This is a genomic window from Chloracidobacterium sp. N, assembly GCF_018304765.1.
Taxonomy (GTDB): Bacteria; Acidobacteriota; Blastocatellia; order Chloracidobacteriales; family Chloracidobacteriaceae; genus Chloracidobacterium; species Chloracidobacterium aggregatum.
On the sequence record NZ_CP072642.1, the window covers coordinates 337,035 to 452,377 of the forward strand.

The window sequence follows — 115,343 nt, forward strand, 5'->3', positions numbered from 1 at the left end:
TCCCCGGTGTGTGTCGCCAGGTCTTTTCCGTGCCGGGTTGACATGGAAGAAACCCCAACCAGACACCCTGACGCCACGGCCCCAGCGTCAGCACCGGAGAGAGAAATCCCCCATGAGCGAAGAAGTACCCTCATCATTCAAAGTCAGTGACCGTCGGTTGTTCAATCCCGATGGAACACTCCGCACGGATGTGGAACAGGACACATCGCGGGTTGAATCCGGGTCCACACGGTCAACCGGTGAACCATCGGTTTCCCCCCAGAGCGCCAGCACGCCTGCGGATCAGCCGACACCGCCCAGGGAAGACCCCCTGTTCAGTGATTTTGTGCTGGAGTTGGCCACCAACGCCATGATGATGCTCGGTCTCATCGAGCATCCACAGTACGGGCGATTGCCGCCGGACATCGAGGGGGGACGGCACTACATTGACGTTTTGGCGATGCTGCTGGAGAAGACCAAAGGCAACCTGGCGCCTGCCGAACAGCGCCAACTCCAGGAAACCGTCGCTTCCCTGCGGATGCAATTCGTGGCCATCACGAAGCGGATGGCGGCACAGGTACGCAAGGACGCCTGATGCCGAAGCCACCTGACAGACGGAGGGAACCGTCCCTGCGCTGCAAAGACGGTTCCCGACAATTAGGACAGCAAGACTGAGATGGGCGCTGGCGTTTCAGGCCAGCACCTGCCGGACCCGCGACACGAGGCTGGCAAAGCCGGTTTCGTCCGTGACGGCCAGATTAGCCAGGATTTTGCGGTCAAGTGTAATGCCAGCCTTCTTGAGACCGTGCATAAACTGGCTGTAGCTCAAACCACTGCGCCGTGCCGCCGCGTTGATGCGCACAATCCACAGTGACCGGTAGTCGCGTTTCTTGATGCGGCGGCCGATATAGGCAAACTTCAGCGCCCGCTCAACGGATTCCTTGGCGGAGCGATACAGCTTGCTCTTGGTCATCTTGTAGCCTTTGGCCAGTTTGAGAATCTTCTTCCGTCGCTGTAATCGTTTGTTCCCACGTTTTACACGAGGCATGGTATTTTTGACTCCTCAATACGCACAAACTTCAGAAAAGCCTGTTCCTTGCAGCTATCCTTCCGCCCGGCCGATACTTCCGGCTGGATTGCACGCTGCCGCCCAATGGGCCGCAGCGGCTGTCTCCTGACACCTCTTACCGATTGCCGTAGGGCAGCATCCGGCGCACGGTTGGCTCATCGGCTGGTGAAACGTAGGTGTCCAAGTCAAGATGACGCCGCCGTTTCGGAGATTTCTTGGTCAGAATGTGGCGGCAGTGTGAGTGTCCGCGCTTGAACCGTCCGTTGGCCGTTGAGCGGAAACGTTTGACCGCGCCCTTGTGTGTTTTCAGCTTGGGCATGTGCTTTCTCCTTCTGTCTCTTCCTGTTGGCGAAGTGCGCCCGCAGGCGCTGCCGGGGTCGCGCACCGGAAGGCGCTTCCAACCGGCACCTCACCCCGGCACGCGAGGTGTGGTCACTTCCTGGGCGTAAAGATGACGAACATCGTCATCCCTTCCATCTTGGGGCGGACTTCAACCGTGGCCACATGCGCCAAGTCTTTTTCGAGCCGCGCCAAAACCCGCTCGCCGAGTTCCCGGTGCGTAATCTCACGTCCAATGAAGCGCACCGACGCCTTCACTTTATCCCCGTCCTCCAGCGCCCGCAGGGCGTTGTTTTTCTTGAACTCGTAGTCGTGCTCCCCAATGCTGGGCCGAAGCTTGATTTCCTTGACCGAGATAACCGTTTGCTTCTTTTTGGCTTCGTGCTGCTTCTTCTTCTGCTCGTACTGCCACTTGCCGTAGTCAATGATGCGACACACCGGGGGGTTGGCCTGAGAGGCCACTTCGACCAGGTCCAACCCCCGCTCCCGGGCAATGGCCAGTGCCTGCTGGGGCGGCATGATACCGAGCTGGTTTCCGTCCTCATCAATGACCCGCACTTCACGATGGCGGATGCGCTCATTCGTGGGCACCTGCGGGCCACGGTCGCGGGTGCTTCGATTGGGTGAGATGGCGATACGACAACTCCTTTGCTGGGGCAACGTCCATGCCGGACCATGCCGATTGTCCTTTGACCGCGCACCGGACGCGGCCGTTGCCAGGGCGTGATGACACGCTAGGGCGTGATGACACGCTGCTGAACTTCCTGCGTGACACGGGCGATGAAATCGCCGACGGAAAATGTCCCGATGTCGCCGTCACTGCGTGTCCGCACCGCCAGGTTTCCGGTCTCTGCCTCACGGTCGCCCAAGATGACCATGTAGGGAACTTTGCGCAACTGCGCCTGCCGAATCTTGGCGCCAATCTTTTCACTGCGTGCGTCCAGCTCAACCCGCAGCCCCGCTTGCCGTAGTGTCTGGGCGATCCCGGCGGCGTGGTCATTCCATCGGTCGGCGATGGGCAGAACCGCCACCTGCACCGGCGCCAGCCAGACGGGAAACCTGCCTCCGAAGTGCTCGATGAGAAGCCCAAAAAACCGTTCGAGCGAACCCAAGATCGCCCGGTGAACCATAATGGGCGGATGCGGGCGGTTGTCCGCGCCGATATATTCCAGCCCAAAACGCTGGGGCAGATTGAAATCCACCTGAATTGTCGCCAGTTGCCAGGTGCGCCGAATGGCGTCAATCACCTTGATGTCAATCTTCGGGCCGTAAAACGCAGCTTCGCCTTCGACACGGGTGTAGGCCAGCCCCAACCGGTCGAGCGCCTGCGTCAGCGCCGCTTCCGCCAGTGCCCAGACTTCGGGTCCGCCCAAGTACTTCGCGTGATTTTCAGGGTCACGTACCGAGAGTTCAATCCGGTACTCGAACCCGAACGTGGCATAGACCTTTTGGGCAAACTCCAGGCAGCCGATGATTTCTGCTTCCAGGGTTTCCGGCGTGCAGAACAGGTGGGCGTCGTCCTGGGTAAAGCCGCGCACCCGCAGCAGGCCGTGCTGCACACCCGACCGCTCGTAGCGGTACACCGTGCCCATTTCGGCGTAGCGCAGCGGCAACTCCCGGTAACTGCGTGGCTGGGACTTGTAAATCTGGATGTGAAACGGGCAGTTCATCGGCTTGAGCTGGTATTCCAGCGGCTCATCCTCGAACTGCATCGGGGGGTACATGTCACCCCGGTACTTGGCCGTATGCCCCGACGTTTCCCACAACCGGCTCGATGCCACGTGTGGCGTGCGAACGAGTTGGTAATCGCGGGCAAACAGCTCTTCGTAGAGAAATTCCTGCAACAGGTGCAGGATGAGTGCGCCCTTGGGATGAAACAGAACCAGCCCGCTGCCGACTTCATCCGTAAAGCTGAACAGGTCAAGCTCTTTGCCCAGCCGGCGATGGTCACGGCGGGCGGCTTCTTCGCGCTGCTGAAGCCAGGCGTCGAGTTCTTCCTGGGTGAAAAAGGACGTGCCGTAGATGCGCTGCATCTGCGGATTCCGCTCATCGCCCAGCCAGTAAGCCCCGGCGATGGACAGCAGCTTGAACGCCTTGATCCGTCCGGCGCTCGGCACATGCGGCCCACGACAGAAATCAATGAACTGGTCGCCCAGCGTGTAGAAACTGGGATTTTCGCCGCCCTTCTCACCGATAAAGTAGCATTTGAGTTCGTCAGCACTGAACTTTTGCAGGGCTTCTTCGCGCGGCATCTCGACCCGGCGAAAGGGCGTGTTCTGTTTGACGATCTCGCGCATCCGCTTCTCGATGCGCACCAGGTCATCCGGTGTGAAAGGCTTTTCCTGGAGAAAGTCGTAGTAGAACCCACCCTTGGGATCGTCTTTGAGGGCGGGGCCGGCGCCGAGTTTTGTCCCCGGAAACAGGTCAAGGACGGCGGCCGCCAGCAGGTGTGCCGTCGAGTGACGGTAAATCTCCAGCGCTTCCGGGTCTTCGGGCAGAACCGGCTCGACGGTATCCGTCGCGGAAACTTCACAGCTTGTATCCCGCAGTTCGCCATTGACGCGCACGGCGAGCGCCCGTTTGGCCACGCCCGGATCGCGGGCCTGGAGCACCTGAAAGGCCGTGAGGCGGGAATGAGCGGATGCCGAAGCCGGTGACACTTCCATAACCAGACAACAACGAAGCGGGCGTGCCTGGTACGCGCGGCGTCGCCCGCCCTGAATCTGCCACACCCCAGCCGGCGTCTCCCGCGCCGCGCCCAAGTGTGGCGCAACCAGACCGATGCACCGTAAAGCTTGGTGGGCTGGGGTGAAGGAAGTGGTAGTCGCGCACGGATTTGAACCGTGGACCCCTACCGTGTCAAGGTAGTGCTCTACCCCTGAGCTACGCGACTGCAAGTACCCCGACACCGGCTGGCGGTGCAACAGCAAGTCCCAAAGAATACTGGCCTGGCCAAAGGCTGTCAAAAGAAATCTGCGTTACGTTACAGTTCCCGAACCGGCTGGGGGCGGGGTGCCGGTTTCGTGGGCGGTGTGGTGGTGGGGGAAGCCGGAGGGGAGTGGTCAGGGTCATGTCCGTCAGTATCGGTTCCGGAACCATTTTCTTTGCCGCCGAAAAAGAAACCGTACTCGAAGACAATTCCGCTTTTGCCGTTGCCTGGATGATTCGGAATTTTGTAGGCCACCACGATGATCTGGTTTTTCGTCGGGTGAAAGAGCACGCCGGGGGTGAAAAAGCCAAAGTCATGCCGGCCGTAAAACCACTCGCCCAGCAGGTATAGCCGGTGCTTGATGAGGGGCTGCTCAACTGCGGCGATAGGGTGAACGGTCGTCTTCTTGAAGAGGTTTTCCGTGCCAAAGCTGACGCCAGCCGTCAGACGGGTGTGCGTTTAGGGTAACACCAGGCTGCCGTGGGAGTAGGTAAATCCGCCCAGCCCACGCCCCCGCAGGTTGTACGTCACCATCTGCCCCACCTCCATTTCATTTCCCAGGCGGGATGCCGTTTCTGAAACATGGGCAGCGCCGTTTTGAACCCGACACCGATGTTTTCATTCAGCGCCTGTGGCGTCCCGCTGTTGTAGGTCGTCACCGCCAGTTCGGTGTTTTTGCCAATGCCGTAGCAATAGAAGTTGGTTGCATACCAGTAGCGCCCCGGATTCCACGGGCGCCACTGGGTTTCGTGCATGATGAAGTGTCGTCCCTTGGGGGTGATGTCGGCTGAAGGCAGGTTCGGCTGAAGGCAGGTTGACGATGGCCTGTTGGGCTGGAACGGTCAAAATGAAAAACAGTCCCAGCCACTGGGCAAGAAACAGCCAGCGGGAAGTGATACGCATGGAGGTGTACCAGGTTTTGGTCAGCGCCGGGAAGGCTTGGCTGCCCAAAAGGTGTGGTGGGGGGGCGCTGAAAGGCGTTGTGGGGAACGTGTGACCACAAGTTTACTCCAGACATTGTATGCTGGCACAAGTAAGTGAAACCAACGCACCAGGGAGCGGCCGACCATGGCGATTCAGAAACGAACGGTAGGCGTGATCGGCACCGGCAATGTTGGCGTTGCCGCTGCTTATGCCCTGTTTATGCAGCAGACGGCGAGCGACCTCATTCTGCTCGACAAGGACCAGTGCCGCGCGGAAGGCGAAGCCCTCGACCTGATGCACGGACAGACCTTTGCCGGCCCCACGCGGGTGCGGGTCGGCACCTATGCCGACCTGTCCGAAGCGCAGGTCATCGTCATGACTGCCGGCGTCGGCCAGCGCCCTGGCGAAACCCGGCTCGACCTGATGGAACGCAATGTTGCCGTCTTTCGCGCCATCCTGACCGAACTTGACCGCCACGCGCCGACAGCCCTGCTGGTCATCGCCACCAATCCGGTGGACGTGCTCACGTATGTTGCCCAGGAGCTTTCCACGCGCCCACCGCAGCGCATCCTCGGAACCGGAACGATGCTGGACACGGCACGTTTCCGAAGCCTGCTTGGTGAACACTACGGCGTGGACCCACGCTCGGTGCACGCTTACATCCTGGGCGAGCACGGCGACACGGAATTTCCGGTCTGGAGCGATGCCCGCATCGGCGGCCTGCGCCTCGTGGGCAACACCATTAACGGCCGGCCCTACGACCGTCCGGCGCTGGATGCCATCTTTGAGCGGACGCGCCGCAGCGCCTACGACATCATCGAGCGGAAAGGTTACACCAACCTCGCCATCGGATTGGTCATCGCGCGGCTGGTGCAGACGATTCTCGATGGACAGCACAGCGTGTTGCCCGTCAGTGTGCGGCTTCAGGGTGAGTACGGTATCTCCGGCGTCTGCCTGAGTCTGCCGGCTATCGTCAGCGAGAATGGACTCGAAACGAGTATTCTACCGGAACTGGATGACGCCGAACTGGCGGCGATGCACCATTCGGCCAACGTCCTGCGCGAACGCATCGGCGAAGCCCTGCCCGGTCACGCCGGACAGGAACCGAAAACCCAGGGAGCCGGGTGACACCCCGGCCTGATCAGCCAACGATGTCGAATCCCTACCTCAACCGGGTTGCGATTCGTGACCCAGCCCAGTTTTACGGACGGCGGCGGGAAGTGGCCCGCATTTTTTCCCGCCTTGGCGCCGACCGTCCGCAGTCCATCGCCGTCGTGGGTGATCGGCGCATCGGCAAGTCGTCGCTGTTGAACTATTTGTGCGTCCCCGAGGTGCGGCGCCAGCACCTTGCCCGCCCTGACGAATACGTGTTCGTCTTCATGGACCTTCAGCAGCGCCGGCGGGTGGTGCTCGACGATTTCCTGCAGACCTGGCTGGTGGAAATTCAGCGCAGCGCCGCCATGCCCGTGACGGAAAAACCGGGTTTCGACGGTATCCATGCCGTCCTCAACCAGTTGCGGGCCGAGCGGCGCAAACTCATCGCCATTTTCGATGAGTTTGACGTACTGACCTCGAACCGGTCGTTTTCGGCGGACTTCTTTGCCTTTCTGCGCTCCCTGGCCAACAACTACGAAGTTGCCTACGTGACTTCTTCCGGGCGTGAACTCCAGGAGTTGTGCCACGCCGACCAGATTGCCGACTCGCCCTTTTTCAACATCTTCACGAACATCTACCTGCGGGCCTTTCCCGACGCAGACGCCTATGAACTCATCACCCGTCCGTCCGAACAGGGCGGTCTCCCACTGGCCCCCTATGCCGAGGACATCCGGTGCCTGAGCGGAAACTTCCCGTTTTACCTGCAAATCGCCTGCTCGATTTATTTCGAGCAGCTCCAGGATGCGGGTCGCCTCGACATCCCGGCCATCGAGGAGGCCTTCGACGACGAAGTGCGGGGTCACTTTCGCTACCTCTGGGAGCACTTTTCCGCCGATGAACGTGCTGTCTGTCAGGCAATGGCCAACGGTCAGCCGGTGCTGCGCGAGCACACCTACGTGTTTGAGGATTTCAAGCGCGCCGGGTACATCCTCACCGGGTCCGACGGCAAGCCCCGCTGGTTCTCCCGGCGCTTTCTGCCCGTGGTGCTGCATCCCGGACGCGGCGGCAGCGGTGAGTATGTGGCCGTCCCGCCGACCCTTGAAATGCCGGCCGCGCGGCGCGCCACGTCACGGGACACAGCGCGTCGCCTCGGGGTGGAGGGGCCGCCGCCTGTGCCTTCCCACCTGGGACGTTTCGAGGTCATCGAGCGGCTCGGCGGCGGCGGCATGGGGGAGGTGTTTCTGGCCCGCGATGCGGAGCTTGGGCGCAAGGTCGCCATCAAGGTGCTCAAAGCCTGCTATGCCCATCAGGCGGAAACCCGTCAGCGTTTTCTGCGGGAAGCGCGGATGGTGTCGAGCCTCAACCATCCCCACATCGCCACCCTGTACGAAATCGGGGAAGCCGACGGGCTGCCCTATCTCGTGATGGAATACGTCCGGGGCAAAACCATTGCCCAGCACCTCCGTGAACAGGGGCCGTTTCCCTGCGCTGAAGTGTGTCGGATTGGCGCCCAGGCCGCCGAGGGCCTGGCTGCCGCCCATGCCATTGGTGTCATTCACCGCGACATCAAACCTTCCAACCTGCAACTCGATGCCCAGGGCAACGTGCGCATCATTGACTTCGGCCTGGCCAAGCTCGATGCCACGGCGGGCTGGACCCAGCTCTCCAGTTCGGATGATCACCTGCGCGCCGTGTCGGACATCACCGAAGCCGGGGTTCTGGTTGGAACCGTCACCTACATGTCGCCCGAACAGGCAACCAATGACACCCAGGTATCCCTGGCCGGAGATGTGTTTTCGTTGGGCATCGTGCTGTACGAAATGACGACCGGCCGGCTGCCGTTCGATGGGAAGTCCTACTACGACGTGATGGATGCCATTTTGCATGCCACCCCCGCGCCCATTCGGGACTGGCGGCCCGACGCGCCAGTGGCACTGGTGCGCGCGATTGACGCCGCCCTCGCCAAAAAACCGGAAGCGCGTCCCACGGCGGCCGCTCTGGCCGGGATGCTGCGGCAGGCGGCTCAGTCCCCAGCCGTTTCTTCCGTCACCTGAGTCAGCTGCAGCGTCCGCCCCTGGGTGATGTCGGCTTCGGTGGCCACGGCGGCAAAGACACCTTCCGGGGTCACGATGCGGTAGGGAGCCACGGCGGCCAGCGTGGTGAGCGGCGACTTCTGCTGGGCATACGGAACCCGCCGGGCAAAGCGCCCTTCAGCATCGGCCACGACTTCATCCAGGTAATCGAACTCGCGTTGGAAATACGTCCGAATGCGCGTGCTGATCTGCACCCGCGCGCCGGGGGTGGTCTGTCCGGTGATGAGCGCGCCCGGCACGCGCTCGAAGACCTTGGCGGCCGCATGCGGCTGCTTGAACAGAGGATAGTCCGTTTCAAAGTCGCTTTCACACACCAGACGGAGTTGGGTCAGTGCTGCGTCACCCCGGGGAATACCTTCATCGGCCACCAGCCGGGCATAGAGCGAAGCTTTCATCCGTTCGTTCCAGTCTTCCCATGGGGTTGATGTTCCGGTGGCCGGGTCCCAGGCGGCATTGTGCGCCGTCGCTTTGGGTGAGAGCGGCGTGATGAGGACGTAGCGCACCCGCCGCGCTTCCATAAGCTGAAAAGACGCTTCCGGCGGCAATACCAGCATGGCCGCGCCGTCGCGGATGCCCATGCGCAGTGGTTGCGTGTGACCGAGCGGGGACGCCACGGTTGGTCGGCCGGCAACCCCGATGACCCAGTGGCCGGGCGTCCAGTCACACAGAACGGCGTAATCATGGGGGGCATCACCCCGTGGACTCGTCGCCGGCGTATGCGTTGCCAGCCAGCGCAGGGTGGGTTCGGCATCCACGAACGCTCCGGTCGGTGAGACGAGATAGGTTGGCGCGCCAATGGTGAAGTTGACCGTCGGGGCCAGCATTCCGGCAAACAGCACGGCCGGGAGGATGGCCCAGCGGCGCGTCTGATGTTGTGACCAGCGGGCCAGCCAGTCCGGCAGCCGAACCAGCGCCAAGGCGATGACCACGGCAAAGGGGACGGCAAACAGGCCGCTGAACTTGAGCTGAAGCAGCGCCAATCCTGTCGTGAGCAGGGAAACACCCCAGATCATCCAGTGCGGAACGGCGTCCGGCCGGGACTTCGGCCACGCCTCCCGTGCCACGGCCACCCACGCCAACGGCAGCAGCCAGAGAAAGCCGGTGTAGTTGTTCGTGGTGTCGGCAAAGGACGACTGAAGCAACGGCTGGCTCTCGAAAATCGTCGCCAGCCACGGATCGGCCGCGCCGATGTGCTGCACGCCGTACTGCACGAAATGCCAGACCTCGCCTGGCCACAGGCGGGGCAGGACGCCGACACCCAGCCCGGCCCAGGCCAGAAACCACCCGCTCTGCCGGTGCCAGCTTTGGCTGTTGTCCTTACCTGCCGTCGTCCAGCCCAAAGCGATCAGTGTGGCCCCGGCTGCCAGCCAGCCAGCCAGCCAGGCCGTCATGAGCGCCGGGTTGACACCGTGGGGTTCGGCCATCCGGGTTGCGACAAAGGGCGCCAGCCAGATGAGAAGCGTCAGCCACGCCCAGAGACTGACGCGCAGGTGCGCCTGCCGGGCTGCCGGCTCGGAACGGTACAGAAGCGATCCCCCCAGGGTGACCAGGGCGTGCAGCCCGACGAGCAGGGGCAGGATGGTGGCACAGAGCAGCCCAATGGCGAGGGCGCTGCCAGCCACGACTCCGTGCCGGTTTGCCGGATGCTCCCGCACGACGGCCCACAGGTAGAGTCCCGTGCAGAGCGACTCAAAAACGTGGTGATCCACATAGCCCACGGCGCACACCACCCAGAGCGAGGGCAGCCAGGCGAGGATAAGTCCGGCCGTCACTCCGGCCCAGACGCCGCCCAGGCGGGTGGCAATGGCATAGCCCAGGCAAGGCGTGAACGCTCCGAGGAGCGGCGTCAGCCAGCAGGCGACAGCCGTTGTCCAGCCCTCATCCGGCCGGCCGCTCCCCTGGAAAAGGGTGTAGGTCGCCTGCGCCACAAAGGCATAGAGCCAGTCGAACCCAAAGGGCCAGTTGACGCGCGCGCCATCGGGAAAGTTGACGTAGTGATCCACGTCGGGCACCTGCAGGCCGTGCGCGACCGCGAAATGAATGCGGCGCAGGTGGTAGAACGAGTCCGTCGAAATCGGAAAGATGCCGAAATCCGTGAAGACGCCGTCGAGATTGGAAAGCCGGATGGCAAGCCCCAGCAGATAGATGAGCGCCAGCATCACGGCCGAACGGTACAGCAGACGGCGCACGCCGGTCGGCGGCGGAGCCAGCGTGGTTGCCATCTCAGCCCACCTCCGTTCCGGGGAGTGGAGCTGCACGCCATGGCGGCCCGGAGACCAGGCTCCGTTTCCCAGCGTCACGCTTTGAAATCATCGGTGATGCGCCGCCATTCCTCCACGACGGCGGCAATGTCGCTGCGCTCGCGGGAGAGTCGTTTCTGGTCGTGTGGGTTGGCTTCTTCAAGCAGGGTTTCCAGCGCCTGCAGGGTGAGGTTGGCGGCGGCCAGTGCCTCCATCCGATCACCCCGTCCCCAGCGGCAGCGCGCGATGACCCACTGGGCGCGCCATTCGACATCCCGATCCCCCAGTTCCCGGGCCGTTGCGGCGGCCGACACGCTGCGGTCGAGCGCCAGGGTCAGTTCCTTGCGGATGAGATGGACTTCACCGAGCGTCTGAAGCATTTCGGCACGTACCTGGGCGTCATCCGTGGTGCGGTTGAGCAACTGGGCTTCTTCGAGCAGTTGCAGGGCTTCCCGGAGGTTGCCGGTGCGGGTGTACATCTGCGCAGCATTGACGAGCGCCATTTCCAGCACCCGCTGGTTCTTGTTTTCACGCGCGCTCCGAATCGCCAGGCGGTAATAGGCCAGGGCATCGGCGTAGCGCCCTTCCTGCCGGAAGGTATCGCCAATGTTGTTGAGCATGGCCCCTTCACTGGCGCGGTCGTTGATTTCGCGCATGATCTGAACGGCCCGCTGGTAGCAGTCGCGGGCGCGGGACACCTGTCCCTGGCTGTGAAACGCCGATGCCATCAGCATCAGGCCCTTGCGCTCGATGTCGCGGTCACCGGTGGCCCGTGCCGTCTGAAGCATCTCGCGCCAGGTGGATTCCAGGGATACGACACTGTGCAGCACGCTCTGAAGGGAGTGCGGTTGGGTGGGGCGCGCGTCACGGCGCGGCGCGGCGGGTGCCCGGCTCTGGTCCTCGACGATGGTCTCCGCCAGGCGACCGCTGTTGAAAAGCTCACCCATGCCGAGGTTTTCGGCAAAGGCCGCCACGTCGTTGAGCAGTTCTTCGAGTGAAAACTCGCTCGCTTCGCTCCCACGTCCCGTACTGCGTGCCATCGTCAGGCTGTGCAGGGCATCCAGATCGCTTGGCATTTCAGCCCCACCCGGCTCTGCGACGGCCGGCGGCCTGGCGGCCGGTGGCGGTACGGGCGGGGGTGGTGGGGTGGAAGCCAGCCATTTGGTAGGTTCCGGCTCCGGTATCGGGGGGGCGGTTTTCACTTCCCCGGCCTTGGCGCTTTCGGCCTTGGCGCTTTCGGCCTTGGCGCTGACTGGCACTGCCGCAATGGACCCGGTTTCATCCAGCAGTGAGGTGGCTTTGCCGGCAGGCGCCTGGTCCGCTTTCAGGGCCACGGTGGCTTTGGGTTCCAGTGGGCGCGTGGCAAGGGCGCGGTCAAGCCGCACCTTGAGGTCAAAGACCGGCCGTTTGTCTTCCAGGAAGGCGGACGCTACGGTGTCTTCGGGAAGATCGGTCTGAAGCGTGGTAATCACCGAGAGCGCTTCTTCGATGGCCGCCTGCGCGTTGGCAAAGTCCTGCCGCTGCATGAAGCATTCTGCAAGACCGTAGGCGGCCATCCACCGGACATGGGGCGATTCCACTTCCCGCGCCAGTTCGCGCGCGCGGGCATAACAGGTTTCCGCTGCTGCGAAGTCGCCTTCCGCGCGCTGGGTATCGCCAATCTCAGTGAGAATTTCGGCTTCGATGGGGGTGACTTCCGCCGTTTCGGCCAGCAGCAGGGCCGCCTGGAGCGTACTCAGGGCGGACTTGGCATCGCTGCGCCGCCGCCGAATCCGCCCGACATTGAGCAGGTAGCGCGCTTCGGCCGCGCCGTTGCCGATGTCGCGGGCGATGTCCACCGCCTGCTGGACATACTCCATGGCTTCCGTGTCGTTGCCCCGCCGCATGAAGACTTCGCCCAGTCCATTGAGCGCCACGGACTCGCCGTAGCGGTGGCCGAGGGCGTAGGCAATGCGCAGGGAGCCGGCATAGCATTCCTGCGCTTCGTCCAGGTGAACGAGTTGCAGGTGGATGAAACCCAGGAGTGCCAGCGCCCGGCGTTCCTCGAAGATATTGCCGAGATGGCGCGCCATCGTCAGCGCCTGCCGGGCGTCGGAGAGGGCTTCGGCAAACTTGCCCCGCTGGGCATTGACAGCCGCATTGACCAGACGGGCGGCCGCCTGGCCACTGCGATCCCCGGCCCGTTCGGCAACATAAAGGGCTTCGTCAACGGCTTGGAGTGCCGCCGTCAGGCGGCCGCGTTCGACGTGGGCCGTGGCGGTGACAAGCAGGGCCAGGCACAAACCGGAAGCATCCTCACGGGCGCGGAGCGTGGGCAGGGCCGCTGCGGTCAGTTGCAGGGCCCCTTCGGCATCACCCGTCAGATTGCACAGGCGCGCCAGACTGACCTGCGTGCGCCCCAGCCAGGTCAGCTCATGCGCCTGGCACAGTTCAAGCGCGCGCTCCAGCGCCTGCCGCGCATCGTCAGGTTGGGCGCACTCGATGAGCAGGTTGCCATAGGTCAGATGGTAGCGCGCTTCCTCGTCGGGGCTGAGGGGCGGCTTGGCCGCATCACCCTGAAGGCGGTTGAGCGCCTGGGCAACCCACCCGAAGAACTTTCCCGCATCGGCGAAAGCGTAGAGATTCCAGCGGGCATAACCGGCTTCAAGGGCGTATTCAATGGCCTTGCGCCATTCCTCCGCCCGGAAGTAGTGGTAGGCCAGATCGCTGGCCGTGAAATCCTGGCGTCCGAGCGCCGCTGCCGAAGCCCGTGGTGACGTGGCCTGCTGCTCCAGGCGCTCGGCAATCCGGGCATGCAACCGCTTCCGCCGCCGCCGGGTGATGCGCCGGTAGAGCACGCGGTGCACCATGGTGTTGACAAAACTGTACCGGTCTTCCCGCCAGCCGGCCATTTCCCGAATCAGCCCCAGTTTGAGGGCATTTTCGATATGCCGCAGCAGGTCTTCTTCCGTGGACTCCGTCAGGAACTGCAGGAGGTCAAAGGTGAATTCCTCACCAATCACCGCCGCGTGGGCCAGCACGTCAGCCAGGTCGTCATCGAGCCGCACGAGCAGCGGTTTGACCAGCGCGACAATGGATTCCGGCAAATCGAACTCATCCACATCCTGGCAGACCCAGCCCGTTTCCTCGCCATGCGAAATCTGCCCGCTGGCAATCATGGCGTTGACGACTTCACAGACGTAGTACGGATTGCCCTTCGTTTCTTCGGCCAGCATCAGCGCGACACTGACCGGCAGGTGCACCTGGGCGCCGAGCAGCCCTTCGACCATCAGCCGGATTTCACTGTTGGAGAGCGGCGGCAGCTTGATCTGGTCATAGCCGCCCACATCGTCCAGTGACTGCAACCAGTTCCGTAAGGCGGGTGTGCCGTCGGGCAGACTCGTGAACGGACGACAGGCAACGATGGTCAGCAGCCGGTCCTGGCGCGTCTGACGCAGCAGGTGGCTGACAAAATCCAGCAGAAGCGGGTCGGCATGGTGCGCGTCATCGAGAAAGAGCACCGCGCCCCGCTCCCGGGCCAGCAGGCGGCACAGATAGGTCAGGTCGGCAAAAAAACTGTTCCGGTCGGCGGCCAGCCGGGCGGCCAGCTTGGTGGTGTAGGATTCATCGCACAGGTTGGCAAAGAACGTCCCATCCAAAAACTGCTCATCGGCCGGCGACAGTGACCGTACGGCGCGCAGTTCCGGGTTGAAGTAGGCCATCGCGGCCATGCGGATGTCGGACAGGGGAAACTGTCCGGCGGCGGCGCGGGTCGGGTCGCAGCGCAGGCGCAGCAGGATCGGCTGGCCTTCGCCCACATCCTCCAGCCGAATCATGAACTGTTCGATGAGGCGGGTTTTACCAATGCCGGCTTCGCCAAAGATGACCACCGGCCGTCCCCGGCGGGTGGTCACCGACTGCCAGGCTGCAATGAGGACACCAAGTTCCGGCGTGCGACCGACAAACTCCCCGCCGCTCATGCCGGTTGGGAGATGAACTGAACTGGGCGGAAGTGTGCTGGATTTCGGCAGGGCCGGGGCCTCGGCCGGCACCACCCGGGTGAAGGGGCCTGGGGCGGCCGGAGATGGCTCCGGCGGCAGCGCCGGGATGCCCTGTGGCGTCATGATCGAGACACTGCCTGGCGCAAGCTGGCGCTGTACGCTGCGAAAGGCCTCGGCCAGCTCTTCGGCCGTCTGGTAGCGGTTGGCCGGTGATTTCTCCAGCGCCCGCATCACAATGGCTTCGAGCGCCTGGGGAATTTCGGGTCGCAGTTCGCGGAGCGGTTTGGGTTTTTGTTTGACCTGGGCAATGACGGTGGCCAGCGGCGTCGGCTCGTCAAAGGGCAGCTTGCCGGTGAGCATTTCGTAGGCAATGATGCCGATGCTATAGACATCCGACCGCCCATCAATCCGGTGGGCCTGACACTGTTCCGGCGACATGTACTGCGGCGTCCCGATGATCCCTGTGCCGGTAAGGTTCATCAGATTGGGATTGTTCATCGCCAGCTTGGCAATCCCGAAGTCGAGCACCTTGACGGTTTCACCCGTACGCAGTTTTTCCAGCATGATGTTGGCTGGTTTGAGGTCGCGGTGGATGATGCCCTCGGCATGCGCGGCATGCACGGCGTCACACACCGGCGCGAGCACCGACACGACCCGGAGGGGCGAAAGTGTCTTGGCCTGCTGGAGTTCCTGCCCCAGGCTGTGCCCTTCGAGAAACTCCATGACGATGTACGCCTCACCAATGGCGCTCATCCCGTAGTCATAAATGGTGATGGCGTTGGGGTGCTTGAGGCGGCCCGACAGCAGGGCTTCCCGGCGGAAGCGTTCGAGGGCCGCCGGATTGGATACCAGGTCAGCATTGAGAATCTTGAGCGCGACCCGCCGCTGCATCGTGGCATGGATGGCTTCATAGACCGCGCCCATCCCACCGCGTCCGACCATGCGCACAATCTGATATTTCCCGTCCACCACACGCGCCACGGTGGAGGGTTTGTCCGAAGCCAGTGGCGCTCCGTCCTGGGGACAGATGTTGTATTCATCAGGGTAGGTCGCACCACACTTCGGACAGGACTTCATGACGGGAACTTATGGGCAGGAGAGTCCGGGGCGCATCCACCGCACACGGTGCCGGTAGCCAACCGAAAGGGGCGCTGGACAACATACGACCCCGCCGGGCAGCCAGTCTGCCGCCGGAGGCCGCCGGGCTGAAAAAAGCGAAGGAAACCGCAGAGTATAGGGAGAAGTTCCCGCTGGCAACCAACATCTGTCATAGCTGTGGAAACCTCGCCGGTGAACCCCTCATCCGAGTGCCGCGCCGTTTGTCGCAATGACCTGAGCATACCACGCAAAGGAATCCTTCGGAGTGCGAACCTGCGTGTCATAGTCCACATACACCAGCCCGAAACGCTGCTTGTAGCCCTCGGCCCATTCAAAGTTGTCCAGGATGGACCAGTGAAAGTACCCCTGCACCGGCACGCCTTCCCCGACGGCACGGCGTAGTTCGCGCAGGTAGCGCGTTGTGAAATCAATGCGCTGCGGGTCGTGAACTTTTCCATCAAGCGCCACCCAGTCGCGCAGCGCCAGTCCGTTTTCCGTGATGTATATCGGTCTTTTGTAACGTTCGTGGAAAAATTTCGGCCCCCACCGGAGCGCTTCCGGCGTCACGGGCCAGTCAAAGGCCGTCAGGGGGGTGGCCGGCGTCGGAATGACGACCCGCGGCCCGCCGCGTCCGTCGGACTGAATCTTAAACCCGAAGTAGATGTTGACGCCACAGAAGTCCACCGGCGTTGAAATGACGGCCATATCCCCGTCCGCCACCTGCGGCGCGTCGGCCTTGTACAGCGCCAGCCCTTCGGCCGGGTACTCACCGAGAAAGACCGGGTCCATCCACCAGGCGTTGTTGAACGGATTTTTGAGCGGCAGCCCGACCGAGGCGTTGAACAGAAAACCGTAGCCCTGAATCCCGAAGTTGAACGCGCGCGCAGCGGCGATGTCTTCGGGTTGCTCGGTGGCGGGGTAAGCAATGGGCGTTGCCGGCGCAAAGCCAATCCGGGACTGTTTGACGTGGGCGCGCAACGCCTGAACACCTTTCCCATGCGCCAGCAGTGCGTGATGGCCTGCCTGGAGCACGTCCTTGAGGGGCAGCAACAGCCCGGGGGCATGCCGCCCCGCCTGGTAGCCCAGCGTGATGAACACCTGCGGCTCGTTGAGGGTCATCCAGTAAGTGATGCGGTCGCCCAGCCGCCGGGCAGCGACGGTCGTGTATTCAGCAAACCAGTCGGCGCTGTCCCGGTTGGTCCAGCCTCCGCGCTGGTGCAGCGCCAGCGGCAGGTCCCAGTGATACAGCGTGCAGAAGGGCGTTATCCCGGCCGCCAGCAGTTCGTCCACGAGGCGGTCGTAGAAATCCAGCCCCCTGGCGTTGACCGTCCCGGTGCCTTCCGGGAGGATGCGCGCCCAGGCGAGGCTGAAGCGGTACGCCTTGAGACCCAGCTTCTTCATCAGGGCCACGTCTTCCTTGTACCGCCGGTAGTGGTCACAGGCGACATCGCCTGTATGGCCGCGCCAGATGGCATTCGGTTTGCGCACGAACATGTCCCAGATGGACTGCCCTTTGCCGTCGGCATCCAGGGCGCCTTCGATCTGGTAGGCCGCTGTGGCCGCACCCCACTGAAAGCCAGCGGGGAAGGTGTTTCCGGCTGGCTTCTGGCTGGTGCGTGGCTTGCGGGAGGGGGCCTGCGGTGTTGCAGCGGACGTCACACTGCCGGCTGCCAGGGCGGCCGTGGTCGTCAGGGTTGAGGCCAGAAAGCGCCGCCGGGAAGCCCGGCGGCGGGATGGGGCGTCCGTCTCTTGCGTGACCGGTGTTTCAACGGGGAGCTTGTCCATGGACATTGGGCACTTCGGTTTCCTGGTCGGATGAAGGGTGGATGGTGGTTCGATAATGATAGCTTCCATCCCGGAGTTCGAGAATGACCGCCGGTTTGACGGCATTCCGATTGGCATCGAGCGAAATTGTGCCGGTGACGCCAGGAAAATCACGGGTGGCGGCCAGGGCGTCGCGGATTTTTTCGCCGTCGGTGCTGTTGGCCCGTTCAATGGCGGCGTAGAGCACCTGCGCGCCGTCGTAAGCCAGCGCCGCCAGGGCATCGGGGGTGTCGCCGTACCGCTGGCGGTAGGCGGCAATGAACGCCTGCACCCGTGGGTCCGGGTTGTCCACGGAGTAGTGGTTCGTGATGAAACAGCCGTCGAGGGCTTCCTTCCCGCCGCGCCACAGGTCAGGGGAATCCCAGCCGTCGCCGCCGATGAAGGGCACCCGGATGCCGAGTTCCCGCGCCTGTTTGATGATCTGTCCCACGTCGCCGTAGTAGCCCGGCGCATAGACGAAGTCCGCGCCCGCTTCCCGGATGCCCGTCAGTTGCGCGTTGAAGCTGGCATCGCCGGCCTGGTAGTTCTTTTCGATGACAACCGTGCCGCCGAGCCGCGTGAAACTTTCCCGAAACGATTTGGTGAGACCTACGCTGTAATCGTTCTTGACATCCGTGATGATGGCCGCGCGCCGCAGCTTGAGGTCCTGGACGGCGAACTTCGCGGCGGCTTCACCCTGGAAGGGGTCAATGAAGCAGACCCGAAAGATGAAATCGCCCTTGCGTGTGACCTTCTCGTTGGTTGAGGAAGGCGTCAGCATAGGGACGCGCTTTTGCTGACACACGGCCGCCGCCACAATGCTGCGCGCCGAGCCGACTTCGCCCAGAACGGCGATGACGTTGTCGCGCGTCACGAGGCGTGTGACGACGGTTTTGGCTTCTTCCGGCTGACCGCGGTCGTCTTCGAGGATGAGTTCGATACGTGAACCACGAATCCCGCCGGCCGCATTGCGTTGTTCGGTGGCCAGGCGAATGCCCCCCATGGACGACGTGCCGAAGGTCGCCGTGTCGCCGGTCATCGGCATATAGACGCCAATTTTCAGCACCGGGGGCAGCCCGTCGCCGGCCGCCGCCCGGCCTTTGCGCTCACAGGCCGCCACGCCTGCCAGGGCCGCCAGCGCCAGCCAGACCCACACGACCTGCCACCGCCGAAGCCACACCGGGAACGTGGAAGGGCGCAAAGCGGAACCCGTCATGGATGGTCGCATCCCAGGTAAGGGCTTATTCCAGCAGCCCCAGGAGTTGGCGCTGGAGGGTGATGAGTTCACGGATGCCCTGCATGGCCAGATCGAGGAGCGCATTCATGTTCTCCCGCGAGAAGGGACGCTGCTCGGCCGTTCCCTGCACCTCGACAAGGCGGCCATCGCCTGTCCCGACGACATTCATATCCACTTCAGCCCTGGAGTCTTCACGGTAATCGAGGTCCAGCAGGGGCGTGCCGTTGACCGTTCCGACACTGACGGCGGCCAGATAGTCCGTCACCGGCATGTCTTTCAGGACGCCATCCGCCTGAAGCTTGCGGGCCGCCATGACGAGCGCCACAAACGCGCCGGTGATCGCCGCCGTGCGTGTGCCGCCATCGGCCTGAATGACATCACAATCGAGGTAAATCGTCCGCTCGCCCAGCTTGGCAAAGTCCACGACGGCGCGCAGGCTGCGCCCAATCAGGCGTTGAATCTCATGTGTCCGCCCGGAGGGATTCCCACGGGTGACTTCCCGTGGGGTGCGCTGGTCGGTTGCACGCGGCAGCATGGCGTATTCGGCCGTCACCCAGCCGGTGCCCTTGCCCTTGAGAAACGGCGGCACTTTTTCTTCGACACTGGCCAGGCAGATGACCCGCGTATCACCAAATTCGACCTGTACCGACCCTTCCGCGTATTTGTTGACATGTGGCGTCAACTGTACCGTTCGCAGGGCATTGGGGGCGCGCCCACCACTTCGCATGGCTGGTGTCTTCCGGTTGTTCTGGATGTTGTCCGCGTTGTTTCACAACTCCGGCAACGTGACAAGCCCCTTGTACAAGCGAGGGCAGGTTCGGGAGCGGGAAAGGCGCTTCAGCCGGCGACGGCGCGTTCCACGGCCGCAATGACGCGCTCCCATGTGGCGTCAGTCATTTCCGGCCAGATCGGCAGACTCAGGACTTCAGCCGCAGCCATCTCACTCACCGGCTGGGCCGGAAACCGGCCGGCATAGACCGGAAGCTGGTGAATGGGCGTCGGGTAGTACACCATGGTTCCGATGCCCTGCGCCTGGAGCGCCTGCCGGATGGCGTCCCGCCGCTCCCGTGGGAGGCGTACGGTGTACTGGTGAAAGACATGCCCCGGAGTAACGGCCGGCGGCGTCACCCCAGGCAGTGAGGCGAGCCGGGCCGTATATCGTTCGGCCAGGCGTCGCCGGGCGGCATTCCAGCCGGTCACATGGGGCAGTTTCACCCGCAGGATGGCCGCCTGAAGGCCATCGAGCCGCGAGTTGTAGCCGAGCATTTCGTTCTGGTAAGGCACGAGGGAGCCATGCGAGCGCAGCTTGCGGGCGCGTTCGGCAAGGCGGGCGTCGTTGGTGACGATGAGCCCGCCATCGCCATACGCGCCCAGATTTTTCGACGGGTAGAACGAAAACGCGCCCACCGTGCCCAGCGTCCCGACATAGCGCCCGTGCAGCCGTGTCCGGGTGGTCGGCTGACAGCCCTGGCCGTCACAGCCGGCACATGGCGGCAGGTACTGCGCCCCAAACGCCTGGGCGGCATCCTCAATCACGGCCAGTCCATAACGTTCGGCCAGTTCCAGCACCGCGCCCATAGCTGCCGGACGCCCAAAAAGATGCACGGGCAGCAGAGCCCGGGTGCGGCTGGTGATCCGGGATGCCACGGCGTGTGGATCAAGGTTGAAGCTTTCGGCTTCGATGTCGGCAAAAACCGGCGTGGCCCCGACCAGACTGATGGCCTCGGCCGTGGCAAAGAAGGAAAACGGCGTGGTGATGACCTCGTCGCCCGGACCGATGTCGAGCGCTCGCAGGGCGATGACAAGCGCATCTGTGCCGGAGTTGACGCCCACGGCATGCGCCACGCCCAGATGGTTGGTCACTTCATCCTCGAAGGCGGCCACTTCCTCGCCCAGAACAAACTGGCGCGACCGGCACACCCGCTCAAAGGCGGCCTGAAGTGCCGGACGCAGCGCCTGGTACTGGGGTTCGAGGTCGAGAATCGGCACGAAGCCGTCGGGCATGGGCGTCGTTTCAGAACACGTCTTCGGCAAGCGGTTTGGCCAGCTCGGCCCGGGCGGCGACTTCGTTGAACTCCAGTCCAAAAGCGGCGCAGGCCGACTGCACCTCGCGGAGGGTAATGTCCGGCCGACCATACCACTCCCGCGCCCGTCCGACGACATGCGCTGCCTTGCGCGCCACTTCCTGTTCCGGCGTGAGCGTGCCGCTGCGCTTGAGACGTGACTTGATGGGCGGTGATACGAGATGCAGTTCCGGCGCACTGTGCTCGTCCGTGGCTGGTTCGGGCGTACTGTGGCTGCTCTCGGCCGGATCGCTGGGGTGGTCGTTGCGGTCGGCGGATTTGAGGATTTCAGCCAGTCGCCGCGACAGCCGCGAGGTGTCCAGTTGCGTGCCGGGGGCGTGCACGGGCGTATGACCGGGCGTGTGGTCAGAGGCTTCCGAAGTGACTTTGCTGTTCCCGTTCGTGGGTGATTCAGGTCCAGACAGCGGCGCTTCGCCGTGGCGGGTACCCGGTGGGTTCGAGGCGAGTGTTTCCCGCGCCCGGGCGGCCGCTTCGACCTGCTCGAACAGTTTTGCCAGCCGGGACTTTTCGGAAACCTGGGAAGGCGTCTCACGGTAGGCCACCGGGACAGCAGCCTGACCGTTCAGTGGTGCATTCGGGGTAAAGCGGTTCAATGGCTCGGCTGCCGGTGGCGACAGCGCCGCTTCCGACGGGCCGGATGACCTGGCGTGGAGACCCTCATAGACCGGCAACAGGGCTGCTGCCAGCAGTTCATAGCGATCATCGAGGTTGCGCGTGTCGAGAATGTCACGAATGGCGTCCAGCGCCTGACGAAAAACCGTCTGGGTTTCGGACGACATCGTGGCCGCCAGTGCCATGCCTTCGAGCTGGAGGCGGCCGTACCAGGACAGAAGCGCCTCATGGTCAGACACCGGCGGCAGGCGGAGACAGCGCAGCAGCGCCACGGCCCGGGTGTCGAGGGGCGCTGTCGGTTCAGAGGCAGTGTCACTGATGATGGAGCGTGTAAATGACGTGGATTTGCCCGCAGGAAGCTCCGGGGGAAGCGCCCGGTGACGATCCGCGCCGGTGCGTGCGCCAAGACGGAAAGCCAGCAGCGCACCACCCACGGCCACGACCTGTCCTGCCAGCCCCAGCACTACGAAAAACAGCAGTTGCACTTCGTGGTTCATTGTGCTGCTCACCTGGAAAATAGGGTCGGACGCAACGTGGAGACCAGCTTGTATGTATGGCCGTGCTGTTGCACGCTTTCTCTTTCACCGTACATTGCCGGATGCGGCAAGCCAAGTTTCGTTTTGTTAGGTCTCATACGTTTCATCATGGCGGCGTCCCACGTGGCAGACGGGCTGGATGCCTGCCCGTGCATACCTTGTCGTTCCGGTCATCGTCATCTACCGTCGCGGGGACACGCCTTTCCCGGCGCATTCACTTCATGTTCCCAAGGAGACCTCCTGAACTGTGGCGGCTCAAATTCTGGATGGGGCTTTGGTGGCCTCAAAACTCAATGCTGAAACGGCGGCGCGGTGTGCTGACCTGACGGCGCGGGGCATCCGGCCGGGGCTGGCCGCCGTGCTGGTGGGCGACAACCCGGCGTCGCGTACCTATGTGAACAGCAAGGTCAAAACCTGTACGCGGCTTGGGCTGTATTCGGAAGTCGTGACGTTGCCGGCGGAGACGACGACGGCCGAACTGCTGGCGCTGGTTGCCACGCTCAACGCCCGGACGGACATTCACGGCATCCTCGTCCAGATGCCGTTGCCGGCGCAGATTGATGCGCCGGCCGTCATCCGGGCGATTGACCCGGAAAAAGACGTGGACGGTTTTCATCCGGTCAACGTCGGGCGTCTGGCACTCAAACAGGAAGGCTTCGTGCCCTGTACGCCGGCCGGCGTCGTGGCCCTGCTGGACCATTACGACCTGCCACTGCGCGGGCAGCGCGCCGTGGTGCTGGGGCGAAGCACGATTGTCGGACTGCCGCTTTCGCTGCTGCTGCTCCACCGGGACGCCACCGTGACGCTATGCCACTCACGGACAACCGACCTGGCGGCCATGGCCCGGTCGGCAGACATTCTCATCGCGGCCATCGGGCGGACAGCCTTCGTCACGGAAACCTTCATCCGTCCCGGCGCGGTGGTCATTGACGTGGGCATCAACCAGGTGACGACCCGGGCGGACATCCAATCCTGTTTTGGCGATGATCCGGCGCGCCTGGCCGACCTCGAAAAGAAAGGCTACACGCTGATTGGGGATGTACATCCACGCCAGGCGGCAGAGCTGGCTGGTTACGTGACGCCGGTGCCGGGCGGCGTCGGTCCGCTGACCATTGCCATGCTGATGCGCAACACCGTCCTGGCTGCCGAACGCGCTTGCCGCCGGTAGGGAATGGTTCATAATCGCCCGTGGTTCTTCCCCCACAAAGTATCAGAGCCATGTTTTCGCTTGCCTGTGGCGCATTGTCATGAAGGAGCCTTTGGACGCGCGTTTCTACATTGCGCCAATGCTGGAAAGCGACTTGCCGGCCGTGGTCGAACTGGAGCGCCTGGCGCGCCTGAGCCGGTGGGGATATGACGGCTACCGCACCGAACTGCGCCACAACCCGTTGGCCGTCATGCTCGTCGTGCGGGGACAGTCGCCGTTCCTGCGCCGTGCCATCTATGGGTTTCTGGCCGGACGGGTGCAGCTTTCGGCCCGGCATGACGGCCGCGAGCTGCACATTGCCAACATCGCCGTCTATCCCGAAGTCCAGCGGCAGGGGTTGGGGCGGCGGCTTCTGAAAGAGGCGCTCTACACGGGCCGCCTGTATGGCGCGACGACGGCCTTTCTCGAAGTGCGCCAGTCAAACCATGGCGCCCAGGCCCTGTATGCGTCGCTGGGGTTCGTCACCACGGCGCACAAGCGCAACTTCTATACGGACCCGCCCGAAGATGGCCTGCTGATGGAACTGACGCTGTGAGTTGCAGGGCCGGAACGGGCGCTGACTTGGCCGGACGGCGGGGAAGCTTTTACGATGGGCGCACAATTGCCGCGCCCTAAACGGCCTGACACCTCCCGGAAAGCGAGTCACCATGAACTATCGTGAAATACCGGAAGCCCTGACCTTCGATGACGTTCTGCTCGTGCCGGCCAAAAGTGACGTTCTTCCGGCCGAGACCGACACCACCACCCGTTTTTCCCGGCGCATTCAGGTCAATATCCCCATCGTCAGCGCGGCCATGGATACGGTCACGGAAGCGGCCATGGCAATTGCCCTGGCCCAGCAGGGCGGGCTGGGGGTGATTCACAAAAACATGTCCATCGAGGCGCAGCGCAGCGAGGTGGACAAGGTCAAACGCTCCGAAAGCGGCATGATCGTCGATCCGGTCACGATGACGCCCGACCGTCCCATTTCAGAAGCCCTGGCCATCATGGCGAAGTTTCACATTTCGGGCGTTCCGGTGGTACGGCCGGAGGATGGGCGGCTCGTCGGCATTCTCACCAACCGCGACCTGCGCTTTGAGACACGGCTGGAGCTGCCCATTGGCGAGGTGATGACCAAGGACAACCTCATTACCGTGCCGGTCGGGACAACCCTCCAGGAAGCGCGTGGCATTTTGCAGAAACACCGGGTCGAAAAGCTGCTCGTTGTGGATGAGGAGTTTCGTCTCAGGGGGCTGATTACGGTCAAGGACATCCAGAAGGCGATTCGCTACCCGAACGCGACGAAAGATGACCTGGGGCGGCTGCGGACGGCAGCGGCCATTGGCGCAACGGGCGACTATCTGGAGCGGGCGGCCGAACTCGTGGCGGTGCGGGTGGATGCCCTGGTCATTGACACGGCGCACGGCCATTCGACCCGTGTGCTGGAAGCCGTCCGCCAGATCAAGCGGCGGTTTCCCGAGGTTGACCTTGTGGCTGGAAACGTGGCCACCGGGGAAGCCACCCGCGAACTCGTCGCGGCCGGGGTGGATGGCGTCAAGGTGGGGATCGGCCCCGGCTCAATCTGCACCACGCGCATAGTTGCCGGGATTGGCGTTCCACAGGTGACGGCCATTCTCGACTGCGCCGCGGCCGCCCGCGAAGCCGACCTGCCGGTGATTGGCGACGGCGGCATCAAGTTTTCCGGCGACATCACCAAGGCGCTGGCCGCCGGCGCAGATGCCGTCATGATCGGCTCGCTCTTTGCCGGAACGGACGAAAGCCCCGGCGAGCTGATTCTTTACCAGGGGCGCAGTTTCAAGGCGTACCGGGGCATGGGGTCGCTGGCGGCCATGAAGGAAGGCAGCCGCGACCGCTATGCCCAGGACATGGAAACCGTCGAATCGAAACTCGTCCCGGAAGGCATCGAAGGGAAAGTGCCCTACAAGGGGGCACTGTCTGCCCTGGTGACACAGTTGGTCGGTGGCGTACGCGCCGGCATGGGGTATGTCGGCTGCCGGACCATTGCCGAACTCAAAACCAATGCCCGGTTCGTCAAGATTACGGCGGCGGGCCTGCGCGAAAGCCACGTTCACGATGTCATCATCACCAAGGAAGCGCCCAACTACCGGCTTGAAAGCCTGCCGTAGGACAGCCTTGGCCATAGCGCCCGGCTGTCCTGGCTGTCCTGTCCTACAGCAGCGTGCTGGTGGCAAAGAAAAAGGCCACTTCGGTCGTGGCGTTTTCGGGTGAGTCCGAACCATGGACGGCATTTTCGCCGACATCCGTTCCGAAGTCGCCCCGGATGGTGCCCTTGGGGGCGTCTTTCGAGTTGGTTGGCCCCATGAGGTCGCGCCAGGCGCGGACGGCGTCTTCTTTCTCCAGGGCCATGACGACCACGGGCCCCGAACACATGAAGTCAACCAGTTCCCCGAAAAACGGCCGCTCGCGGTGAACGGCGTAAAAGCCTTCGGCCTGGGGCCGGGTCAGGTGCATCAGCCGCATCCCGCGCAGACGAAAACCGGCATCGGTGATGCGCTGGATGATGTGACCGGTGTTGCTGGCGCGCACGGCGTCGGGTTTGATGATGGCAAGCGTCGTTTCAAGCGACATGGTTTTGGTGTACTCCATCCGACAACATGAAATGTGCCGCAGGTTAGCGATGTCGGGCGGCAGACGGCAACCGGAACGAGCTGAACCCGGGCCCCTAAGCCGTATGTCCGATGACGGCGGCGACTTTGGCCCCGATGTCGGCCGGGCTTTCGACCACGTGCATGCCGGCGGCGCGCATGGCTTCCATTTTTTCGGCCGCGGTCCCCTTGCCGCCGGCAATGATCGCGCCAGCATGGCCCATGCGGCGGCCGGGCGGGGCCGTGCGGCCGGCAACAAACCCGATGACCGGCTTGGTCATTTCCTGCCGGACGAAGGCGGCCGCCGTTTCTTCGTCCGTGCCGCCAATTTCGCCAATCATGACGACGGCATCGGTGTCCGGGTCGGCCTGGAACAGGCGCAGGACATCCACGAAGCGCAGGCCAATGATGGGGTCGCCACCGATGCCGACACAGGTGGACTGTCCCAGTCCAAGCTGGGTGAGCTGGTGAACGGCCTCGTAGGTCAGCGTCCCACTGCGCGAGACAACGCCAATCCGGCCGGGGCGGTGGATGTGCGCCGGCATGATGCCCACCTTGCACTCACCCGGCGTGATGACGCCCGGACAGTTGGGGCCAATCAGCCGTGTGCCGCGCTTTTTGACGAAGTCGAACGCCCGCATCATGTCCACCGTCGGGATGCCTTCGGTAATGCAGACGACGAGGGCAATGCCAGCTTCGGCGGCTTCCATGATGGCATCCGCGCCAAAGGCCGGCGGCACATAAATGACACTGACGTTGGCTCCGGTGGCGGCAACGGCCTGGGCCACGGTGTCAAACACCGGGGTGTCTTCGTGAATCGTGCCGCCCTTGTTGGGCGTCACCCCGGCAACGACGTTCGTGCCGTAATCCTTCATCTGGCGGGTGTGAAAGGTGCCTTCACGCCCGGTAATGCCCTGTACCACAAGACGGGTCTCTTTATTGACCAGAACACTCATAAGCAATATGGCGGGCCGCTGCCGCGTGAACCTGCCATTCACGCACAGGGCGGAAAAGGGACTCAGAACCTGAGTCGGATGTATTTGAACGGCGACTGGCGCACGTCATAAACGGTTTTGGTGAGTTCGGCGGTAAATTCAGCAAGTTCGCGCCGCAGGCGCCCATCGTGGAGAAACCGGCCGGCGCTGCCTTCCTGCTGTTCGAGTTGTTTCTGGATACGGGTGACGTGGGCGCGCGTCGTCTGGAGCCGCTGACGGAAGGCGTCTTCCCGGGCGAGGCGTCCCAGCGTGCCCTGTTCGGCCGTCTGTTGCAGGGTGGTCAGGCGGGTCGCCAGACGGTCGTACCGGCTCTGAAGGGCCGTGACCCGCTCGCGCCAGGTTGGATCGGCAAAGAACTGACCGGCTGTGCCACGGCCGCCCTCGATGTCGGCCCGCAGCCGGTTGGCCGCGGTCTGAAGCGCCGTCACCCGTGGTTGCAATCGCCGGCGCGCGACGGAACCAAACCCGCGGCCGGTCTGAAGCGCCTGCTGAAGTCCGGTCAACTCGGTCTGAAACTGGGCCATCTGGTCGGCGAGTTCACGCCGTTTGAGGACGGCCCCCAGAGTTCCCTCGCCGCGTTCGAGACGTTGCTGAACGGCGAGGAGCCGTTCACGCATGGCCTCGAAGTTGGCGTTGACCTGGGCGCTGCGCAGCGCAATGGTCCGGGAGTCACCTTCAATCTGTCCGGCAATGAAATCCCCTTCGACCACGAGCGGCGCGGCGGCACTACCGGGGATGATGTCCACGATCCGGTCGGCCAGGGTTCCGTCGCGTTTAAGGACGGCAATGGCGTCCCGGTGAATGAGTTGCGTCGCATTCAGCCCCGTCAGACGCCGGTCAATGCCAAGTGTGACCTGCACCTGTGGCGTATCCCACCGCACGACCTTCTGCACACTGGTGAACTCGATACGCTGCACGGCCCCCACCTTGACCCCGGCCAGCCGGACTTCAGCCCCCGGCCGCAGACCGTCCACGTCGTGGAACGTCACGTAGAGCAGAAAGCGATGGCGGTCCTGGTAGGACTGCCAGGCTGCGGCCGCCGCCACGATGGAGAGCGCCCCAACCACCAGCCAGAACGTGCGCCGTTTGGCTGGCTCATGGCGTTCGGCGCTGCGGGTCGGAGCGATTTCTTCGGTTGGTGGGGGAGAAGCCATGACGGCAGGCACCAGGTGAGGTCAACCAAGCGCCCAGAGCATAGTGCGCCGAACAGCGCAGAGGCAATCCCCGTCCAATGACAAAACTTTTCTGGAACATCTTTCACCGGAAACAGTATAGCTTGCGTGCCAATACCCTGAAGCTGTCCTGCCCGAGACGCCCCCCCTTGCGCTGGCTACGCCAACACCCTGCCAGTTCTCACCCGACACACAATCATGCAACGTCGCTTTTCCTGCTTTCGCCTGTGTTCGTTCCTGGCGTTGACCTTCACCTGGACTACTTTTGGTGCCGCCCAGGAAATGTCACCTCCTCTGCTGGCGCGCACGCCAACCGCCAACCGGACACACATTGTGTTTTCCTTTGCCGGTGATCTGTGGCGCGTACCACGCACCGGCGGCGAGGCTGTCCGCCTGACGAACCACCCCGGCATCGAGTCAGACCCGATTTTTTCGCCTGATGGCAGTCTCATTGCCTTCACGGGGCAGTATGACGGCAACACGGATGTCTATGTCATGCCGGCAACCGGTGGCATTCCGCAGCGCCTGACCTATCACCCGGACACCGACCGGGCCGTGGGGTGGACGCCCGACGGCCAGCGGGTGCTCTTTGCCAGCCCGCGCCTGAGTGAATCCGGGCGGACCCAACGCCTGTTTACCGTGGACAAAAACGGCGGCCCGGCTGAACCGCTCCCCCTGCCGATGGCCACCCACGGCAGCTTCTCACCGGACGGTTCCCGGCTGGTGTATGAACCCGTACCCCGCGCCTTTGCCGCCTGGAAACGCTATCGCGGCGGACGGGCGTCGTATCTCTGGGTAGCCAATCTGGCCGATTCGAGCGTTACGAAAATCCCGCGTACCGACACCAATGACTTCAACCCGATGTGGATTGGAAAGACAATTTACTTTCTTTCCGACCGCAACGGCCCGGTGACACTCTTTGCTTATGACCCGGCTTCCGGCAAGGTGACGCCGGTGCTCAAAAACGACGGACTCGACATCAAATCCGCCTCGGTGGCGGTGGGCGGTGAAGAAGCCATTGTCTATGAACAGTTTGGCGGCCTGCACCTCCTGGATGTGAAAAGCGGCCGGCACACGCCGGTCAACATCACGCTCGCAGGCGACATCAGCACGGTACGTCCGCGCTTCGAGAAAGTCGGCTCACAGATTACGAACGCGGCTGTCTCACCAAACGGCCTGCGGGTGGCCTTTGAAGCCCGGGGCGACATTCTGACCGTCCCGGCCGAAAAGGGTTCGATCCGCAACCTCACGGCGACGCCCGGCGTGGCCGAGCGCGACCCGGCCTGGTCGCCCGATGGCAAGTGGGTGGCGTACTTTTCCGACGCCTCCGGTGAGTATGAGCTGCACCTGCGCGAACAAACCGGCCTTGGCGAACTCAAGGTCATCAAGCTGGAGCCGTCGTTTTACTATGCGCCCACCTGGTCGCCGGATAGCAGGAAGATCGCCTTCACCGACAAGCGGCTGAACTTCTGGCTTGTGGACCTTGAAAACGGCGTCCCGGTGAAGTTCGACACCGCGCGCCGCACCGGCGGGGCCGGGTTCCGTCTGCGCGGCGGTCTGTCCTGGTCGCCCGACAGTCGCTGGATTGCCTACACCAAGCCGATGCCCTCGGCCTACAGCGCGGCTTTCGTCTATAGCCTCGAAAGCAAGCAGGTGACGCAACTCACGGATGCCGCCAGCGATGTCACCAATGCGGTCTTTGACCGCAACGGCAAGTATCTCTACCTGCTGTCGAGCACCAACATCGGCCCGGCGATCAACGGTTTCGACATGTCGAGCTACGCCCACCGGAACGACACCGTGCGGTCGGTGCACGCCGTCGTACTGCGCAAAACCGATCCTTCTCCCGTGGCCCCGGAAAGTGACGACGAAAAAACCGCCGAAGACCGCAAGCCCGGTGACGGCAACCCGTCCGAAGCCACATCCGCACCCGCTGGTGGCCCGCCCGGCGTGTGGGCATCGGGACGCCCAGGGGAAAAAGCGAAAGAGCCGCCCAGGGTCACGATTGATTTCGAGGGACTCAGCCAGCGCATCGTGGCGCTGCCCATCCCGGCCCGCGCCTTCGTCGGTTTTGATGCCGGCAAACCCAACATCCTGTACCTGTATGAGTCCGCCATGGGCATGCCGGAGATGACGGGCCTCATTGTCCACAGGTTCGATGTCGAAAAGCGCAAGCTGGAAAAGCTGCTGGAAGGCGTCACCAGTTTTCAGCCGACGGCCAACGGCGAGAAGTGCCTGTACCGGCAGAGTCAGCGGCCGGGTCCGGGGCAGGCGCCAAACCAGGCACAAAGCTGGTTCATTGCCTCGCTGACGGCGCCCATCAAACCCGGCGAGGGCCGGCTGCGCACTGACGATATGGAAGTACGGGTCGAGCCGCGCCAGGAGTGGGAGCAGATGTACCGCGAGGTGTGGCGGCTGGAACGCGATTTCTTCTACGACCCAAACCACCACGGACTGAACCTGCCGGCCACGGCGCGGAAATACGAGCCGTATCTCAAAGGCGTGATGCACCGCGCCGATCTGAACTACCTGTTTGACGAAATGCTCGGCGAGCTGAGCGTCGGACACCTCTACGTCCGGGGTGGCGACATCCCGGAAGTCAGGCGCGTGCCCGGCGGTCTGCTGGGTGCTGACTATGTGGTTGAAAACGGCCGCTACCGCATTGCCCGGATTTACGAAGGCGAAAACTGGAATCCGCAGCTTCGCGCACCGTTGACCCAACCCGGCGTCAACGTCAACGTCGGGGACTACCTGCTGGCGGTCAACGGCGTTGACGTTGTGGCCACGGAAGACATCTGCCGCTACTTCGAGGGCACCGCCGACAAACAGGTGGTGCTCAAGGTCGGCCCCAACCCGGACGGAAGCCAGTCCCGCACGGTGACGGTCGTCCCGGTGGCCAGCGAAGCGAGCCTGCGCAATCTCGCCTGGATTGAAGCCAACCGGCGGCGTGTTGCCGAACTGAGCAACGGCCGGCTGGCATACCTCTGGCTGCCAGACACCGCCGCTGGCGGCTACACGAACTTCAACCGCTACTTTTTTTCGCAACTCGACAAACAGGGCGCCGTCGTGGACGAACGCTTCAACGGCGGCGGACAGGCTGCCGACTACATCATTGACTACCTGCGCAAACCGCTGCTGAGCTACTGGGCCGTCCGGGATGGCGAAGACTTCCGTACGCCGTTCGGAACGCTGCCCGGCCCGAAGGTCATGATCATCAACGAGTATGCCGGCTCCGGGGGCGACCTGATGCCGTGGATGTTCCGGCAACTGGGCATTGGCCCGCTGGTTGGCAAGCGCACCTGGGGCGGCCTCGTCGGGATTGGCGGCTACCCGGCGCTGATGGACGGCGGCACCGTGACCGCACCGCACTTTGCCTTTTATTCGCCGGAAGGGAAGTGGGAAATCGAAAACCGGGGGGTTGCGCCTGACATCGAAGTGGAGCTTGACCCACAGGCGTGGCGTGCCGGACGCGATACGCAACTCGAACGGGCCGTAGCCGTCGCGCTGGAGGCGCTGACCAAAAATCCGCCGCCAGCCAGGCCAAAGCGGCCGGACTATCCGAACTATCACCGCAAAAAGTAACTCACCCAAGCCGTTGGTAACGGGTGCAAAGGCGGACAGCACCTTTGGCGGCGAAGCCACCTCCGCCGCCAAAGTGTTTTCCGGCTGGATGTGAGACCGGCTAGCTGGCCGGCGGCGTGGCCCCCGGCTGCCGGAGACGCACGAGCCGCCAGCCGCCATACACGAGTAGAAGGACACCAACGCCAGCGCGAAACGTCAGACCGGTCGGGGACGCCAGCCCCCATTCGAGCAGATACCACGTTCCGACAAGCACGAAAAAGACCGGCACCAGCCACTCCAGCGGGGAACGACGTGGTTTCTTTTCAGGCATCAACGGCGTAGTCTCTTTCCACAGACGGGTTTGGGGCTAAAACCATGCCATGGTCTGACCAGCCGGCCAAAAGCCGGCACCGTTAGACGCAGATTTTTTGAGGAAGTGCCGTGGAACTGGCCGGAAGGATTGCCCTGGTGACAGGTGGGGCGCGCCGTTTGGGGGCGGCCATGGTGCGCGCCCTTGTGGCGCAGGGCGTTCACGTGGCACTCCACTGCCACAGCTCACATCCGACGGCGGAGACGCTTGCGGCCGAACTCCGCGCTGGCGGAGGCACGGTCGAAGTCTTTCCTGCCGATCTGCGTCAGCGGAAGGACGTGGATGCCCTCTTTGAAGGCATCCTGCGCCGTTTCGGGACGCTGCACATTCTGGTCAACAATGCGGCGGTTTTTGAGCGCCGTCCCTGGCCCGAACTCACCGATGCTGACTGGGAACAGACACTGGCCGTCAACCTGACAGCGCCTTTCTGGTGTGCGCGCCGGGCGGCGCGGCTGATGCTGGCGCAGGGACGGGGGAAAATCATCAACCTCGCCTGTGTCGGGGGTGTCCGCCCGTGGGCGGCGTATCTTCATTACAACGTCTCCAAAGCCGGCCTCATCATGCTGACCGAAGGGCTGGCCAAGGTGCTGGCGCCGGTTGTGCAGGTCAATGCCATTGCACCCGGCATCGTCAACCTGACCGGAACGCCGGAAGGGGTGACGCCGGAGGACATCACACAGGCGCTGCTGTACCTGCTCAGCGCCGATGCCGTGACCGGTGAGACCCTGTTCGTGGATGCCGGCTACCGGTTGGGCCTCAAACCGCCCGCAAACCTTCGGCCGGCATAGCCCTGTGAAGGTGAACATGCTATGGTTGCGCAACTTCGCGTAAAAGTTTCGATATTTGCATGTAAGAGAGAGAAAACGATGAAGTTAGTCGCTTTGAGGGCGCTTCTCGCCGTGTTTTTCGCCGGTTGTTTTGCCACGGGCCAGGTTGTTTCTGCGGCGCTGGAAACGCCAGCGCCGGTGCTGACGCCAGCGCTGCTTGAGCAAACCGAGTGGAAAGTCACCGGCCCCTTTGGCGGTACGGTGCGCGCCCTGGCGCAGGACCCGACTGATCCCAAACGGATGTTCATCGGAACGGCCGATGGACAAATCTACACGACGGTGGACGGCGCGCAGACCTGGCGCTGGCTGCCGACCTTCAACCGCCCGCAGTACATCATCGAAAGTATCGTGATTGACCCGACGGCAACCGACACACTGTATGCGGCCGTGTGGGTGCTTGAAAATGACCGCGAGGGCGGGGTGTACAAGTCCACGGACGGCGGGCAGACCTGGCGGGCGGTGTTGAACGGAGAGTCCGTCCGCGCCTTTGCCATGGCTCCGGGCAATGCCAGTGTGCTGGTGGCCGGGACCCTGAATGGCGCGTTTCGTTCGACGGATGGTGGGGAGACCTGGGCGCGGTTGTCACCGGCCGGACACACCGGCATTCGGAACATCGAATCCGTTGCCATTGACCCGCGCAGCGCCGATACGGTTTATGTCGGCACCTGGTATCTGCCGTGGAAGACGACCGATGGCGGCCGGAACTGGACCTTTATCCACGGCGAGACCACAAAGCTCATCGAAGACTCTGACATTTTCAGCATCGCCATTGACACCTTTGACCCCGACCGCGTGTATTGCAGCGCCTGTAGCGGCATCTACCGCAGTCTTGACGGGGGGCGCAACTGGACGAAGTTCAAGGGCATTCCCTCCAGCGCCCGCCGGACGCACATCATTTTTCCGCATCCCACCCGCGAAAAAGAAATCTTCGCCGGTACGACCGAGGGCCTGTGGCACACCTTGGATGGCGGTGAGACGTGGCGGCAGATTCTGCCCACGACGACGACCATCAACGAAATCCGCATTCATCCGTCTGCGCCCCAGCGGGTCATCGTCGGCACGGAAAACCGGGGCGTCCTCATCAGTGAAGACGGGGGGAACACCTTTCAGGCGTACAATCACGGCTTTGTGACGCGCCGCGTGTCGGGGCTGCTGGCCGACAGCATGCAGCGCGGACGGTTGTTTGCGTCCGTGATGTTCAACGGCGCGGAAGGCGGCGTCTATGTCTCCAATGATTTCGGTCAGACCTGGTATCCCTCCTCGCAGGGGCTTGGCGCGCGGGATGTCTATGGCCTGCACGCGCCGGTGGGGGATTCGCGCCGTCTGTATGCCGCAACGAGCGATGGGGTGTTTGTGACGGAAAATGGCGGAAAGCTCTGGCAGCCGGCCAACCCGCCGGCCACCTGGCGCCCGACGCCGGTTGCACCGGGCGGACGGCAACCGGCGAACACGCCAACTGCCCGGCCGTCTGCCAAGGGCCGCCGCGCCGCCGCCCGCCCGTCCGCGTCCCGAACCATTCTGCGGCAACGGTTGAAGGGTCACGTCGTCGAACTGGTGTCAACCACTGACGGCTGGCTCTACGCCGCGGCCTGGGAAGGACTGTTCCGAACGGACAACCCGGCCAGGGGCTGGGAAAAAGTCAGCCTGGGCGCGTACCGTGGACGTGTCTTTTCGGTGGCCGTGTCGCCGCAGTCGTCAGAGGTCATTCTGGCCGGCATCTCGGATGGGATGCTCATGAGCCAGGATGGGGGCGCGACGTGGCAGCGGGCCGACCTGCCAATGAAAGCCTTCAAGGATGCCACCTGCGTGCAGGAAATAGCCTTTCACCCACGCCGCCCGGAAACCATGTTCGTCGGGACGCGGCGGACGGCCTATGTCAGCTTTGATGGCGGCAAGTCCTGGGAGCGGCTGGCACGCGGCATCGGCTTTGGTGACATTGCCGTGATCCGGTTCAACCCGCGCCAGGCGGATGAGGTCCTGATTGGCGATGCCCAGGGCGGGGGGCTGTATCTTTCGGTCAATGGCGGGCAGCTTTTCCACCGCCTCGACCAGCGGGCCGTGTTGCCGGGACATCGGATGTGGGCGGCGGCTTTCGATGTGTTCGCGCCGGGGCGCATCTATGCCGGCTCGGTCACTTCGGGGGTGATGGTTGTGACCCTTCCCGGACTCTCTCCGACCGCCTCAGTGCGTTAGCCCCGCTGGACCGGTATGCCGGAGCTTCCTGAAGTCGAAGGCGTCGCGCGTGAGTTGCAGCAGCGCCTTCAACAGCGGCGGGTCATTGGCGTCCGCATTCACCGTCCGCGCCTTGTTGCGCCACAGTCTGTCGCCACGGTTGTCGCAGGGATGCAGGGGGCGGTTTTTGCCGAAGTCGGGCGGCGCGGCAAGCACCTGCTGCTACACCTGGACAATGCCCATACCCTGCTCGTTCACCTGCGGATGGCCGGGCGGTTTCTGTATCTGGCGCCTGACGCCCCGCTGCCAAAGTTCACCCACGCCGTCTTTGACCTCGACAACGACCGTCGCCTGGTGTTTCAGGACCAGCGGCACTTCGCCATCATGCGGCTGGCGCCCACGGCCGCGTTGTTCCAGCTTGAGGAACTCCGTCATCTGGCGCCCGAACCGCTGGGGCCGGATTTCACGCCGGACTACCTGCAACGCACGCTGGCCGGCACGCGGCGTCCCATCAAGGAAGTCCTGCTCGACCAGACGCGCGTAGCCGGGTTGGGAAATATCTACGCAGCGGAAGTCCTCTTTGCCGTCGGCCTCCATCCGCTCACCCCGGCCAACCTGGTGTCCAAATCCAAGGTCAAAGACCTGTGGAAGACCATCCGCATCCTGCTGGAAGCCGCCATCGAAGCCGGCACGACCCTTGACGTGAACCCGGAAAACATCACCGGGCAGTATTTTGGCGCGGCTTTTGCCGAGGCTCTGCTCGTGTACGACCGGGAAGGTGAACCATGCCTCCGCTGTGAAACCCCCATTGCCCGAATTCGCCAGGGGCAACGCTCGACCTACTTCTGCCCCAGGTGTCAGCGCCCACGTGCCAGAACGGGACGACAACCGGCGCCGTGATGTGCTAGGGTGCGGCCCTAACAGTTTTTCAGCCCCCTCGGATGGTTTTTTTGGTGTGTCAGCCGAGGCACTTCTGCCCGGCAGGCAAGGTTTCGGGAACAAGGTGGCCTTGAGGCTGAACCGCTTTCGGGAAGGGATGACTTCTTATGGAGCAGCACGTCGGTAAGGCTTGGGGAACGCTGAAGTATCGGGACGCAGCAGGAAAAGAAGCGACGGCCATGCTGAACAAACCGGTTTTCCGCATTGGTCGTCTTGCAGACAACGACTTGCAGATTGATGACCCTTACGTATCCCGCCTGCATGTCGAGCTGCGCTTCGATGGTGTGCATGCGACGTTGGTGGACCGAAGCAGCACCGGCGCAACGTACGTCAACGACCAGCGCGTTTCGGAAGCGCAACTGCGCAGTGGCGACCGGCTCGCACTGGGGCGCAAGCTCGCCGGGACGGAAATCGTCTTCGAGTATGCCAACCAGGGGGCAAAGCCGTCTGAAGCCGTCGAGCCACACCAGGTGATGTCGGTCATTGACCACTCCCAGACGCGCTACCTCAATACGTCTCTCATCCGGGCAACCCAACTGACCAATGCCGCGACCGTCAATCGCCTGAAGGCGCTGTATGAGATTACGAGCGCGATTCTGGCGCTGACCAACCGCGAGGAACTGGCCGAGAAGCTCCTGACGCTGCTGTTTGACGTGTTGCCGGCCGAGCGGGGCGTCATCCTGCTGGCCGACCCGAAAGACAACACCCTGCGCCAGCAGGCGGCCCGGCTGCGCAGTGGGGATGCCGCCCAGGTTTCGCCGAGCCAGACGATTGTGCGCCGGGTCTATGAGGGCAACGTTGCGGAACTATGCCTCGATGCCCGCAACGACGCCCGCTTTGCCGGTCAGCAAAGCATCATTTTCCAGTCCATCCGCTCGGTGATGTGCGCCCCGATCAGCTCGGCGAGCCGTATCTGGGGCGTGTGCTATCTCGACAACCTGACGACCAGGAAAACCTTTGAAGATGAGGAACTTGAGTTTCTGATGGCGGTTTCCCGGCAGGCCGGGCTGGCGCTGGAAAACATCTACCTGCTGGAAGAACAGAAAATCACCTTCCAGAGCTTCGTGACGACGTTGGCGGCATCCATTGACGCCCGCGATGACCTGACGGCCGGACACTCGGCGCGGGTGGCGCGGTACTCACGCTCGATTGCGAAGTACATGAACCTGCCGGAAGCCGAGCGCCGCCGGATTTACTACGCCGGATTGCTCCACGACTACGGCAAGATCGGGACGCGCGAGGCCATCCTCTGCAAACCGGGCAAGCTGACGCCGGAAGAGTACGCCCACATGCGCGACCACGCCAAGAACACGTACGACATCCTGTCGAAGATTCACTTCACGCGGGATATGCAGGACCTGCCGCTGGTGGCCGCCGGACATCACGAAAACCTCGACGGCAGCGGTTATCCCTTCGGTCTGAAAGGCGATGAGATTCCGCTGGGCGCGCGTATCATTGCCGTGGCGGACTTCTTCGATGCCCTGACCCACAAGCGTCACTACCGGGAACCCATGCCGATTGAAGAAGTGCTGGAGCTGATTGACGAAAGCACCGGCACGAAGTTTGACCCGCAGGTGGTGGCGGCGCTTAAGCAGTTTGTCCAGCAGGAATTCATCCCCAATCAGCGCAAGCGCGCCGAAGCCGAAGCGCGCCGGGCGCAAGCCCAAGTGCCGCAGGCCGCGCTCATTGACGGCGATACGACGATGCCGGTCATGCCACCGGAAACGGTGATGTCACCGGAAACGGTTTCCATGGACCCGGTGCCGCTGTAAGCCGGGCGTTCTGTCCGCCGCACTACGGGCAGCGTTCTTCCAGGTCGCGGGCGACGCTCGAAGTGGCATCCAATCCGACGCAGCCCCGCACCGGATCGTAGCGGTAGGGGATGCCGGCCGGGTCAAGCGGTGCCCGGTCATAGCGCCCGAAGCGCCTTTCAAAATCCTGGTGAAACAGCGCCAGCGGCCGCCCCATCGTGTCGTAGGCTTCGTCCCGGTGCGCGGCCAGAAGCGGATACAGCTCGGCAAAGCTGGCCGGGTTGCGCTGGTAGGTTTCGCGGAAACGCCCGATCATCCGCTCCATGAAGTCGCGTTCATCGAGTGAGGTGAGTTGTTGCAGCCGCCATTCGGCGCTCAGTCGTGCGCCTTCATGTTCAGCTTCGTCGCGCAGCTTCTGAAACAGCAGATAGGAGGTCCGGCGATCGCCCCCACGGGTTTTGGCCGCGCCGACCATGACGGCTGTCCAGTCCCGGTCGTTGGGGCTGATGGCCAAGGCTGAAGCCCGCTCGTAGGCTTCGGCGCATTCGTCGTACCGTTTGGCCCGCCAGCAGATGGCCCCATAGTCCGACCACAGCCGGAACAGGGTTTTCTGATCGGTTTGCACGGCAATGCCCTTGCGCAGAAGCGCCAGCGCCGCATCGTAGTCAAACTCGGCAAGGAAAATCGCTCCCGTCCGGTAGGCGGCCGTGAAGTTCGGGTCAACCGTCGTGGTGATGTTGAGCAGCGGTTCCAGCAGGGGCATGTCGTCCCGGGAAAGCTTTGAAAAATCCACCGCCCCTTCGCCGGTCAAGCCCCCGCCGAGCTTGCGTCCGAAATACTGAACGGTACGAATCCAGTAGAGGTCAGAAACGACGCCGTCGAAGCCAAACGACAGACGGCGTACGGTCTCGCCCGACTGCACATAGAGCGTTTCCTCGATGGCGCGGTTCCGGCTGAAGGTGGCGTCGAGCCGCACCTGCAGGGGATAGAGGCTGGCGAGACCAATGAACACAACGCCCCAGTACAGATAGGCCCGCCACTGCCCGGGGGAGGTCGTGGATGCGGCTGCCGATGCGGCTGTCGTTGCCATGGCGTCCTTGCCGAAGGGCTTTTGCCCCGAAGGGATCACTTGAAGTTGCGGCGCTCAAAAATGTAGAGCGTCAGGGACAGCAGAATACTCAGGTACACGACGCCATACAGGCAACTGAGGGCCATCTGGGTGCCCGTAATGGGAATGCCGTGGGCCGTGCGCGTGATGAAGTTGAAGTTGTGCAGGTTGGGCAGCAGGTAGTACAGCCCCCAGAGCACAATCTGCGTAATGCGCAGTGAGGGGTAGGTCTCGACGTTCAGCACATCGGCAAAGAGCTTGATGTCCGGGGTGAAGTTGCAAATCAGGTAACTGACGATGCTGAACAGGGTGGCCAGCGCCGGTGTTGTGAACGACGAAAAGAGCAGCGCCAGGGCCGTTGCCAGCAGGAGTTCGATGTAAAGCAGAAAAGCCGCCGGAATGATGCCGAATGGAGAGGGATCGGTCGGTCGGCGGACGTAGAACAACGCCACGAGCAGGGCGATGAGCATGACGGTGCAGTTGACCAGCAGCGTCAGCGACAGGCCGAAAAACTTGCCCAGAATGAACTCATACCGGTGCAGTGGCTTGGAAAGCACCGTGTAAATCGTACGCCGCTCGATTTCCTTGTACACCAGCCCGGTGCCAATAAAGACGGCAATCAGGTATCCAAACAGCAGCAACGTGCTCAGTCCGAGGTCCACCATGGCCTTGCGTTCCTGATTGATGGACAACTCCCCAATGAGCAACGACGCCGCGATGAGAATCAGGACGGCCACAACCAGGTTGTAGAGCACCTTGTCGCGCACGGACTCCCGAAAGGTGTTGAGCGCCACCGTGGAAATCTGCTTCATTGCTTCAAACCCGTATGACAGAAACGGGCCGTTCTCCCCAAACGTTGTGGATGCCGGCAATTATCCCCCTACCGGCGGGAGCAAGGCAAGCGGATGACATCCCCTGATATGGCCAATGGTCTGGCGGTCGTGGCCCGCCGCCCTTACGCCTGGCGGCTTCGCCGGGGCGTCCTGACGCTGGGTGACAAAACCCGCCTGATGGGCATCATCAACGTCACACCGGATTCGTTTTCCGACGGCGGACGCTACACCACCGTCGAAGCCGCCGTGGCTGAGGCGCAACGGCTTGTCACCGAGGGGGCTGACATTCTGGACATTGGCGGGGAATCCACCCGCCCCGGCGCGCAAACGGTGGATGAGTCCGAGGAAATGGCGCGGGTCATTCCTGTGATCGAAGCCGTAGCCCAGGCTGTGGACGTGCCGCTTTCGATAGACACCTACAAGGCTTCCGTCGCCGAAGCCGCACTAGCGGCCGGGGCGGTAGTGGTTAATGACATTTCGGGTTTTCGTTTTGATGCCCGCATGCCGGAGGTCATCGCGCGGCATGGCGCCGGCGTTGTGGTGATGCACAGTCGCGGCACGCCCGGCGCCCTGCACGGCTTGTCTCCGGTGCTGGACATTCTGGCGGATGTCACGGCCAGCTTTGAGCGCAGCCTGGAGGTCGCCCGCACGGCCGGTATCGGCCTGGACAGCATCGTGTTCGATCCCGGACTGGGTTTCGGCAAGACTCTGGAAGACAACCTGTGGCTGCTGGCCAGCTTACCGCGCCTTGCCACGCTGGGGCGGCCGCTGCTCGTCGGTCCGTCGCGCAAGTCCTTCATCGGCAAGGTGACAGGGAAAGCCGACCCCTCCGACCGGCTTCTGGGAACCGCCGCCAGTGTGGCTTTGGCGATTGCCGGCGGCGCGCATATCGTCCGTGTCCACGACGTGGCCGCCATGCGCGAATGTGCGGCGCTGGTGGATGCCGTCCGCACCACTGTTTTTCCAACCGGCGAGCCGGGGTAACGACACCACAACCGGCCGGCGTCACATCACCGGCAGGGATTCACCTTCTGAAATGGCCAGTTTTCCGGCGTCGCTCCACAGGCGTTCAAGGCCGTAAAAGTCGCGCTGCTCCGGCGTGAAGACGTGGACGATGAAATCGCCGTAGTCCATCAGCACCCACTGCCCGTCGGCATAGCCTTCGATGTGGCGGGGATAGGTTTTGAGCAGCCCCAGTTGGCGTTCCACCTCATCGGCCAGCGCCTGCGCGTGGCGCGAAGACGTGCCCGTGGCAATGATGAAGTAATCGGCAATCGAGGTCAGCCGACCGATGTCCAGAACCACCGGCGCGACGGCCTTCTTTTCCTGCAGGGCATGAATCGCCTGCCACACCCGCCGGTCTTCGACCTTGGGCGGCGTGGTTTCGGCGGGGACGGCCGGTTTACGTACGGGGAGACGTGGAGCAATGTCGTTCGTCATCAAGCGTGGTATCCGTTCGAGTAAAGTCCATAGACATGAATATACCGCTCCACGAGCGGCGGTACGAAGCGGGCAATGGAACGACCTTCGCTGACGGCCTGCCGGATGTCCGTCGCTGAGACATCAAGGGCAAACAAATCGGTCAGGAAAACGTGCATGCCGGTTTCGCCCAGGTTGCTCGTGACGGCCCGCTGGCTGGCCCGTCCGCCCCGCAGGTCAATGACCCGTCCTGCGCCGTACTGCCCGGCCAGCGTGGCGAGGTCGCCGACTTCATACTTCGGGCGCGTCATGACGATGAGGTGGCAACTGTCGAGCAGGGTTTGGTAACGCTCCCACTTGGGCAGGCTGGCAAAGGAATCCGCGCCCATCATAAAGAACAGGTGCGTCTCGTCGCCATAGGTCCGGCGCAGGGTCGCAACCGTGTCAGCGGTGTAGGGGCGCTCCGGCGCAAAGATTTCCACCATGGAGACGCGGGCAATGTCCATCTGGAGCGTGGCCAGCACGGTCATCGCATAGCGGTGGTAGGCCGAGGTTACACGGTCGAAGTCCTTGTGAGGTGGGCTGTAGGTCGGGATGAACAGCAGTTCGTCGAAGTTGAAGATGGCCGCCAGACTTTCTGCCAGCCGCAGGTGGCCGTAGTGGATGGGGTCAAACGTGCCGCCCAGCAGCCCCACCCGCCGCCGGCGGGTGGCCGTGGGAGGTTGCGGCTGAGCCGCCGGTACGGTGCTTTCCGGTGCAGCGCCGGCCGGTGATGTGCTGGGACGACTAGGCTTTCGGGTGCGTCCGGTCATAGACCTCCATCAGGCGGTCGGTCGAAACGTGCAGGTACTGTTGCGTGGTCGTCAGCCGCGCGTGCCCCAGCAGTTCCTGAATGGCGCGCAGGTCGGCCCCGGCATCGAGCAGATGCGTGGCAAACGAATGCCGCAGGCTGTGGGGGCTGATGTGGTGCAGATCACTGCACTGCCGGATGTATTTGTCAATCAGACGCCCGACGGAACGGGTTGTCAGCCGCGTGCCCTGGTAGTTGAAAAACACGCCGTTGGGTTCGCGCTTGTCCTCCGGGGCATGGGCAAGCAGTTGTCCCCGTACGCCCAGGTACAGCTCCAGTGCCTTGCGGGCATGCTCGCCAAACGGGACGATGCGTTCCTTGCGTCCCTTGCCGCGCACCCGGACGCACTGGTTTCTGAAGTCAATGTCTTCGAGATTCATGCCGACCAGCTCCGACACGCGCACGCCGGTGGCATAGAGCATTTCCAGAATGGCCCGGTCGCGTTTGCCCAGTACGGTTTCGAGGTCAGGCATTTCCACGAACCGCATGGCTTCTTCGACGGTCAGGTGGTTGGGCAGCTTGCGCTCCAGACGCGGCGAGGCCACGAGTTGCGCCGGGTTGAGTTCCAGAACGCCCTCCCGGCAGAGATGGCGGAAAAAGGCGCGCAGCGTGGCCAGTTTGCGGGCAATGGAGGTTTTTTTCTTCTTCTTTTCGTACAGCGTGGCGAGGTATTCCCGGATGGTGATGTTGTCAATGTCGTGGATGCTGACCTGACGCCGGACGCCCTGGGCATTTGGCGGACAGAGAAAGTCGTAAAACTGCTCCAAATCCCCCATGTAGCACCGCAGGGTGTGCGCAGAAGCATTGCGTTCATACATCAGAAACTTTTTGAAATCCTCGATGTAATCGGCCAGCGTCGGCGCTTCCGTCATGCCCGTTGCAACGCCTCCCCATCCGGTTTGCAAGATAGCTCTGCTATTGTGCGTCACGCGCGATCCCCTCGCAACGGGCGCTGCCCTGCCACGATGAACAGCACAACGGTTTTGGGCACAACCACGATGACCCTGAGCCAGCTTCAGACCGAACTCACCGCCGAGCTGGATGCCATCCGGGCCGCCGGCCGGTGGCGTGAACTGCGCCCGGCGCAGGCTCCGCCAGCCGTGACCTTCGTCTGCGAAGGGCAACGGTGGATCAACTTTTCCAGCAACGATTATCTGGGGTTGTCCACGCATCCGCGCCTGATCGCGGCCGCCCAGGCGGCCACGGCCGAGTGGGGCACCGGGGCGACAGCAAGCCGCCTGATTTGCGGCACGCTCGACCTGCACCGCTCCCTGGAAGAAGCCCTTGTCGCCTTCAAGGTTGGCGGACATCCCGGCTACCGCGCCCTGCTGTTCAACAGCGGCTACCACGCCAACCTGTCCCTGCTGACGGCGCTGACCGACGCGCAGGACGTGATCTTTTCCGATGCCCTCAACCATGCCAGCCTGATTGACGGCTGCCGTCTGAGCCGGGCGACGACCGTCGTGTATCGGCACAACGACCTGGACGACCTGCGCGCCAAACTCACCCGGTACGGGCAGGCGCGGCGCAGGCTCATCGTCACGGAAGCGGTGTTTTCAATGGATGGGGATGTCGCACCACTGGCTGACATACTGACCTTGGCGGAAACCTTTGGGGCGTGGGTCGTACTCGATGAAGCCCATGCCACGGGCGTGTTGGGTCCACAGGGAAGAGGTCTGGCGGCGCAGCTTGACCACACCGGCCGCCCGATCATCGTGATGGGCACGCTTGGCAAAGCTCTGGGCAGCTTCGGGGCGTTTGTCGTCGCGCCGGCCGTGGTCATCGAACTGCTCATCAACCGGGCGCGGCCGTTCATCTTCACCACGGCCCTGCCGCCAGCGCCCGTTGCGGCGGCGCTGGAAGCCGTGCGCCTGCTTATGGAAAGCGATGCCCTGGTGGAAGGGCTGCATTGCAACATCAAGCACATGGCAACGGCGCTGGGGTTTTCACCGGACTGGACTACACCGGTTTTTCCGGTGGTGCTGGGCGCGGAAGCGGCGACCATGCGTGCCATGCAGGACTTGCAGGCGGCCGGGTTCCATGTGGTGGGGATTCGCCCGCCCACCGTCCCGCCTGGCGCGTGCCGTCTGCGCCTGACGGTGACGGCGGCCCACACGCCGGCGCAGATCGCAGACGTGGCGGCTGCTGTCCGGTCAGTGATGCCGGCTTCCAGTCTCGTTCGGGCGACTCATTCGTAGCGCAGGGCTTCGGCCGGGTCGAGATAGGCTGCCTTGATGGCTGGAATGAGGCCGGCAATGAGGCCAATGCCGACCGAAATCCCGAATCCGATGCTGACCCACAGCATGGAGACGCTGGAGGGCAAATCCGGGATGGTCAGGTTGATGATTTGACTGAGCCCCAGCCCGGCGAGAATCCCGATGCACCCGCCTAGGCCGGTCAGCGACATGGCTTCAATCAGGAACTGCATGATGATGTCCCGCCGCCGCGCCCCAAGCGCGCGCCGGGTGCCGATTTCCTTGGTGCGCTCGGTGACGGACACCAGCATGATGTTCAAAACGCCAATCCCGCCGATGAGCAGCGCCATGCCGGAAATCGGGACGACAATCGCCGCCAAAACCAGGGTGATTTTCCCAAAGCCTTCTTTCTCGGCCGTCGGGGTCGAAAGATGAAAGTCGTCCGGTTTGTAAAACGGTACGTTGCGCCGCTTGCGCAGCAGCCGCGTCACGTCGTCCACCATGCGGTCGAGCTGCCCGTCCTTGGCCTTGGCCACAATCATGTAGTTTTTGTCCCGTGGGTAGAGCCGGCGGTACGTGGCGTGGGGAATGATGGCGCAGTTGTCCTCCCAGTTGGCGCCGGGAAACATGCCGCGCGCCGCGCTCTTTTCCAGCACGCCGACAACCCGGAAGATTTGCCCGTTGATGGTGAATTCGTTGCCGACGGCTTCCGTCGTGCCGAAAAGCGTTTCGGCCGTGTCATAGCCGATGACGGCCACCGACACCCCATGCCGGCTTTCGACTTCGGTATAGTAACGCCCGGTCAACATCTGCATGTTGCGCGCTTCGAGAAAGGCCGGATCGCCGCCGCGCAAGACCGGATTGTTGGCCTGACGGTCACGGTATTTCAGGATGGGCGCATCGCGACTACCCGGCCAGCGGCCCAGACAGGCCGTGGCGGCCGCCACGCTCGGCAGCTCGGCGACGGCCAGCCCGTCTTCGTAGGTCAGGTCCTTGCGTTGCCGCTCTTCAAACGTCGGTTCGCGTGGGCCGCCGAAGTCCAGCTTGGAGATGAAGATGGTGTTCGTGCCGAAGCGTTCGACCATGGCGGCAAAGCTTTTTTCCAGGCCCGTAATGACCGAAGACACGAGGATGACGGAGGTCGTTCCGATGATGACCCCCAGAACCGTCAGCAATGACCGGAACTTGTGCGCGCCAATGGTGGCGATGGCCTGCCCGAAGCTTTCCCGAACACTGTACAGCAGCAAGAACGTTGACCTGCCCTTTCTGGATGGATTACTCGGCGCGGAGGGCCACGATGGGGTCGAGGTTGGCGGCGCGGTAGGCCGGGTAAATGCCGAAAATCAGCCCGACGCTTGTCGAAACCAGCAGGGCGAGGACGACCGCCCAGACTGGCATTGAAAATGGCAATCCGAACTGCGCCGCGATCAGGAGACCAAACCATGCGGCTGCCAGTCCCAAGACACCGCCGATGCTGGAGAGCAGGGAAGACTCCACCAGAAACTGCCACAGGATGTCGCGCCGCCGTGCGCCCAGGCTTTTGCGGATGCCGATTTCACGGGTACGCTCGGTGACGGCAACCATCATGATGTTCATGATGACGATACCGCCCACGACCAGCGAAATGGAGACCACACCCAGTGCCACGGCGGCAATGAGACCGGTCAGATTGCGCCACAGGTCTTTGACCGCGTCGGCGCCGAGGAAGGCAAAGTCGTCTTTCTGGTCGGGGCGCAGGTGGTGACGCGCCCGCATGATACCGCGAACCTGGTCTTCCATGGCTTCGAGGGTAACGCCGGGCTGGGGCTGGAGCACAATCGCCAGGGATTGCCGCGGCCCGAACATCCGCAGGTGCACGGAAGGCGGAATGACCACAAAGTTGTCGCGTTCATTGCCGAGAAACGAGCCAAGCTCTTTGGAAACGCCGATGATGCGGAAAGGCTCGCCCTGGATGCGCAGTTCGCGTCCCACGGGGTTGGCTCCGCCAAAGAGCTTCTCGCGCACCTTGTAGCCCACGAACACCACGTTGGCGCGGTTTTCGTCGTCGCTTTCGATGATGAACCGCCCTTCCTCGACGTTGATGTTCCCGGCACCCATCGCCGGAATGCTGGGTGAATAACCAATGACCGAAACATTCGTCAGTTCGTTGCCGCCCTGCCGCAGGTAGGGAATGGAGGTGTCCAGCCGGATGCCCATTTCCCGCGCCAGACTGGCGCGGGCGCGCAGGTCACGGTAATCCTCCATGGTGATGATTTTGTTTTTCTGAACCCGCAGCCACTCGTCGAGACTCATCACGATGCCATAGCGGTCGAGAATGATCGTGTTCGCCCCGAATTCCTCCTCCATCGTCTTTCCGACATAGACATTCAGTCCCTCGATGACCGCCGCCACGGCAACCACGGTCATCACGCCGAAGATGACCCCCAGCAGGGTCAGAAAGCTGCGCAGTTTGTGGGCGCGCAGGGCGTCAATGGCCAGCCGAATGGCCTCACGAAAGGGCATAGCGCCAGTGGACATGGAAAACCTCAGCCGAAAGTTGCCGTCCGGTGGAATCGTCCATGCGAAACGTCAGGAACCACCCACGGGTTTCAAGAATACCTGGCCGTCCCCAACGCCGGCAGTGACTCCGCCGCGGTACACATTGCGCCGCGGCACAATTCGGCGTACAACCATTTGCCTGTGAACCCAACATTGCTGTTTCCCTGCCTATGATCAAACGGGTGACTCTGGCCGGTCGGCGGCTGGCATGGTGGTTGTTGGCGGTGGGGCTGACCGGCATCCTGGCCGGGCTTCCCGCCGGCTGCCGTACGCTTCAATCCCCACCGACACCGGAGTTTTTTGACCTCATCGAGCGTTTCCTGCCGCAGTTTGACGGCTCGCGGGAGCGGGCCGGCCAGCCCCCCCTGACCCGGCAGGATGCCGAACGGCTGCTGGCCGGAGCGCACACCGAGCGACGCTGGCAGGGACAGGGTGGGCAGGAAGTCTTCACGGTCGTCCAGCCGGTACGCCTGGGCAAGGGCATCGCCCAGTGCCGGGTGACGATCATGGCACTGCCGGGGCAGGCGACCATTCACGGCGTCCTGTTTCAGTTGTCCGGGCTGACCGATCCGGCGCTGGCCGATGATGAAAACCGTATCATTGACGCCTTCGTGCAGCGGTATGGCGATCCGGCGGATGTGGATGCCCCGGACATTGATCTCGTCTGGCCCCTGCCCCAGGGCGGGCTGGTGCTGCTGGCCGCCGAGGCGGATGATCCGACAACCACCTTTGCCCTGCGTCCGCTCTCCGAAGTTCCCGCCGACGAGGCGCTGGGTCACGGCGGTGAACTCCGCGACCACGATTGAAGCGTTGCCACGACTGGTTAAAGCGCAAAGCGGGTGGGCTGGAAACCACCCGCCTGCTTGGGAGATGAGCCGTGCAGGACTCGAACCTGCGACCCACTGGTTAAAAGCCAGTTGCTCTACCGACTGAGCTAACGGCCCGTGTGTCAAAGCACAAGACTGCAAAAGTAGGGGAATCCCCGCCGGGCTGTCAACGTGTGTTTGCCTGCCCGGATTGCCCCTGACAGAGCCGTTCCGCATAATGGGCAACACGCAAACGCTACTGCCAACCGACGACATGGCTGGCCCAAAATGGCTGTCCCAAACCCACACCGATGAATTTTGACCTCAAGAAAACTGTCAACCTGCCTTCCAAAGACCTGCCCATGAAGGGCAACCTGGCGCAAGCCGAGCCGCAGCGCCTCCAACGCTGGCTGTCCGCCGATGTCTATGGCGCGCTGCGCAAAGCGCGTGCCTGCCGTCCGAAGTTTCGCCTGCACGACGGCCCGCCCTATGCCAACGGACGGATTCACATGGGAACGGCCTTCAACAAGATTCTCAAGGACTTCATCGTGAAGTCGCGCAGCATGCTGGGCTTCGATGTGGCGTACATTCCCGGCTACGACTGCCACGGGCTGCCGATTGAAACCAAGGTCGTCAAGGACCTCGAAAGCAAGCTGGCTGCCAGGCAGGTGCCCATGACGCCCCTCATCATCCGTCGGGAGGCGCGGGCCTTTGCCGAACGCCACATCGTGCAGATGAACCGCGACTTTCAACGCCTGGGCGTGCTTGGCGACTGGGAACACGCCTACCGCACGATGAGCTACGACTACGAAGCGGACATTTTGCGGACGCTGGCGGCCTTTGTGCGGCAGGGCAGTGTCTATCGTGGGTTGCGCCCGGTGCACTGGTCTATCGGCGCACAGTCGGCGCTGGCCGAAGCCGAGCTGGAATACCGGGAAGTGATTGATCCCTCGGTGTATGTTGCGTTTCCGCTGGTGACGGACCCGGCGACCCTGTCGCCGGCGCTGGCCGGCCGGCAGGTGGCCATCATCATCTGGACGACCACGCCCTGGACACTGCCGGCCAATCTGGGCATCAGCTTCGGGCCCGACTTCGACTACGTTGCCGTCGCGGCTTCGCCGGTCAATGGACAGGGGGCAGTCGGCCCGGTGTACATCGTCGCAGAAAAGCTCCTGCCTGAACTGGCGCAGAAGTTCGGATGGGCAACGTGGCAGACGCTGGCCACCTTCAAGGGAACGGCGCTGGATGGCAAAGTGGCCCGGCATCCGTGGCTCGACCGTGAATCCAGGCTCATGGTTGGCGAACACGTCACGCTCGATGCCGGCACGGGTGCTGTTCACACTGCGCCCGGACACGGGATGGAAGATTTTCTCATTGGCAAGCGGTATGGACTGGAGCCGTACTGTCCGGTGGACCAGCGTGGGGTGTACACCGACGACGTGGCCTACTTTGCCGGCCAGCAGGTCTTTGCCGCCAATCCGTCTATCATCGAGCTGCTGCGGGCACGCGGCATGCTCGTCTTTGCCGAGGATTATCCCCACAGCTATCCGCACTGCTGGCGCACGAAGACTCCGACCATTTTTCGCGCCACGCCGCAGTGGTTCATCTCCATGGACGCCGCCGACCTGCGCCAACGCGCCATTGCCGAAATCGGGCGCGTCGGGTGGCTGCCGGCCTGGGGCGAAGAGCGCATGCGCAATATGTTCATCAACCGGGGCGACTGGTGCATTTCCCGCCAACGCGCCTGGGGCGTGCCCATTGCGGCCCTGCGCTGTACGGCCTGTGGAACGGTTCACGCCAGCGCCGACTTCATGGAACAGGTCGCAGAAGTCTTTGACCGCGAAGGGGCAGATGCCTGGTACGTCCGTCCGGTGAGCGATTTCCTCCCGCCTGACTTTGCCTGTGAAAGCTGTGGTGCAAAGGATTTCGAGAAGGAAATGGACATTCTGGATGTGTGGCTCGATTCGGGCGTGAGCTGGCAGACGATGGAGCGCGCCGGACTGGCAACGCCGGATGAACCGGCCTCGGATGTCTATATCGAAGGCTCCGACCAGTATCGCGGGTGGTTCAACTCGTCCCTCGTCGTCAGCCTGGGAATGCGCGGCCATGCGCCCTACCGGACGGTCATCACCCACGGCTATGTCCTCGACAAAGACCGCGAGAAAATGTCGAAAAGCCTGGGGAATGTCATCGAGCCCCAGGCGTTGATTGAAACCGGCGGGGCTGACCTGCTGCGCCTCTGGACGGCGAGCGTGGACTACACCGACGACGTGCCAATTTCCGAAGAAATCCTGGCGCGCATCGGGGATGCCTACCGCAAGCTGCGCAATACGCTGTGCTATCTCGTCAACAACCTCCCGGACTTTGACCCGGCGCAGGATGCCGTGCCGTTCGACGAGCTGTTCGAGATTGACCGGTGGGCGCTGGTGGAAACCAATGAACTCGTCCGCCGCGTACGGACGGCCTACGAGCAGTATGCCTTTCAGGCGGCCTACACGGCGTTGCTCAACTTCAGTACGACGCAGCTTTCGAGCATCTATTTCGATGTCCTCAAGGACCGGCTCTACACCTATGCGCCAAAGTCGTACGAACGGCGGGCCGCCCAGACGGCGCTGTACGACATCGCCAGCGCCCTGATTCGCCTGCTGGCGCCCATTCTGGCATTTACGGCCGACGAAGCCTGGGAAAAGCTGACGCGCCAGCCGTCCGGTTCGGTGCATCTGGCCGAGTTTCCGGCCTACGAGCCGGCGCGGGCTGATGCGGCGTTACAGGCGCGCTGGGAGACGTTGCTGGAGGTGCGTTCGGCCGTGCTCAAGGAACTCGAAAAGCAGCGGGTGGCCGGGCACATCGGCTCGTCGCTCGAAGCCCAGGTGTCGCTCAGGGCCGGAGGGCCGCTTGCGGCAACGCTGGCCGACTACGGCGCGGAGGCGCTGTCCTTTCTGTTCATCGTTTCGCAGGTGACGCTCGAAACCGCCGGAAATGAGGACCTGGTGGTACAGGTGGAGCGGGCGCGGGGCCGCAAATGCGAACGGTGCTGGCACTACGAAACGACCGTCGGCGAGGACCCAACCTTTCCCACCATTTGTCACCGGTGCGTCCGCAACGTGCGGGCCGGCTGGTATCCGGCGGCATAAACGCCGGATGTTTTTGGCCGGCCCGGCAGCCGGGCCGGCCGGGTATTCCCGAACGGGTATTCCCGAAAAAGTGGTCACGATTGCCGGATCCCGCCTTCGGTCAGGGCGCGGGGATCAAGCAGGCGGTCGAGTTCTTCGGCCGAAAGACTGGTCATCTCCAGAGCGACTTCCTTGACCGTACGGTCTTCGGCGTAGGCGCGTTTGGCAATCTTGGCACCGAGTTCGTAGCCAATCACCGGGTTGAGGGCTGTGACCAGAATCGGGTTGCGGCCGACTTGGGCGCTGAGGCGCTCTTCGTTGACGGTGAAGTTGGCAATGGCCCTGTCCGCCAGCAGCCGCACCGCATTGGCCATCGTGGTCAGGCTTTGCAGCATGTTGTAGGCAATGACCGGCAGCATGACGTTGAGCTGGAAGTTGCCGGATTGCCCGGCAATGGTGATGGTCGTGTCGTTACCGATGACCTGGGCGCAGACCATAGCCATGGCTTCCGGGATGACCGGGTTGACCTTGCCGGGCATGATGCTGGAGCCGGGTTGAAGGTCCTGAAGCCGGATTTCGGCCAGTCCGGCCTGCGGGCCGCTGTTCATCCAGCGCAGATCGTTGGCGATTTTCATCAGGCTCACAGCCACGGTTTTGATCTGCCCGCTGAGTTCGACGATGGCATCCTGGGCGCTGAGTGATTCAAAGAAGCTGTCGTTGGGCCGGAAGGGCAGTCCGGTCTGCGCGGCCAGCCGGGCCGCAAAGCGGCCAGCAAATTCGGGATGGGCATTGATGCCGGTGCCGACGGCCGTGCCGCCCTGGGCGAGTTTGGCGAGGCGTGGCAGGGCGCTTTCAATCCGCTCGATGCCGTGGGCGATTTGCCAGGCCCAGCCGGTGAGTTCCTGGGCGAGGGTGATCGGCATGGCATCCATCAGGTGGGTACGCCCGGTTTTGACCACATGGGCAACACTGGCGGCCTTGGTCTGGATGGTGCTGTGCAGATGGCGCAGGGCGGGCAGCAGGTCGTGCGTCGTGGACAGACAGGCGCTGACGTGGATGGCCGTTGGGATGGCGTCGTTGCTGCTTTGCCCCATGTTGACGTGGTCGTTGGGGTGGACGCGCATGCCGAGACGTTCGCTGGCCAGCGAGGCAATGACCTCATTGGCGTTCATGTTCGTACTCGTTCCCGAACCGGTCTGGAAGATGTCGAGTGGAAAGTGCGCGTCGTGTTGTCCGGCGGCGACTTCCAGGGCGGACTGGGCAATGGCTTCCGCCAGGTCGGGTGCGAGCAACCCCAGTTCCTGATTGACTGTGGCGGCCGCCCATTTCACAAGGGCGAGGGCTTCAATGAAACGCCGTGGGAAACGCAGGCCGCTGATGGGAAAGTTTTCCACGGCGCGCTGGGTTTGGGCCCCATACCGGGCCGTGGCCGGGACGCGCACCTCCCCCATACTGTCGTGTTCGATACGAAACTGCTCGTCGGTCACAGAAAGACTCCTTGCCATGAAGGTTAGCTGACGCACAGGATGGAGTATGCGCGTTGGCCGTCGTCGCTTTCAATGCACACCGTGCGCCGAACGGTGTCTGACGGGCGTGTGGCGCAACCTGCAACGCCGTTGAACGGGAACAATTTGGCTGGGAAATGAGAAAGCCTACCGTGACGGTAGGCTGGCGGGTCGGCAGGGCTGGTGAAGTGGTAGCGGCGTCCGGGATCGAACCGGAGACCTACGGGTTATGAATCCGTCGCTCTAACCATCTGAGCTACGCCGCCGCAAGACTTTCATAACCTGGCTGGTTGACGATAACCAGGCGCAAGGTGAGCGCGGGGTAAATTGGCCGAAGCCGCGATGAATTGCAAGTCCGGGCGGGCCAGCCAAAGCTGCCGTGAGGTGACTTGACAGCGGGTGCAGTCGGTTCCTAGCCTGTTTCAAATGGCACAGGTCAAAAGCAGTCATCATTATTGACGCCCGCCAGCGTGGATCATTCAGGGATGACACTCGCAACCCTTCCATCGGGGGTGGAAGTCCTTGGGCGCCGGGTGAAGCGCCCCCCTCCAATGCTATGCCCGAACGAATTCTGATTGCATCAGACGACAATCTGCTCGGTGCGATGGCCGGTGCGCTGCTGACCAGTAATGGTTATGAAGTTGACCTGGTGGATACCGGAGAGGCCGTGCAACAGCGGCTGGAGACCCAGCCTTTCGATGCGCTCATCATGGATGTCGCTTTGCACCAACCGGGCTGTCTCGATCTGTCCCGGTGGGTGCGCGGGCAAGTCGCGCTCCGCAACCTGCCCATCATCCTGCTCAGCCCGGCAGCAACACGCGATGACGACGTGCCCTCGGCACTGCATGCTGGCGTGGACGAGGTTTTAGCCGTCCCGTTCCGCCACCAGGAACTCATCCTCAAGTTGCGCCGCATGCTGGAACGACAACGCTGGGCGGTCGAACGTCAGCGGCTGGTTGCCAATCTGGCCGCGGTAGCTGATGGCATTGAATACTGCATCCGTCCGACAGGTGAACAACCTCTGCCCAATTTTTCAGATGCGGCCGACCTTGCCGAACAGGCCAAGTGGCAGGAGTTGATGACCTCGCTCAATGCGGCCATCGAGTCCCTGCAAGACACATCGAACAGTGAAGAAACCGGGATTTTACGGCGTGCCCTGGAACAGCTCTCAGCCGCACTGAAACGGGCCGGGCGCTACGTTCAGGTGCGCACCCAGGCGCAGTCGCTACGGGACGCCAACGAGAAGCTGCGCGAACTGGAACGCCTGCGGGCGGAGTTTACCAATGCCATCGTCCACGACATCCGGTCGCCATTGGGGACAATTATCTCCACGATGGAACTCATCGAGCAGCAGTTGGACGAGCCGCGCCCCAAGAAGTCTGACATCCTGCCTCTCGTCACGGGTGCCCGCACCATTGCCACAAAGCTCATCTCCTTGGTGTCGGAACTCCTGGATTTCTCAAAACTCGAAGCCGGCAAGATGATGCTGGTGCTGGAACGGCTCGAAGTGGCGAAGATCATCGAGCAGGTGGGCGAGGAATTCGAGCCGGCCACCCGGCGTAAGTCCATCAAGTTCAGTTACGGTTGTGAGGATCACCTGCCGACGATTATTGGCGATGCCGGCAAACTGCACCGGGCACTGTCGAACCTGATGTCCAATGCTGTCAAGTTCACTCCCGATGGCGGTCAAATCTGGCTTGAAGCGCGACTGATGGAAGGCACCCAGGTGGATGCCGGTGTTCCTTACGTGGTCTTCAGTGTCGTGGATTCCGGCGAAGGTATCCCGGCTGAGGATTTGCCCTACGTCTTTGACCCTTACTACCAGGCCGCAAGTCGCAACAAGGACCTTGGAACGGGCCTGGGGCTAGCCATTGTCAAACGCATTGCGGCGGCACACGGAGGCAACGTGGCTGTCCGCAGTCAGGTTGGAGTCGGGACGGCTTTCTCCATCACACTTCCTCTCGTACCACCCAGCGCCACACAAGCCGCTCTGCCTCCATCGAACTCGACGGCGACCCCAGAGTCGGTCACCGACCTGTCCGACATACTCGCCACCCCGGCTGAAAACCCGGCACCTACGCCGTCCCCCTCAAACTGACCGACCTGCATTCAGGCGTGACTTGCTCCTGGGATGCCGTCACGTGGCTGATATAAAGAGCAAGACATGGCTTCATTGGAAACCGTCGGCTTGGTGGTCAAGCCGCATCTGAAGGACATCACAGCGTACCTGGCAAATCTGGCGGCGTGGCTTGGCGCGCGTGGGTGCCGGGTCATCGGCGAGCCGTCGGCGGCGCACCTGCTTCCACCGACTGTCACCGTCGTACCTTCAGAAATGTTGGCGGCGCAGTCCCACTTGGTCATTGTCATCGGCGGGGATGGGACGATGATTTACGCCGCACGCTTGCTGGGATCGCGGGATGTTCCGGTACTGGGCGTCAACTACGGCTACCTGGGCTACCTGACCGAATACACCCCGGAGACGGTCTATACGGCCCTGGAACGTGTTTTTGCGGGCACCTTCCGCACGGATGTCCGCATGAAGCTGGAAGCTACAGTTGAACGTCTGGGTGTGCCGCGCCTGACGGCGCAGGCCGTCAATGACTGTGTCATCACAAAGAGCATGCTGGCCCGGCTCGTGCCGATTGAGTGCCGGATCGGGGGGCAGTTCGTCTCCATTTTCCACGCTGATGGTCTCATCATCGCCACCCCAACCGGCTCGACGGCCTATTCCCTGTCGGCCGGGGGGCCGATTGTTCACCCGGCGATGCAGGCTATTGTCCTGACGCCGATCTGTCCGCACACACTGACCAACCGGCCGCTGGTGGTGCCGGATACGAGTGAAATCGAGTTGCGTCTGACGACCGAACGCGGCCCCTTCAACGTCGAAGATGTTTTCCTGACCTTTGATGGGCAGACCGGATGCGCCGTCGAACCGGAAGACCGCGTGGTGATTCGCAAGAGCGCCTCGGTGCTGACGCTCATCGAGCCGGAAGGCAAGGACTACTTCCAGCTCCTGCGCGATAAACTCAAGTGGGGCAACGGGTAACGGTTCATCATTGGAACCCGGCTTGATTTTTCCCGGCGCCCGTGAAAACTAACTGGAAGCAAACGAGCCTGGTTCATCCCTGATTTCGCGTCCCATTGACTCACTGACCCAGAGTTCAGTGGGGCGTCGCCTGCTGCGACGATGTCGCTTCCTGATTGGCTTCCCCGCTCATCGTCGGCAATTGACCCCGCGCCAGACCTCTGTCCGGTCTGCCAGGGGACCGGGTTTGAATATGACCCGGTAAAGCGCCGCTCGCGCCGGTGTGTCCGCTGTCGCGGCGGGTCCGAAAGCCTTGTGGAGCGGGCGCGGATTCCAGCGCGCTACCGCGAAAGCAGCTTTGACAACTTCCGGGTCAATCCCGATGACGAACGCCAGAAGTCACTCGTGACGGCCGTGCTCGCCTGCCGGCGCTATGTCAAGGACTATCCGGTCGAACGTGGGCTGGGGCTGCTCTTTCTCGGTCCCTGTGGGGTTGGCAAAACGCATCTGGCCGTGGCCACGGCCAATGCCCTGATGCGGCTCAAGCGCGTGCCGTGCCTGTTTTACGACTTCCGCGACCTGCTCAAAGCCATCCAGGAGACGTATAACCCGCAGACCCAGATGACGGAATTATCGGTGCTGCGTCCGGTCTATGACGTGGACGTGCTCATTCTGGATGAGCTGGGGGCGGGCAAGGCCACGGAGTGGGTGCGCGACACCATCACGCACATTCTCAATACGCGCTACAACGAGCAGAAAACGACGATTATCACCTCCAACTACCTGGACCAGCCAAGCGACCGCTACGACGAAACGCTTGAAGAGCGCATTGGTGTCCGGCTGCGCTCCCGTCTGTACGAGATGTGCAAAACCATCCAGATGTTTGGGGAAGACTACCGCCAGACCTACCTCAACAAACGTCTGTTGATGCAGTCGTAGCCTGCTGGACAAAAGCCGCCGCACTGCTGCTAGCCGTTGCAGAACCACTCCCGAAGCGCATCCCGATCCTCGGTTTGCGGAAGATGGGGAGGCAGGCTGCGCAACACCGCTGGTCCATAGCGTTTGGTGCGTATCCGTGGGTCGAGCAGGCAGAGAATGCCCCGGTCGGTACGGCTGCGGATCAGGCGTCCAAACCCCTGTTTCAGCGCCAGGATGGCCTGGGGGAGGCTGTAGGACTGAAAGGCGTTCCCGCTGTTTTCCCCGCTCTGGTTCTCGATGTGCTGACACCGGGCGGCCACCAGCGGGTCGGACGGAACGGGGAAAGGCAGGCGATCCACAATCACACATGAAAGCGCCGGCCCCACCACGTCCACGCCCTGCCAAAAACTGGCGGCGCCAAAGAGCACCGCACCGGGTTCGGTCTGAAACGTTTTGATGAGGCTTGATCGGGGTTGATCGCCCTGTATCAGGCAGGGAAATGGCACCTTTTCTCTGACCCGCCCGTAAAGCTGCCGCATGTGCCGCAGGCTCGTGCACAGGACAAACGCGCGTCCCTGGGTGATGTCAAGCAGGGCGATGATTTCGTTCACAGCGGCTTCGGTGAAGTCAGGGTGATTCGGGTCAGGCATGTCAGGTGGCAGATAGAGCCGGGCCTGCTGCTCGTAGTCAAACGGCGAGTCAATGAGCAGTTCGTCGCTTTTGTCGAGTCCAAGCCGTGAGCGGATGAATGCAAAAGAGCCGTCGGCCGTCAGTGTGGCCGACGTCAGCACGACGCTTTCCACCTGGTGAAACAGTTGCTCGCGCAGCAGCGCCGCAATGTCAATCGGTGTGGCTTGCAGGGAAAACCGGCGGGGTGAAGGGCGTTCCCACCAGTACACGTAGTTGGCGTCCTGGGCTTGAACGATACGGAGCAGCCGCTCGCACAACTGACGCGCGCGCGGCTCCAGGCGCAGCAGGGCCGGATCCGTATTGATCCCGAAGTTACCCACCTTCTGGTGAGCCGCCTGCCCGAGGGCTTCGGCGAGCTGATCGAGCGCCGCGGCCAGCGCCGTGTAGCCGGAAGCTTCTGTGGCCAAATCCGAAGCTTGCAGCATTCCGCGTGCATCACTTCCGCTGCCGGCCCTGTTTCTGTTGCCTGCCCGGGATGCCGGGCGGCAGACTTTCTGGGCGAACGTCCAGAAATGGGCGGCGCGCTCTGCAACTGCCTGCGAGGCCTGACGCACCGCATGGGCCCGCTCGGCATCGGGGATGAAGGTTTGCGCAATGTCGCGCAGCAGTTCGGCAAACTGCTCGTTGCTGATCTGAAGGCTGAAGTAGCTGGCGGCGGTATCCTCGATTTCGTGGGCTTCGTCAAAGATGACCCGGGTGTAGTCCGGCAGAAAGGCCCCGTAATTGCTGCGCCGCGCGGCCAGGTCGGCAAAAAACAGATGGTGGTTGACGATGACAATGTCGGCTTCGCGGGCCTGTTGGCGGGCACGGGTGATGAAGCATTCGTCGTAGTGGGGACACCCCTGCCCCAGGCAGCGTTCCGTCCGCGCATCGAGTTCAGCCCAGATGGGCAGGTGTTCCGGCAGGCTGGACAATTCGGCGCGGTCGCCGGTGGTCGTCGTGTGAGACCACTGGCGGATGACCTCCAGATGACGCACCTCATCGAGTCCGGGCAGGCGTCCTTGTTCCTCGAAACGCGCGAGCCGATACAGGCACAGGTAGTTGTTTCTTCCCTTGAGCAGTACGACCCGCAGTTGACGCCCCAGCGCCTGTTCCAGGCGCGGGATGTCGTGATGCAGGATTTGCTCCTGAAGGTTTTTCGTCGCCGTCGAGACGATGACGACCTCATCGCACAGGATGGCCGGGACGAGATAAGCCAGCGTCTTGCCAGTGCCCGTGCCGGCCTCGACACACAGGTGTCCGCCACGCTGCAGGGCATCCAGGACGGCACGCGCCATCTCCAACTGGCCGGGGCGAAAGTCAAAGCCGGGCTGCGTGGTGGCCAACAGTCCGCCGTCCCCCAGCACGGCTTCCAGCAGGGTCAGCGTGTCCGTTGGTTCGGCGCAAACCAGGGCGTCACAGGAACTTTTGTCGAGCAGCATGGCAGTCTATGCTCCGTAAAAATGTGTCGGGTGGAAAGAACGTGGGCAGCCGGCTTGAGCTACTACATCTTGTGACATACTATCAAACCAGTCAAAAAATCCACAACCGGTTGTGGAGGCTTGTATGTCGGCTCACCTGTCGTTGACCACGGCACTGCTGGAACTTCCAGCCTATCTGCGCGGTATTGGTGTCACGACGGCCGGAAAACTGGCGGCCGAGTTGGGAAGCGCCATTGGCAAGGTGTCACCGGCCGAAGTCACAGTGGAAGACCTGCTGCTGTACCTGCCGTTTCGCTACGAAGACCGCTCGCACCTGCCACAAATCTGCGACCTCGCTCCGGGAAAGTCCGCTTCGGTTCTCGTCGAAGTCAGCCTGGCGTCAAGTTACCCGATCCGGACCAGACAGGGTAAGCAACTCACCCTGTTTGAGGTCATTGGGTGGGACAGCACCGGGCGCATTCGCGCCTGCTGGTGGAATCAGCCCTATCTGCGGCAGGTTTTCCAGCCGGGCCGGCGGGTGGTGCTCTACGGCGAATGGGAATTCTCAAGCCGGGCGCGATGCTACCAGGTGGAAAACCCTGACTACGAAGTGCTCAACGACGAAACGGACGACGACGTACCGGAAACAATTCACGTCGGCCGGTGCGTGCCTGTTTACCGAAAGCTGGGAACCTTTCGCACCCGCGCGCTCCGGTCGCTCATCTTTCGCCTGCTTCAGGCTTTGCATGACGTACCGGATGACGGCCTGCCGGATGAATTGCGTCATGACTGTGGGGGATTGCCACCGTTACCAACCAAGCTGGCGGCGCTGCGGGAAGTGCATTTCCCGGAAGCCACAGACCATCTGGAGTCCATCCAGGCGCGTCGTTCGCCGGCGCATGCCCGCCTGGCCCTCGAAGAATTTTTCCTGCTGACCCTGGCGCTGGCCAATCGTCGCCGTCAACGCGAGCAGGCCGGAGAAAAGGCCGGGATGCGTGTGACCTATGCCATCCGGGAACGCGCACGCCAAACCCTGCCCTTTCGTCTGACCAACGCCCAGAAGCGCGTCATTCGGGAAATTGTCAGTGACCTGACCGGAACACGTCCGATGTCGCGGCTGTTGCAGGGGGATGTCGGGTCGGGCAAAACCGTCGTGGCCCTGCAGGCGATGATTGTGGCCGTGGAAAACGGCTGGCAGGTGGCGCTCATGGCGCCGACTGAAATTCTGGTTGAGCAACACTGGCGTTCCATGACGCGCTGGCTTTCAGGCACATCCTACCGCCTTGCCGCCCTGACCGGACGCCTCAAGCCAAGCGAAAAGAAAGCCATCCGACAGGCGTTGGCCAACCATGAAGTGGACATTGTCATTGGCACACAGGCGCTGATCCAGAATGACACTGCATTTGCACGCCTGGGACTGGTCATCATTGACGAACAGCACCGCTTTGGTGTGCTTCAGCGCGAACAGTTGCTGGCCCGGGGCATCTCCCCGGATGTACTGGTGATGACCGCCACGCCCATTCCGCGCAGCCTGGCCATGGCGCTCTATGGCGACCTCGATGTGTCTGTCATTGATGAACTTCCGCCCGGACGGAAACCGGTGGTCACGGCCGTGCGCACCAACGAGCGGCGCAACCGCGTGTATGACTTCATCCGCCAGGAATGCGCCGCCGGACGACAGGCGTACATTGTCTATCCGCTGGTTGAAGAATCGGAAAAACTCGATGTCGCGGCGGCCACTGCCGCCGCTGCCAAGCTCCAACAGGAGGTCTTTCCGACGTTGGTTGTCGGACTGCTTCACGGGCGGATGAAGTCCGAAGAAAAAGATGCCGTGATGCAGAAGTTTGTCGCAGGCGAAATCCACGTTCTCGTCACGACGACGGTCGTCGAAGTCGGCATTGATGTACCGAACGCCTCAGTCATGGTCATCGAACACCCGGAACGGTTTGGACTGGCGCAGCTTCATCAACTGCGGGGGCGGGTCGGGCGTGGTGCGGCCAAATCGTACTGCGTTCTGATGGCGCCGGATGGCATCTCGCCGGAAGCTCTGGAACGGCTGAACTTTTTTGCCCAGACGCCGGATGGTTTCGCCATTGCCGAAAAAGACCTCGCCTGGCGCGGGCCCGGCGAAATGCTGGGTTTGCGTCAATCGGGTTTGCCGGTGTTTCGGGTGGGTGATCTCATCCGCGATGCCGACTGGTTGACACTTGCCCGTGAGGCTGCCTGGCGGGTCTGGCGCGAGCAGCCCAACGCACCCCAGACCCAACACTGGCTGGCCCGGGCGCAACGCATGTTTCCCATGGCGATGGGCGGTGTCCACTGATGCTACCCATTTATTTCTGATGCGCCATAACGCACCCAAATCAAAGGAAGGAAAACCGACTTGCTCATCCTGCACAAACTCCACGGACTGGGAAACGACTTTCTCGTTTTCCCGCTTGGCCAGCCGGCCGCGGATACTTTTTTGAAGCATCTGGAAGTTTTTGTGCCAAAGCTGTGTCACCGACACCAGGGAATCGGCGCAGATGGTGTCATCGGTATTGAAGCCCTGACTTCGGATGATGCTGATTATCGCATGGTGCTCTGGAATGCCGACGGATCGCGGGCGGAAATGTCCGGTAACGGACTGCGTTGCGTTGCAGCTTGCATCCGGCGCGTCACAAACTGGGAGAAGCGCGAGTTGCGCGTCATGACCGATATTGGCGTACGCGTTGTCCGTTTTCTCGCTGCCGAAGGACTTGAAACCCGCTGTGCCATTCAGATGGGAATGCCGGTGTTTGACCCCGGGCGAATTCCTTTCCGGGCAGAGCCGGCACTTCATCCGCCGTTGGTGGATGTCGCTTTGGATGTGGGGGAAGAGACGGTGCGGGCCACGGTTCTGTCCATGGGCAATCCGCACTGCACGTTGTTTGTTTCCAGCCTCGATACCGCGCCGGTTGAGTTGCTGGGTCCACAGCTTGAACGGCATCCGGCCTTTCCAAACCGGACGAATGTCGAGTTCGTGCAGGTGCTTGACCGGCACACGTTGGAAGCCCGTTTCTGGGAACGGGGTGTCGGGCGCACGGCTGCCTCGGGAACCGGGGCCTGTGCAGCGGCGGTTGCGGCAATGCTGAAACACCTGGTCGAGCGGCAGGTGACGGTGGCGACAGAACAGGGCAGCCTCGAAGTCGCCTGGGATGCGTTCAGTGGAGAAGTCACGCTGACCGGAAGCGCACATTACATCGGACAGGTCGCCTGGGCGCTGCCTGATCTCGATGCGTCAGCCGCCGATGCGTAAACGAACCTGGCAGGTCCGGCAGGCTGTTCGGTACACTGGAAGAAAGGTGAGAAAGTGTACGTTTTGAAGCCATGACATGCAACGTTGCCATTGTTGGTGCAGGTCCGGCCGGCTCGATGTTGGCCCATCGGCTGGTGCAGGCGGGTGCGCGGGTGCGGCTGTACGATGCCCACGGCGGCCCGTGGGAAAAACCCTGCGGCGGCGGTCTGACAGCCAAGGCATTGCGCCAGTTTGGTTTCCTGGCCGGGCAGGCAGACCGTTTTCCACGTCAGGACATTCAGGAAATTGAGATCATTTCGGCCGGCGGACGGAGTGTGACCTTTCCCTTGGGCGACGCCCCGTTTCAGATTTTTTCGCGCCGGAATCTGAATGGTCTCCTGTTGGCGCGGGCAACGGAAGCCGGAGCGGATTTCATTCCGCTGCGGGTGACAAACCTGCGTCGGGAAGTGCGTACCTGGCAGGTCGCGGCTGGCCGCGACCGCTGGAAGGCGGATTTCGTCGTGGGAGCGGATGGTTGTACGAGCTTCGTACGGCGTGCACTCGGACGGCGTCTGCCCGACGCCGACCAGGCCATGTGCTGTGGGTATTACGTCCCGGCAACCGGCGTCCCGCGCGCGGTGGTGGCCTTTCCACGCCATTTCACCGGTTACGTCTGGGCTTTTCCGCGCCCTGACCACATTTCCTACGGCATCATCAATCAGTGTGGCGAGTATCCGCTGCCGAAGCTCTGGGAGGAACTCGATGCCTTTGTCCGCTGGCATCGGCAGGGCGAGTTGCCGCGCGAACGGGTCCGGTATGCGGCGCGGGTCCCGATGTTGCGGCGCGCGTCATGGAAGACGAATCGGGTGGTTGGCGATGGCTGGGCACTCGTGGGGGATGCGGCCGGCTTTGTGGACCCGATTACAGGTGAGGGTATTTTCTACGCCCTGCATTCGGCGGAGTTGCTTGGGCAATCCCTCATTGCCGGGGAGGCTATGAGTTATGAGCAGCGGTGGCGGAAGGCGTTTGAAGCTGACCTGACGGAGGCTTCACGTCGGCTGCCGAAGTTTTACCGTGGCTCGATGCTGGGCGCGTCCGTCATTGACCGGGTGCTTCAGCTTTCGACGCTGCACGGCGGTGTCGTCAGCATCATGCAGCAGGCGCTGGCCGGTGACGTGGACTATGTAACCTTGAAGGGGCGTGTATTGCGCAGTTTCGTGGCACCTTCTGCCTGGCGCGCCCCGAAGCTGACCCTGCACACGGTGGATTATCCACGGGCGGCCTGAAGCGCCTTTCCGGCACAACGTGACCAATGCCTGTACGGTATCGCGGCGCTGGGGCTTGTACCGTCCAATATCTTTCCAAAGGTTATCTTCAGATATTCAGGTTTATCGGCTGCCTTTTGTTAGCCACTCTCTGACAGGGATAAGTATGACGACTCGAATGGAAATTACACGTGAAGTGGTAAAAAGATGCAAAAAGGCACTCGAAAGTCACTATGGCCCTCAGCTCAGGGGTTTGATTCTGTATGGGTCCGCAGCCCGCAACCAGGCTGACTCAATGAGTGACATTGATTTGCTTGTCCTGCTGAGCCAACCCTTCGACTATTTTTCAGAACTTCGTCAAGTTATAGACATGCTGTATCCCATTCAGATGGAATCAGAGCAACTCATCTCTGCCCGGACTGTTCCTCTGGATGAATTCGAGTGTGGAAGCATTCAACTCTACCGAAACGCAAAACGGGATGGGGTATTGGTATGACGCCAGCTTTCGGGGCAGAGGTTGCTGCCAATCTTGAGAGGGCGGAACAATCCATCCGGGCAGCCAAAGAGGCTGGTTTCAGGTATGCGCGTCACCGGGAAGCGCCTCAAAAACACAGAAATGCGAGCTTGCAGACCTGCACGAGGCTATGCATGGGGAGTCAACCACGGAATGTTGGGAAGCAGGATAGACGGCTGGTAGGGGTGAGTGGGTGTGGACACACCCAAAACAGCAAGACCCCGTTGGGCGCTCCCAAGGGGGTCTTGTATGGCGTATGAACCGCCAGCGGTCTGAAAAGTGGCTCCTCAGGTAGGACTCGAACCTACAACCCTTCGGTTAACAGCCGAATGCTCTGCCATTGAGCTACTGAGGAATAGAAAGCAGTTTTTGTAGCGACCTCATCGCGGCTTGTCAATGCTTTTGTTCATCCCTCGCCAAAGAGCGGGGTCTGGGCGGTTTCGCCCCGAAAACGGTGCGCTACACCAAGGTGGGCGTAGGCCGCGCCCGTGACGACCCGACCGCGGGGCGTCCGGTTGAGAAAGCCAATCTGGAGCAGATACGGCTCGTAGATTTCCTCGATGGCGTCCTTTTCTTCGTTGATGGCGGCTGAAATCGTCCCCAGACCGACGGGGCCACCCTCGAACTTCTCGATGATGGTCAACAGCAGCTTGCGGTCAACTTCGTCCAGCCCAAACCGGTCCACTTCCAGACGGTCCAGCGCCTCGGCTGCCACGTCCGCCGTGATGTGCCCATCGTAAATGACTTCGGCAATGTCCCGGACCCGCCGCAGCAGGCGGTTGGCGATCCGTGGTGTGCCACGCGCCCGGCGGGCGATTTCCGCCGCGCCGGCTTCGTCAATCGGCGTCTCCAGAATCCGGGCCGAACGCAGCACAATCTGCTGCAACTGCTCCGGCGTGTAAAAATCGAGGTGGAAGTTGATGCCGAAACGTCCCCGCAGCGGGGCCGTAATGAGACCGGCGCGGGTGGTCGCCCCGACGAGCGTAAAGCGCGGCAAATCCAGTTTGATGGAGCGGGCGGATGGCCCCTGTCCAATGACGATGTCGAGCTGAAAGTCCTCCATGGCCGGGTAGAGGATTTCCTCGATGGCCGGCGACAGGCGATGGATTTCGTCAATGAACAGCACATCCCCTTCCTGAAGGTTGGTCAGCAGCGCCGCCAGGTCACCGGACTTTTCAATGACGGGGCCGGCCGTGGATTTGATCTCGACGCCCATCTCCTGGGCCACAATCATTGCCAGAGTCGTTTTGCCCAGCCCCGGCGGGCCGCACAGGAGCAGGTGATCGAGCGGCTCGCCCCGCTGGCGGGCTGCCTGCAGAAAGACCGCCAGGTTGTCCGTGGCGCGGTTCTGCCCGATGTAGTCGCGCAGCAGGCGCGGACGCAGTGAAGACTCGAGGTTCCGTTCTTCACCGTCCGTTTCACCCGCAACGAGGCGCCGCATGGAGGTTCGGTCAGCAGACGACATGACTTGGCGTGTCCATCACTGTCCTCTCATCATCCCTGGCGGCTGGCCTGGCGGCTAGTTCTTGAAGCTGTTTGTGGGGCGCAATGGCGATGGCGTCAACCGGCGCGCATTCTCCGCCAGGCTCCGTGACTGTGGGACTTCGGCAATGGCGCGTTTGACAACCGCTTCCTCACGGATAGTGACTTCCTGCGCCGTGTCGAAGCCGTAGGCCGCAGTCAGAATTTCGCGCCGGAGTTGCTGCCGCAAAAAGGCGTCATTGCCCGCAAGCGCCGTTGGCGCAATGCCGAATTCCTGGAGACGCGGTTGGGCAAAGGTCTTGAAGGCCGCCAGAAGCTGATCGGTGATGGGGTAGTCGCTGTCCTGGAGCGTGTGGTTGTAGTCCACGTCACGCGGCACACGGTACTGGGCAAAACCTTCAACCTGCCCGTTCGCCAGCAGGCGGCCGAACAAAAAGGTCAGGCTCGTGAGCTGTCCCTGGGCGAGCGTGTAGGTTTCGCCTTTGACCTCGACATCCGGCGTGATGCCCAAACCGCCGTAAACAGTACGCTTGCCGTCAGTGAGGTATTTCGTCAGCCCATCCTTGCCCGTGGCTTCCGTGCGTGAGCGGCGGCGCTGATAGTCGTAGAGCGAAACATTGTCGTAGCGCCGCTGGATGAGGCGGCCCGTCGGGGTGTAATACTTGGCCGAAGTCAGGGTAAGGCCGTACCCGTCCGGCAGACGGTAGGGCGTCTGGACCAGGCCCTTGCCGAAGGTGGTCTCGCCAACGAGCAGTGCGCGGTCATGATCCTGAAGCGCACCGGCCAGGATTTCTGCGGCGCTGGCGCTGCCGCCGTTGATGAGCACCACCAGCGGAACGTCCTCCGGGTTGGGGTTGTTGGCCGTCAGGGCATTTTCGTAGGTCATACCGCGTGGCGTCCGCCCCCGGATGCTGACGATTTTCTGTCCCCGCTGGAGAAACAGCTCGGCAATGGCGCGGGCCGCATCCACCAAACCGCCGGGGTTGTCGCGCTGGTCGAAGACGATGGCTTTGGCACCCTGCACCTTGAGCTGGCGGACGGCGGCAGCGACTTCCTCACCACTGGCCTGCGCGAAGCCACGGCGGAAGGCCAGGTAGCCGACCTCCGGGGTCAGCATGAAGACGTTCGATACCGAAGGTTGCCCTACGGAGTCGCGGACGATGCGCACTGTGATCGGTGACGATTCGCCGGGACGGTTGACCGTGACCGTAACGGCCGTGCTGCGCAGGCCCCGGAGCCGCGAGCGCACCTTGGAGACATCCCAGCCTTCGGTGGACTCGCCATCCACAGCAATGATCTCGTCGCCATAGCGCAGCCCGGCCCGGTAGGCCGGTGTGTCGGCAATCGGCGACCAGATATAGACCTTGTTGCCGTGCTGCGTGATGAGCGAGCCGATGCCGGAGTAGTTGGCCTGCTGCTGGCTGCGGAACTCATTGAATTCTTCGCGGGTGAAGAAGTTGGAGTGCGGGTCGAGCGTCCGCAGCATGCCGGTGGCGGCCGCATCGCAGAGCCGCTCGTGGTCAATCGGCCCGGCATAGTGTTCCTCGGCCAGCGTCAGGGCTTCGACGTAGGCCGTGGTCACGTCCTTACCCTTCCACGCATCGCCTGGTTCCGGGCCAAGTCCAAACTCGACTTCCTGGGCCTGGACGAGGCCGCGTCCGCTTCCCCCGACAAGCACCGGGAATCCGGTGAGACACGTGACACAAACCAAACTCATGACACCGGCAGCCAACCGCGATGGGGTGCGAGGAACAAACTTCATAGGCATATCTGGGATGGGTAAAGTTGAGGAGAAACGACCCGCAAGCCAGCGGCAGGTCGTCAGGCAAACCGCTGCCCATTGTTGGACGTTACTCGCCACGGGTCAAGCCCTGGCTGGAAGTTGCTGACCCGAACGGTCATTGAAAAGCCTGCCCTACGCGCTATAGTCAAACCTTATCCGTGCTGCCAAGGGTAGGTCGTTCGTCTTATGCAAGCTTGCGTCATCACGCTTGGGTGTCAGATGAATGAGTATGACACCCATGCCATTCAGTCCCAGTTGGCCGGGGTGGGCTACTCGTTTGTGGACAACATTCACGAGGCCGACCTGGTGCTGCTCAACACCTGCGCCGTACGTGGCAAGCCGGTCGAGAAAGCCCGCTCCCTGCTCGGTGCACTGCGCAAGGAGAAAAAGCGCCGGACGGTGACGGTGGCACTGATGGGATGCCTGGCTCAGTTGCCCGAAGGACAGGCAATGGGGGCCAAGTTCGGCGTGGACATCATGCTCGGACCCGGCGCCCTGACCGATCTCATCCCTGCACTCCGCCAGGGCAGGTTTCAAAGCTTTGCCTTCCGGGATGAACTGCGTGATTACGCGCCGCCGCCGCCAAAAGGCGCCCTTTCCGCCCACGTGGCCATCACGCGCGGCTGCAACCACAAGTGCACCTACTGTATCGTCCCGACCACCCGCGGCCCGGAAGTGTCGCGGCCGGCAGCGGATATTCTGCGGGAAGTCGAAGCCCTGCGGGAGGCCGGCGTGGTGGAAGTCAGCCTGCTGGGGCAGAACGTCAACAGCTACGGGCTGGAGCCGGGGCTGGGCCCGCACCGCAGGCTGCTGCCGGGCTTTCCTTCCTTTGCCGAGTTGCTGCGGATGGTCGGGCAGGTTGGCATTCCACGGGTGCGTTTCATCACCAGCCATCCCATCAACTTCACGGACGACATCATTGCCGCCATTGCGGAGACGCCTGCGGTGTGCCAGTACATTCACCTGCCGGTGCAGGCTGGCTCAAACCGGACCCTGCGCCGGATGGCGCGGGAGTACACGCGCGAGTATTACCTCGAACGCATTGCCGCGATTCGGTCACGGCTGCCGGAAGCCACGCTTTCAACCGACATCATCTGCGGTTTTCCAGGCGAAACGGAAGCCGATTTTGAAGAAACCCTGACCCTCTATGACGCGGTGCAGTTCGATATGGCGTTTATGTTCGTTTACTCCGAACGGGAGGGAACGCCGGCCGCCACGCACTTTGACGACATTCCGCATGGGGTCAAGGTGGCGCGGCTGATGCGGCTCATCGAGCGCCAGAAGCACTGGAGTTGGCTCAACTACCGGCGGTGGGTGGGACGCCAGGCCGAGGTGCTCGTCAAGGGGCCGGCCCACGATGGGGATTTGATGCAGGGCCACACCCGTGGGAACCATACCGTTCTCGTGCCCCGGACCGTTGCACCCAAACCCGGTCTCTACACCGTCAATATCGCACACGCCACGCCGCACCTGCTCTACGCCGAAGGCGCCGCTTTGCCGGAAGACCGCCCGGTCGCCACGGCGGCATAGCCCCACGGGGTGACGAAAAGGGAAGGCGTGTCTTGGCAGTCCCCGCTTGGCAGTCCCCGTAGGATACGACGATGACCGAGGACGCACGCCATCAGTGGCAAGCCGACATCATCCGGGCGCTTGGCGACGGCACGTTGCCAAAGCTCTATGAACAGATGGTGCTCAGCCAACGCACGCGGCGCTTCGATTTGTTTCGTACGCCGTGTCGCCAGCCACCGGTCGTGCAGATTCAGCACACCCTGCTCGGTATTGAGCTGAAGGTCGGGCGGCGGCGGTTGGGCTGCCCGGATTTGGCCACCGCCCGCTACCTGGCTGTGTTTGCCCGGCTGGGCGTGACTGCCGTTGCCGTGCCTTATGATATTTCACAGCTTCCGCGAGTAGCCGACGCTTTTGAAACGGCCTGGCACAGGATGTGTCTGGTCATCGAACAGCATCTGCAAGCCGTACCGGTACGGGCGCGGCGGCGCACCCGGCAGCAGTTTCTGGAAGAGGTCCGGCAAGCCATCGAGGCGTTGGGGGCGGGCGCGGTGCGTCCGACGTTCGTTCAGACCACACGCCAGCGCCCACTGGCCGACCGGTTGGAGTCATGACCGCCGTACCTTTCCAGACTTTCTCCTGGTGGAGTCGTTGGCACCGGTCAGTGGTCTCTCCATCACCACGGCGCACTGTGGTCCTGCTCATCAGTCTGGCGGTGGTGGTGTATCTCAATACCCTGGGCAATGCTTTTGCCTACGACGATGTTCCCATCATCGTCAACAATCCAAATGTGCACCAACCGGACTGGTCGGCGTTGTGGCGGCGCGGTTACTGGAGCCATGTCACTGGCGGCGGCGGCAACTATCGCCCTCTCACCGTCAGCACGTTTGCTGTGGAGTACCAGTTGTGGGGGGAACGTCCGGCCGGGTATCACCTGGTCAACATCCTGCTGCATGCCGCCAATGTCGCCTGGTTGTTTTACCTGTTGAGGCGCTACCGGGTGGCGGTTGGTTTGGCCAGCCTCGCAGCCGCGCTGTTTGCCGTGCACCCCGTCCACACCGAAGCGGTGGCGAATATCGTCGGGCGGGCCGAGTTGCTGGGCATGTTTTTCGGCGGGCTGATGTGGTGGGCCTGGTTGCAGGGGCGTGAGGGGGGCGTCAAAGGATGGGGCTGGCGGGTGGTGTCTGCCACGGCCTATCTGGCGGCCGTGCTTTCCAAGGAAAACATGATCGTGCTTCCGGCGGCACTGTTCGCCGGTGAGTGGCTTGCCGGAAGGTTCCGTCGCCGGGGTGCTCTGGAGGCTTCCGGGCCGTTTGTCGTCTTTTTGGCCGTGCTGGTGCCGTATTTCTGGCTGCGGATGCTGGCCGGTGAAGGGATGGAGCAGCAGGTTGAAACAGGACATGTGCCGCTGGCTGGGCGAAGCCTGTGGGAGCGGTGCATCATCATGGCCGGGGTCGGTGTGACCTGGTATCGCCTTGTGATGTTTGGCTATCCCCTGCAGATGCTGTACGGCATTCGGGAATTTGACCTGACGCCCACCCTTCAATGGCGCGTCCTGGTGGGTTTGGCCATCACCGCCGGGTTGCTTGTGTTGGCGCTGGTCTGCCGTCGCCAGTCCCCGCTCGTGACCTTTGCGGTGGCGTTCTGGTTCGTCACTTTGGCTGTCACGAGCAATGTCGTGCTGCCACTTGGAACATTGCTTGCCGAGCGGTGGCTGTACCTCCCGTCAGTAGCCGCCGTGCTGTTGGTGTCCGTGGCCGTGTTGCGAGGGGTTCATACCGGTGGCGCGCTGCGTTTGGCGGCACTGGTTGGGATGGCCGGGCTGCTTGTGTTCTACAGTGTTGTCACCGTGTGGCGAAACCGCGACTGGCGAAACAACGTCACGCTTTTTGAAAGCCTGGTGGCAACGGCGCCGAACAACCCTTCGGGCTACATGATACTTGGCCACGAACTTATGACGCGCGATCCGGTGCGCGCACGCCAGCTTCTGGAAGCGGCCCTTGAACTGGACCCGGTCTTTCTGTCGCCGCAGGGCAGTCTGGCTGAGCTTGACCTGCGGGAAGGCAAGGCTGCCGCGGCCCGTGACCGTCTGGCGGCGCTGCTGGCGCAGGAGCCGCCCAATCTGCCGACACCGTCCGGAGAATGGGCAGACTGGCACGCCCTGTATGCCAAAGCCCTCGCGCTGACCGGAGACCTTCCCCTGGCGCTTGAGCAGGCCCGGATCGCCCTGCACCAGTCACCGGACTCGTTGAAGGTGCTGTTTGAAACCAGCCAGGTCTTTTTGCAGGCCGGGCAGATTGAGGCGGCGCTGGCGGGTTTTCGTCAGCTCACCATTCATGACCGCGATCACGGGCGGGCTTACAGTAACCTCGCCACGGTGCTGATCGAGCTGGAACGCTACGCCGAAGCCGAAGCCGTCTTGCTGGAAGGCTTGCAGCGGGCACCCGACGCCGAGGCCTTGCAGGCAAGGTTGAATTTCATCCGCCAGCAACGCGCACGGGAAACCCCCGCTCCGGCAACGGGGCCGCCACGACGACTTTCACCCTCGGACACGTCACCGTGAAGACATCGCTGTCACCACGTCAGATGGGGATCGCTGTCGTTGCGCTGGCCCTGCTGGTGTACGCCAACACGCTGGCCAACGGCTTTGTTTATGACGACATCAGCATCGTCCAGACCAATCCCTACATTACCGACTGGCGGCAGATACCGTGGCTGTTCACCAAAGGTTACTGGAGCCATAAATCCGGTGGCGTCGGTAACTATCGCCCCCTCACCATCGTCACCTTCACGGTGGAGTATGCCCTCTGGGGGCTGGCACCCCTGGGGTATCACCTGATCAACGTGCTGCTCCATGCGGCCAATGTCGCGCTGCTGTTTGGCCTGCTCCGCTGTTACCGCGTCGCACCGGGCATTGCCGGCGTGGCGGCGCTTGTGTTTGCCGTACACCCGGTTCACACCGAAGCGGTAGCCAATGTCGTCGGGCGCAGCGAACTGCTGGGCATGTTGTCTGGCGGGCTGATGTGGTGGGCCTGGGTGGCTGCGCGGCGGGCAAAACGTCACCGGGCCAAAGTCTGGGCCTGGCGCGGCGCGGCGGCCGTGGCTTATCTCGCGGCGCTGCTCTCCAAGGAAAACATGGTGACGTTGCCGGCGGCCCTGTGGTTGGCCGAGGTCCTGGTTGCGCGGCGGCGCTGTTTTCTCCACGGTGCGCTGACCGCACGCCTGCGCTGCTTGTGGCAGGTGACGTCCCCGTTCTGGGTGCTGGCTGCGTCTCTTGTCCCGTATTTCTGGTTACGTTCCCTGGCTGGCGAAGGCACTGCCCAGATGGCCGGGGTCGGACTGGTGACGCTGGCCGGGTACACGCTTTGGCAGCGGGCCATCATCATGCTGGAGGTCGGGTTGATCTGGTACCGCCTGCTGTTTGTCGGCTACCCGCTGCGCCCGCAGTATGACGGCACGAATGTCCCGGTCATTCCCAACTGGAACGAATGGAAGTTGGTGGGCTTGTTGCTCCATGCCGGATTGGTGGCCGCCCTGTGGCTCACCTGGCGACGAATCCCACTCGTGGCCTTTGCCATTGGGTTCTGGTTCATCACCCTGTCCGTTGTGAGCAACGTACCAATTCCGCTGGGCATGCTGGTTGGGGAACGCTGGCTGTATGTTCCATCGGCTGGCTATGCCATGGCCCTTGGTTATGCGGTGTGGCTGGTTTGGGAAAAGGCCCACTGGCCGGAAACCTGGCTCAAAGCCAAAATGGGGAAACACCGGCACTGGCCTCTGCGGGCTGAAGTCACGCGGCTATGCCTTCTTCTGGGCGTGGCCAGTTTGGTGGGAAGCTACGTGTATCGCACGGCGCAGCGCAATCTCGACTGGCGTGACAACTACACGCTGTTCAGCCGCTTCATTGAAACCGATCCACAGCACCCGATTGGTTACGTCAACGTTGGAGATGCCCTCGTTCGCTACCAGCCACAGCAGGCACGGGCCTTCTACGAGCAGGCATTGCGGGTGGAACCGCGTTCCATTTCGGCCAACATCATGCTGACGACCCTCGACATCGAGGACAACGCTTTCGAGCCCGCGCGGGCGCGTCTGGAGCGCATGCTTGTCAGGGAACCGCCGTATCTGGTGCTTCCCTCTAACGAATGGGGATTGACCCACGCGCTGTATGCGCGCGTCCTGGCGGCGCTGGGGGAACGGGAGGCAGCCATGTCGGAAGTCCAGACCGCGTTGCGCTATGCCCCGGAAGCGCCCCAGCCGCTCTTCGTCGTTGGGGAAACCCTGGTGACGATTGGTGAGCGGGAGGCCGCCACGGAGGTCTATCGGCGTTTGGTACGGTTGTTGCCCCTGGCAGCCGGTCCGCGCGGGCGGCTGGGCATCCTGCTCCTCGAAGCTGGTGATGCCACGGCCGCCGAACACGAACTGCGCCTTGCCGCTGAGCTTGCGCCTGACGAACCGCTCATCAGGACGTGGCTGGAGAAGGCCCGGCAGCAGGCCGCTGCACAGCCCTGACCCGTCAAACCTGCGCCCACGTTGTCAACAGAGGGAGAAACACGAAAGCCCTGCACAACGGCAGGGCTTGAAATGGATGCGGGGACGGGATTTGAACCCGTGACCTTTGGGTTATGAGCCCAACGAGCTACCGGACTGCTCCACCCCGCGACAGGTCGTTGCCTGGTTGCATCAGAAGACCAACCAAGGCAGTCGCTATTCGTAGCTGTTTCCGGGCTGCGTTGTCAAGCTCTTTGAAGAACCTGCCCTCTGGAAGGCAGACAGAGCCCGGAGGACGTCCTCCGTGACCTGTTCCGGTGGCGCGGTCCCAACCGGTACGCGGATGTCGGCCTGGGCATAGTCCGCCCGGCGCTGTTCATAACGCAACCGGGCTTCATCCACAGAGGTCCACAGAGGGCGGCGGCCATCCGGCACCACGCGCGTGGCCAGGATGTCAAACGGAACGTCGAGCCAGACACTGCATCCGGTCTGGCGAATGTGGTTCCGGTTTTCAGGCCGCGTGAACGTCCCGCCCCCAAGGGCAACGATATTCCAGGGCAGGTCATCCTGACGCAGTTCGGCGCACACCTGGATGAGTGCCGCGTGCTCCCGCTGGCGAAAACCGGTTTCTCCCTCCGTCTGGAACAGTTCCGGGATGGAGCGGCCGGCTGCCCGGGCAATCCGCTCGTCCAGATCAATGAAACGTCCACCGAGGCGGGCGGCCAGGTGCTGCCCGACGGTCGTCTTCCCCGAACCCATGAAACCAACCAGAAAGATGATGCCGGTTACGTCTGACACCCGCCTTGTACGCTCCATGCGGCTGCGATCTCGACCAAATACCGTTGCGGAAAACCTTGTCGTCCAGGTCGGTCAAAAGTAACATGGGGACTTGTCGAACTGGCAGCCAATGCGGCTGCCAGCCTGGGCGAGTTAGCGCAACTGTCTCGGGTTGATGAAAACATCCACCCCACCGTTTGAGGCTTCCTGACTTCTGGTTCCCTGGCGGCCCCTGTCCGTCGCACAGCCATGAAAATTGGTAACACGGCGTCGAATCTGCTGGTGGTTTCCCTGACTGGGGCGGGGAACGGGCGTTCTTTTGTCCTGGACAAGGAAGCCGTCACCATTGGCGTCGGGGATGGATGTGATGTCGTCCTGGATGTTCCGGGTGCGGAGACCGCCGGGGCTGTGGCTGCCATCCGGCGCCAGGCACAGCGGCTGGAACTGTTCGTGCATGACGCTGACCATTATTCGTTCCGCATCAATGACGAACTGCACACCCCGGTGGATGGAACGCCCATTGCCCTGACCGATGGGGATGTCGTTGCCGTTGAGCCACGCCAGGTTGCCGCCGGATGTGAGCCGGAGAAAGTCCTGCTCAAAGTCGTGGCCAGGCCGCAGCCGGACGCGCCGTCGGTGGGCGTTCTCCAGTTTCCTGAAGTTGACGCAGGCGGGCAGCTCCATCCGCGAACGGCGACGCGCTTTCTCAAGGAACTGGTTTTTGCCCTCTACGCTGAGATGCCGGCCTGGGTACGGGCCGTGGCGCTGTTGCTGACCGTGTTGATTCCGCTGTCGGTGATGTCAGCAACGGTGATCGTCTTCGTCTTTCTGTGGAACTACGCCAAGCTGACAGAAGACCTGCGGAGCAAAAACCGCGATTCAGGTATCCAGATTGACGTGCTGATGGAGGAGAACGAGAAGCTCAAAAACCGCCTGAAGGACTACGAGGAAGCCATCAACTTTGCACCCAAGATCGCAGCCAGCTACCGGGGCGGGGTCTGCCTCATCGTCGGAACCTATACCTACCAGGATGCCCAGCAGCGTCCCCTGCGCTACATTGACCACAGCTTCGATGACAGCCGGGCACTTTCTGCCGATGGCAAACTCAACGTGAGCTTTGAAGGCACCGGCAACGAATTTTTCGAGGAGTTCAGCGGCACGGGGTTTGTCGTCGCGGAAGGCGTCATTCTCACCAACCGGCACATTGCCCAGCCGTGGTGGACTGATCCTACTGACAAACTCATCACCCAACTTGGTGGAAAACCTTACATCAAGGAAATTCAAGCCTACTTTCCCGAACACAAGACGCCCTTTGTCCTCAAACCCGTTGGCTTTTCACAGGAAAGCGATGTCGCCCTGTGTACCTTCAATCCGGGTGACGCCAGGATACCCATTCTGCCCATCGAGGGCTTTGAGGAAGATGAAACGAAGCCCCTGCCGGACATCACCGGCCAGGCCATCCTGCTGATGGGGTTTCCCAATGGGGTCGAGGTGCTGGTCGCGCAACTCACGGATGGGCAGCTCAAGCGCGACCTCGAGCGGCGCTTCAAGGTGTCTGAAAAGGCCATCCTGCTGGCACAGCGCGGTGAACTCGTCCCTCTCGTCACCCAGGGACACGTGACCCGGCTGGTTGCGGGACGCATCGTGCACGATGCCGCCACGCAGGAAGGTGGCTCCGGCAGCCCCATCTTCAACAGTGCGGGCAAGGTCATTGGCATCAATGCCCAGGTCACGGTGGATGAAGGCGGTGGGCAGGTTCCCGGCAACAATCTGGCCGTACCGATTCGGGCCGCCTTCAAACTCCTGCGCGAAACCGGGAAGCCCCTTGGTTGAACCGTCACAAGCCCAGCCAGCACACCGCTACCGGGTGCGCGCCCTGCTTTTCGATCTCGATGGCACCCTGGTGGATTCCCGCCGTGACCTGGCCACGGCGCTCGATCTCACGCTGTGCGACCTGGGACTGCCGCCGCTTGGGGTGGAGGTGACGACGCGCCTGGTTGGCGATGGAGCGCGCCGGCTCATCGAGCGCGGGCTGACCGCTGCCGGCGCCGGGCCGGCGCTTTCCGATGCCTTCGTCAGCGAGGCCCTGGAACGCTTCAAAACACACTACGCCCGGCATCTGCTGGCGACGACACGTGCCTATCCGCACGTGGAAGCGGTCCTCGAATACTTTGCGGAGTTGCCCAAAGCCGTGGTCACGAACAAACCGGCCGGCTTTTCGGAAACGATTCTGCAGGGACTGGGGCTGCGGACGCACTTCGTGGCGGTCATCGGCGGCGATACGCTGCCGGAACGCAAGCCACACCCGGCGCCGGTTCAGGCCGGACTCGCCGCCTGTGGGGGCGTCAATCCGGCGGAAGCGGTCATGATCGGTGACAGCCCGAACGACATCCGTGCCGGACGGGCCGCCGGGACGCTCACCTGCGGGGTCACGTACGGTTTTCGCGCCTCGTCCGAACTCACCGCAGCCGATATACTCGTTGACGACCTGACCCGCCTCACCGGGTTGTTGCAGCCGATTGCCGTCGGGAGGACGTTACCATGACCCGTTACCGTCTGCTGGCCGTGGACCTGGACGGCACCCTGCTTGGCCCGGACAGCAAGCTGACTCTGCGGACGCGCCGGGCCATGGAGCGCGCCATTCAGGAATACGCTGTGGATGTGGTCATTGCGACCGGGCGCCGCTTTCACTCGGCCCGCCCCATCGCCCGCGATGCCGGTCTCACCACGCCACTCGTGACACACAATGGCGCGCTCGTCAAAGACATCGAGACGGCAGCCGTTCACCACTACCAGCCGCTTGATGTGACCGTCGCGCGCGAACTCGTGGCGATCGGCAAAGCCTTTGGTGCTGACACCATTGCCCTGGATGACCCGGAAGGCGACGGGCGCATCCTGACCGATGGTGTTTCGGAGCGGAACGCTGCGTTGCGCCACTACCTGGAAATCAACCGCCAGTATGTCCATCAGGTGGATGACCTGCAGGTGTTTGTGAAAGAACCCGTCACCCAGGTGATGTTTTGCGGCCCCTGTGCCGCCATGCAGTCCCTCGCCCAGGTGCTGGAACGCGACATGGCGACGGAAGCCCGGCTGCTGGTGACGACCTATCCGCACAACGACATGACGATTCTCGATCTGATGCATCCGTCCTGCTCAAAAGCCACCGGCATTGCCTATGTCGCTTCACAGCTTGGGGTCGCACGGGAGGAAATTCTCGCCGTTGGAGACAACTACAACGACCTCGACATGCTGCACTATGCCGGGCGGGGGATTCTCATGGGCAATGCCGAACCGGAACTCAAGGCCATGGGATTCGAGCTGACCGCGCCCAACACCGAAGACGGCGTGGCACAGGTCATCGAAACCTACATCTTCGGCCAGCCCACATCGCTGCCCGGCGAATGAACGGCAGGTTTCCCCGGGCAGCCGGCGGGGGCATTGGCCCCACACGGTTTGTACCGTATGCGCATTCACATCCCGCCACAGACACTTATCGCGCTGGCCGGCGCATCGGGTTCGGGAAAGACGACCTTTGCCCGGCGATGGTTTGCGCCAACCGAGGTGCTTTCCTCGGATGTGTTCAGGTCGCTGGTGGCAGACGACGAACGGGATCAATCGGCGACGGAAGATGCTTTCGAGGCGCTGTACCTCATTGCGGCGCGGCGGCTGGCGCGGGGGAAGCTGACCGTTGTGGACGCCACCCATGCGTATCCGTTCGCACGGATGCGGCTGCGGGAATTTGCCACGGCCCAGGGCGTCGAAGTGGTGTTGATCGTCTTTGACCTGCCGCTTGAAATCTGCCTGGCCGGCAACGCGGCGCGTCCGCACCGCCAGGTGCCGCCGGAAGTCGTGGCACAACAGCACGCGGCGTTGCGCCAGGCGCGTCCGGCCCTGGCCGCAGAAGGTTTTTCCTCCGTCGTCACCCTGGAAACCCCGGAGGCGGTGTCGGCTGTGATCGTGGTCCGTCAGCCGTCATCCGCTGGCGAAAACAGCGCCGGGACATGAGGGGGCCAGGTAGTCAGGGCAGGTAGTCGCTGTCGCCAGCCTGTGATAGCGTGCGCTGGAATGACCGACAAGTAGGGGGAAAAGGTATGAAAACCGTGAAGTTTGCGCCAGCGCTGGTGTTTGCGGCCGGACTGCTGACCGCCGCCTGTGGTGATGCGCCGCGCCCGGTGTCATCGAACGCTCCGGCGCCGGCGGCAGGTGGTTATGGGTCCGGCGCCCCGGCGACGCCACCACCGGCCGGGGAGACACCGGCTTCAGCGCCCAATGCGGCGCCCAGGTATGGCGATCCGGTGACGGATGAAAACTTCATCAAGTTACTCAAGCCGGAGACCATGGTCCTGGTTGAAAAGGTTCGCAAGTGCCAGAAGGATTACGAGGCGGCTCCGCAGAATGCCGCCCTCAAGCGCCAGCTCGTGGCCGCCAAGGTCGAATATGGAAATGCCCTGCGGGACCTTGGACAAGCCGGGCCGCGCATCTATTATCCGGCGGCGCTGCGGATGTACCGGCAGGTGCTTGCTCTGGATGCCGACAACAAAGAGGCGCTGGAAAAGAAAAAAGAGATCGAACTCATCTACCAGAGCATGGGGCGGCCTATCCCGGACTAGGGCCTGAGACCGGGGCACCGGAGATTTGGGCGGCACGTTGCCGCCTATCCAGCACTCGGATATAGTTTTCAGGCATGGTGCACACATGGTGGTTTTCGCCCTGCAAGACACTGGGGCAACCAGGAAGCCCGTGACCAGAAAGCCCGTGAAAGGCAAGAGGGGGTGGGGTAATGAGCGCCGCTTCAACAACAATATCCGCTGTCCACACTGAGCCGGACACCCTGCAAGCTGCGCAGGAGCGTTGGGAGTCCACGACGCTGGCCAGAACGCTGGCCAGGATGCCGGAAAGCTGTTCGGACTTCACGACGGTTTCACTGCGTCCGATTCAGCGGCTTTATACGCCCAATGACCTCCCGGATTTTGACTACGTCCGCGATCTTGGTTTTCCCGGAGAGTTCCCCTACACGCGGGGGATTCACGCCACCGGCTACCGGGGCAAGTTGTGGACGATGCGCCAGTTTGCCGGATTTGGCTCGCCGGAGGATACGAATCAACGGTTCCGGTATCTGCTGGAGCAGGGGCAAACCGGATTGTCAGTGGCGTTCGACCTGCCGACGTTGATGGGGTACGACGCCGACAGCCCCTTTTCGCTGGGCGAAGTCGGCAAGTGTGGGGTCTCGGTGTCCAGCCTGGCCGATATGGAAACCCTGTTTGCCGGGATTCCACTCGAAAAGGTGACGACCTCGATGACCATCAATGCGCCCGCCTCGGTCATCTTTGCCATGTTCATCGTCACGGCCGAGAAGCAGGGGGCAGATTTGCGTCAGGTCTCCGGGACGCTCCAAAACGACATCCTCAAGGAATACATTGCCCAGAAAGAATGGATTTATCCGCCCCGCCCGGCGATGCGGCTGGTAACGGACAGCATTGCCTTCTGCGTCGAGCGCATGCCGAAGTTCAATCCCGTGTCCATTTCGGGCTATCACATTCGGGAAGCCGGCGCGACGGCCGCGCAGGAACTGGCCTTTACCCTGCGGGACGGCATTGAGTACGTCCAGGCTTGCATCGAAGCTGGTCTCAACGTGGATGACTTTGCCCCCCGGCTTTCGTTTTTCTTCAACGCCCACAACGATTTCTTTGAGGAAATCGCCAAGTACCGCGCAGCGCGGCGGCTCTGGGCGCGCATCATGCGTGAACGTTTCGGGGCGCAGCAGGAACGTTCCTGGATGCTCCGCTTCCACGCGCAGACGGCCGGCTGCACGCTGACGGCCCAGCAGCCGTACAACAACGTCGTGCGGGTGGCCATTCAGGCCCTGGCGGCCGTTCTGGGCGGCACGCAGTCGCTGCACACCAACTCGCTCGATGAAACCCTGGCGCTTCCCTCGGAGCAGGCGGCGACCATTGCCCTCCGTACGCAGCAGATCATTGCGCATGAAACCGGTGTCACCAATACCATTGACCCCCTCGGAGGGAGCTACTTCGTCGAAAAGCTGACCAACGACCTGGAAGCTGAAGCCCTCGATTACATCCGCCGGATTGACGCCATGGGCGGTATGGTGGCGGCCATTGAGGCCGGTTTTCCCCAGAAGGAAATTCAGGAAGCGTCGTACCAGTACCAGAAAGTTGTGGACAGCCGTGAAAAAATCATTGTCGGGGTCAATGGCTTTACCCAGTCGGAGACCCAGGAAGTGCCGCTGCTGTTGATTGATGAGCGCGCCGAGCAGGCCCAGCGCGAACGGCTGGCAGCGCTCCGGGCGCAACGTGACAACGCCGCGGTCAAACGTGCTCTGCAGGCGTTAGCCGAAGGGGCCCGCACCAATGCCAACACCATGCCGCTCATCATTGAAGCGGTGCGCACCTATGCCACCCTGGGTGAAATCTGCGACTGTCTGCGACCGGTCTTTGGTGAGTATCAGGAACCCGCATTTTAGTCCCATTCGTTGACACCTCAAGAAGGCACTGGCTATGGCACACATTCTTGTAATTGACGATGAGCCGGACGTGCGTTTGGCAACCGTGATGGCACTCAAGCACGGTGGACACACCACGGTTGAAGCCGATGGGGGGCTTCCTGCCATGCGCTTGTTGCAGCAGCAGGGGCCCTTTGACCTCATCGTGTGTGATGTGATGATGCCCGGAATGACCGGCCACGAAGTGTGCCAGCTCGTGCGTCTCAATCAGGCAACGAAGAACATTCCCTTTATTTTCCTGAGCGCCAAGCGGGACACCGACGAGCGTCTGGAAGGTATTGGCCTCGGCGCGGATGATTATCTGGGCAAGCCCTTTGCGCTGGAAGAACTCCTTATTCGCGTCAACAGCGTCCTGGCCCGGCACCAGGCGATGGTCGCTGGACGGGCAACGCCGGACCCACTCCAGCAAGTCACCCTCGCCCAGTGTATCGATCTGGTGGTACGGCACAAACTGAGCGGCAAGTTGAACGTCCTGATCAAAAGTGACTTGGGCGACAAGGCTCCCCTTTCGGGGGCCATCTTCTTCGAGGGGGGGCATGCTGTTCATGCCAAGCTCGAAGACCGGCTGGGTGAAACCGCCGTGCGGGAAATTCTGGCTTCGCCACTTCTGATGTACTCGTTTGAAGCCTATGAAGTGGCCGACCAGATTACGATGGCCATGGATATTACGCGGTTGATCAAGCGACACGGGTAATCCGGGGGCAGCCGGGTAACTCTGCCAGCGTGGGTTGCAGGCGACCCGGCGGGTGTGGTCGTATGACTCTCCCTGCCGGCATGCCTTTCCCTGCACCTTCGTCACCTGCAGGTTGGGTTTCTCTATGGAGCGGACTTCTCCAACCACGGTTCCGCCGGCGGTTGCGTCTCGGCAAGCGCCGTCAGGGGAGTTGCCGTCCACGCCGCCAACCCTCGATGAAATCGAGCGTGAACTCAATGAGCGTCTGAGCCGGCTTGGCCTGCCGACGCTGGTTTCGGGGGATGCGGCGGCGGCTCGCGAAACGGCTCCACTGCGGGGGGAAGCCGGACGCGCCACGCAGGTCCTGAATCTGAGCGAGTTGCGGACGGCGCTGCGCCAGCAGGTGCGGATTGCGGAAATCAAGGATCAGATTGCCGTCGTCATCGCTGATTGGCATCGGGAGCAGTTCCGCACCGGCGAAATTCGCATCGCCGAGTTTGAGGTTCGCGCGGCCGACATCCTGCTCCCCTATTGCCGTGAGTTCATTCCCAACTTTCCGCCTGCCATGCGGCCGGTTGAACTGGCCGTGGACCTCAACCTGGAAACCATCCTTCGTGCGACGCTGCCACGGGGACAAAACCAGGAGCTGACCCACGAGGTCATCGAACGATGCGCGGTGCAGGTGCTTCAGTCCCTGCTCCGGCATCCGCTCATTCCACAGATGGCGGCCGACCGCGCCGAAGTCAGCCTGCAGACGACGGTTCTCAAGGACAAAAACGGCACCGCCGTGTACTCACCTTCGGATGCCGCCTACCTCAAGCGCCTGATCGAGGAGCAAAACCTGCTGGATCGGGAGGGTGAAATTGGCTTGCTGGCCATGCTCATCAGCGCCCGCAAGTGGCAGAAAATCACGGATGACACGCTGTTTTCCGCCGCCGTGGAATACACCCTTGAAGCCCTGGCCAAACGCCGTGGTATCCCTACCATCCAGGTACGCAATCAGGGACCCGATCATCCCGTGGCCTACATCCTGGGTGAGTACATTCAGCATCACCTGTCCGGGTCCCTCGAAGGTCAGATTCACTTCGTCGAAAACTTTCTGACGGTGACGGCCAACGCCCTCGCCGAGGACGGCTCCCGGTTCGTGGACGCCGTTCGACAGGCTTACCTGCCGTTGCTCCGGGAAATTTTCTTCAATCTGTTTCCAGAAGTCCTCCACCGCTTTCTCCACAGCTTCGAGCGGGAGTTTCTGGGATCGTCCATGACATTGCGCAGCAAGCTTTTTCTGCTCAAGCGGGTTGGGGACTTCTGTGAGCTGACTTTTTACTGCCACGACGCGATACGAAAGTTTGCCACCCCGACCGGCGACATCTATGCCGTCGAGCGGCTGACGGAAGGCACAGCCCACTTTGCCCGGCGCAACGGGCTGCCGCTGGCCGACGGCATGGATGTCTTCAATCAGCGCAATACCCTGGCCGAACTGCTCATCAGCGCCATCAAGCACCGGCGCTCCCTGTTCCCGGCTGCGGATGGCACGGCAGAACTCCGGCTTCACTCCGAAAACCTGATGACCGGTGACCTGCTCAACTGTCTCAACCACCTGCGGCGGGCGTTTGACTGTGACTATGCCCGGGCGCGGGAAAACAACTATGAGCACTACCTCCACTGGCGGAGCCTGGTGCTCGAATGGAGCCGCACCTACGTCCGGCTTCTCACCGGACGGACGCCCAACGATGTCGAACAGTATCACCTGGACGGGCTGGCCGCCTGGCACATCGAACAGGAGCTTTCCTTTACCAAGGTCAGTTTTCCCCTGATGCTCTACACCAACCGGGAAGCCGGACTGTCCAGCCTGCCCACCATGCGCCAGCCCCAGGACATTCTGAAAGAAGCATTTTTGCGGTTCTGGCGGGCCTTTCACATCAGCATTCTCACCCGCGCCCAGGAGCACGCTGATCTGGAGGAGCAAATCTTTTCGGGCGAAACCTCGGCCCGGCATGCCGCACGGGTGTCGGTGGATGATCTCGGCAAACGGGCCTTTCTGGCGCGAAGCGACTTGCCCATGGCGACCTACACTTTTGAGCGTCTGGCGCAGCACGTCACGCCCCAGACCCACGATGTGGCGGTGCTCACCCAGTCCATCGAAATGGCGCTCGAACTCGGAAGCCAGGCCTACACCTACGAAGAAATGGTGGCCGCGCGAACCTGCCTGCGGCGCATCCAGCGGCGACTCGATGACCTGCTCGTGCTGGGCGAGACCGAACGCGCCGAGTACCGCTCCCGGCTGCCCGCCCTGATTCGCGATCTCGACCGCCGGGAACCCATCCGTCTGGCCTCGTCTCTGGTGGCGCTGGCCGATCTGGAAAATCCAGACCTGACGGACGAGCGGGTGCTGACCGAGTGGAAAGCCTTGGAGACGACCATTCAGCGTCTCAAGCAGATTTCGGTGGCGCTGCTGATGGTGCGTTCCCGGGCGGAACTCCGGGCGCTGGCCCGGACCTTCGGTGAATGGTACGCTGCCTTGCCGGAAAGCACCGAGCCACCCGAGCGCCGCACCTACACGCAGCGGTGGCAGGACATCCAGGAACTGGCCCGTCTGAGCTGGCCGGCGTGGCTCATCCGCCGCTGGTTTCTGCATCTGGTCTGGACGCTCCAGTGTGTGATCTCCGTACCGGACTGGCAGCCGCCGGACACCTACCTGCTCGAAGACTTTCTGGGACTCGACACCCCGCCGGTACGTCTGCGTGACCAGGAAATGGTGCTCGCTTCCTATCCGCCGCCGAAATTGGCGCAACTGGTGAAACAGCTCCAGGAAACCCTGACCGAACGCCTTGCCTCTGCCGGCGGCGCCTACTACACCCATGAGGAGCGGGCCCTGCTCGAACGGCGGCTGCAACGTCTTGAGCAACTGACCCGCCGTTCCCCATGGAAGGCTGCCCTGACCCGTTGGACCTACATCGTCCTTCGGATGCTGGTGTCTCCCTTTCGCCGCGCGGCATCCCCTGCGAAGGAAAGCCATCCGCAACGCTCATGAGGCTCCTGAAACTGCTCGGCTTTTCTGAAGCAACACCTTCCGAAACGAACCGTCAAAGCCTCGGTCAACAGGGTGAACGCCTGGCCGCGCGCTTTCTGACCCGGTGCGGTATGCAGGTGGTGGCTTACAACGTACGGGTGCCGGTTGGACGGACCCGGACCGGTGCGCGCGTCTATGGCGAACTGGACATCGTGGCCTTCGATGGGCCAACGCTGGTGTTTGTCGAGGTCAAGACCCGGACAACAACCGACTTCACCACGCCGGAAAGCGCCATCACGCCCCGCAAGCAAGCCCGGCTGGCGCGTGCTGCCCGACGTTACCGCACCCTCATTGGCCCGTTTGACGCGCCATACCGCTTCGACGTGGTGAGCATTGTTGCTGCGCCGGGTGCACAACCGACCATCCGACTTTTCAGGGACTTTTTCCGGCCATGAGCGAACGTCCAGGTCTTGTCGTCCTGATTTCCGGGCGTGGGTCGAATTTGCGGGCCTTGGCCGAAGCCATCCGGCAGGGGCGTCTCCGGGCCTCGTTGGCGGCGGTCATCAGCAACCGCGCAGATGCCCCAGGGCTGAATTTTGCCACGGAGCAGGGAATCCCAACGCATGTGGTCTCGCACGTCGGGTTGTCGCGCGCTGAGCACTCAGCCGCTTTGCTTGAGGTCATCCGTCCCTATAACCCCCGGTTCATCTGTCTGGCCGGCTTTATGCGGTTGTTAGCTCCGTCGTTTATCCAGGCTTTCCTACACCGCGTTGTCAACATTCACCCGTCGTTGCTTCCGGCTTTTCCCGGTCTGGACGCCCAACGTCAGGCGCTTGACTATGGTGTGAAAGTCTCCGGCTGTACGGTCCACCTCGTGGACGAGGAACTCGACCACGGCCCCATCGTCATGCAGTCGGCCGTGCCGGTCCTCGATGACGATACGCCGGAAACCCTGGCCACGCGCATCCTGGCCGCCGAGCACAAAACCTACCCGGCGGCTATTGAGCGATTGCTGTACGAACCCTGGACACTGGAAGGACGCCGTGTTGTCTTTCAGTCGGCACAGGGTCAGTCGTCCCAGGGAATATAGGCTTCGTAGTACGGGATTTGACGCGGCGGAATCCGGCGGGCAAACAGCCAGACCAGTGTCAAACCGGTCACAAAGCCGCCGATATGCGCCCACCAGGCTGTGCCGCCGCTCTGCGCCGTTTCAACGCTCAGCGTGGCAATGCCGGAAGCCAGGTTTTGCAGAATCCAGATACCGAGAAACACCCAGGCCGGGACTTCAAAGGTGTAGAGCAGGATGAAAATCGGCACCAGAACCAACACACGCGCATGTGGGTAGAGGCAGATGTAAGCACCCAGTACGCCGGCAATGGCGCCGCTCGCGCCGAGGCTTGGAATGTGGCTGGTTGGATCGGAGACAATGTGCGCCCCGGAGGCCGTAAGACCACACAGCAGGTAAAACACCAGGTACTTGATGTGCCCCATGCGGTCTTCGACGTTGTCGCCGAAAATCCACAGGTACAGCATATTCCCCAGAAAGTGAAACCAGCCCCCGTGCAAAAACATCGAGGTAAACAGGGGAATGATGAGATCAGAAAGCTCGATGCGGCCCTGATTGTAGGGGCTGAAGTAGAGAAAGTATTCGTAGGGCTGGACGGCAAACTGGTAAAAGAACCGCTGAAGTTGCCGTTCGGTCAGCAGCAGCTCAAAGGCAAACGCCCCGGCATTCGCCACAATGATGCCAAGGGTGACAAATGGGAAGCGGCTCGATGGCACGTCATCGTGAATCGGAATCATCGGGCGTGCTTCTCCCTGCGTTCTGTCAGTGTGACACCGTTTGGGAAAACCTTATGGAAAGCCATAACATTCTGCTTCACGGACTGGCCCGTCCGCGGGCGAACTATCCCCATGCGCGGCGGGTCGGGAATTTCATTTTTGTCTCCGGGCTGTCGTCGCGGCAGCCGGACGACTCGATTGCCGGCATGACCCGCACACCCGACGGGCGCATCATACGTGACATTGCCCGGCAAACCGAAGCTGTCATTGAAAACCTGCGGCTTGTCCTGCAGGCGGCCGGAGTTGACCTGGCGCAGGTGGTGGATGTGACCGTGTTTCTGGTGGACATGGCCGACTACGCGGCGTTCAACGCCGTGTATGACCGCTACTTTACGGCTGAAACCGGCCCGACCAGAACGACCGTGGCCGTACGCGAGCTGCCGCATCCGGATTTGCTCATCGAAATAAAAGCCGTGGCCTCTGTGCCTGCGCCCTAGTGCCGGTGCGGTTGGGCTATGAAGTCAGGTCGGAGACGAGGCGTGCCAGCCAGGGTTGCCGGTGATGCTCCCGGACGGCTGCTCCAATCCGCTTCATCCACTGGAGTTCGGCTTCTGACATCGGGCCGCGGTCAAGGGCGGTAAAGGCGGCTTCGAGTTCCTGGGCGTCTTTCGGCCCGGCCAGGCAGACATCGACATTTGGGTTGGTTAGTACAAAACGGTAACAGTCAGCCGCAGTCGGCGTCGGTTCGCCCTTTGGTGTCAGGCGCGCATCGAGCAGCGAGCCCCAGCGCGTGGCTGTGTAAGCCACCACACCTACCCGGCGCTGGCTGAGGTAGGGAAAGACTTCGGTTTCAGCGCCGGGATGCGCGGCGTTGTACCGCACCATGATGGCATCGAACACCGGCTCACCGATGAAGGCTTTGAACATCTGCCGCTCGTGGCAGGAGATCATAATCGAACGTACCCGGCCGGACTCTTTGAGCCGCAGGGCGGCGTCGCGGATGCGGCGCGGCGGCATGTCATTCCACCAGCCCAGCAGCAGAACGTCGGCGTAGTCGGTGTCAAGTTCCCGCAGGGCGGATTCGAGCGCAGGCTTCATCAGAAAACCGACGCGGGTGTACGTCTGCACGACGATGACGAGCCGTTCCCGGTCGCGCGCTGCCAGACGGCGGATGGCCTTGCCAAAGTCAGGGCGCTGGATCGAACCCCAGTAGAGGTAGTTGATGCCGCGTTCGTAGGCGGCTTCGACCTCACGGCCGCCAATACCGTAGCTCGAACCAAGCCCAATCCGGCTGACCTGCAAGCCCGTGCTGCCGAGCGGTACGCTTTCCAAAACCGATGCCATCGTTTGCTGGGTGTCGGATGCGCCAAAACCGGACCCAGGACCGGACCAAGGCGCAGTCTGAAGAAGTGGTGGGACTTGCAGGATTCGAACCTGCAACCAACGGATTATGAGTCCGTCGCTAATGCACTATGCTTGGCAAAATCAAGCACAGGCGAGTGTGAGCTAAAGAACAAAAAGCTAGTTGCCACAGTAGCTTAGTGCCAACAGCACCGAAAGCCTGCTGCTTTGCCGCTTGGCCCTGAGCCTTGACTTTGGCTCCAACGCCTTGATGAAGTGGATGTTAGATCGGACACTCATCCCCAATCAAACACGTTGACGCAAGCATCTTTGCGCTTATCTCACCATGATGAAACCGCGCTGAGATAGAGCTTCGATGTCCGCAGCAAATGTCTTTTGATCAGAAAAGTCATCGCGCAGCTTTCCTGCACTTTGGGTCACTATTGTGAATAGGTCGTCCCTTTCCAGACCAAAGAACGCTCCGTACCCGGGAACCAAGACCTTGTCACCCGATGTCGTAGTAACTGATTGCATATCTTGCCCATGAAGCGATAAGACATCAAGCAGCAGGTATTGTCGCACAACTTCCCGGCGGTCAGGGCGCAAGTCCAACTTAGTGCCACGCTTCTGGATGAAACTGTGACTGATTGCATGCGCTAAAGCCCGATGCACTTCAGCCTCCCGGTACTCCTGCTTCACGAGGGCTTCCCCAGTCTCTTGCTCATCACCTGATGACAGGACAATGGCATGCTCGATCTCAAGAGGGGTCACAAAGCCTAAGACCTGCAACTCCCGGCGCAGACGAATGGGGGCACTCCGAATCTGGGTGAAAGAGTGCGTGGTAGGCATCTTCAGAATCTTGCGCAGGTCACCATTCAGCGATGAGAAGTAACCAGCACCGTCCACATACTCTATGAATCGGATACCTTTGAATTTCTGCAATATGTGATCACGGGAATTCTTGGTCTGGTCAATATTCTTATGGGATACGCTACCTGAGTCGCCTGCATAGAACTGACTTTGTATCAGAATCCGGTTGTTCCACTCTTGGTGCCATCCAGGCGTCTTGTATGGTAAGACAAAATCATAGGCACGGGTTTTTTCGTTTGGCCCTTGCCCGTCGCTATCCACGATCACGTCAGTCGTGTTGAAATCTACTTCAGAAACCAAACCCCAACTTTCGAGATAACTTCGGAGAATAGTCTCTGGTTTGTGCCCACCTGATGCACTGACTGAACCGCGCACCTTGAAGATCACGATAGGAGAAAGCAGATTGCGCTCGTAACCCTTTCCAAGGCTTTTGAGTGCGTAGTAGCTGAAACCAAGGCTCCAGAACTGGCGTATGGCATCTTCGTCCATCAGCAGGAACGACACAAACTGTTCCAGCAACCGTGATTTCTCAGCACTATTTTCAATGGCAGTGACCAGTTCCACAAAGTCATCACTCTTGATTGTACGCGGAAGCGGACTTTGCTCAATCACAACGGATCTTTTGCGACGTTTCAAAGATGGGAAAGTGTTCCACTTGGCCACGTCACGCAGGAACAATGGGAACTGACACTTGGAGTTATTGTCAGACTTGCCAGTGACCAAGTAAAGCGTCGAGGCTAGGCACTTGAAGAGTTCGGCTTGTTCAGCGTCGGAACGTCCATTAGCGAGTTGCGCGAAGCTTTGCGCGATAGCGCCAGGTGTACAGCGATGCTCATCCTGAAAATTGTTGGTTGCTTGCCCGAGTTCCTCGAAGGTTCGCGTAACACGGGCGAGCTCCTCCTTGAACTTTTCAGTATCAGGTATTTCTCCCAGAGACGGGGTAATCCAGATGTCAAATTCTTTAAGATCACGCTGCAGGTTGGGGGCAGGGATTGGTAGCTTCATGCGTTGTTATCACTTTGAGCAGGCGGGTGATTTCTGCTGCAATATCCAGCCGCTCGATACCAATACGTTTCTCGACTAGCTTCGTGTATTCTTCGGAGGCGTCGCACAGGATTGCTCGGAAACCACGCTCCTTTGCAACTACTCCCGTTGTTCCCGAGCCACACATCGGGTCAAGAATCAGTCCTCCTTCTGAAACAGTCATTTGCAAAAGCTGGTCATAGACCTTAAGTGGCTTTTGCGATGGGTGTCCAGTTTGCTCATCACGCCCAACAAAGCCGACAAGTAGTGGTTGCTCAATTACATCAGCAGGTGAGTGTTCAAGGACGCTGGTAGGACCCGGCATGTACCGCAGCTTCCCTTTTTCTTTGAGGGCGCGTTGTTTCTCATTTAGAAAACGCTCTGGATACATTGCCGCACCAGGTTTAGCCAGATGCAAACAAGCATTCTGACTGGATCGCCAGCCTCGAATGACAGAAGGATTGTTCTTGTAGTACCAAGTCAGCCAGCAAACAAGCTCAAGTGGCTTTGGAATTCGTTCAACAAATGGCGCAACAATCTCCGGGAAACCCCAAAAATAAACATGCTTGGATACGTTTCCAGACTGACGGATGATATCGAGGAAAAACAGCAGATAATTATCCTGTACTCCTCCAAAGCCTTTGTTGTACCAAGGATCAAGCATCACTGTGTCGAAGTGGTAATCTAACAAACACGCCAGCGCCAGAGTCTGTTTCACATCTTGTGGCGGCAGGATCGCAACGCCGTCATGCGTTAGGGCATCGTCAATGATGTTTTTCACACCAGCGATACCTTGCAGCGTGGATAACTCAGCAATGACCTGGTTCATCTCCACCTCGTTATTTTTCAGTTGCTTGTGTAACTACGCTAACGTGTCTGTAAATCGTGGTTTCAAGCACACTGCACTGGATCGAACCCCAGTAGAGGTAGTTGATGCCGCGTTCGTAGGCGGCTTCGACTTCACGTGCGCCAATGCCGTAGCTCGAACCAAGCCCAATCCGGCTGACCTGCAAGCCCGTGCTGCCGAGCGGTACGCTTTCCAAAACCGATGCCATCGTTTGCTGGGTGTCGGATGCGCCAAAACCGGACCCAGGACCGGACCAGGGCGCGGTCTGAAGAAGTGGTGGGACTTGTAGGATTCGAACCTACAACCAACGGATTATGAGTCCGCTGCTCTGACCGTTGAGCTAAAGTCCCACGCCGGAAGGAAATCGTAACGTGCGCGGCCAGCTCCGGCAAGTCATTCACTTCCCGCCAGTCACCAGTGCGAACACCACCGAACCCAGCAGCCCCAGCAGCCACAAACTGCCGGGAATGATGGCCATCTGCTGGGGTGTCTTCCGGTAGGCCACTGCCGCCAACCCGATGGCCATCAGCACAATGAACCACAGGGAGAAAACATCCACCCAACTCACTGCCGCGAGCATCCAGCCCGGCAAGGATTCAGGAAGCAGCGGCGCCGGATTGCTGATGACGAAACTGCCCCGCGCCTTGAGAATCTGCTCAGCATCCGGCGGACGCAGGAGGATGATGAGGATGTTAAGCACGTACTTGACGCTCTCTGTGGCATAGGTCGCGTAGGCGGTGACGGAGAGCACCTGCCGGAACGTGGCCTGACCGCGCGCAAGCAGCATGCCCAGGTAGTACACTCCCGCCAGCGCCAGGGTCGCCAGGACGCTAACGCCAATCCCGATGAGCGGAGCAAAACGCTGGAGTCCGGCGCTGAATTCAATGCCCTGTTCAAACTGGCGCTGTTCAGCATCGGAAAGATCACTCCACCGCTTGCCCTGACTTTCGAGCTGGCGCTCAATGGCCCGGCGGGCAACTTCTTTGGGATCAACCTTGACCCAGACGGTGAAAAACACCGAAAACCCGGCTGTCAGCAACGCCATGACCAGTATCGGGGCCAGGAAGTCAGGTTGGTGGCGCAGCGCCGCAAACACGGTGCCAGGCGTGAAAAACATGCCCGTCAGCCGTTGCCAGACGGTTGCCGGAACCGGGTGCGCTTCTGCGCCGGGAGAGTGTTCATTGGCATCCTGCATGCTCGGACGTGCTCCTTTGGACGTGCGTTTTGTTTCGCAAGCCACGGCGTGCGACAAGTGGCTTCTGCCAGAGTGTCGTTCCCCCATCCACCGACGACACCATGACCAAACGCATTCTCTGTTGGTTTCGGCGCGACCTGCGCCTGGACGATAACACGGCTTTGCTGGCGGCTTACGCTGCGGCGGAAGAAGTTGTTCCGGTGTTCATTTTTGACGACGCCATCCTGTCCCGTCCTGACACTGGCGCCGTGCGCGTGGCGTTTTTGCTGGAAAGCCTCCGCAACCTGGACGAAAACCTGCGCGCGCGCGGCAGCCGATTGCTTCTCCGCCGTGGCCGGCCGGAGCATGTGCTGGCGCAGCTCGTCACGGAAACGGCCGCCAGCGCCGTTTATTTCAACCGCGATGTGGAACCGTTCGCCTTGGTGCGGGATGCCCGTGTGCGGGCGCATCTGGAAGGACGGTGCGCCGTCGAAGGCTTCGACGATGGCGGACTCACCGCACCGGAAGCCGTCAGAACCAAGGCCGGAACGCCCTACACAGTTTTTACGCCTTACAAACAAGCTGTTCTGGCACAGGCTGTTCCGCGTCCCCGCCCGGCGCCGGCGGCGCTCAGGACGCCGGCCGATGTGCCGGGCGACCCATGGCCATCGCTGACAGACCTCGGTTTTACCACTTCGGTCAGTTTGCCGCCGGGTGGAGAAACCCCGGCTCAGGCACGGTTGCACGACTTCATACAAAACGGACTGGCTCGCTATGCCACCGAACGCGATGTTCTTTCCGCTGAGGGCACATCCCGGCTGTCGCCCTATCTGCGGTTTGGCTGTCTGTCACCACGCCGCGCCTACTGGGCGGCGCGGGAAGCTGTCCCGGAAGGCTCGCCCGGCGTGGAAAGCTGGATTGCCGAACTCATCTGGCGCGACTTTTACCGCCAGATTCTGTTCCATTTCCCCCATGTCGAAAGCGGCGCATTCCGGCGCGCCTACGATGACCTGGCCTGGGAAAACAATGCGTCCTGGTTTGACCTCTGGTGTCAGGGAAAGACCGGTTTTCCAATCGTGGATGCCGCCATGCGCCAACTGCTCACGACCGGCTGGATGCACAATCGGGCGCGCATGATTGTGGCGTCCTTTCTGACCAAAGACCTGCTCATTGACTGGCGATGGGGCGAGCGGCACTTTATGAAACATCTCGTGGATGGCGATCTGGCGGCCAACAACGGCGGCTGGCAGTGGGCGGCTTCGACGGGCACCGATGCCCAGCCGTACTTCCGCATTTTCAATCCAACCGCCCAGGGGAAGAAATTTGACCCAACCGGGAGTTACGTCCGACGTTATGTACCGGAACTGCGCGCCGTGCCGGACCGCTGGATTCACGAGCCAGCCCAGATGCCTGTGGAGGTGCAGCGGGCTTTTCGCTGTGTCATCGGCGTGGACTACCCGGCGCCGCTGGTTGACCACGGCCGCCAGCGTGTCAAGGCACTGACCATGTTCGGACGCTTCGCCAGCCCGGAAAAAAGGCCGGGCAGGTGAGGACGTGGGCGGCGACACCTGCCCGGCCGTTCTGCCCGGATTCGGAAAAACCTAGAAGTTCAACCGGAAGCCGGCCTGCACCAGCCGTGGTGGCCCGGGCAGGATGCCTCGCACGCGGTCGGCGATGTAGAGCCGATCGGTCAGGTTTTTCGCCGTGATGAAGAAGGTCGTCCGCCACTGCTCGACGCGGTAGTTGGCCGTGGCATTCCAGATGGTGTAGGCCGGAAGCACGCCAAGCTGCCCGTTGGCAAACACGGATGGGTTCACCGGCGAGGTCGGGCGCAGGTTGAGGTCATCGCCAAACTGTTCTCCGACGTGGACGGCTTCCATCTGTACGTCAAAGCCTTTGGGATGGGCATACCCGAAAGCGCCGGTGAACATGTGGCGGGGCGTGTAGGGAATCCGGTTTCCCGTCACCAGCACGTTCGTAAAGCCCGAAACACCGCTGAAGCGGCGGCCCTCGAAACGGGCATCACCGACGAAGGTGTAATTGACCCGTGCAAAGACATTGTGCGCCGACTTGAACAGCAGTCCGCTGTCAATCCGGCCAAACAGTTCCAGTCCCTGATGGAGCGTCTTGCCGCCGTTGGTCAGGGTTGAGCCGACGCCGCCGGCCAGACTGGCCGGCACAATCTGGTTCGAGAAGTCCATGCGGAAGTAGGAAGCGTCGAGGCGGATACCCTGCACCGGAACGCTGCGGATGCCAACTTCCGTGTTCCAGCTCAGCTCCGGGTCAAGATCAACGACGCCGCCCGTGTTGGAGATGATGTCTTCCGTGCGCGGCGGGGCAAATCCCCGGTGAATGCCGGCAAAAATGGTCGCCCGCTGCTGGATGTTGTACGAGGCGCCAATGCCCGGCACCACCTGCGTCAGGACGACTTCACCCCGTGCGCCCAGCCCGTTGTTGGCCAGACGGTTGGCCCGCACAAAGGAAACCCGCTCCACCCGCACACCGGGCGTCACGGTCAGGTTGCCGAAGATGAAGCGATTCTGGATGTAGCCGGAAAAGGCATCGTTGCCGCGAAAGTTGTTTTCGACCGTGACGCCGGTACGCGCCGTTGGCGTCGAGCCGTTGATTTGCCGCCGCTCCTGGTTCTCGCGGTGATAGCGAAAGCCGGTGTCCAGCTCATTGCGCAGCCGCCCGAATCCAAAGCTGGCGCGCACCTGTGGCGTGACGCCGAAGGTGTAGTAGCTACGTACCCGCCCTTCGTTGCCGCACGTCGTAAAGAGATCGATCATGCCACGACAGCCGCCAACGCCGATGCGATTGGGGCGCTGGGCCGAGTTGCTCGACTGCCGCCACCAGGCCCGGTCGAACGTCGAGCCGTAGATGCTCGTCGTCAGCAGGATGTTCTGGTTGACGACAAAGCTGTGCACGGCGGCGGCCCCGAACCGTCTGAAATCCGTGGCATCGTTGCGAAACGGATTCTGGCGTGGATTGGCCTGGTATTCGTCAAGGCGCAGTCCCGAATAGGTCAAACGCGAGTCTTCATCGTAGTAGTTGGCCTTGAACGTCAAGACCTGCCGCGCGCCGAAGGTGGAAACCGACTTGAAGTTGAAGTCATAGACGCCGCTGCGCGTGTTGTCCCGCGCCCCTTCACCCTGCTTGCGCATGAAATCAAGAAGAAAGCCCGTGTTTCCGAGTTTCCACCCGTAGGTGATGAGTCCGTTGAAGTAGTCACGGTTGCCGCCCACGAGCAGGAGCGACCCACTCGGCGTATCTGGCGGATTAGGTGTGATGTAGTTGATGACGCCGCCAACCGTAACCGGGCCGTAGAGAATCTGTCCCGATCCTTTGACCACTTCAATGGTTTCAAAGCGTTCGATGGGTGGATGGTAGTAGGAGGCGTTGTCGCCATAGGGCGCAAAGGCCAGCGGCAGCCCGTCTTCAAGCAGCAGTACCTTCGTCGAGCGCGTCGGATTGAGTCCACGGATGCCGATGTTGGGGCGGAGGCCGAAGCCTTCCTCGTCCCGGACGTGGATGCCGGGCAGCTTGCGCAGCGCCTCGTTGGCGTTGAAGACCCGGCTGAGCTGCAAGGTGCGCTCGTCGAGAATATCCACCGTGCCGGGGATACGGTTGAGGGATTCGCTCGTCCCGACGATGCTGTTGATGCTGACGATGATGTTTTCCGCCAGCGGCGAAATATCAAGCGAAACGGTGACGGAAGTGACTTCGCTTCCGCTGACTTTGACGATTTTCGTACCTGCCTGGTACTGCTCGCCTGTGACGGTGATTTCGTAGTCACCGGGCGTCAACTGGTCAAACCGGAATTCGCCGTTGGCATCGGTTTGAGCCGTCTGGACGGTGCCGGCGGTCAGCCCCCGCAGCCGCACGGTAGCGCCTGCCACAGGCGCATCGGCTACTGTCACGGCGCGCCCGGCAATGGCCGGCTGCGTCGTTGTCGAGGTTGTCGGGGGCGTTTGAGCCGCCGTGAAGCCGATGGAAGTCAGGATGATTGAACTGATCAGGGAAAGCTGGAGCAGGAAGTACCAGTGGACGCCCGACTGCCAGGGGCGTGCCGGCCGGATACATAGGGCAAGGTGGTTCATTGTGCCATTCCTCAAACATTGGTTGTGCTGCTACGCCAAGGGCCGGAGCAGCGTCTGGTCCTTATGGGGTGCTCCAATGTAGATAAAATGATAATCATTTTCAATAAAAAAGAAGCCAACACCGGGACGTGCCTGTTGCCGGTGCCTGGCGGACAGGAGTGGGTCCAGATCAGACGCGCATGAGTTCTTCTTCCTTGGCTTTGGCCAGGTCGTTGAGCTTGTGTGTGAAAGCGTCAGTCTGTTTCTGGATTTGTTCCAGGGCGACCTTATGCTCGTCTTCCGAGATGAGTTTTTCCTTGAGCAGTTTTTTGACCTCTTCGTTGGCATCCCGGCGGATGTTGCGCAATCCCGTGCGGTGCTCTTCGGCTGTGTCACGGACGGTGCGTGCCAACTGTTTCCGGCGTTCTTCCGTCAGCGGTGGAATCGGGAGGCGGATGATCTTGCCGTCGTTGGAGGGCGTGATGCCAAGGTCAGATGACTGAATGGCGCGCTCGATAGCGCCCAGCAGGGAGGTGTCCCATGGCTGGACGGTGATGAGGGCCGCTTCCGGGGCGCTGATGTTGGCAAGCTGGTTGAGCGGCATCACCGTGCCGTATGACTCCACCTGGATGCCATCCAGCAGGTTCACCGAGGCGCGTCCGGTCCGAATGGCGCTGAACCGCCGGCGGGCGTCTTCGAGGGTGGTTTCCATGCGCGCTGTCGCTTCTTTGACGATGTCCTGAATGGTCATGCGGATTCCTCATTCCAAATGTTGTTTACGGATGCCTGTTTTCCGTGCCTGCTTCCATAGTGCCGGTTGCGAGCGCCCGGTCCGTCAAGGCTGCCGTCACAAACTGGGGACGCCTGCCGGATGAGCGCCTATGATGCACAGGCAACCGCCGTCGGCGGCGCGGCACTGACCAGTGTCCCGATGGATTCGCCGGTGACGACGCGGTAGATGTTGCCCTTGGTCAGCAGGTCGAAAACGATGATGGGCAGGTGGTTGTCCTTGCACAGGGCAATGGCTGAAGCGTCCATGACGTTGAGGCTCTGTTCCAGTACCTGCTGGTACGTCACATGGCTGTACCGGCGCGCCGAGGCATCCTTCGTCGGGTCGGCCGTATAGACGCCATCCACTTTGGTGGCTTTCAGGAGGACTTCAGCCTTGATTTCACAGGCGCGGAGCGCCGCTGTGCTGTCTGTGGTGAAAAAGGGACTGCCGGTGCCGGCGGCAAAAATGACGACCCGCCCCTTTTCGAGGTGGCGCACGGCGCGGCGTGGGATGAACGGTTCCGCCACCTGCCGCATTTCGATGGCCGACACGACACGAGTCGCCACGCCGAGCTGTTCGATGGCATTTTGCAGCGCCAGACTGTTGATGACCGTGGCGAGCATCCCCATGTAATCCGCCGAAGCGCGGTCCATCCCGGCGGCGCTGGCTTCAGCGCCCCGCACGATGTTGCCACCTCCAACCACCAGCGCCAGTTCAACGCCGAGCTGGTGAACATCCCGCACCTGCTCGGCAACTTCCTGAACGGTGACGGGATCAATGCCAAACCCCCGTTGCCCTTCGAGAAACTCTCCACTCAGTTTGAGCAGAACCCGTTTGTAAGCTGGCGCCGGTGTCAGTGGGGAGGGCAAGGATGAGGCTGGCGTGGCGTTCATACTGGCTCCGAAAGGCGACTCCATCGGAGTCGGCGGAAGTACCCGGCCGCAGGCATCCGGCGGCGCAGACGGGAGCTGCCTGGCGGGAATACCAGGCGCGCAAGAAAAACGCCCCATCCGGGATGGGGCGTTGGGGGTCATTGTTTGGCCGTCATTGCGGCCACTTCGCTGGCGAAGTCATCGGATTTCTTTTCGATACCTTCACCCATCTTGAAGCGCACGAAGCGGCGAATGCGGATGTTTTCACCCGTTTTGGCAATGAGCTGCTTGACCAGCTCCGCAACGGTAACGCCCTGATCCTTGACGAAGGGCTGTTCGAGAAGGCAGGTCTCCGCGCGAAACTTTCCAAGCCGGCTTTCAATGATGTTTTCGATAATATGGGCTGGCTTGTTGGCCGTCTTGGGATCGGCAGCGACCTGCGCCCGCGCAATTTCGCGCTCTTTTTCGAGCACTTCCGCCGGGATTTCCTCGGCTGAAACATACTCGGCGTTGAGCGCGCAGATTTGCAGGGCGATGTCGCGCACGAACTCCCGGAAGTCCTCGCTGCGGGCCACGAAATCCGTTTCGCAGTTGACTTCAACCAGAACGCCGATGCGCCCGCCGGTGTGAATATAGGCTTCAACCAAACCTTCAGCCGCTACCCGTGATTCCTTCTTGCCCGCAATGTGCTTGTTGCGTTCACGCAGAATGGTAATGGCTTTTTCTTCATTGCCCTGGGCTTCTTCCAGGGCTTTCTTGCATTCCATCATGCCGGCTCCGGTTTTTTCCCGGAGAGCTTTGACTGCTGCTGCGCTTACATCTGCCATGAATGCTTCCCCTCAACGGAAATATCGGTGGCAACCATCAGCCGGATCATCGGTTGCCCACCGGATGACCTCAGGCTGGTACGGCTTCCGCCGCAGACACAACCGGGGTGGACGTGGTGGGGGGCGTCGCCCCGGCGGGGGCATCGGCGCCGCTCATCTCGGACTTGCCGCCGTCTCCCTTTTCGATCCCCATCGTGCGGCCTTCGATGACCGCATCGGCAATCTTGGCGCTGATGAGACGCACCGAGCGCAAAGCATCGTCGTTGCCCGGGATGACATAGTCAACCCCAAGCGGGGAACAGTTTGTATCCACGAGAGCGACGACTGGAATTCCTAAGCGGTTGGCCTCAGCAATGGCAATTTCCTCTTTCTTGGTATCAATGACGAAGAGTGCCTGGGGGAGGCGGTTCATCGTGCGGATACCCGAAAAGTTCCGTTCGAGCTTGGCAAACTCTTTCTCGACGCGCAGGATTTCCTTCTTCGTCAGGGATTGGTAGCGCCCGTCCGTACGCATCGCTTCCAGCTCACGCATGCGCTTCATCGAACGCTGGATGGTCTGGAAGTTGGTCAGCAGTCCACCCAACCACCGCTGGTTGACATACGGCATGCCACACCGGGTGGCTTCCTCCGCGATGGCGTCCTGGGCCTGGCGTTTCGTCCCCACGAAGAGCACCGTCCCGCCCTCAGCCGCCGTTTGTCCGATGAACCGGACCGCCTCACGCAGCAACCGCTGGGTCTTCTGGAGATCAATGATGTAAATGCCATTGCGTTCACCGAAGATGTACTCCTTCATCTTCGGATTCCACCGCCGTACCTGATGCCCGAAGTGAACTCCGGCTTCGAGCAATTCCTTCATAGTGACTGCAACTGCCACTCACGACCGCCTTTCTCTACAAGCCTTGGCTTGTGTTGTGGATGGTTTGTGTACTTGCCACGCACGCCCCCGGCGGCAACTGGGTCGCCGGCGGAACACACCCGCTGCGTGGCAATGAAATACCAGTGTCAGCCGCCCATGACCGACGCTGACCGGCCACAGACTGGCTGTAGCTTACCGTTTCGAGAACTGGAAGCGCTTGCGCGCACCTTTTTGTCCGTACTTCTTGCGTTCCTTCATGCGGGGATCGCGCGTCAGAAAACCGGCTTTCTTCAGGCGGCGACGCAGTTCGACATTGAAATGGAGCAGCGCCCGCGCAATCCCGTGCCGGATGGCGCCGGCCTGGCCCGACACGCCACCGCCGGAAACACTGACCAGCACATCGAACTTGCCCAGCGTCTCCGTGACCTGAAGCGGCTGGCGGATGATCATCCGCAGCGTCTCATTCGGAAAGTAGCCTTCAAAGGTGCGTTTGTTGACCGTGATGTTGCCGTCGCCCGGACGCAGATACACCCGCGCCGTGGCGGTTTTGCGGCGACCTGTCCCATAGTATTGAATGAGCATCCCCACGCTTGACTTACCTCATCAACTTCAAATCACAACCGTTGTCTTCATTCCCACTGTTACGCTTTCCCTCTGCGCCCGGACGCCCTTCCGATCACGCCGGAAGCTGCCCCGGGGCCGCGCACCTCACAAGGCGCGCAGGGTGTCGAGCGCCAGCGGCTCCGGGCGCTGTGCCTGGTGTGGATGGTTCGGGCCGGCATAGATGCGGAGCTTTTTGGCCATCTGGCGGCCGAGCTTCGTCTTCGGCAGCATCCCGACAATGGCATGCTGCAAAATACGGGTCGGAAACCTGGCCAGCAGGTCCTTGGCGGTCATCTCCCGCAATCCGCCGGGGTAGCCGCTGTGCCGCCGGTAAAGTTTCTGGTTCCACTTGTTGCCCCGGAAGACAACCTTCTCGGCATTGATGACAATCACGCCGTCGCCCATGTCCATGAAGGTCGTGTACCGGGGATGGTGCTTGCCCATCAGGATTGGGGCAATCTGCGATGCCAACCGCCCGACGGTCAGCCCCGTGGCATCCACGAGAAACCACTTGCGCGCCGGTTCGGGCAACGGGCCCTTGGGCACGAAGGTCTGCCCGGTGTACGCCTTTTGTGGACGGCGACGGACGGCCGTTTTCGGCGAGCTGCTCGCCGTGGGGGTGGACTCAGCGGACGCCGCCGCCTGCGTTGTTTCGGATGTCGGTTCACTCATGACAGCTTGAATGCGCTCCTCACAGCAGCCTCATGCCCTTTGTCATCCAGCCTGATACGATCCGGGACAATGCGCTGAAACAGCGCACATCACACCCTTGGGATGCTCCACGGCCGGAAGCAAAGCGAACGACTAGACTACGCAACTCCCGGCTGAGCTGTCAAGGGCAGGCGTTCCCAAGCCACGGGACGGGCCATCCCGGCCGGATGAGGCCACGTCGTTTCAGGAGACGCGCGGGAGAGGCCCGGCTCAGGAAACCTCGCTGCCGACCCGTTTGCGCTTTTCCAGCAGGGACGCCCCAACCCCCAGCGCCAGCAGACCCAGAACAACGCTCAGGCTGACCAGCGGCGGCAGGTGAAACCAGTCAAAAGCCAGCGCCAGCATCTTGATGCCGATGAACAGCAGGATGACAAATACAGCTTTGTCGAGGTGAACAAGCATGCGCTTGGCTGCCGCCACCAAAAAATACATCGAGCGCAAACCAAGCACGGCAAAGATATTGCTTGTATAGACCAGGAAGGCATCCTGCGTGACCGCAAAAATCGCCGGTACGCTGTCGAAGGCAAACATGATGTCCGAGGCCTCAATCACCACCAGGCACAGAAAGGCCGGAGTCAGCGCATGGTAGTGCCGCCCCTGCCCATCCGTGACCCTGGTCAGGAAGCGCCCGCGATCAAGCTGTGTCGCAATCCGGTTGGGAAAAAACTGGCGCAGGAAGCGGACAGCCCAGTGGTTGGTGTAGTCCGTTTCCTCTTCGGTCGTGTCCTTCCGCCCGGCGCGAAAGAGGGCATACACCGACCACAGAATGACCAGGCCGAAACCAAAAAAGACCACGCGCTGGAGTTCGATATGCCAGCCGAAGATGGTCAGTGCCCCCAGCGCCTGCGCACCAAACAGCAGCCCGACGCCCAGTCCGATGAAAATGGCACGGAAAATCAGCGCGCCAATGATGCCCCAGTACAGAATCCGGTGGTGCAGATACTCTGGAATGGCGAAGGCGGAAAAAATCGCCAGAAAGACGAAGAGGTTATCTACGGCCAGGGATTTTTCGAGGGCATAAGCCGTCAGAAACAGGATGGCGTCGTCCGTGCCGCGAATCGAGGCCACATAGCCGGCAAAAGCCAGCGAGACCGCCACCCAGATGCCCGACCAGGTGGCTGCCTTGAGCATTGAAACCGGCCGGTCCGTTTTGCCGGAAGCCAGATCAACCCAGAGAAAGCCGATAACAAGCGTAATGAAAACAACAAAATGAACCGGATGGGTGGTGGCCGCCGACGCCAGGTGGGGCTGCATTGAAGGTCAGCTTTCGTTACTTGTTGGGCTGGTCACGCAGGCCGATGATGGCATTTCTGGAAAATTCAATCTTGACCGACGGCGCGACGAGCAGGTGCAGAGTGTTTTCTTTCTCGTTGATGCCGGCCACGGTTCCGTAAATCCCGCCTTCGGTAACAACCCGGTCGCCGTTCTTGAGGTTGTTGCGCATGGTTTCGAGTTCTTTCTGGCGTTTCTGCTGGGGACGGATCACCAGAAAGTAAAAAATGGCGACCATCGCCAGAATCGGAACAAGCTGGATGAGAAAACTTCCTCCACCACCCTGTGCCAGGACGATGTTCATGTTGAAAGAGACTCCTCGGATGAAAGCTGCCGACGGTGGAAGTCAGCCCGGAAGCGGCCGAACCCGCCCTGTTCCAGAGCGTGCCGAATCTGCCGCATCAGGTCAAGATAGTGATACACGTTGTGATAGGTCGCCAATACGGAGGCGAGGATTTCTCCCGTCCGCAGCAGGTGCGCCAGATAGGCCCGCGAGTACCGCCGGCAGACCGCACAGGTGCAGTCCGGGTCAAGCGGTTGTTCATCGCGGACGTAGCGCGCATTGCGCAGGTTGAGCCGGCCGGTCGTGGTGAACACCGTGCCGTTGCGCGCGTGGCGTGTGGGCATGACGCAGTCGAACATGTCCACCCCGCGCGCCACGGATTCAACCAGGTCGGCCGGCGTCCCCACGCCCATCAGGTAGCGGGGCTTGTCCGCCGGCAGGCGCGGCGCGATGAACTCCGTCGTGTCGTACATCAGGTGTTTTTCCTCGCCAACGCTGAGGCCGCCGATGGCATAGCCCTCAAAGCCAATCTCCAGCAGTCCCTCTAGGGAACGGGCGCGCAGTTCCGGGTACACACCGCCCTGCACAATGCCAAACAGCGACTGGCGCTCCCGGTCGGCGTGGGCGTCGAAGTACGTCCGGCACCGCCGCGCCCAGCGTTCGGTCAGTTCGAGTGAGCATTGCACCTGTTCAGGCGAAGCCGGATAGGGCGGGCACTCATCGAAGGCCATGACGATGTCAGAGCCGAGCGCAATCTGAACCTCCATGGAGACTTCCGGCGACAACAGCAACCGTGCGCCGTCAAGGTGGGACCGAAAGGTGACGCCTTCCTCGCTGATGGTACGCAACTCGCCCAGTGAGAACACCTGATAGCCGCCGCTGTCGGTGAGAATCGAGCGCGGCCAGCTCATAAAGCGGTGCAGACCGCCCAGTTCCCGGATGACCTCGTGGCCGGGGCGCAAAAACAGGTGATAGGTGTTCGCCAGAATGATGCGCGCATCCAGGGCTTCAAGCATGTCCTGGGTGAGCGCCTTGACGGTGGCCGCCGTCCCGACGGGCATAAACACCGGCGTTTCAATGACGCTGCGGGTCGTCGTAATCCGCCCCCGCCGCGCTGCCGTCCCGGCATCACTGGCCAGTAGCTCAAAGCGCAGACTCATCGCGCTTTCATGATGTTGCCGGCAATGCGGGCGGCAATGTCACGTGGCACAAACCGCGTCGCCTGTGACAGCAGGCTGTTGGCCAGTCCTGACACGACGGAACTGCTCCGCCGGCGGATGCCGGCAAAGGCGGCTTCAACGACTTCTTCCGGCATCTGGGCGCGGCGGAGCATGTCGCGGGCCGTGCCTTCGGCGACCTGCGCCGTGTCGAAAAACTCCGTTGCCGTGGCCCCCGGGCACAGCGCCATGACGAGCACGCCCTCGTCCCGGCATTCCTCGTGCAACGCCTCGGAAAAGCTCAGCACATAAGCTTTCGTAGCCGCATAAGCGCCCAGATAGGGCACCGCCTGGAAGGCGGCCGTCGAGGCCACGTTGACAACGACGCCCTGCCGGCGCGCCAGCATTCCCGACAGGTAGCGATGGGTCAGCTCGGTCAGGGTGACAATGTTGAGCTGAAGCATCTCCAGGTTGCGCTTGAGGTCGGTTTCCACAAACCGCCCTCCAATGCCAAAGCCGGCGTTGTTGATGAGACCATCCACCTGGAGGTTCAGCCGTTCGGTTTCCTCAAAGACTTCCCCGGCTGCTTCCGGCAGGCTGAGGTCTTTGGCCAGCACATCCACGGTGATGCTGTGCTGCTTGGCCAACTCGGCGGCCAGGCGCTGGAGCTTGTCTTCCCGCCGCGCCACCAGCATCAGGTTGGCTTTTTCCCGCGCAAAACGCCGGGCAAAGGCTTCTCCAATCCCAACTGAGGCGCCGGTGATGAGTACCGTTTTGCCCGCCCACGTCTCCATGTTGCATATCCTTCCAGCCAGTCAGAGTCGCTCGGTTTGAGCCTGTGCGATATGCCTGCTCGCGTGTCGCTTGTCAAAGGGGAATGCCTGCTTTCAGGAATGGCGGCGCTGCCCCGTCAGTGGGCCGCAGGGCCGGCCGGCTCGGCAAGCACCTGACGGAAGTAGGCAATCGTCCGGTCAAGGCCGACATCAAGCGGGATGTGCGGCGCCCAGTTCAGGCGTTCACCGGCCAGGGTGATGTCGGGACGCCGGCGCTGCGGATCATTTTCCGGCAGCGGGCGATGCACGATGGGCGACGCCGAACCCGTCTTGGCCAGCACCTTCTGCGCCAGCTCGGCGACCGTGAACTCATCCGGGTTGCCAAGGTTGACCGGCCCTGTGAACGCTTCGGTCTGCATCATACGGAACATGCCTTCCACCAGGTCATCCACGTAGCAGAAGGAACGGGTCTGCGAGCCATCGCCATAGACGGTCAGAGGTTCCTCCCGCAGCGCCTGGCAGATGAAGTTGCTGACCACGCGCCCATCGTTTTCAAGCATGTTCGGGCCGTAGGTGTTGAAAATCCGCACGATCCGCACATCCACGTGGTGCTGGCGGTGGTAGTCCATCGTCAGCGTTTCGGCGACGCGCTTGCCTTCATCGTAGCAGCTTCGCGGCCCAATGGGATTGACGTTGCCCCAGTAGTCCTCACGCTGCGGATGCACGAGCGGGTCGCCATAGACTTCCGAAGTCGAGGCGAGCAGAAAACGCGCGCCAACCCGTTTGGCCAGCCCCAGCATGTTGAGCGTGCCCAGAACGCTGGTTTTGACGGTCTGAATGGCATTGGCCTGATAGTGGACGGGCGAGGCCGGACAGGCCAGATGGTAGATTTGCGTGACTTCAAGCCGGATTGGCTCGATGACATCGTGGCGGACCAGCTCAAAGCGCGGGTGGGAAAGCAGCGGCCGGATATTGGCGCGTTGGCCCGTGTAGAAGTTGTCAAGACAGATGACTTCGTGACCTTCATCCAGAAGTCGTTTGCAGAGATGTGTGCCGATGAAGCCGGCCCCGCCAGTGACAAGGGTTCGTTCGGTCATACGTAGGGTGGTCTGACATTGGTGTTGATAAGGATGTGGTGCTGGGTCTTATGGGGTGTCCAGCCCGGAGGGTGGGTTCTGGTTGATGTCGGAGATATTGGTCAACGCCCTGGAATCCGGCTGGTGGGCGCTGATCTGCATGGTTTCCAGAAGGTGATTCAGAATGGAAAGTACTGTGTAGTGAGACGCCGGTATGCTGTCGAGCAGATCGCGTACCGTCGGCTCTTCGGCATGCAGGCGATACCAGATGTCATAGGCGATGGGCAGCAGGTTCTCGTCGCCTTCCCAGCGCAAATCGTCGTCGAGGGGGCGATACCGCTGGTTGGCCGGAAACTGGCGCCGCAGCGCCCCGATCTCATCCTGCATGCGGACGGCTTCCATCAGCATCGTCATGCCGGGCAGAAGAATGTCGCAGGTGGCGCCTTCCGCCACTTCCCGCTCACCGCCTTTGAACTCGAATGTGCCTTCCGTCGGTGGCGGCTGAAAGAGCTGGAAAAAGGCTTCGCTGCCGGTCAGATGGCCCATGACAGAACGGCACAGGTGTCCGCCGTCAAAGTAGATTTCGGCCAGGGTGATGCCCAGCGGGTCGTCCACGCGCAGCGTGCCGGTCATGCCGGAGCTGATGATGGTCTGGATGACCGTCGGCAGGTCGAAAAACTTGAGGTTTCCGCCCAACTGGCGCTGGCGTTCCTTGCGCATGTTGCGCACAGTGGATTCGAGCCGCTGGGCAAAGGTGAAGCACAGCCGCAGCGCGAGGTCCGGGAAGCCGGCGACAACCGAGTGAAAGTTGTCACGCGAAATACGGAAAATTTCACCGCCGCCGGGCATACGCGCCGCCGAAGCGCGATGGGAGCGGGTGAACATGGCGACTTCGCCGATCACGTCCCCGGCTGCCACGTAGGCCACCGGCGTCAGCTCTGCCGAGCCTTCCATTGCCGGCCGGCGAATCTCCACGACCCCTGATTTGATGACATACAGGTAATCGGCCGGGTCGCCAATGTGGAAAACATCCTCGCCGGGTTCAAAAACAACGACCTGCCCGCGCAGGAACAGCGCCTGCAACGTCAGGTCGGAAAGCGTCGAAAACAATTCGCATTCCCGCAAGAACGAAAATTCCGGCGGTGACGAACGTGGTTCTGGAGAAGACATAGGCGCGTCGCACCCCGGAATCAGACGGAATGGCTCGGTACGGCCTATTGTGCACGATGCCGCCCGTGGCGAACAGTGCCACAGCGGCCTGCCCGTTCCAGGTGGCGCATTTTGAGGTCAATACCCCACCTGGAGGGCAGAACCCAAAGCGTGAAATCAGGACGACCGGCGCAGTTCCTGCTTGACCGCATCGGTGATGCCGGCCGCCGACAGGCGCGGCAGGTAGATGTATCGCCCGCCAAACAGCTCTGCGAGTTGCTTGGCTTCACCACGTGAGACAAAGCGGTTCTGGGTGTCGAAGACCACGAGGCGGATGGTGCCGGCGGCGTACACCCGCGCCATGTCTTCCAGTTCACGCCGGATGGCGTCGGTGCGGGAAAGGTTCCCGTCGGGTTCGGGCGTCCGGGCCGGGATGTTGCCGCGTCCGTCGCCAATGACAATGACAAGCGCCTCGGTGTAGGCCCCAGTGCGCCGGACTTCCTCGATGAGCGCCTGTGCCCGCCGGAGTGCATCGTTGAGCGGCGTGGCTCCGCCGGTCGGCAGGGTTTCGAGCTGGCGCTTGGCCGCTTCGACGCTTTGCGTCGGAGCGAGCAGCACCCGGCTTTCATCGCCATAGCAGCCAATGAGGGCAACTTTGTCCCGGTTGACATAGGACTGGCGCAGCAGTTCGACGACAGCCCCTTTGGCCTGTCCCATGCGGTTGGCGGCCATGCTCCCGGAAGCATCCACGATGAAGACGATGAGTGCGCCGGTGCGCTGGCGGAGTTTCTTGAGCCGGACATCGTCTTTTTTGAGCAGTATCCGGTCGGGCGTCTGCCCCTTGGCGAGCAGCTTCTGGCGGCGGGCCGGCTGGTGCGGTGCGGCCTGGCGCAGCGTGGCTTCGATGGCGACGCGCCCCCGCGAGGGTTCGCCCGGCACGGAGCGGACGTGCCGCCCGGATTGAAAGTTGTCGCGCTCGGAGCGTTTCCCGTAGCGCCCCAGCCGCGCCTTTTTGGCAAAAAAGTCGAAGTCGGCGTCGAGGGCCGCTTCTTCGGCGTCGAAAACCAGCGCCAGGTCTTCGAGTTCTTCCGGCGGTGAGGGCGGTTCCGGCTCGTCTTCCGAGCTTTCCGAGGGCGGAGGAGGAGGTGGTGGTGGTGGTTCGGGTTCGCTTTCGGGACGCTGTGTGGCGCGTGGCAGCAGGACGAAAAACTCGGCCGTCCGGCAGTCGTCTTCATTGACCGTGGTCCGTCCTTCGAGCGCGGCATTGGCCCGGGCCGCCAGCGTGGCAAAGTATTCTGCCCGCTGCCCGACGGTGCCCAGCGCCGCCGCACGCGCGCAGAGCCAGTGCAGGGTTTCATCGCCCAGCGTGACCTGCGGCAACCGCTGCCGTGCATCAGTCAGGAGATTCCGAAGCAGCGTGGTTTCTTCGGCGTAGAGCATCTGCAGGGCTTCCGGGTCGCGCTCGAAAGCCGCCACGGTTTCGATGACTTTCTGCCGGGTTTCGAGGTCAGACTGGCGCGAGGCGGCCACGATGAGGCCCAGCCGGTCGAGGATGTGCCAGCGTACGGGGCCGTCACCCGGATTGAAGGCCGCAATCAGCCCGAAGTCTGCGGGCGAGGTCAGTGAGACCCCTTCCCGTTCGACGCGCAGGCAGCCTTCGTCGAGGCAGGTCAGCAGGGCGTTTTCCACCTGGGTCGGCAGCAGATTGAGGTTGTCGGCAAAGACGTAGCCGCCGTGGGCTTGCGCCAGAATGCCCGGCGCGAAGCGTCGCCGGCCACCAGCGAGTGTGGCTTCGAGGTCGAGGCCGCCAAAAAGGCGGTCTTCACTGATGTTGCCGGGCAGGATGACGAACGGCGGGCGCCGGCCGTCCACGTCGGGGACAATCTGCGCAAAACCGCGCGCCAGAACCGACTTGGCACTGCCGGCCGGAGCGGCAAAGGCGACGCCGCGCAGCCGGGGTTCAATGGCCAGTAGCAGCAGCGCGCGTTTGACCGGAGCATGGCCCACAACGGCAACAAAGGGCAGCGTGACGAGCTGAAGGGAAGGGCTGGTTTGGGCGTAAGACATCATGGTGCAGTGTCAGGGCCGGAACGGATGCGACTGCGTAAGAGGATGGCAGGCGGCCGGGTGGATGGCGTAGCTACGGATTCAACTTACACCAAAAGGCTGCCCGGCCAAGGCTTCGGCGGCTGGGCCGTGACGGGTTTGGTGACTTGAGTCTGCGGCCGGCGGTTTCTAAGATGGCATCACTATGGCTGACCGTACTTTTACCCGCCGTGATCTCCGCCCGGAACGCAAACCGGCGTGGCTGAAAATCCGCCTGGATGCCCGTGACAGGTTTCAGGAAGTCGCCCACATGGTGGACGATCTTTCCCTCAACACCGTGTGTCAGGAAGCGCGCTGCCCGAACATCTGGGAGTGTTTCTCCAACCGGACGGCGACCTTCATGCTCATGGGCGACATCTGCACGCGGCACTGTGGCTTCTGCGCCGTGACAAAGGGTGCGCCCCGGCTGCTCGATCCCGCTGAGCCGCGCCACGTCGCCGAAGCCGTCCGCAAGCTGGGCCTGCGCCACGCGGTCATCACTTCGGTGAACCGTGATGACCTGCCCGATGGCGGCGCGCACCATTTTGCGGCGACGATCCGGGAAGTCCGGCGTCACAACCCCGGCTGCCGTGTGGAAGTGCTCATCCCGGACTTCTGCGGCAACTGGGAAGCCCTCGATGTGGTGATGGAAGCGCGTCCCGATGTGCTCAACCACAACACGGAAACGGTCAAGGCGTTGTACCGGCGGGTGCGTCCCGATGCCATTTATGCCCGCTCGATGGAGTTGCTGCGCCGGGCGGCCGCCTGGCGTTCAGCGGACTATCCCGTGTTGACGAAGTCCGGCGTCATGCTGGGTCTGGGCGAGACACGGGATGAACTGCTGGAAACGATGCACGATCTGCGTGAGAACGACTGCGACATTCTGACGTTGGGGCAGTATTTGCGGCCAAGTCTCCGTCACCTGCCGGTCGAGAAGTTTTACCACCCGGATGAATTTGCCGAACTCAGGCAGATTGGGCTGGCGATGGGGTTCCGGCATGTCGAAGCCGGCCCGCTGGTGCGCAGTTCTTACCACGCGCACGAACAGGTTGCGGAAGTGGATGCCCCTGTGCCGGCAGCCCCGCCGACACTTGTGCCGTTGATGCGCCGCCGGTCAACGGCATCAGCACCGGACCTGCCGGGAAACACCCTTCCCGGTGCCCTTCCTCGTGAAAGAACGACCTAGCCACAGGGCCTAGCCAAAGAGCCGGGGCACGATGTCGCCGGCCCGGCCGCGCAGCGAAAGCGTCATGTGGGGCGTCAGGTCGGTGCTCTCCGGGTTGACCTCGATAACGGCTGCGCCGGCATCGCGCGCGGCAAAGGGAATGAGTGCCGCCGGATAAACCACGCCGGATGTGCCGATGACGAGGCAGACATCACACCGGGAAGCTACAATTTCAGCTTCCTCAAACGCGCCGGCCGGAAGCATTTCACCAAAGAGAACGACATCGGGGCGCAGCGGCTCGTCGTGGTCGCCACGGGGCGGCAGCGTCGGCAGCGGCGTTTCGGGCAGCGGATAGCGTTTGCCCGTACGCAACCCGCGCCCCCGCCAGATGTTGCCGTGCAGCTCGATGATGCGCTGGCTGCCGGCCTTCTGGTGCAGGCCGTCCACGTTTTGCGTGACCACCAGAAAATCCTCAAACCGCGTTTCCGCCTGGGCAACGGCGATGTGCGCGGGGTTGGGAACGACGGTTTTGAGCAGCGTCCGCCGGTAGTCAAACCACTCCCAGGCCGTGGTGAGGTCCTGTTCGAGCAGTCCGATGGAAGACGCAACGGCGGCCGGCATCCCCTTCCAGGTCGCATCTTTGCCACGAAAGGTCGGCACGCCGGATTCGGCCGAAATGCCGGCTCCCGTGAACACTACAACGCGCCTGGCGGCGGCAAGGTACTGACGGGCTTGCTGGAGCTGGTCGTCGGTCATACGGGCAAGTGGTTGGTTAGAGGGTTTCGGCCGAAGTGGGCGTCGGAACGGAAGCCGTCCTGCGGCGGAAAAGGCTGGCCAGTTTCCCGGCCGGCCCCTGCCCGGCGTAGATGGTGGCCAGGATGAGCAGCGTCCATTGCGAGTAGTTATAGACAAGGAAAATGAGCAGTCCCAGGGAAAGCAGCACGATCTGCGGATGCCGGGCGTACGGCCCCAGGTCCTTGAAGCTGTTGAACCGCAACGTGCTGACCATAAGCAGCGCCAGCGTGATGGCCAGCACGAACAGCCCCAAGGCCCATTCCGTCGGGGTGATGAGCAATTCCTGCCCGAAGAGGCGGTAGTAGGTTTCCTGATACACAACCGGCAGCGGCGTGAAGTGCACAATGGCGGCGAGCAGCCCGGCCGCAGCCGGGGTTGGAAGGCCGACAAAGAAGCGTTTGGCGGTTTTGGCGTCGCCGGGGACGGGTTTGGTCGCCTGGACGTTGAAGCGTGCCAGACGCAGCGCACAGCAGATGAGGTGAATGAAGGCCGCCCCCCACGCCAGCTTCTGAAACGCCGGAATGCCGGAAAAGCCCCAGGTGTAGAGCAGAACCGCCGGAGCAATACCAAAACTGAGCACGTCGGCCAGGCTGTCGAGCTGGACGCCAAACTCACTCGTGGCATGCATCAGGCGCGCAATGCGTCCGTCGAGAAAGTCGCACAGCACCGACCAGCCAATGCACAGCGCCGCAATGTCGAAGTGCCGCGTGGCCATTTCCGGGTCGTTGAGCGCCACGTACTTGTAGCCCTTCAGGCTTTCGACCACGGCATAAAAGCCCATGTAGATGTTGATGCAGGTGATGAAGCTCGGCAGGACATACACGCCCTTGCGCAGGCGGCGGCGGGTGAGACGATGTCTGGCTTCAGCTTCACGGTTCATGGCGACAAGGCGTTGGCGCCGGCAAAGGCGTTGGCGCTAGTCCAGTGGGCGAATCCGTCCGATGATGGTAGCGCCGCCCTTGACCCGCTGCCCCTGGCGCACCTGGAGTTCGACTTCGGCCGGGACGATGAGATCAGTCCGTGAACTGAACTTGATGAGACCAATCCGCTCGCCACAGGCGACCTGATCGCCGACGCCTTTCCACAGAACGCACCGGCGGGCAATGAGTCCGGCGATTTGTTTGAGGGTGACGGTGATGTGCGTTCCTTCCAGCACGACGATGAACTGCTCGTTGATGAGCGCCGCATCTTCCCGCAGGGCGCTTTTGAACTGTCCGGGCCGGTGCAGGACATCCCGGATGATGCCAGCGATGGGCGCCCGGTTGATGTGCACGTCCAGCGGCGAGAGAAAAATGCTCACCAGCCACGGTGAAGCCGGGTCGCCGGGCGTCACCGGAGCCAGGCGGGTGATGCGCCCGTCGGCCGGCGAGACGACAATATCGCTGCCTGGCGGAATCTGGCGCTCCGGGTCACGAAAAAAGTAGGCCACGAAGGCGGCCACAAGGCCAACCACGGCTACGAGTCCCCACGCCGGAGGCCACCAGAGCGCCGCCGGGGCAAGCAGCGCCGCGGCCAGACCGCACCAGAGCAGGTAGGGATAGGCTTCCTTGGCCATTGCTCAACGTTCGTTGCGGGTGGCGCGGGAAGTCGTGGCTTTGGCCGGCTCGACCTTCACGTTGTAGAACGCCTGGAGTCCGGGATAACTGGCGCTGGCCCCAAGCTGTTCCTCGATCCGCAGCAGACGGTTGTACTTCGCCAGGCGGTCGCTCCGGCTGGCCGAGCCGGTTTTGATCTGTCCTGTGTTGAGCGCCACGGCGAGGTCGGCAATGAAGGCGTCTTCGGTTTCTCCCGACCGGTGCGAAATGATGGCCGTGTAGCCATGGTTTCGCGCCAGTTCGACGGTATCCATGGTTTCGGTCAGCGTGCCAATCTGGTTGACCTTGATGAGAATCGAGTTGCCAACGTGCTGCTCAATGCCTTTGCGCAGATACGTCACGTTCGTCACGAAAAGGTCATCACCTACCAGTTGTACCCGGTCGCCCAGGGCTTTTGTCAGCAAGGCCCAGCCGGTCCAGTCGTTTTCGGCCAGCCCGTCTTCGATGGAGATGATGGGATATTTCCGTACCCAGTCAGCCCAGTATTCCACCATGGCTTCGGGGGTGTGCTTGGACTTGTCGGATTTTTTGAAGATGTAGTGGCCGCCCTCGAAAAATTCGCTGGCCGCCGGGTCGAGCGCCACGGCCACCTGTACGCCGGGTTTGTAGCCGGCCTGGGTGATGGCTTCGAGTACGAGTTCAATGGCTTCCTCGTTGGAACGGAGGTTGGGCGCAAAGCCGCCTTCGTCGCCGACGGCGGTGTTGTAGTTGCGTTTGCGGAGCACGCCCTTGAGGGTGTGGAAAATCTCGGCGCCCCAGCGGAGGGCTTCGGCGAAGGTTGCCGCGCCGCAGGGGGCAATCATGAACTCTTGGAAGTCCACGTTGTTGTCGGCGTGCGCGCCGCCGTTGAGGATGTTCATCAGCGGGACGGGGAGCGTCCGGGCGTGGGTGCCGCCAAGGTAGCGGTACAGTGGCAATCCGACGGCCTGGGCGGCAGCGCGGGCCGTGGCCAGCGACACAGCCAGCATGGCATTGGCGCCGAGCTTGCGTTTGTTGGGGGTGCCGTCGAGCGCGAGCAGGTCCCGGTCGAGTCCCTGCTGGTCGAGGGGGTCGCGGCCCACGAGACGTTTGGCAATCGTGGTATTGACGTTGGTCACGGCCTTTTGGACGCCCTTGCCGAGGTAGCGGCGCTTATCGCCGTCGCGGAGTTCAAGGGCTTCGTTCTCGCCGGTTGAAGCCCCGGAGGGAACGGCGGCCGTTCCCACGAGTCCGTTGGAAAGCACGACATCGGCTTCGACGGTCGGATTGCCGCGTGAGTCAAGGATTTCGCGGGCGTGGATGCGTTCGATGGTGAGTCCCATGGGGGTGATGCCTCGTCAGTGCAAGGGAATGCGGAACGTCGTGGCTTGAAAAAGGCGTAAAAATGAAGCCAGGCTTTCGAGTTTCCCCGCACACTCCGCAAACTCACTACCGTTGCTGTATCTCTACCCTGGCGGGGTTCGTGAGCCCTTGGACGCGCGGGACCCGAAAGCCTGATAAGCGCCTGCCGTGTGACAAGCCCAAAGACTATAGGCCGCAAAAGCCGGGGTGTCAATTCACCGGCCGGGAAACAGGAAATGGCACGTGCGTCTGGAGTGGGCGTTATGACCGACAGTTGCCTTGGTCGTTCGATCCGACCAAGGCTTTCCAAGCTGTCAGTTTGGGTTACAATGCCCAGCTTATGCTTAAGCTTCGATTCCGTCTGCCATATTTTCCAACCTGCATGCGTTTTTTGTTCTGTCTCATTGCTTTGGTGTGTTTTTCTCTGCTGCCTGTTTCCGTGGCTGCCCAGTGCAACATGCGCGTGATGGAGACGCGCGAACTCGTCCTGAGTGCTGATCTCATTGCGCGGGTGCGCGTGCGCTCCACCAAAAACATTCGCAACCCGATGTATGGACAGCTTGCGACACTCGAAATCATCGAGGTCATTTATGGCGATCCGCGCCGTCAGGAAGTGCGGGTATGGGCCATGAGCACGACCTACTGCGCCCGCGATGCGTATGCACCCCAGCAGGAAATGCTGGTCTTTCTGGCGCGTGATCAAACCCTGTTTCATACGGTCAACTGGCAGTATGGGCAGTTTCTGATGAGTGGGGAGACAGTCGAGGAATGGCGTGGACGTTCCGGTGAGGTGGCAGATGGGGGGGCGACAACCATGGCCGCCGGGGCATCCGAACGGCGGGGAGAACCCCCACGCGGGCAGCCGCGGTCTTTTGCGGAAGTCAAACAGGAAATACTGACTCTGCTGGAGGAAGCCCGGCAGAACGGCAAGGCCCGCCGCCCGTGAGGGTGCTCGGCTGGTTGCCTGGGGAGTGCGGGCGTCCCGCCCGCACCTTTCCGGGAGCATGGGACTCTTGCCCGCGCGAATCTCCGACGGAGGGCATTGAACCGTCGCTGACGCGACGGGGTGTGTAGGGATGCCGCGATCCGTGGGTTGAAACCCACGGCTAAAATCAACTGTCGCTACGCGACGGGGCTGGGAGCGCAGGCGTCCCGCCCGCACCTTCCCGGAAACATGGGCATTCTGCCCGCACGAAATCTCCGACGGAGGGCATTGAGCCGTCGCTGACGCGACGGTGAATGGGTGGATGCTGCGATCCGTGGGTGAAACCCACGGCTAAAATCAACTGTCGCTACGCGACGGGGCTGGGAGCGCAGGCGTCCCGCCCGCACCTTTCCGGGAACATGGGCATCCTGCCCGCACGAAATCTCCGACGGAGGGCATTGAACCGTCGCTGACGCGACGGGGTGTGTAGGGATGCCGCGATCCGTGGGTTGAAACCCACGGCTAAATTCAATCGTCGCTACGCGACGGGGCTGGGAGCGCGGGCGTCCCGCCCGCACCTTCCCGGAAACATGGGCATCCTGCCCGCACGAAATCTCCGACGGAGGGCATTGAGCCGTCGCTGACGCGACGGTGAATGGGTGGATGCTGCGATCCGTGGGTTGAAACCCACGGCTAAAATCAACTGTCGCTACGCGACGGGGCTGGGAGCGCGGGCGTCCCGCCCGCACCTTCCCGGAAACATGGGCATCCTGCCCGCACGAAATCTCCGACGGAGGGCATTGAGCCGTCGCTGACGCGACGGTGAATGGGTGGATGCTGCGATCCGTGGGTTGAAACCCACGGCTAAAATCAACTGTCGCTACGCGACGGGACTGGGGGCGCGGGCGTCCCGCCCGCACCTTTGTTTTTGGTGGGCAATTGGGGGGCTAAAATCAACTGTCGCTACGCGACAGTGGGATATTCAACCCGGCCGTGTGGCGTTGGTGTGACATGATGGGTATTCCAACCGGCAGCACGATGGCGGGAGGCTCAACCCGTCCGTGTGGCATTGGGCTTACGCGATCAACATTCCAACCGGCGGCGCAATGGTCGCTCATACGTGACGGGCGAGGATTGACGGGATGCCCGTGACATTTATGGAGGTAGCTTTTTTCCCATGCCAATGGTTAGTTGTACGCGACGGGCAAGGGATACCTTTGGGTCGTGGTATTGGTCGCGGGTTAAAATCGCGGGTCACAACCGTATTTTTGCCGCGTAGCGGCAACAGAGTTTAGCCCGGCGTTTCAACGCCGGGGAAACGGTGGCACATCGTCCACCGTCGCGTCAGCGACGGTTGAATTTCAGCACTGGTTAACCCAAGGGCATCCCCAGATTGCCTCCCAAAAATGGGCGGGATGCCTGCGTTGTCGGGAATGAAATTCAACCGTCGCTACGCGACGGGGATATGTGGGATGCCTGCGATCCGTGGATTGAAACCCACGGCTAAAATCAACTGTCGCTACGCGACAGACAGATTTCATCTACTGGGGATGCGGACGGACAAAATCCCCCTGTTCGATAGGAATCTAACCCATTGGTATCCCAAATTGCTCGCCAAAAACAAAGGTGCGGGTGGGATGCCTGCGTTGTCGGGAATGAAATTCAACCGTCGCTACGCGACGGGGGCGGTGGGGGATGCCCGTGCTCCGTGGGTTGAAACCCACGGCTAAAATCAACTGTCGCTACGCGACAGACAAATTTCATCTACTGGGGATGCGGACGGGCAAAATCTCCTGTTCGATGGAAACCCCAACCCATTGGCATCCTCCCCAATTGCCCGCCAAAAACAAAGTGCGGGCGGGACGCCCGCGCTCCCAGGGGCCGTCGAGTCAGCGACGCCTGATTTTAGCCGTGGGTTTCAACCCACGGGTCACAGGTGTCCCACACCCCCCGTCACGTAGCGACGGTTGAATATGACCCCAACAACACAGGTGACCCGCCTGTACATTTTGGCTTGTTGTACGCCGCATAGGCGAGACACGCCCAAGCTGAACAGAAAGCATGCGGGCGGGACGCCCGCGCTCCCAGGCTTTCAGGTCTTCCCGCTAATCCGGTCGTACAGCCGCCTGGCGTGGTTGCGCGCAATGAGCGACAACCGCAGGTCATTGGCCAGACTCGCCAGCAGGTCAGCCAGGGCTGCCGGCTCGGCGATGCGCCTGGCATTGAGGTCGGCTTCCAGGTCACGCAGCAGTTTGGGCATGTCAAGCGGTTGATAGCGCCGTGCCACTTCAATCTGACTGACCCGCTGGTGCTGCGTGACGATTCCCCGAAAGAACTGCCCCAACTCAAGCAAAGCCGGATGAGGCGTGTAGGTAAAAGCCACCGTAACCGGTTGGCCGTTGACCACCAGCGACAGCTTGCTCAACCCCAGGTTGGAATGTTTTTCCGAAGGCGGAGCGGACGGCAGGGCCGCCACCTGTTCCGCCAGCCGTCGAAGACGCGCCAGCGATTCAGGGCGCAGCGTCACCGGAGCGCGGGTCGGCGCCGGTATGTCCTTTTCGACATATTCGAGCGTGCCGCGTCCCTCCGCATCGAGAACGATGACAATCCGCGTCACAAGGAAGTTGGGCTGCTCAAACTCATAGCGGTAGGTTTCGCCCTGTGCCCCTGCGGCGGGCAGATACCACCCAGGT

At 62.0% G+C, this 115,343-nt stretch carries 94 protein-coding genes, 6 tRNA genes and 1 other RNA gene (1 of these 101 only partly in view); 41 read left to right on the forward strand and 60 right to left on the reverse strand.

Annotated features, from left to right (window positions below):
* Positions 1–112 precede the first annotated feature (112 nt).
* Positions 113–574 (forward strand): DUF1844 domain-containing protein, encoded by a 462-nt coding sequence (locus J8C05_RS01405; RefSeq protein WP_211422455.1) that lies wholly within the window; start codon positions 113–115, stop codon positions 572–574.
* 96 nt (positions 575–670) lie between these two features.
* On the opposite strand, the gene rplT is transcribed toward J8C05_RS01405, so the two are convergent.
* The 5 genes from rplT to J8C05_RS01430 all read right to left on the reverse strand — a co-directional run bounded on the left by rplT (position 671) and on the right by J8C05_RS01430 (position 4,280).
* Positions 671–1,027: a 50S ribosomal protein L20 gene (gene rplT, locus J8C05_RS01410; RefSeq protein WP_211422456.1), complete on the reverse strand. Its 357-nt coding sequence runs from the start codon at positions 1,025–1,027 to the stop codon at positions 671–673.
* A gap of 136 nt (positions 1,028–1,163) precedes the next feature.
* The gene (gene rpmI, locus J8C05_RS01415; RefSeq protein WP_211422457.1) at positions 1,164–1,367 is read right to left on the reverse strand and encodes a 50S ribosomal protein L35; all 204 of its coding nucleotides are present in this window, start codon (positions 1,365–1,367) and stop codon (positions 1,164–1,166) included.
* A gap of 113 nt (positions 1,368–1,480) precedes the next feature.
* Complete coding sequence (gene infC, locus J8C05_RS01420; protein WP_211422458.1) at positions 1,481–1,978, reverse strand: translation initiation factor IF-3; 498 nt, start codon at positions 1,976–1,978, stop codon at positions 1,481–1,483.
* A 143-nt stretch (positions 1,979–2,121) separates the two neighbouring features.
* A complete protein-coding gene (gene thrS, locus J8C05_RS01425; RefSeq protein ID WP_211422459.1) occupies positions 2,122–4,053 on the reverse strand; it encodes a threonine--tRNA ligase in 1,932 nt (643 codons plus the stop codon).
* Between the two features lie 152 nt (positions 4,054–4,205).
* Positions 4,206–4,280: transfer RNA gene (locus tag J8C05_RS01430), tRNA-Val, on the reverse strand.
* A 177-nt stretch (positions 4,281–4,457) separates the two neighbouring features.
* Here J8C05_RS01430 and J8C05_RS01435 point away from each other — a divergent pair.
* Positions 4,458–4,667 carry a hypothetical protein gene (locus J8C05_RS01435; protein ID WP_211422460.1) on the forward strand — a complete coding sequence of 70 codons (210 nt, stop codon included), beginning with the start codon at positions 4,458–4,460 and terminating at the stop codon, positions 4,665–4,667.
* A gap of 176 nt (positions 4,668–4,843) precedes the next feature.
* Here J8C05_RS01435 and J8C05_RS01440 read toward each other — a convergent pair whose 3' ends face one another.
* Positions 4,844–5,071, reverse strand: coding sequence for a hypothetical protein (locus J8C05_RS01440; RefSeq protein WP_211422461.1), 228 nt, complete (start codon positions 5,069–5,071; stop codon positions 4,844–4,846).
* A 313-nt stretch (positions 5,072–5,384) separates the two neighbouring features.
* Between J8C05_RS01440 and J8C05_RS01445 the strand changes: the two genes are divergently transcribed.
* Together J8C05_RS01445 and J8C05_RS01450 are read left to right on the forward strand one after the other, a co-directional pair.
* A complete protein-coding gene (locus J8C05_RS01445; RefSeq protein ID WP_211422462.1) occupies positions 5,385–6,368 on the forward strand; it encodes an L-lactate dehydrogenase in 984 nt (327 codons plus the stop codon).
* A 23-nt stretch (positions 6,369–6,391) separates the two neighbouring features.
* Positions 6,392–8,389 (forward strand): protein kinase domain-containing protein, encoded by a 1,998-nt coding sequence (locus tag J8C05_RS01450; RefSeq protein ID WP_211422463.1) that lies wholly within the window; start codon positions 6,392–6,394, stop codon positions 8,387–8,389.
* Here J8C05_RS01450 and J8C05_RS01455 read toward each other — a convergent pair.
* The 7 genes from J8C05_RS01455 to J8C05_RS01485 all read right to left on the reverse strand — a co-directional run bounded on the left by J8C05_RS01455 (position 8,359) and on the right by J8C05_RS01485 (position 21,979).
* A complete protein-coding gene (locus tag J8C05_RS01455; RefSeq protein ID WP_211422464.1) occupies positions 8,359–10,650 on the reverse strand; it encodes an STT3 domain-containing protein in 2,292 nt (763 codons plus the stop codon). The two genes, J8C05_RS01450 and J8C05_RS01455, sit on opposite strands and share 31 nt — an antisense overlap.
* Before the next feature lie 74 nt (positions 10,651–10,724).
* On the reverse strand, positions 10,725–15,725 hold the full coding sequence (locus tag J8C05_RS01460) for a protein kinase domain-containing protein (protein ID WP_211422465.1): 5,001 nt from the start codon (positions 15,723–15,725) through the stop codon (positions 10,725–10,727).
* A gap of 222 nt (positions 15,726–15,947) precedes the next feature.
* Complete coding sequence (locus J8C05_RS01465) at positions 15,948–17,531, reverse strand: glycoside hydrolase family 1 protein (RefSeq protein WP_211422466.1); 1,584 nt, start codon at positions 17,529–17,531, stop codon at positions 15,948–15,950.
* On the reverse strand, positions 17,512–18,765 hold the full coding sequence (locus J8C05_RS01470; RefSeq protein WP_246840716.1) for an ABC transporter substrate-binding protein: 1,254 nt from the start codon (positions 18,763–18,765) through the stop codon (positions 17,512–17,514). The genes J8C05_RS01465 and J8C05_RS01470 overlap by 20 nt, the downstream gene beginning before the upstream one ends.
* A gap of 25 nt (positions 18,766–18,790) precedes the next feature.
* Complete coding sequence (gene rph / locus J8C05_RS01475) at positions 18,791–19,513, reverse strand: ribonuclease PH (RefSeq protein ID WP_211422467.1); 723 nt, start codon at positions 19,511–19,513, stop codon at positions 18,791–18,793.
* A 110-nt stretch (positions 19,514–19,623) separates the two neighbouring features.
* Positions 19,624–20,790: a DegT/DnrJ/EryC1/StrS family aminotransferase gene (locus tag J8C05_RS01480; RefSeq protein ID WP_211422468.1), complete on the reverse strand. Its 1,167-nt coding sequence runs from the start codon at positions 20,788–20,790 to the stop codon at positions 19,624–19,626.
* Positions 20,791–20,800: 10 nt separating this feature from the next.
* Positions 20,801–21,979, reverse strand: a complete 1,179-nt coding sequence (locus J8C05_RS01485) for a hypothetical protein (protein ID WP_211422469.1) — start codon at positions 21,977–21,979, stop codon at positions 20,801–20,803.
* Between the two features lie 286 nt (positions 21,980–22,265).
* Between J8C05_RS01485 and J8C05_RS01490 the strand changes: the two genes are divergently transcribed.
* From J8C05_RS01490 to guaB, 3 genes are all read left to right on the forward strand, one after another.
* Entirely contained in the window at positions 22,266–23,186 is a 921-nt protein-coding gene (locus tag J8C05_RS01490; RefSeq protein ID WP_211422470.1) for a bifunctional 5,10-methylenetetrahydrofolate dehydrogenase/5,10-methenyltetrahydrofolate cyclohydrolase, read from the forward strand.
* A 79-nt stretch (positions 23,187–23,265) separates the two neighbouring features.
* Complete coding sequence (locus J8C05_RS01495) at positions 23,266–23,760, forward strand: GNAT family N-acetyltransferase (RefSeq protein ID WP_211422471.1); 495 nt, start codon at positions 23,266–23,268, stop codon at positions 23,758–23,760.
* Positions 23,761–23,872: 112 nt separating this feature from the next.
* Positions 23,873–25,351 carry an IMP dehydrogenase gene (guaB, locus tag J8C05_RS01500; protein ID WP_211422472.1) on the forward strand — a complete coding sequence of 493 codons (1,479 nt, stop codon included), beginning with the start codon at positions 23,873–23,875 and terminating at the stop codon, positions 25,349–25,351.
* A gap of 43 nt (positions 25,352–25,394) precedes the next feature.
* Here the strand turns inward: guaB and ndk are convergent, their stop codons facing one another.
* The 3 genes from ndk to J8C05_RS01515 all read right to left on the reverse strand — a co-directional run bounded on the left by ndk (position 25,395) and on the right by J8C05_RS01515 (position 27,980).
* Positions 25,395–25,814 carry a nucleoside-diphosphate kinase gene (ndk, locus tag J8C05_RS01505; RefSeq protein WP_211422473.1) on the reverse strand — a complete coding sequence of 140 codons (420 nt, stop codon included), beginning with the start codon at positions 25,812–25,814 and terminating at the stop codon, positions 25,395–25,397.
* Positions 25,815–25,908: 94 nt separating this feature from the next.
* Positions 25,909–26,787, reverse strand: coding sequence for a succinate--CoA ligase subunit alpha (gene sucD, locus J8C05_RS01510; protein WP_211422474.1), 879 nt, complete (start codon positions 26,785–26,787; stop codon positions 25,909–25,911).
* A gap of 62 nt (positions 26,788–26,849) precedes the next feature.
* Positions 26,850–27,980, reverse strand: a complete 1,131-nt coding sequence (locus J8C05_RS01515) for an MlaD family protein (protein ID WP_211422475.1) — start codon at positions 27,978–27,980, stop codon at positions 26,850–26,852.
* A gap of 216 nt (positions 27,981–28,196) precedes the next feature.
* On the opposite strand from J8C05_RS01515, the gene J8C05_RS01520 reads away from it, so the two are divergent.
* Complete coding sequence (locus J8C05_RS01520) at positions 28,197–31,580, forward strand: S41 family peptidase (protein ID WP_211422476.1); 3,384 nt, start codon at positions 28,197–28,199, stop codon at positions 31,578–31,580.
* Positions 31,581–31,680: 100 nt separating this feature from the next.
* Here J8C05_RS01520 and J8C05_RS01525 read toward each other — a convergent pair whose 3' ends face one another.
* Positions 31,681–31,890 carry a hypothetical protein gene (locus J8C05_RS01525; protein WP_014098825.1) on the reverse strand — a complete coding sequence of 70 codons (210 nt, stop codon included), beginning with the start codon at positions 31,888–31,890 and terminating at the stop codon, positions 31,681–31,683.
* 110 nt (positions 31,891–32,000) lie between these two features.
* Between J8C05_RS01525 and J8C05_RS01530 the strand changes: the two genes are divergently transcribed.
* The 4 genes from J8C05_RS01530 (at position 32,001) to J8C05_RS01545 (ending at position 37,639) form a co-directional block, all read left to right on the forward strand.
* Positions 32,001–32,717, forward strand: coding sequence for an SDR family NAD(P)-dependent oxidoreductase (locus tag J8C05_RS01530; RefSeq protein WP_211422477.1), 717 nt, complete (start codon positions 32,001–32,003; stop codon positions 32,715–32,717).
* A gap of 78 nt (positions 32,718–32,795) precedes the next feature.
* The gene (locus J8C05_RS01535) at positions 32,796–34,949 is read left to right on the forward strand and encodes a WD40/YVTN/BNR-like repeat-containing protein (RefSeq protein WP_211422478.1); all 2,154 of its coding nucleotides are present in this window, start codon (positions 32,796–32,798) and stop codon (positions 34,947–34,949) included.
* Between the two features lie 15 nt (positions 34,950–34,964).
* Positions 34,965–35,828, forward strand: coding sequence for a bifunctional DNA-formamidopyrimidine glycosylase/DNA-(apurinic or apyrimidinic site) lyase (gene mutM / locus J8C05_RS01540; RefSeq protein WP_211422479.1), 864 nt, complete (start codon positions 34,965–34,967; stop codon positions 35,826–35,828).
* A 146-nt stretch (positions 35,829–35,974) separates the two neighbouring features.
* Entirely contained in the window at positions 35,975–37,639 is a 1,665-nt protein-coding gene (locus tag J8C05_RS01545; RefSeq protein ID WP_211422480.1) for an HD domain-containing phosphohydrolase, read from the forward strand.
* Between the two features lie 22 nt (positions 37,640–37,661).
* Here J8C05_RS01545 and J8C05_RS01550 read toward each other — a convergent pair whose 3' ends face one another.
* Both J8C05_RS01550 and J8C05_RS01555 read right to left on the reverse strand, forming a co-directional pair.
* Positions 37,662–38,708, reverse strand: coding sequence for a tetratricopeptide repeat protein (locus J8C05_RS01550; protein WP_211422481.1), 1,047 nt, complete (start codon positions 38,706–38,708; stop codon positions 37,662–37,664).
* Positions 38,709–38,743: 35 nt separating this feature from the next.
* On the reverse strand, positions 38,744–39,538 hold the full coding sequence (locus tag J8C05_RS01555; RefSeq protein ID WP_211422482.1) for an ABC transporter permease: 795 nt from the start codon (positions 39,536–39,538) through the stop codon (positions 38,744–38,746).
* A gap of 93 nt (positions 39,539–39,631) precedes the next feature.
* Between J8C05_RS01555 and folP the strand changes: the two genes are divergently transcribed.
* Positions 39,632–40,543: a dihydropteroate synthase gene (folP, locus tag J8C05_RS01560; RefSeq protein WP_211422483.1), complete on the forward strand. Its 912-nt coding sequence runs from the start codon at positions 39,632–39,634 to the stop codon at positions 40,541–40,543.
* 21 nt (positions 40,544–40,564) lie between these two features.
* Here the strand turns inward: folP and rsfS are convergent, their stop codons facing one another.
* From rsfS to J8C05_RS01575, 3 genes are read right to left on the reverse strand one after another with little or no spacing between them, the layout of a single operon-like run.
* Positions 40,565–40,999: a ribosome silencing factor gene (gene rsfS / locus J8C05_RS01565; protein WP_082671221.1), complete on the reverse strand. Its 435-nt coding sequence runs from the start codon at positions 40,997–40,999 to the stop codon at positions 40,565–40,567.
* A complete protein-coding gene (nadD, locus tag J8C05_RS01570; protein WP_211422484.1) occupies positions 40,999–41,790 on the reverse strand; it encodes a nicotinate-nucleotide adenylyltransferase in 792 nt (263 codons plus the stop codon). The genes rsfS and nadD overlap by 1 nt, the downstream gene beginning before the upstream one ends.
* A complete protein-coding gene (locus J8C05_RS01575) occupies positions 41,765–42,700 on the reverse strand; it encodes a tyrosine recombinase XerC (RefSeq protein WP_211422485.1) in 936 nt (311 codons plus the stop codon). The genes nadD and J8C05_RS01575 overlap by 26 nt, the downstream gene beginning before the upstream one ends.
* Before the next feature lie 93 nt (positions 42,701–42,793).
* Between J8C05_RS01575 and bioF the strand changes: the two genes are divergently transcribed.
* A complete protein-coding gene (bioF, locus tag J8C05_RS01580) occupies positions 42,794–44,026 on the forward strand; it encodes an 8-amino-7-oxononanoate synthase (protein ID WP_211422486.1) in 1,233 nt (410 codons plus the stop codon).
* Here bioF and J8C05_RS01585 read toward each other — a convergent pair.
* A complete protein-coding gene (locus J8C05_RS01585; RefSeq protein WP_211422487.1) occupies positions 44,017–45,270 on the reverse strand; it encodes an ABC transporter permease in 1,254 nt (417 codons plus the stop codon). The two genes, bioF and J8C05_RS01585, sit on opposite strands and share 10 nt — an antisense overlap.
* A gap of 28 nt (positions 45,271–45,298) precedes the next feature.
* Positions 45,299–46,540 carry an ABC transporter permease gene (locus tag J8C05_RS01590; protein WP_211422488.1) on the reverse strand — a complete coding sequence of 414 codons (1,242 nt, stop codon included), beginning with the start codon at positions 46,538–46,540 and terminating at the stop codon, positions 45,299–45,301.
* A 191-nt stretch (positions 46,541–46,731) separates the two neighbouring features.
* On the opposite strand from J8C05_RS01590, the gene J8C05_RS01595 reads away from it, so the two are divergent.
* The gene (locus J8C05_RS01595) at positions 46,732–47,367 is read left to right on the forward strand and encodes a hypothetical protein (RefSeq protein ID WP_211422489.1); all 636 of its coding nucleotides are present in this window, start codon (positions 46,732–46,734) and stop codon (positions 47,365–47,367) included.
* Between the two features lie 65 nt (positions 47,368–47,432).
* On the opposite strand, the gene J8C05_RS01600 is transcribed toward J8C05_RS01595, so the two are convergent.
* Positions 47,433–47,505 (reverse strand) — tRNA-Lys (locus tag J8C05_RS01600).
* A gap of 173 nt (positions 47,506–47,678) precedes the next feature.
* Between J8C05_RS01600 and ileS the strand changes: the two genes are divergently transcribed.
* Positions 47,679–50,501: an isoleucine--tRNA ligase gene (gene ileS / locus J8C05_RS01605; protein WP_211422490.1), complete on the forward strand. Its 2,823-nt coding sequence runs from the start codon at positions 47,679–47,681 to the stop codon at positions 50,499–50,501.
* Between the two features lie 74 nt (positions 50,502–50,575).
* Here the strand turns inward: ileS and J8C05_RS01610 are convergent, their stop codons facing one another.
* Together J8C05_RS01610 and J8C05_RS01615 are read right to left on the reverse strand one after the other, a co-directional pair.
* A complete protein-coding gene (locus J8C05_RS01610) occupies positions 50,576–51,967 on the reverse strand; it encodes a class II fumarate hydratase (protein WP_211422491.1) in 1,392 nt (463 codons plus the stop codon).
* Between the two features lie 207 nt (positions 51,968–52,174).
* Positions 52,175–52,251: transfer RNA gene (locus J8C05_RS01615), tRNA-Met, on the reverse strand.
* Between the two features lie 290 nt (positions 52,252–52,541).
* On the opposite strand from J8C05_RS01615, the gene J8C05_RS01620 reads away from it, so the two are divergent.
* From J8C05_RS01620 to J8C05_RS01630, 3 genes are all read left to right on the forward strand, one after another.
* On the forward strand, positions 52,542–54,083 hold the full coding sequence (locus J8C05_RS01620; protein ID WP_211422492.1) for an ATP-binding response regulator: 1,542 nt from the start codon (positions 52,542–52,544) through the stop codon (positions 54,081–54,083).
* A gap of 66 nt (positions 54,084–54,149) precedes the next feature.
* A complete protein-coding gene (locus J8C05_RS01625; protein ID WP_211422493.1) occupies positions 54,150–55,031 on the forward strand; it encodes an NAD(+)/NADH kinase in 882 nt (293 codons plus the stop codon).
* 141 nt (positions 55,032–55,172) lie between these two features.
* On the forward strand, positions 55,173–55,949 hold the full coding sequence (locus J8C05_RS01630; RefSeq protein ID WP_211422494.1) for an ATP-binding protein: 777 nt from the start codon (positions 55,173–55,175) through the stop codon (positions 55,947–55,949).
* A 29-nt stretch (positions 55,950–55,978) separates the two neighbouring features.
* Here the strand turns inward: J8C05_RS01630 and J8C05_RS01635 are convergent, their stop codons facing one another.
* The gene (locus J8C05_RS01635) at positions 55,979–58,039 is read right to left on the reverse strand and encodes an ATP-dependent DNA helicase (protein ID WP_211422495.1); all 2,061 of its coding nucleotides are present in this window, start codon (positions 58,037–58,039) and stop codon (positions 55,979–55,981) included.
* Positions 58,040–58,163: 124 nt separating this feature from the next.
* Here J8C05_RS01635 and recG point away from each other — a divergent pair, with 124 nt between their 5' ends.
* The 4 genes from recG (at position 58,164) to J8C05_RS01655 (ending at position 63,035) form a co-directional block, all read left to right on the forward strand.
* On the forward strand, positions 58,164–60,341 hold the full coding sequence (gene recG / locus J8C05_RS01640) for an ATP-dependent DNA helicase RecG (RefSeq protein ID WP_211422496.1): 2,178 nt from the start codon (positions 58,164–58,166) through the stop codon (positions 60,339–60,341).
* Between the two features lie 60 nt (positions 60,342–60,401).
* Positions 60,402–61,295, forward strand: a complete 894-nt coding sequence (gene dapF, locus J8C05_RS01645; RefSeq protein ID WP_211422497.1) for a diaminopimelate epimerase — start codon at positions 60,402–60,404, stop codon at positions 61,293–61,295.
* A gap of 71 nt (positions 61,296–61,366) precedes the next feature.
* Positions 61,367–62,560, forward strand: coding sequence for an NAD(P)/FAD-dependent oxidoreductase (locus tag J8C05_RS01650; protein ID WP_211422498.1), 1,194 nt, complete (start codon positions 61,367–61,369; stop codon positions 62,558–62,560).
* Positions 62,561–62,705: 145 nt separating this feature from the next.
* Entirely contained in the window at positions 62,706–63,035 is a 330-nt protein-coding gene (locus J8C05_RS01655; RefSeq protein ID WP_211422499.1) for a nucleotidyltransferase domain-containing protein, read from the forward strand.
* Between the two features lie 298 nt (positions 63,036–63,333).
* On the opposite strand, the gene J8C05_RS01660 is transcribed toward J8C05_RS01655, so the two are convergent.
* The 3 genes from J8C05_RS01660 to J8C05_RS01670 all read right to left on the reverse strand — a co-directional run bounded on the left by J8C05_RS01660 (position 63,334) and on the right by J8C05_RS01670 (position 66,297).
* A tRNA-Asn gene (locus J8C05_RS01660) sits at positions 63,334–63,408 on the reverse strand.
* A gap of 51 nt (positions 63,409–63,459) precedes the next feature.
* Complete coding sequence (ruvB, locus tag J8C05_RS01665; protein ID WP_459543830.1) at positions 63,460–64,518, reverse strand: Holliday junction branch migration DNA helicase RuvB; 1,059 nt, start codon at positions 64,516–64,518, stop codon at positions 63,460–63,462.
* A 54-nt stretch (positions 64,519–64,572) separates the two neighbouring features.
* Entirely contained in the window at positions 64,573–66,297 is a 1,725-nt protein-coding gene (locus J8C05_RS01670) for a S41 family peptidase (protein ID WP_211422500.1), read from the reverse strand.
* A 207-nt stretch (positions 66,298–66,504) separates the two neighbouring features.
* Between J8C05_RS01670 and miaB the strand changes: the two genes are divergently transcribed.
* The 4 genes from miaB to J8C05_RS01690 all read left to right on the forward strand — a co-directional run bounded on the left by miaB (position 66,505) and on the right by J8C05_RS01690 (position 72,336).
* The gene (gene miaB, locus J8C05_RS01675) at positions 66,505–67,848 is read left to right on the forward strand and encodes a tRNA (N6-isopentenyl adenosine(37)-C2)-methylthiotransferase MiaB (protein WP_211422501.1); all 1,344 of its coding nucleotides are present in this window, start codon (positions 66,505–66,507) and stop codon (positions 67,846–67,848) included.
* Positions 67,849–67,919: 71 nt separating this feature from the next.
* Entirely contained in the window at positions 67,920–68,438 is a 519-nt protein-coding gene (locus J8C05_RS01680; protein ID WP_058868163.1) for a hypothetical protein, read from the forward strand.
* A gap of 50 nt (positions 68,439–68,488) precedes the next feature.
* Positions 68,489–70,387 carry a tetratricopeptide repeat protein gene (locus J8C05_RS01685; protein ID WP_211422502.1) on the forward strand — a complete coding sequence of 633 codons (1,899 nt, stop codon included), beginning with the start codon at positions 68,489–68,491 and terminating at the stop codon, positions 70,385–70,387.
* On the forward strand, positions 70,384–72,336 hold the full coding sequence (locus J8C05_RS01690) for a tetratricopeptide repeat protein (protein ID WP_211422503.1): 1,953 nt from the start codon (positions 70,384–70,386) through the stop codon (positions 72,334–72,336). The genes J8C05_RS01685 and J8C05_RS01690 overlap by 4 nt, the downstream gene beginning before the upstream one ends.
* A gap of 73 nt (positions 72,337–72,409) precedes the next feature.
* On the opposite strand, the gene J8C05_RS01695 is transcribed toward J8C05_RS01690, so the two are convergent.
* A tRNA-Met gene (locus tag J8C05_RS01695) sits at positions 72,410–72,486 on the reverse strand.
* A 45-nt stretch (positions 72,487–72,531) separates the two neighbouring features.
* A complete protein-coding gene (locus J8C05_RS01700; RefSeq protein ID WP_211422504.1) occupies positions 72,532–73,131 on the reverse strand; it encodes a shikimate kinase in 600 nt (199 codons plus the stop codon).
* A 210-nt stretch (positions 73,132–73,341) separates the two neighbouring features.
* On the opposite strand from J8C05_RS01700, the gene J8C05_RS01705 reads away from it, so the two are divergent.
* From J8C05_RS01705 to purN, 10 genes are all read left to right on the forward strand, one after another.
* Positions 73,342–74,925: a trypsin-like peptidase domain-containing protein gene (locus J8C05_RS01705; protein WP_211422505.1), complete on the forward strand. Its 1,584-nt coding sequence runs from the start codon at positions 73,342–73,344 to the stop codon at positions 74,923–74,925.
* Positions 74,918–75,637, forward strand: coding sequence for an HAD-IA family hydrolase (locus J8C05_RS01710; protein ID WP_211422506.1), 720 nt, complete (start codon positions 74,918–74,920; stop codon positions 75,635–75,637). Before J8C05_RS01705 ends, J8C05_RS01710 begins: the two co-directional genes overlap by 8 nt.
* Positions 75,634–76,497 (forward strand): Cof-type HAD-IIB family hydrolase, encoded by an 864-nt coding sequence (locus tag J8C05_RS01715; RefSeq protein WP_211422507.1) that lies wholly within the window; start codon positions 75,634–75,636, stop codon positions 76,495–76,497. Before J8C05_RS01710 ends, J8C05_RS01715 begins: the two co-directional genes overlap by 4 nt.
* Positions 76,498–76,554: 57 nt before the next feature.
* The gene (locus J8C05_RS01720) at positions 76,555–77,097 is read left to right on the forward strand and encodes an AAA family ATPase (RefSeq protein ID WP_211422508.1); all 543 of its coding nucleotides are present in this window, start codon (positions 76,555–76,557) and stop codon (positions 77,095–77,097) included.
* Between the two features lie 86 nt (positions 77,098–77,183).
* The gene (locus J8C05_RS01725; protein ID WP_211422509.1) at positions 77,184–77,702 is read left to right on the forward strand and encodes a hypothetical protein; all 519 of its coding nucleotides are present in this window, start codon (positions 77,184–77,186) and stop codon (positions 77,700–77,702) included.
* A gap of 170 nt (positions 77,703–77,872) precedes the next feature.
* Positions 77,873–79,573 carry an acyl-CoA mutase large subunit family protein gene (locus J8C05_RS01730; RefSeq protein WP_211422510.1) on the forward strand — a complete coding sequence of 567 codons (1,701 nt, stop codon included), beginning with the start codon at positions 77,873–77,875 and terminating at the stop codon, positions 79,571–79,573.
* Between the two features lie 34 nt (positions 79,574–79,607).
* A complete protein-coding gene (locus tag J8C05_RS01735) occupies positions 79,608–80,306 on the forward strand; it encodes a response regulator transcription factor (protein WP_211422511.1) in 699 nt (232 codons plus the stop codon).
* Between the two features lie 124 nt (positions 80,307–80,430).
* Positions 80,431–83,319 (forward strand): hypothetical protein, encoded by a 2,889-nt coding sequence (locus tag J8C05_RS01740; RefSeq protein WP_211422512.1) that lies wholly within the window; start codon positions 80,431–80,433, stop codon positions 83,317–83,319.
* Positions 83,316–83,753 carry a YraN family protein gene (locus J8C05_RS01745; RefSeq protein WP_211422513.1) on the forward strand — a complete coding sequence of 146 codons (438 nt, stop codon included), beginning with the start codon at positions 83,316–83,318 and terminating at the stop codon, positions 83,751–83,753. The genes J8C05_RS01740 and J8C05_RS01745 overlap by 4 nt, the downstream gene beginning before the upstream one ends.
* Positions 83,750–84,388: a phosphoribosylglycinamide formyltransferase gene (gene purN / locus J8C05_RS01750; RefSeq protein WP_211422514.1), complete on the forward strand. Its 639-nt coding sequence runs from the start codon at positions 83,750–83,752 to the stop codon at positions 84,386–84,388. Before J8C05_RS01745 ends, purN begins: the two co-directional genes overlap by 4 nt.
* Here the strand turns inward: purN and J8C05_RS01755 are convergent.
* Entirely contained in the window at positions 84,367–85,101 is a 735-nt protein-coding gene (locus J8C05_RS01755; protein WP_211422515.1) for a rhomboid family intramembrane serine protease, read from the reverse strand. The two genes, purN and J8C05_RS01755, sit on opposite strands and share 22 nt — an antisense overlap.
* A 53-nt stretch (positions 85,102–85,154) precedes the next feature.
* Between J8C05_RS01755 and J8C05_RS01760 the strand changes: the two genes are divergently transcribed.
* Positions 85,155–85,577, forward strand: coding sequence for a RidA family protein (locus tag J8C05_RS01760; protein WP_211422516.1), 423 nt, complete (start codon positions 85,155–85,157; stop codon positions 85,575–85,577).
* Positions 85,578–85,593: 16 nt separating this feature from the next.
* Here the strand turns inward: J8C05_RS01760 and J8C05_RS01765 are convergent, their stop codons facing one another.
* The 6 genes from J8C05_RS01765 to J8C05_RS01790 form a co-directional block, all read right to left on the reverse strand.
* On the reverse strand, positions 85,594–86,424 hold the full coding sequence (locus J8C05_RS01765; RefSeq protein ID WP_211422517.1) for an aldo/keto reductase: 831 nt from the start codon (positions 86,422–86,424) through the stop codon (positions 85,594–85,596).
* A gap of 333 nt (positions 86,425–86,757) precedes the next feature.
* Positions 86,758–88,296: a hypothetical protein gene (locus J8C05_RS01770; RefSeq protein ID WP_211422518.1), complete on the reverse strand. Its 1,539-nt coding sequence runs from the start codon at positions 88,294–88,296 to the stop codon at positions 86,758–86,760.
* Positions 88,259–89,143, reverse strand: coding sequence for a site-specific DNA-methyltransferase (locus tag J8C05_RS01775; RefSeq protein WP_211422519.1), 885 nt, complete (start codon positions 89,141–89,143; stop codon positions 88,259–88,261). Before J8C05_RS01775 ends, J8C05_RS01770 begins: the two co-directional genes overlap by 38 nt.
* Before the next feature lie 10 nt (positions 89,144–89,153).
* A complete protein-coding gene (locus J8C05_RS01780; protein WP_211422520.1) occupies positions 89,154–89,369 on the reverse strand; it encodes a hypothetical protein in 216 nt (71 codons plus the stop codon).
* Between the two features lie 66 nt (positions 89,370–89,435).
* Positions 89,436–89,511: transfer RNA gene (locus tag J8C05_RS01785), tRNA-Ile, on the reverse strand.
* A gap of 47 nt (positions 89,512–89,558) precedes the next feature.
* A complete protein-coding gene (locus J8C05_RS01790) occupies positions 89,559–90,356 on the reverse strand; it encodes a YIP1 family protein (protein WP_211422521.1) in 798 nt (265 codons plus the stop codon).
* A gap of 101 nt (positions 90,357–90,457) precedes the next feature.
* On the opposite strand from J8C05_RS01790, the gene J8C05_RS01795 reads away from it, so the two are divergent.
* On the forward strand, positions 90,458–91,885 hold the full coding sequence (locus tag J8C05_RS01795; RefSeq protein WP_211422522.1) for a cryptochrome/photolyase family protein: 1,428 nt from the start codon (positions 90,458–90,460) through the stop codon (positions 91,883–91,885).
* Between the two features lie 51 nt (positions 91,886–91,936).
* Here J8C05_RS01795 and J8C05_RS01800 read toward each other — a convergent pair whose 3' ends face one another.
* From J8C05_RS01800 to bchD, 14 genes are all read right to left on the reverse strand, one after another.
* Entirely contained in the window at positions 91,937–94,435 is a 2,499-nt protein-coding gene (locus J8C05_RS01800) for a TonB-dependent receptor domain-containing protein (protein WP_211422523.1), read from the reverse strand.
* Between the two features lie 169 nt (positions 94,436–94,604).
* On the reverse strand, positions 94,605–95,165 hold the full coding sequence (gene frr, locus J8C05_RS01805) for a ribosome recycling factor (RefSeq protein WP_211422524.1): 561 nt from the start codon (positions 95,163–95,165) through the stop codon (positions 94,605–94,607).
* A gap of 128 nt (positions 95,166–95,293) precedes the next feature.
* On the reverse strand, positions 95,294–96,079 hold the full coding sequence (pyrH, locus tag J8C05_RS01810; RefSeq protein WP_058868134.1) for a UMP kinase: 786 nt from the start codon (positions 96,077–96,079) through the stop codon (positions 95,294–95,296).
* A gap of 137 nt (positions 96,080–96,216) precedes the next feature.
* Positions 96,217–96,885, reverse strand: coding sequence for a translation elongation factor Ts (gene tsf / locus J8C05_RS01815; protein WP_211422525.1), 669 nt, complete (start codon positions 96,883–96,885; stop codon positions 96,217–96,219).
* A 70-nt stretch (positions 96,886–96,955) separates the two neighbouring features.
* On the reverse strand, positions 96,956–97,741 hold the full coding sequence (gene rpsB / locus J8C05_RS01820; RefSeq protein ID WP_211422526.1) for a 30S ribosomal protein S2: 786 nt from the start codon (positions 97,739–97,741) through the stop codon (positions 96,956–96,958).
* A 192-nt stretch (positions 97,742–97,933) separates the two neighbouring features.
* Complete coding sequence (gene rpsI, locus J8C05_RS01825) at positions 97,934–98,329, reverse strand: 30S ribosomal protein S9 (RefSeq protein ID WP_459543831.1); 396 nt, start codon at positions 98,327–98,329, stop codon at positions 97,934–97,936.
* 120 nt (positions 98,330–98,449) lie between these two features.
* Positions 98,450–99,016 carry a 50S ribosomal protein L13 gene (gene rplM / locus J8C05_RS01830; RefSeq protein ID WP_246840717.1) on the reverse strand — a complete coding sequence of 189 codons (567 nt, stop codon included), beginning with the start codon at positions 99,014–99,016 and terminating at the stop codon, positions 98,450–98,452.
* Positions 99,017–99,265: 249 nt separating this feature from the next.
* Positions 99,266–100,309, reverse strand: a complete 1,044-nt coding sequence (locus J8C05_RS01835; protein WP_211422527.1) for a TerC/Alx family metal homeostasis membrane protein — start codon at positions 100,307–100,309, stop codon at positions 99,266–99,268.
* 16 nt (positions 100,310–100,325) lie between these two features.
* Positions 100,326–100,631: a preprotein translocase subunit YajC gene (yajC, locus tag J8C05_RS01840; protein ID WP_014098891.1), complete on the reverse strand. Its 306-nt coding sequence runs from the start codon at positions 100,629–100,631 to the stop codon at positions 100,326–100,328.
* Positions 100,628–101,770 (reverse strand): tRNA guanosine(34) transglycosylase Tgt, encoded by a 1,143-nt coding sequence (gene tgt, locus J8C05_RS01845; RefSeq protein ID WP_211422528.1) that lies wholly within the window; start codon positions 101,768–101,770, stop codon positions 100,628–100,630. The genes yajC and tgt overlap by 4 nt, the downstream gene beginning before the upstream one ends.
* Positions 101,767–102,561 (reverse strand): SDR family NAD(P)-dependent oxidoreductase, encoded by a 795-nt coding sequence (locus J8C05_RS01850; RefSeq protein ID WP_211422529.1) that lies wholly within the window; start codon positions 102,559–102,561, stop codon positions 101,767–101,769. Before J8C05_RS01850 ends, tgt begins: the two co-directional genes overlap by 4 nt.
* Positions 102,562–102,677: 116 nt before the next feature.
* A complete protein-coding gene (locus J8C05_RS01855) occupies positions 102,678–103,637 on the reverse strand; it encodes a UDP-glucuronic acid decarboxylase family protein (RefSeq protein ID WP_058868127.1) in 960 nt (319 codons plus the stop codon).
* 48 nt (positions 103,638–103,685) lie between these two features.
* On the reverse strand, positions 103,686–104,786 hold the full coding sequence (locus J8C05_RS01860) for a cyclic nucleotide-binding domain-containing protein (RefSeq protein ID WP_211422530.1): 1,101 nt from the start codon (positions 104,784–104,786) through the stop codon (positions 103,686–103,688).
* Between the two features lie 156 nt (positions 104,787–104,942).
* Complete coding sequence (gene bchD / locus J8C05_RS01865; protein WP_211422531.1) at positions 104,943–106,835, reverse strand: magnesium chelatase ATPase subunit D; 1,893 nt, start codon at positions 106,833–106,835, stop codon at positions 104,943–104,945.
* Between the two features lie 181 nt (positions 106,836–107,016).
* Between bchD and lipA the strand changes: the two genes are divergently transcribed.
* Entirely contained in the window at positions 107,017–108,036 is a 1,020-nt protein-coding gene (gene lipA / locus J8C05_RS01870) for a lipoyl synthase (RefSeq protein WP_211422532.1), read from the forward strand.
* A 9-nt stretch (positions 108,037–108,045) separates the two neighbouring features.
* On the opposite strand, the gene J8C05_RS01875 is transcribed toward lipA, so the two are convergent.
* The 5 genes from J8C05_RS01875 to ffs form a co-directional block, all read right to left on the reverse strand.
* Complete coding sequence (locus J8C05_RS01875) at positions 108,046–108,771, reverse strand: SIR2 family NAD-dependent protein deacylase (protein WP_211422533.1); 726 nt, start codon at positions 108,769–108,771, stop codon at positions 108,046–108,048.
* A 16-nt stretch (positions 108,772–108,787) separates the two neighbouring features.
* Positions 108,788–109,690 carry a CDP-alcohol phosphatidyltransferase family protein gene (locus J8C05_RS01880; RefSeq protein ID WP_211422534.1) on the reverse strand — a complete coding sequence of 301 codons (903 nt, stop codon included), beginning with the start codon at positions 109,688–109,690 and terminating at the stop codon, positions 108,788–108,790.
* A 36-nt stretch (positions 109,691–109,726) separates the two neighbouring features.
* Entirely contained in the window at positions 109,727–110,365 is a 639-nt protein-coding gene (locus J8C05_RS01885) for a phosphatidylserine decarboxylase (protein WP_211422535.1), read from the reverse strand.
* A gap of 3 nt (positions 110,366–110,368) precedes the next feature.
* Complete coding sequence (eno, locus tag J8C05_RS01890) at positions 110,369–111,706, reverse strand: phosphopyruvate hydratase (protein WP_014098901.1); 1,338 nt, start codon at positions 111,704–111,706, stop codon at positions 110,369–110,371.
* A gap of 71 nt (positions 111,707–111,777) precedes the next feature.
* Positions 111,778–111,875, reverse strand: an RNA gene (gene ffs / locus J8C05_RS01895) — signal recognition particle sRNA small type.
* Between the two features lie 316 nt (positions 111,876–112,191).
* Here ffs and J8C05_RS01900 point away from each other — a divergent pair.
* Positions 112,192–112,671, forward strand: coding sequence for a hypothetical protein (locus tag J8C05_RS01900; protein ID WP_211422536.1), 480 nt, complete (start codon positions 112,192–112,194; stop codon positions 112,669–112,671).
* A gap of 2,071 nt (positions 112,672–114,742) precedes the next feature.
* On the opposite strand, the gene J8C05_RS01905 is transcribed toward J8C05_RS01900, so the two are convergent.
* Positions 114,743–115,343: the 3' portion of a hypothetical protein gene (locus J8C05_RS01905; protein ID WP_211422537.1), read on the reverse strand. Its footprint extends 47 nt past the window's final position; the window shows 601 of its 648 coding nt (coding positions 48–648); the start codon falls outside the window, past its right edge; its stop codon occupies positions 114,743–114,745.

Excerpts from the sequence above, each read along its gene's own strand:
- J8C05_RS01405 (WP_211422455.1), top strand. The coding sequence starts at position 113 with ATGAGCGAAGAAGTACCCTCATCATTCAAAGTCAGTGACCGTCGGTTG.
- rplT (WP_211422456.1), bottom strand. The coding sequence starts at position 1,027 with ATGCCTCGTGTAAAACGTGGGAACAAACGATTACAGCGACGGAAGAAG.
- rpmI (WP_211422457.1), bottom strand. The coding sequence starts at position 1,367 with ATGCCCAAGCTGAAAACACACAAGGGCGCGGTCAAACGTTTCCGCTCA.
- thrS (WP_211422459.1), bottom strand. The coding sequence starts at position 4,053 with ATGGAAGTGTCACCGGCTTCGGCATCCGCTCATTCCCGCCTCACGGCC.
- J8C05_RS01435 (WP_211422460.1), top strand. The coding sequence starts at position 4,458 with ATGTCCGTCAGTATCGGTTCCGGAACCATTTTCTTTGCCGCCGAAAAA.
- J8C05_RS01440 (WP_211422461.1), bottom strand. The coding sequence starts at position 5,071 with ATGCACGAAACCCAGTGGCGCCCGTGGAATCCGGGGCGCTACTGGTAT.
- J8C05_RS01445 (WP_211422462.1), top strand. The coding sequence starts at position 5,385 with ATGGCGATTCAGAAACGAACGGTAGGCGTGATCGGCACCGGCAATGTT.
- J8C05_RS01450 (WP_211422463.1), top strand. The coding sequence starts at position 6,392 with ATGTCGAATCCCTACCTCAACCGGGTTGCGATTCGTGACCCAGCCCAG.
- J8C05_RS01455 (WP_211422464.1), bottom strand. The coding sequence starts at position 10,650 with ATGGCAACCACGCTGGCTCCGCCGCCGACCGGCGTGCGCCGTCTGCTG.
- J8C05_RS01460 (WP_211422465.1), bottom strand. The coding sequence starts at position 15,725 with ATGAAGTCCTGTCCGAAGTGTGGTGCGACCTACCCTGATGAATACAAC.
- J8C05_RS01465 (WP_211422466.1), bottom strand. The coding sequence starts at position 17,531 with ATGGACAAGCTCCCCGTTGAAACACCGGTCACGCAAGAGACGGACGCC.
- J8C05_RS01470 (WP_246840716.1), bottom strand. The coding sequence starts at position 18,765 with ATGACGGGTTCCGCTTTGCGCCCTTCCACGTTCCCGGTGTGGCTTCGG.
- rph (WP_211422467.1), bottom strand. The coding sequence starts at position 19,513 with ATGCGAAGTGGTGGGCGCGCCCCCAATGCCCTGCGAACGGTACAGTTG.
- J8C05_RS01480 (WP_211422468.1), bottom strand. The coding sequence starts at position 20,790 with ATGCCCGACGGCTTCGTGCCGATTCTCGACCTCGAACCCCAGTACCAG.
- J8C05_RS01485 (WP_211422469.1), bottom strand. The coding sequence starts at position 21,979 with ATGAACCACGAAGTGCAACTGCTGTTTTTCGTAGTGCTGGGGCTGGCA.
- J8C05_RS01495 (WP_211422471.1), top strand. The coding sequence starts at position 23,266 with ATGAAGGAGCCTTTGGACGCGCGTTTCTACATTGCGCCAATGCTGGAA.
- guaB (WP_211422472.1), top strand. The coding sequence starts at position 23,873 with ATGAACTATCGTGAAATACCGGAAGCCCTGACCTTCGATGACGTTCTG.
- ndk (WP_211422473.1), bottom strand. The coding sequence starts at position 25,814 with ATGTCGCTTGAAACGACGCTTGCCATCATCAAACCCGACGCCGTGCGC.
- sucD (WP_211422474.1), bottom strand. The coding sequence starts at position 26,787 with ATGAGTGTTCTGGTCAATAAAGAGACCCGTCTTGTGGTACAGGGCATT.
- J8C05_RS01515 (WP_211422475.1), bottom strand. The coding sequence starts at position 27,980 with ATGGCTTCTCCCCCACCAACCGAAGAAATCGCTCCGACCCGCAGCGCC.
- J8C05_RS01520 (WP_211422476.1), top strand. The coding sequence starts at position 28,197 with ATGCAACGTCGCTTTTCCTGCTTTCGCCTGTGTTCGTTCCTGGCGTTG.
- J8C05_RS01525 (WP_014098825.1), bottom strand. The coding sequence starts at position 31,890 with ATGCCTGAAAAGAAACCACGTCGTTCCCCGCTGGAGTGGCTGGTGCCG.
- J8C05_RS01535 (WP_211422478.1), top strand. The coding sequence starts at position 32,796 with ATGAAGTTAGTCGCTTTGAGGGCGCTTCTCGCCGTGTTTTTCGCCGGT.
- mutM (WP_211422479.1), top strand. The coding sequence starts at position 34,965 with ATGCCGGAGCTTCCTGAAGTCGAAGGCGTCGCGCGTGAGTTGCAGCAG.
- J8C05_RS01545 (WP_211422480.1), top strand. The coding sequence starts at position 35,975 with ATGGAGCAGCACGTCGGTAAGGCTTGGGGAACGCTGAAGTATCGGGAC.
- J8C05_RS01550 (WP_211422481.1), bottom strand. The coding sequence starts at position 38,708 with ATGGCAACGACAGCCGCATCGGCAGCCGCATCCACGACCTCCCCCGGG.
- J8C05_RS01555 (WP_211422482.1), bottom strand. The coding sequence starts at position 39,538 with ATGAAGCAGATTTCCACGGTGGCGCTCAACACCTTTCGGGAGTCCGTG.
- folP (WP_211422483.1), top strand. The coding sequence starts at position 39,632 with ATGACATCCCCTGATATGGCCAATGGTCTGGCGGTCGTGGCCCGCCGC.
- rsfS (WP_082671221.1), bottom strand. The coding sequence starts at position 40,999 with ATGACGAACGACATTGCTCCACGTCTCCCCGTACGTAAACCGGCCGTC.
- nadD (WP_211422484.1), bottom strand. The coding sequence starts at position 41,790 with ATGACCGGACGCACCCGAAAGCCTAGTCGTCCCAGCACATCACCGGCC.
- J8C05_RS01575 (WP_211422485.1), bottom strand. The coding sequence starts at position 42,700 with ATGACGGAAGCGCCGACGCTGGCCGATTACATCGAGGATTTCAAAAAG.
- bioF (WP_211422486.1), top strand. The coding sequence starts at position 42,794 with ATGAACAGCACAACGGTTTTGGGCACAACCACGATGACCCTGAGCCAG.
- J8C05_RS01590 (WP_211422488.1), bottom strand. The coding sequence starts at position 46,540 with ATGTCCACTGGCGCTATGCCCTTTCGTGAGGCCATTCGGCTGGCCATT.
- J8C05_RS01595 (WP_211422489.1), top strand. The coding sequence starts at position 46,732 with ATGATCAAACGGGTGACTCTGGCCGGTCGGCGGCTGGCATGGTGGTTG.
- ileS (WP_211422490.1), top strand. The coding sequence starts at position 47,679 with ATGAATTTTGACCTCAAGAAAACTGTCAACCTGCCTTCCAAAGACCTG.
- J8C05_RS01620 (WP_211422492.1), top strand. The coding sequence starts at position 52,542 with ATGCCCGAACGAATTCTGATTGCATCAGACGACAATCTGCTCGGTGCG.
- J8C05_RS01625 (WP_211422493.1), top strand. The coding sequence starts at position 54,150 with ATGGCTTCATTGGAAACCGTCGGCTTGGTGGTCAAGCCGCATCTGAAG.
- J8C05_RS01630 (WP_211422494.1), top strand. The coding sequence starts at position 55,173 with ATGTCGCTTCCTGATTGGCTTCCCCGCTCATCGTCGGCAATTGACCCC.
- J8C05_RS01635 (WP_211422495.1), bottom strand. The coding sequence starts at position 58,039 with ATGCTGCTCGACAAAAGTTCCTGTGACGCCCTGGTTTGCGCCGAACCA.
- recG (WP_211422496.1), top strand. The coding sequence starts at position 58,164 with ATGTCGGCTCACCTGTCGTTGACCACGGCACTGCTGGAACTTCCAGCC.
- J8C05_RS01650 (WP_211422498.1), top strand. The coding sequence starts at position 61,367 with ATGACATGCAACGTTGCCATTGTTGGTGCAGGTCCGGCCGGCTCGATG.
- J8C05_RS01655 (WP_211422499.1), top strand. The coding sequence starts at position 62,706 with ATGACGACTCGAATGGAAATTACACGTGAAGTGGTAAAAAGATGCAAA.
- ruvB (WP_459543830.1), bottom strand. The coding sequence starts at position 64,518 with ATGTCGTCTGCTGACCGAACCTCCATGCGGCGCCTCGTTGCGGGTGAA.
- J8C05_RS01670 (WP_211422500.1), bottom strand. The coding sequence starts at position 66,297 with ATGAAGTTTGTTCCTCGCACCCCATCGCGGTTGGCTGCCGGTGTCATG.
- miaB (WP_211422501.1), top strand. The coding sequence starts at position 66,505 with ATGCAAGCTTGCGTCATCACGCTTGGGTGTCAGATGAATGAGTATGAC.
- J8C05_RS01680 (WP_058868163.1), top strand. The coding sequence starts at position 67,920 with ATGACCGAGGACGCACGCCATCAGTGGCAAGCCGACATCATCCGGGCG.
- J8C05_RS01700 (WP_211422504.1), bottom strand. The coding sequence starts at position 73,131 with ATGGAGCGTACAAGGCGGGTGTCAGACGTAACCGGCATCATCTTTCTG.
- J8C05_RS01705 (WP_211422505.1), top strand. The coding sequence starts at position 73,342 with ATGAAAATTGGTAACACGGCGTCGAATCTGCTGGTGGTTTCCCTGACT.
- J8C05_RS01715 (WP_211422507.1), top strand. The coding sequence starts at position 75,634 with ATGACCCGTTACCGTCTGCTGGCCGTGGACCTGGACGGCACCCTGCTT.
- J8C05_RS01720 (WP_211422508.1), top strand. The coding sequence starts at position 76,555 with ATGCGCATTCACATCCCGCCACAGACACTTATCGCGCTGGCCGGCGCA.
- J8C05_RS01725 (WP_211422509.1), top strand. The coding sequence starts at position 77,184 with ATGAAAACCGTGAAGTTTGCGCCAGCGCTGGTGTTTGCGGCCGGACTG.
- J8C05_RS01730 (WP_211422510.1), top strand. The coding sequence starts at position 77,873 with ATGAGCGCCGCTTCAACAACAATATCCGCTGTCCACACTGAGCCGGAC.
- J8C05_RS01735 (WP_211422511.1), top strand. The coding sequence starts at position 79,608 with ATGGCACACATTCTTGTAATTGACGATGAGCCGGACGTGCGTTTGGCA.
- J8C05_RS01740 (WP_211422512.1), top strand. The coding sequence starts at position 80,431 with ATGGAGCGGACTTCTCCAACCACGGTTCCGCCGGCGGTTGCGTCTCGG.
- J8C05_RS01745 (WP_211422513.1), top strand. The coding sequence starts at position 83,316 with ATGAGGCTCCTGAAACTGCTCGGCTTTTCTGAAGCAACACCTTCCGAA.
- purN (WP_211422514.1), top strand. The coding sequence starts at position 83,750 with ATGAGCGAACGTCCAGGTCTTGTCGTCCTGATTTCCGGGCGTGGGTCG.
- J8C05_RS01755 (WP_211422515.1), bottom strand. The coding sequence starts at position 85,101 with ATGATTCCGATTCACGATGACGTGCCATCGAGCCGCTTCCCATTTGTC.
- J8C05_RS01760 (WP_211422516.1), top strand. The coding sequence starts at position 85,155 with ATGGAAAGCCATAACATTCTGCTTCACGGACTGGCCCGTCCGCGGGCG.
- J8C05_RS01765 (WP_211422517.1), bottom strand. The coding sequence starts at position 86,424 with ATGGCATCGGTTTTGGAAAGCGTACCGCTCGGCAGCACGGGCTTGCAG.
- J8C05_RS01770 (WP_211422518.1), bottom strand. The coding sequence starts at position 88,296 with ATGAAGCTACCAATCCCTGCCCCCAACCTGCAGCGTGATCTTAAAGAA.
- J8C05_RS01775 (WP_211422519.1), bottom strand. The coding sequence starts at position 89,143 with ATGAACCAGGTCATTGCTGAGTTATCCACGCTGCAAGGTATCGCTGGT.
- J8C05_RS01780 (WP_211422520.1), bottom strand. The coding sequence starts at position 89,369 with ATGGCATCGGTTTTGGAAAGCGTACCGCTCGGCAGCACGGGCTTGCAG.
- J8C05_RS01790 (WP_211422521.1), bottom strand. The coding sequence starts at position 90,356 with ATGCAGGATGCCAATGAACACTCTCCCGGCGCAGAAGCGCACCCGGTT.
- J8C05_RS01795 (WP_211422522.1), top strand. The coding sequence starts at position 90,458 with ATGACCAAACGCATTCTCTGTTGGTTTCGGCGCGACCTGCGCCTGGAC.
- J8C05_RS01800 (WP_211422523.1), bottom strand. The coding sequence starts at position 94,435 with ATGAACCACCTTGCCCTATGTATCCGGCCGGCACGCCCCTGGCAGTCG.
- frr (WP_211422524.1), bottom strand. The coding sequence starts at position 95,165 with ATGACCATTCAGGACATCGTCAAAGAAGCGACAGCGCGCATGGAAACC.
- pyrH (WP_058868134.1), bottom strand. The coding sequence starts at position 96,079 with ATGAACGCCACGCCAGCCTCATCCTTGCCCTCCCCACTGACACCGGCG.
- tsf (WP_211422525.1), bottom strand. The coding sequence starts at position 96,885 with ATGGCAGATGTAAGCGCAGCAGCAGTCAAAGCTCTCCGGGAAAAAACC.
- rpsB (WP_211422526.1), bottom strand. The coding sequence starts at position 97,741 with ATGAAGGAATTGCTCGAAGCCGGAGTTCACTTCGGGCATCAGGTACGG.
- rplM (WP_246840717.1), bottom strand. The coding sequence starts at position 99,016 with ATGAGTGAACCGACATCCGAAACAACGCAGGCGGCGGCGTCCGCTGAG.
- J8C05_RS01835 (WP_211422527.1), bottom strand. The coding sequence starts at position 100,309 with ATGCAGCCCCACCTGGCGTCGGCGGCCACCACCCATCCGGTTCATTTT.
- yajC (WP_014098891.1), bottom strand. The coding sequence starts at position 100,631 with ATGAACATCGTCCTGGCACAGGGTGGTGGAGGAAGTTTTCTCATCCAG.
- tgt (WP_211422528.1), bottom strand. The coding sequence starts at position 101,770 with ATGAGTCTGCGCTTTGAGCTACTGGCCAGTGATGCCGGGACGGCAGCG.
- J8C05_RS01850 (WP_211422529.1), bottom strand. The coding sequence starts at position 102,561 with ATGGAGACGTGGGCGGGCAAAACGGTACTCATCACCGGCGCCTCAGTT.
- J8C05_RS01855 (WP_058868127.1), bottom strand. The coding sequence starts at position 103,637 with ATGACCGAACGAACCCTTGTCACTGGCGGGGCCGGCTTCATCGGCACA.
- J8C05_RS01860 (WP_211422530.1), bottom strand. The coding sequence starts at position 104,786 with ATGTCTTCTCCAGAACCACGTTCGTCACCGCCGGAATTTTCGTTCTTG.
- bchD (WP_211422531.1), bottom strand. The coding sequence starts at position 106,835 with ATGATGTCTTACGCCCAAACCAGCCCTTCCCTTCAGCTCGTCACGCTG.
- lipA (WP_211422532.1), top strand. The coding sequence starts at position 107,017 with ATGGCTGACCGTACTTTTACCCGCCGTGATCTCCGCCCGGAACGCAAA.
- J8C05_RS01875 (WP_211422533.1), bottom strand. The coding sequence starts at position 108,771 with ATGACCGACGACCAGCTCCAGCAAGCCCGTCAGTACCTTGCCGCCGCC.
- J8C05_RS01880 (WP_211422534.1), bottom strand. The coding sequence starts at position 109,690 with ATGAACCGTGAAGCTGAAGCCAGACATCGTCTCACCCGCCGCCGCCTG.
- J8C05_RS01885 (WP_211422535.1), bottom strand. The coding sequence starts at position 110,365 with ATGGCCAAGGAAGCCTATCCCTACCTGCTCTGGTGCGGTCTGGCCGCG.
- eno (WP_014098901.1), bottom strand. The coding sequence starts at position 111,706 with ATGGGACTCACCATCGAACGCATCCACGCCCGCGAAATCCTTGACTCA.
- J8C05_RS01900 (WP_211422536.1), top strand. The coding sequence starts at position 112,192 with ATGGAGACGCGCGAACTCGTCCTGAGTGCTGATCTCATTGCGCGGGTG.